General features: G+C 33.6%; 107 protein-coding genes, 3 pseudogenes and 1 riboswitch (1 of these 111 cut by a window edge). Of the genes and pseudogenes, 86 read left to right on the top strand and 24 right to left on the bottom strand.

Annotated features, from left to right (window positions below):
• Positions 1 to 1,179 carry the 3' portion of a sensor domain-containing diguanylate cyclase gene (locus tag AN959_RS07770; protein ID WP_053589694.1) on the top strand. Its footprint begins 366 nt before the window's first position, so the window shows 1,179 of its 1,545 coding nt (coding positions 367-1,545); its start codon lies off the left edge, out of view; its stop codon occupies positions 1,177 to 1,179.
• A 40-nt stretch (positions 1,180 to 1,219) separates the two neighbouring features.
• Here the strand turns inward: AN959_RS07770 and AN959_RS07775 are convergent, their stop codons facing one another.
• Entirely contained in the window at positions 1,220 to 1,591 is a 372-nt protein-coding gene (locus AN959_RS07775) for a hypothetical protein (protein WP_053589693.1), read from the bottom strand.
• A 78-nt stretch (positions 1,592 to 1,669) separates the two neighbouring features.
• On the opposite strand from AN959_RS07775, the gene AN959_RS07780 reads away from it, so the two are divergent.
• Together AN959_RS07780 and AN959_RS07785 are read left to right on the top strand one after the other, a co-directional pair.
• On the top strand, positions 1,670 to 2,113 hold the full coding sequence (locus tag AN959_RS07780) for an OsmC family protein (RefSeq protein WP_053589692.1): 444 nt from the start codon (positions 1,670 to 1,672) through the stop codon (positions 2,111 to 2,113).
• Positions 2,114 to 2,173: 60 nt separating this feature from the next.
• Positions 2,174 to 2,404, top strand: a complete 231-nt coding sequence (locus AN959_RS07785; RefSeq protein ID WP_056829655.1) for a hypothetical protein — start codon at positions 2,174 to 2,176, stop codon at positions 2,402 to 2,404.
• Between the two features lie 34 nt (positions 2,405 to 2,438).
• Here the strand turns inward: AN959_RS07785 and AN959_RS07790 are convergent, their stop codons facing one another.
• On the bottom strand, positions 2,439 to 3,086 hold the full coding sequence (locus tag AN959_RS07790; RefSeq protein WP_056829656.1) for a hemolysin III family protein: 648 nt from the start codon (positions 3,084 to 3,086) through the stop codon (positions 2,439 to 2,441).
• 135 nt (positions 3,087 to 3,221) lie between these two features.
• Between AN959_RS07790 and AN959_RS07795 the strand changes: the two genes are divergently transcribed.
• The 6 genes from AN959_RS07795 to AN959_RS07820 all read left to right on the top strand — a co-directional run bounded on the left by AN959_RS07795 (position 3,222) and on the right by AN959_RS07820 (position 7,465).
• Positions 3,222 to 3,794 (top strand): DUF1836 domain-containing protein, encoded by a 573-nt coding sequence (locus AN959_RS07795; RefSeq protein WP_056829657.1) that lies wholly within the window; start codon positions 3,222 to 3,224, stop codon positions 3,792 to 3,794.
• Positions 3,794 to 5,335 (top strand): amidohydrolase, encoded by a 1,542-nt coding sequence (locus AN959_RS07800; protein ID WP_056829658.1) that lies wholly within the window; start codon positions 3,794 to 3,796, stop codon positions 5,333 to 5,335. Before AN959_RS07795 ends, AN959_RS07800 begins: the two co-directional genes overlap by 1 nt.
• A 47-nt stretch (positions 5,336 to 5,382) precedes the next feature.
• On the top strand, positions 5,383 to 5,691 hold the full coding sequence (locus tag AN959_RS07805; RefSeq protein ID WP_053589687.1) for a DUF4870 domain-containing protein: 309 nt from the start codon (positions 5,383 to 5,385) through the stop codon (positions 5,689 to 5,691).
• 14 nt (positions 5,692 to 5,705) lie between these two features.
• Positions 5,706 to 6,527: a type II pantothenate kinase gene (coaW, locus tag AN959_RS07810; protein WP_056829660.1), complete on the top strand. Its 822-nt coding sequence runs from the start codon at positions 5,706 to 5,708 to the stop codon at positions 6,525 to 6,527.
• 163 nt (positions 6,528 to 6,690) lie between these two features.
• Complete coding sequence (locus tag AN959_RS07815) at positions 6,691 to 6,891, top strand: cold-shock protein (RefSeq protein ID WP_053589685.1); 201 nt, start codon at positions 6,691 to 6,693, stop codon at positions 6,889 to 6,891.
• Positions 6,892 to 7,000: 109 nt separating this feature from the next.
• Positions 7,001 to 7,465 (top strand): hypothetical protein, encoded by a 465-nt coding sequence (locus AN959_RS07820; RefSeq protein ID WP_056829662.1) that lies wholly within the window; start codon positions 7,001 to 7,003, stop codon positions 7,463 to 7,465.
• A 225-nt stretch (positions 7,466 to 7,690) separates the two neighbouring features.
• Here the strand turns inward: AN959_RS07820 and AN959_RS07825 are convergent, their stop codons facing one another.
• Complete coding sequence (locus AN959_RS07825; RefSeq protein WP_053589682.1) at positions 7,691 to 8,083, bottom strand: reverse transcriptase-like protein; 393 nt, start codon at positions 8,081 to 8,083, stop codon at positions 7,691 to 7,693.
• Positions 8,084 to 8,200: 117 nt separating this feature from the next.
• Here AN959_RS07825 and AN959_RS07830 point away from each other — a divergent pair, with 117 nt between their 5' ends.
• Complete coding sequence (locus AN959_RS07830; RefSeq protein WP_056829664.1) at positions 8,201 to 8,383, top strand: zinc-finger domain-containing protein; 183 nt, start codon at positions 8,201 to 8,203, stop codon at positions 8,381 to 8,383.
• Positions 8,384 to 8,420: 37 nt separating this feature from the next.
• On the opposite strand, the gene AN959_RS07835 is transcribed toward AN959_RS07830, so the two are convergent.
• On the bottom strand, positions 8,421 to 8,624 hold the full coding sequence (locus tag AN959_RS07835; RefSeq protein WP_053589680.1) for a cold-shock protein: 204 nt from the start codon (positions 8,622 to 8,624) through the stop codon (positions 8,421 to 8,423).
• Positions 8,625 to 8,774: 150 nt separating this feature from the next.
• On the opposite strand from AN959_RS07835, the gene AN959_RS07840 reads away from it, so the two are divergent.
• The 5 genes from AN959_RS07840 to AN959_RS07855 all read left to right on the top strand — a co-directional run bounded on the left by AN959_RS07840 (position 8,775) and on the right by AN959_RS07855 (position 15,031).
• Positions 8,775 to 10,454 carry a formate--tetrahydrofolate ligase gene (locus AN959_RS07840; RefSeq protein WP_056829666.1) on the top strand — a complete coding sequence of 560 codons (1,680 nt, stop codon included), beginning with the start codon at positions 8,775 to 8,777 and terminating at the stop codon, positions 10,452 to 10,454.
• Between the two features lie 342 nt (positions 10,455 to 10,796).
• On the top strand, positions 10,797 to 10,907 hold the full coding sequence (locus tag AN959_RS20590) for a YjcZ family sporulation protein (protein WP_082460860.1): 111 nt from the start codon (positions 10,797 to 10,799) through the stop codon (positions 10,905 to 10,907).
• A 474-nt stretch (positions 10,908 to 11,381) separates the two neighbouring features.
• Positions 11,382 to 12,017: an HD domain-containing protein gene (locus AN959_RS07845; protein WP_082460862.1), complete on the top strand. Its 636-nt coding sequence runs from the start codon at positions 11,382 to 11,384 to the stop codon at positions 12,015 to 12,017.
• The gene (locus AN959_RS07850) at positions 12,014 to 13,897 is read left to right on the top strand and encodes an ABC-F family ATP-binding cassette domain-containing protein (RefSeq protein ID WP_056829670.1); all 1,884 of its coding nucleotides are present in this window, start codon (positions 12,014 to 12,016) and stop codon (positions 13,895 to 13,897) included. The genes AN959_RS07845 and AN959_RS07850 overlap by 4 nt, the downstream gene beginning before the upstream one ends.
• 21 nt (positions 13,898 to 13,918) lie before the next feature.
• Positions 13,919 to 15,031, top strand: a complete 1,113-nt coding sequence (locus AN959_RS07855; RefSeq protein ID WP_056829672.1) for a conserved virulence factor C family protein — start codon at positions 13,919 to 13,921, stop codon at positions 15,029 to 15,031.
• A 51-nt stretch (positions 15,032 to 15,082) separates the two neighbouring features.
• On the opposite strand, the gene AN959_RS07860 is transcribed toward AN959_RS07855, so the two are convergent.
• Positions 15,083 to 15,964: a LysR family transcriptional regulator gene (locus AN959_RS07860; protein ID WP_056829674.1), complete on the bottom strand. Its 882-nt coding sequence runs from the start codon at positions 15,962 to 15,964 to the stop codon at positions 15,083 to 15,085.
• 132 nt (positions 15,965 to 16,096) lie between these two features.
• Here AN959_RS07860 and AN959_RS07865 point away from each other — a divergent pair, with 132 nt between their 5' ends.
• From AN959_RS07865 to AN959_RS20595, 6 genes and pseudogenes are all read left to right on the top strand, one after another.
• The gene (locus AN959_RS07865; protein WP_056829676.1) at positions 16,097 to 16,861 is read left to right on the top strand and encodes a carboxylesterase; all 765 of its coding nucleotides are present in this window, start codon (positions 16,097 to 16,099) and stop codon (positions 16,859 to 16,861) included.
• A 111-nt stretch (positions 16,862 to 16,972) separates the two neighbouring features.
• Positions 16,973 to 17,224 (top strand): hypothetical protein, encoded by a 252-nt coding sequence (locus AN959_RS07870; RefSeq protein WP_053589653.1) that lies wholly within the window; start codon positions 16,973 to 16,975, stop codon positions 17,222 to 17,224.
• A gap of 36 nt (positions 17,225 to 17,260) precedes the next feature.
• Positions 17,261 to 17,962: a DUF421 domain-containing protein gene (locus tag AN959_RS07875; RefSeq protein WP_056829678.1), complete on the top strand. Its 702-nt coding sequence runs from the start codon at positions 17,261 to 17,263 to the stop codon at positions 17,960 to 17,962.
• Positions 17,963 to 17,993: 31 nt separating this feature from the next.
• Positions 17,994 to 18,419 carry a hypothetical protein gene (locus tag AN959_RS07880; RefSeq protein ID WP_056829680.1) on the top strand — a complete coding sequence of 142 codons (426 nt, stop codon included), beginning with the start codon at positions 17,994 to 17,996 and terminating at the stop codon, positions 18,417 to 18,419.
• A 220-nt stretch (positions 18,420 to 18,639) separates the two neighbouring features.
• Positions 18,640 to 18,780 (top strand): hypothetical protein, encoded by a 141-nt coding sequence (locus tag AN959_RS21280; protein WP_172794332.1) that lies wholly within the window; start codon positions 18,640 to 18,642, stop codon positions 18,778 to 18,780.
• Positions 18,781 to 19,058: 278 nt separating this feature from the next.
• A pseudogene (locus tag AN959_RS20595) lies at positions 19,059 to 19,160 on the top strand (RusA family crossover junction endodeoxyribonuclease); the annotation flags it as partial.
• A 184-nt stretch (positions 19,161 to 19,344) separates the two neighbouring features.
• Here AN959_RS20595 and AN959_RS07885 read toward each other — a convergent pair.
• The 3 genes from AN959_RS07885 to AN959_RS07895 form a co-directional block, all read right to left on the bottom strand.
• On the bottom strand, positions 19,345 to 19,707 hold the full coding sequence (locus AN959_RS07885; RefSeq protein ID WP_056829682.1) for a nuclear transport factor 2 family protein: 363 nt from the start codon (positions 19,705 to 19,707) through the stop codon (positions 19,345 to 19,347).
• A gap of 44 nt (positions 19,708 to 19,751) precedes the next feature.
• Entirely contained in the window at positions 19,752 to 20,099 is a 348-nt protein-coding gene (locus AN959_RS07890) for a hypothetical protein (protein ID WP_056829686.1), read from the bottom strand.
• Positions 20,100 to 20,255: 156 nt separating this feature from the next.
• Positions 20,256 to 20,612, bottom strand: coding sequence for a hypothetical protein (locus AN959_RS07895; protein ID WP_082460864.1), 357 nt, complete (start codon positions 20,610 to 20,612; stop codon positions 20,256 to 20,258).
• A 669-nt stretch (positions 20,613 to 21,281) separates the two neighbouring features.
• Here AN959_RS07895 and AN959_RS07900 point away from each other — a divergent pair.
• The 18 genes and pseudogenes from AN959_RS07900 (at position 21,282) to msrB (ending at position 34,641) form a co-directional block, all read left to right on the top strand.
• Positions 21,282 to 21,476: an XtrA/YqaO family protein gene (locus AN959_RS07900; protein ID WP_056829687.1), complete on the top strand. Its 195-nt coding sequence runs from the start codon at positions 21,282 to 21,284 to the stop codon at positions 21,474 to 21,476.
• Between the two features lie 1,087 nt (positions 21,477 to 22,563).
• Positions 22,564 to 22,749 carry a hypothetical protein gene (locus tag AN959_RS07915; RefSeq protein ID WP_056829693.1) on the top strand — a complete coding sequence of 62 codons (186 nt, stop codon included), beginning with the start codon at positions 22,564 to 22,566 and terminating at the stop codon, positions 22,747 to 22,749.
• 11 nt (positions 22,750 to 22,760) lie between these two features.
• The gene (locus AN959_RS21660; protein WP_056829695.1) at positions 22,761 to 22,985 is read left to right on the top strand and encodes a hypothetical protein; all 225 of its coding nucleotides are present in this window, start codon (positions 22,761 to 22,763) and stop codon (positions 22,983 to 22,985) included.
• Positions 22,986 to 23,113: 128 nt separating this feature from the next.
• Positions 23,114 to 23,224, top strand: coding sequence for a sigma factor-like helix-turn-helix DNA-binding protein (locus tag AN959_RS21665; RefSeq protein WP_253278890.1), 111 nt, complete (start codon positions 23,114 to 23,116; stop codon positions 23,222 to 23,224).
• 165 nt (positions 23,225 to 23,389) lie between these two features.
• A pseudogene (locus AN959_RS07925) lies at positions 23,390 to 23,668 on the top strand (PBSX family phage terminase large subunit); the annotation flags it as partial.
• A gap of 120 nt (positions 23,669 to 23,788) precedes the next feature.
• The gene (locus tag AN959_RS07930) at positions 23,789 to 24,226 is read left to right on the top strand and encodes a BrxA/BrxB family bacilliredoxin (protein ID WP_056829699.1); all 438 of its coding nucleotides are present in this window, start codon (positions 23,789 to 23,791) and stop codon (positions 24,224 to 24,226) included.
• Complete coding sequence (locus AN959_RS07935; RefSeq protein ID WP_056829702.1) at positions 24,223 to 25,002, top strand: class I SAM-dependent methyltransferase; 780 nt, start codon at positions 24,223 to 24,225, stop codon at positions 25,000 to 25,002. Before AN959_RS07930 ends, AN959_RS07935 begins: the two co-directional genes overlap by 4 nt.
• Positions 25,003 to 25,396: 394 nt before the next feature.
• Positions 25,397 to 25,972, top strand: a complete 576-nt coding sequence (locus AN959_RS07940) for a YpjP family protein (protein WP_056829704.1) — start codon at positions 25,397 to 25,399, stop codon at positions 25,970 to 25,972.
• A 224-nt stretch (positions 25,973 to 26,196) separates the two neighbouring features.
• Positions 26,197 to 28,332, top strand: a complete 2,136-nt coding sequence (locus AN959_RS07945; protein ID WP_253278899.1) for a methionyl aminopeptidase — start codon at positions 26,197 to 26,199, stop codon at positions 28,330 to 28,332.
• Between the two features lie 393 nt (positions 28,333 to 28,725).
• Positions 28,726 to 29,706, top strand: a complete 981-nt coding sequence (locus AN959_RS07950; RefSeq protein ID WP_056829708.1) for a thymidylate synthase — start codon at positions 28,726 to 28,728, stop codon at positions 29,704 to 29,706.
• Positions 29,707 to 29,899: 193 nt separating this feature from the next.
• Positions 29,900 to 30,096 (top strand): annotated as a pseudogene (locus AN959_RS20605) (thymidylate synthase); the annotation flags it as partial.
• A 21-nt stretch (positions 30,097 to 30,117) separates the two neighbouring features.
• Positions 30,118 to 30,609: a dihydrofolate reductase gene (locus AN959_RS07955; RefSeq protein ID WP_056829710.1), complete on the top strand. Its 492-nt coding sequence runs from the start codon at positions 30,118 to 30,120 to the stop codon at positions 30,607 to 30,609.
• A complete protein-coding gene (locus AN959_RS07960) occupies positions 30,602 to 31,345 on the top strand; it encodes a 1-acyl-sn-glycerol-3-phosphate acyltransferase (RefSeq protein ID WP_056829712.1) in 744 nt (247 codons plus the stop codon). The genes AN959_RS07955 and AN959_RS07960 overlap by 8 nt, the downstream gene beginning before the upstream one ends.
• A gap of 57 nt (positions 31,346 to 31,402) precedes the next feature.
• Positions 31,403 to 32,242 carry a DegV family protein gene (locus AN959_RS07965; RefSeq protein ID WP_056829714.1) on the top strand — a complete coding sequence of 280 codons (840 nt, stop codon included), beginning with the start codon at positions 31,403 to 31,405 and terminating at the stop codon, positions 32,240 to 32,242.
• 58 nt (positions 32,243 to 32,300) lie between these two features.
• The gene (locus AN959_RS07970; protein ID WP_056829716.1) at positions 32,301 to 33,110 is read left to right on the top strand and encodes a GDSL-type esterase/lipase family protein; all 810 of its coding nucleotides are present in this window, start codon (positions 32,301 to 32,303) and stop codon (positions 33,108 to 33,110) included.
• Positions 33,111 to 33,123: 13 nt separating this feature from the next.
• A complete protein-coding gene (locus AN959_RS07975) occupies positions 33,124 to 33,696 on the top strand; it encodes a YpmS family protein (protein WP_056829717.1) in 573 nt (190 codons plus the stop codon).
• A gap of 13 nt (positions 33,697 to 33,709) precedes the next feature.
• A complete protein-coding gene (gene msrA / locus AN959_RS07980; RefSeq protein WP_053589633.1) occupies positions 33,710 to 34,225 on the top strand; it encodes a peptide-methionine (S)-S-oxide reductase MsrA in 516 nt (171 codons plus the stop codon).
• A 5-nt stretch (positions 34,226 to 34,230) separates the two neighbouring features.
• Positions 34,231 to 34,641 (top strand): peptide-methionine (R)-S-oxide reductase MsrB, encoded by a 411-nt coding sequence (msrB, locus tag AN959_RS07985; protein ID WP_056829719.1) that lies wholly within the window; start codon positions 34,231 to 34,233, stop codon positions 34,639 to 34,641.
• A 167-nt stretch (positions 34,642 to 34,808) separates the two neighbouring features.
• On the opposite strand, the gene AN959_RS07990 is transcribed toward msrB, so the two are convergent.
• Entirely contained in the window at positions 34,809 to 36,668 is a 1,860-nt protein-coding gene (locus tag AN959_RS07990; protein ID WP_371256516.1) for a methyl-accepting chemotaxis protein, read from the bottom strand.
• A 121-nt stretch (positions 36,669 to 36,789) separates the two neighbouring features.
• Here AN959_RS07990 and AN959_RS07995 point away from each other — a divergent pair, with 121 nt between their 5' ends.
• The 7 genes from AN959_RS07995 to AN959_RS20615 all read left to right on the top strand — a co-directional run bounded on the left by AN959_RS07995 (position 36,790) and on the right by AN959_RS20615 (position 43,200).
• Entirely contained in the window at positions 36,790 to 37,011 is a 222-nt protein-coding gene (locus AN959_RS07995) for a YozE family protein (protein ID WP_056829721.1), read from the top strand.
• Between the two features lie 70 nt (positions 37,012 to 37,081).
• Positions 37,082 to 37,786: a purine-nucleoside phosphorylase gene (gene deoD / locus AN959_RS08000; protein WP_053589630.1), complete on the top strand. Its 705-nt coding sequence runs from the start codon at positions 37,082 to 37,084 to the stop codon at positions 37,784 to 37,786.
• A 109-nt stretch (positions 37,787 to 37,895) separates the two neighbouring features.
• Positions 37,896 to 39,377 carry a S41 family peptidase gene (locus AN959_RS08005; protein WP_056830295.1) on the top strand — a complete coding sequence of 494 codons (1,482 nt, stop codon included), beginning with the start codon at positions 37,896 to 37,898 and terminating at the stop codon, positions 39,375 to 39,377.
• 221 nt (positions 39,378 to 39,598) lie between these two features.
• A complete protein-coding gene (locus tag AN959_RS08010) occupies positions 39,599 to 40,501 on the top strand; it encodes a GTP-binding protein (RefSeq protein ID WP_056829723.1) in 903 nt (300 codons plus the stop codon).
• Positions 40,498 to 40,758: a hypothetical protein gene (locus AN959_RS08015; protein WP_056829725.1), complete on the top strand. Its 261-nt coding sequence runs from the start codon at positions 40,498 to 40,500 to the stop codon at positions 40,756 to 40,758. Before AN959_RS08010 ends, AN959_RS08015 begins: the two co-directional genes overlap by 4 nt.
• Positions 40,759 to 40,917: 159 nt before the next feature.
• Complete coding sequence (locus AN959_RS20610; protein WP_082460871.1) at positions 40,918 to 41,793, top strand: CAP domain-containing protein; 876 nt, start codon at positions 40,918 to 40,920, stop codon at positions 41,791 to 41,793.
• A 765-nt stretch (positions 41,794 to 42,558) separates the two neighbouring features.
• Positions 42,559 to 43,200 carry a CAP domain-containing protein gene (locus AN959_RS20615; protein ID WP_082460873.1) on the top strand — a complete coding sequence of 214 codons (642 nt, stop codon included), beginning with the start codon at positions 42,559 to 42,561 and terminating at the stop codon, positions 43,198 to 43,200.
• An 11-nt stretch (positions 43,201 to 43,211) separates the two neighbouring features.
• Here the strand turns inward: AN959_RS20615 and AN959_RS08030 are convergent, their stop codons facing one another.
• The gene (locus AN959_RS08030; protein ID WP_056829726.1) at positions 43,212 to 44,567 is read right to left on the bottom strand and encodes an MATE family efflux transporter; all 1,356 of its coding nucleotides are present in this window, start codon (positions 44,565 to 44,567) and stop codon (positions 43,212 to 43,214) included.
• 45 nt (positions 44,568 to 44,612) lie between these two features.
• Here AN959_RS08030 and AN959_RS08035 point away from each other — a divergent pair, with 45 nt between their 5' ends.
• Positions 44,613 to 45,689: an undecaprenyldiphospho-muramoylpentapeptide beta-N-acetylglucosaminyltransferase gene (locus AN959_RS08035; protein ID WP_056829729.1), complete on the top strand. Its 1,077-nt coding sequence runs from the start codon at positions 44,613 to 44,615 to the stop codon at positions 45,687 to 45,689.
• An 80-nt stretch (positions 45,690 to 45,769) separates the two neighbouring features.
• On the opposite strand, the gene AN959_RS08040 is transcribed toward AN959_RS08035, so the two are convergent.
• Entirely contained in the window at positions 45,770 to 46,315 is a 546-nt protein-coding gene (locus AN959_RS08040; protein ID WP_056829731.1) for a GNAT family N-acetyltransferase, read from the bottom strand.
• Between the two features lie 357 nt (positions 46,316 to 46,672).
• Here AN959_RS08040 and AN959_RS08045 point away from each other — a divergent pair, with 357 nt between their 5' ends.
• The 8 genes from AN959_RS08045 (at position 46,673) to AN959_RS08080 (ending at position 58,466) form a co-directional block, all read left to right on the top strand.
• Positions 46,673 to 48,328 carry a diguanylate cyclase domain-containing protein gene (locus AN959_RS08045; protein WP_056829733.1) on the top strand — a complete coding sequence of 552 codons (1,656 nt, stop codon included), beginning with the start codon at positions 46,673 to 46,675 and terminating at the stop codon, positions 48,326 to 48,328.
• Positions 48,329 to 48,362: 34 nt separating this feature from the next.
• Positions 48,363 to 49,034, top strand: coding sequence for a response regulator transcription factor (locus AN959_RS08050; protein ID WP_056829735.1), 672 nt, complete (start codon positions 48,363 to 48,365; stop codon positions 49,032 to 49,034).
• A complete protein-coding gene (locus AN959_RS08055; protein ID WP_056829737.1) occupies positions 49,031 to 50,401 on the top strand; it encodes a cell wall metabolism sensor histidine kinase WalK in 1,371 nt (456 codons plus the stop codon). Before AN959_RS08050 ends, AN959_RS08055 begins: the two co-directional genes overlap by 4 nt.
• 226 nt (positions 50,402 to 50,627) lie before the next feature.
• Positions 50,628 to 53,432 carry a 2-oxoglutarate dehydrogenase E1 component gene (locus tag AN959_RS08060; RefSeq protein ID WP_056829738.1) on the top strand — a complete coding sequence of 935 codons (2,805 nt, stop codon included), beginning with the start codon at positions 50,628 to 50,630 and terminating at the stop codon, positions 53,430 to 53,432.
• 30 nt (positions 53,433 to 53,462) lie between these two features.
• Positions 53,463 to 54,707: a 2-oxoglutarate dehydrogenase complex dihydrolipoyllysine-residue succinyltransferase gene (gene odhB / locus AN959_RS08065; RefSeq protein ID WP_056829740.1), complete on the top strand. Its 1,245-nt coding sequence runs from the start codon at positions 53,463 to 53,465 to the stop codon at positions 54,705 to 54,707.
• Between the two features lie 717 nt (positions 54,708 to 55,424).
• The gene (locus tag AN959_RS08070; protein ID WP_053589618.1) at positions 55,425 to 55,622 is read left to right on the top strand and encodes a DUF6501 family protein; all 198 of its coding nucleotides are present in this window, start codon (positions 55,425 to 55,427) and stop codon (positions 55,620 to 55,622) included.
• Positions 55,623 to 55,709: 87 nt separating this feature from the next.
• Positions 55,710 to 56,573 carry a MoxR family ATPase gene (locus AN959_RS08075; protein ID WP_056829742.1) on the top strand — a complete coding sequence of 288 codons (864 nt, stop codon included), beginning with the start codon at positions 55,710 to 55,712 and terminating at the stop codon, positions 56,571 to 56,573.
• 9 nt (positions 56,574 to 56,582) lie between these two features.
• The gene (locus AN959_RS08080) at positions 56,583 to 58,466 is read left to right on the top strand and encodes a nitric oxide reductase activation protein NorD (protein WP_056829744.1); all 1,884 of its coding nucleotides are present in this window, start codon (positions 56,583 to 56,585) and stop codon (positions 58,464 to 58,466) included.
• Between the two features lie 51 nt (positions 58,467 to 58,517).
• On the opposite strand, the gene AN959_RS08085 is transcribed toward AN959_RS08080, so the two are convergent.
• The 3 genes from AN959_RS08085 to AN959_RS08095 all read right to left on the bottom strand — a co-directional run bounded on the left by AN959_RS08085 (position 58,518) and on the right by AN959_RS08095 (position 60,712).
• Entirely contained in the window at positions 58,518 to 59,702 is a 1,185-nt protein-coding gene (locus AN959_RS08085) for a toxic anion resistance protein (protein WP_056829746.1), read from the bottom strand.
• The gene (locus AN959_RS08090) at positions 59,674 to 60,351 is read right to left on the bottom strand and encodes a 5-bromo-4-chloroindolyl phosphate hydrolysis family protein (protein ID WP_056829748.1); all 678 of its coding nucleotides are present in this window, start codon (positions 60,349 to 60,351) and stop codon (positions 59,674 to 59,676) included. The genes AN959_RS08085 and AN959_RS08090 overlap by 29 nt, the downstream gene beginning before the upstream one ends.
• 79 nt (positions 60,352 to 60,430) lie before the next feature.
• Positions 60,431 to 60,712, bottom strand: coding sequence for an acylphosphatase (locus tag AN959_RS08095; protein WP_056829750.1), 282 nt, complete (start codon positions 60,710 to 60,712; stop codon positions 60,431 to 60,433).
• A gap of 161 nt (positions 60,713 to 60,873) precedes the next feature.
• On the opposite strand from AN959_RS08095, the gene AN959_RS08100 reads away from it, so the two are divergent.
• The 3 genes from AN959_RS08100 to AN959_RS08110 all read left to right on the top strand — a co-directional run bounded on the left by AN959_RS08100 (position 60,874) and on the right by AN959_RS08110 (position 62,502).
• Positions 60,874 to 61,152, top strand: coding sequence for a DUF1033 family protein (locus AN959_RS08100; RefSeq protein WP_056829751.1), 279 nt, complete (start codon positions 60,874 to 60,876; stop codon positions 61,150 to 61,152).
• A gap of 191 nt (positions 61,153 to 61,343) precedes the next feature.
• On the top strand, positions 61,344 to 61,544 hold the full coding sequence (locus tag AN959_RS08105) for a cold-shock protein (RefSeq protein ID WP_053589611.1): 201 nt from the start codon (positions 61,344 to 61,346) through the stop codon (positions 61,542 to 61,544).
• Between the two features lie 133 nt (positions 61,545 to 61,677).
• The gene (locus AN959_RS08110; protein WP_056829753.1) at positions 61,678 to 62,502 is read left to right on the top strand and encodes an STAS domain-containing protein; all 825 of its coding nucleotides are present in this window, start codon (positions 61,678 to 61,680) and stop codon (positions 62,500 to 62,502) included.
• A 47-nt stretch (positions 62,503 to 62,549) separates the two neighbouring features.
• On the opposite strand, the gene AN959_RS08115 is transcribed toward AN959_RS08110, so the two are convergent.
• On the bottom strand, positions 62,550 to 63,188 hold the full coding sequence (locus AN959_RS08115; RefSeq protein WP_056829755.1) for a hypothetical protein: 639 nt from the start codon (positions 63,186 to 63,188) through the stop codon (positions 62,550 to 62,552).
• Positions 63,189 to 63,288: 100 nt separating this feature from the next.
• Here AN959_RS08115 and AN959_RS08120 point away from each other — a divergent pair, with 100 nt between their 5' ends.
• Positions 63,289 to 63,771, top strand: coding sequence for a YkvA family protein (locus tag AN959_RS08120; protein ID WP_056829757.1), 483 nt, complete (start codon positions 63,289 to 63,291; stop codon positions 63,769 to 63,771).
• A 130-nt stretch (positions 63,772 to 63,901) separates the two neighbouring features.
• The gene (locus AN959_RS08125) at positions 63,902 to 65,167 is read left to right on the top strand and encodes an S-adenosylmethionine decarboxylase related protein (RefSeq protein WP_056829759.1); all 1,266 of its coding nucleotides are present in this window, start codon (positions 63,902 to 63,904) and stop codon (positions 65,165 to 65,167) included.
• Between the two features lie 57 nt (positions 65,168 to 65,224).
• On the opposite strand, the gene AN959_RS08130 is transcribed toward AN959_RS08125, so the two are convergent.
• The 3 genes from AN959_RS08130 to AN959_RS08140 form a co-directional block, all read right to left on the bottom strand.
• Positions 65,225 to 66,820 (bottom strand): ABC-F family ATP-binding cassette domain-containing protein, encoded by a 1,596-nt coding sequence (locus AN959_RS08130; protein ID WP_056829761.1) that lies wholly within the window; start codon positions 66,818 to 66,820, stop codon positions 65,225 to 65,227.
• Positions 66,821 to 67,154: 334 nt separating this feature from the next.
• On the bottom strand, positions 67,155 to 67,868 hold the full coding sequence (locus tag AN959_RS08135) for a collagen-like protein (protein WP_056829763.1): 714 nt from the start codon (positions 67,866 to 67,868) through the stop codon (positions 67,155 to 67,157).
• Positions 67,869 to 67,925: 57 nt separating this feature from the next.
• Positions 67,926 to 69,965, bottom strand: coding sequence for a hypothetical protein (locus tag AN959_RS08140; protein ID WP_056829765.1), 2,040 nt, complete (start codon positions 69,963 to 69,965; stop codon positions 67,926 to 67,928).
• Between the two features lie 315 nt (positions 69,966 to 70,280).
• Here AN959_RS08140 and AN959_RS08145 point away from each other — a divergent pair, with 315 nt between their 5' ends.
• The 8 genes from AN959_RS08145 to AN959_RS08180 all read left to right on the top strand — a co-directional run bounded on the left by AN959_RS08145 (position 70,281) and on the right by AN959_RS08180 (position 77,616).
• On the top strand, positions 70,281 to 70,700 hold the full coding sequence (locus AN959_RS08145; RefSeq protein WP_056829767.1) for a hypothetical protein: 420 nt from the start codon (positions 70,281 to 70,283) through the stop codon (positions 70,698 to 70,700).
• Positions 70,701 to 70,834: 134 nt separating this feature from the next.
• Positions 70,835 to 71,170: a hypothetical protein gene (locus AN959_RS08150; RefSeq protein WP_253278891.1), complete on the top strand. Its 336-nt coding sequence runs from the start codon at positions 70,835 to 70,837 to the stop codon at positions 71,168 to 71,170.
• 37 nt (positions 71,171 to 71,207) lie between these two features.
• Positions 71,208 to 71,786, top strand: coding sequence for an SCO family protein (locus tag AN959_RS08155; RefSeq protein ID WP_056829772.1), 579 nt, complete (start codon positions 71,208 to 71,210; stop codon positions 71,784 to 71,786).
• Between the two features lie 16 nt (positions 71,787 to 71,802).
• Positions 71,803 to 72,540, top strand: a complete 738-nt coding sequence (locus tag AN959_RS08160; protein WP_056829773.1) for a hypothetical protein — start codon at positions 71,803 to 71,805, stop codon at positions 72,538 to 72,540.
• Between the two features lie 34 nt (positions 72,541 to 72,574).
• The gene (locus tag AN959_RS08165) at positions 72,575 to 72,865 is read left to right on the top strand and encodes a hypothetical protein (protein ID WP_053589599.1); all 291 of its coding nucleotides are present in this window, start codon (positions 72,575 to 72,577) and stop codon (positions 72,863 to 72,865) included.
• An 18-nt stretch (positions 72,866 to 72,883) separates the two neighbouring features.
• Positions 72,884 to 73,192, top strand: a complete 309-nt coding sequence (locus tag AN959_RS08170) for a hypothetical protein (protein WP_053589598.1) — start codon at positions 72,884 to 72,886, stop codon at positions 73,190 to 73,192.
• On the top strand, positions 73,189 to 76,839 hold the full coding sequence (locus tag AN959_RS08175; protein ID WP_056829775.1) for a multicopper oxidase domain-containing protein: 3,651 nt from the start codon (positions 73,189 to 73,191) through the stop codon (positions 76,837 to 76,839). Before AN959_RS08170 ends, AN959_RS08175 begins: the two co-directional genes overlap by 4 nt.
• A 69-nt stretch (positions 76,840 to 76,908) precedes the next feature.
• The gene (locus AN959_RS08180) at positions 76,909 to 77,616 is read left to right on the top strand and encodes a hypothetical protein (protein ID WP_056829777.1); all 708 of its coding nucleotides are present in this window, start codon (positions 76,909 to 76,911) and stop codon (positions 77,614 to 77,616) included.
• Positions 77,617 to 77,695: 79 nt separating this feature from the next.
• On the opposite strand, the gene AN959_RS21000 is transcribed toward AN959_RS08180, so the two are convergent.
• Positions 77,696 to 78,196, bottom strand: coding sequence for a hypothetical protein (locus AN959_RS21000; protein ID WP_156350746.1), 501 nt, complete (start codon positions 78,194 to 78,196; stop codon positions 77,696 to 77,698).
• Positions 78,197 to 78,475: 279 nt separating this feature from the next.
• Here AN959_RS21000 and AN959_RS20620 point away from each other — a divergent pair, with 279 nt between their 5' ends.
• Positions 78,476 to 78,598, top strand: coding sequence for a YjcZ family sporulation protein (locus AN959_RS20620; RefSeq protein WP_082355197.1), 123 nt, complete (start codon positions 78,476 to 78,478; stop codon positions 78,596 to 78,598).
• A 395-nt stretch (positions 78,599 to 78,993) separates the two neighbouring features.
• Here the strand turns inward: AN959_RS20620 and AN959_RS08190 are convergent, their stop codons facing one another.
• Positions 78,994 to 79,413, bottom strand: a complete 420-nt coding sequence (locus AN959_RS08190) for a universal stress protein (RefSeq protein WP_056829781.1) — start codon at positions 79,411 to 79,413, stop codon at positions 78,994 to 78,996.
• Positions 79,414 to 79,425: 12 nt separating this feature from the next.
• Positions 79,426 to 80,853, bottom strand: a complete 1,428-nt coding sequence (locus tag AN959_RS08195; RefSeq protein WP_056829783.1) for a SulP family inorganic anion transporter — start codon at positions 80,851 to 80,853, stop codon at positions 79,426 to 79,428.
• A gap of 92 nt (positions 80,854 to 80,945) precedes the next feature.
• On the opposite strand from AN959_RS08195, the gene AN959_RS08200 reads away from it, so the two are divergent.
• Positions 80,946 to 81,497, top strand: coding sequence for a recombinase family protein (locus AN959_RS08200; protein WP_056829785.1), 552 nt, complete (start codon positions 80,946 to 80,948; stop codon positions 81,495 to 81,497).
• Between the two features lie 25 nt (positions 81,498 to 81,522).
• Here the strand turns inward: AN959_RS08200 and msrA (AN959_RS08205) are convergent, their stop codons facing one another.
• Positions 81,523 to 82,038, bottom strand: coding sequence for a peptide-methionine (S)-S-oxide reductase MsrA (msrA, locus tag AN959_RS08205; protein ID WP_056830297.1), 516 nt, complete (start codon positions 82,036 to 82,038; stop codon positions 81,523 to 81,525).
• Between the two features lie 121 nt (positions 82,039 to 82,159).
• Here msrA (AN959_RS08205) and AN959_RS08210 point away from each other — a divergent pair, with 121 nt between their 5' ends.
• The 8 genes from AN959_RS08210 (at position 82,160) to metA (ending at position 90,630) form a co-directional block, all read left to right on the top strand.
• A complete protein-coding gene (locus AN959_RS08210) occupies positions 82,160 to 83,104 on the top strand; it encodes an LCP family protein (protein ID WP_056829787.1) in 945 nt (314 codons plus the stop codon).
• Positions 83,105 to 83,174: 70 nt separating this feature from the next.
• Entirely contained in the window at positions 83,175 to 84,368 is a 1,194-nt protein-coding gene (locus AN959_RS08215) for an AI-2E family transporter (protein WP_053589590.1), read from the top strand.
• Between the two features lie 5 nt (positions 84,369 to 84,373).
• The gene (locus AN959_RS08220) at positions 84,374 to 84,769 is read left to right on the top strand and encodes a sporulation protein (RefSeq protein WP_053589589.1); all 396 of its coding nucleotides are present in this window, start codon (positions 84,374 to 84,376) and stop codon (positions 84,767 to 84,769) included.
• Positions 84,770 to 84,869: 100 nt separating this feature from the next.
• Positions 84,870 to 85,085, top strand: coding sequence for a hypothetical protein (locus tag AN959_RS08225; protein ID WP_056829789.1), 216 nt, complete (start codon positions 84,870 to 84,872; stop codon positions 85,083 to 85,085).
• A 65-nt stretch (positions 85,086 to 85,150) separates the two neighbouring features.
• Positions 85,151 to 85,282, top strand: a complete 132-nt coding sequence (locus AN959_RS21950) for an RAxF-45 family protein (protein ID WP_305811854.1) — start codon at positions 85,151 to 85,153, stop codon at positions 85,280 to 85,282.
• A 111-nt stretch (positions 85,283 to 85,393) separates the two neighbouring features.
• Positions 85,394 to 87,262 (top strand): ribosomal protection-like ABC-F family protein, encoded by a 1,869-nt coding sequence (gene abc-f, locus AN959_RS08230; protein WP_056829791.1) that lies wholly within the window; start codon positions 85,394 to 85,396, stop codon positions 87,260 to 87,262.
• A 196-nt stretch (positions 87,263 to 87,458) separates the two neighbouring features.
• On the top strand, positions 87,459 to 89,465 hold the full coding sequence (locus AN959_RS08235) for a methyl-accepting chemotaxis protein (RefSeq protein WP_056829793.1): 2,007 nt from the start codon (positions 87,459 to 87,461) through the stop codon (positions 89,463 to 89,465).
• Between the two features lie 69 nt (positions 89,466 to 89,534).
• Positions 89,535 to 89,643, top strand: a riboswitch (SAM riboswitch).
• A 78-nt stretch (positions 89,644 to 89,721) separates the two neighbouring features.
• Positions 89,722 to 90,630 carry a homoserine O-succinyltransferase gene (gene metA, locus AN959_RS08240; protein ID WP_053589585.1) on the top strand — a complete coding sequence of 303 codons (909 nt, stop codon included), beginning with the start codon at positions 89,722 to 89,724 and terminating at the stop codon, positions 90,628 to 90,630.
• Between the two features lie 54 nt (positions 90,631 to 90,684).
• On the opposite strand, the gene AN959_RS08245 is transcribed toward metA, so the two are convergent.
• Positions 90,685 to 91,617: an aldo/keto reductase gene (locus AN959_RS08245; RefSeq protein WP_056829795.1), complete on the bottom strand. Its 933-nt coding sequence runs from the start codon at positions 91,615 to 91,617 to the stop codon at positions 90,685 to 90,687.
• A gap of 146 nt (positions 91,618 to 91,763) precedes the next feature.
• Here AN959_RS08245 and AN959_RS08250 point away from each other — a divergent pair, with 146 nt between their 5' ends.
• The 8 genes from AN959_RS08250 to AN959_RS08285 all read left to right on the top strand — a co-directional run bounded on the left by AN959_RS08250 (position 91,764) and on the right by AN959_RS08285 (position 96,367).
• Positions 91,764 to 92,282, top strand: a complete 519-nt coding sequence (locus AN959_RS08250) for a DUF1572 family protein (RefSeq protein WP_056829797.1) — start codon at positions 91,764 to 91,766, stop codon at positions 92,280 to 92,282.
• Positions 92,282 to 92,926 carry an alpha/beta hydrolase gene (locus AN959_RS08255; RefSeq protein ID WP_056829799.1) on the top strand — a complete coding sequence of 215 codons (645 nt, stop codon included), beginning with the start codon at positions 92,282 to 92,284 and terminating at the stop codon, positions 92,924 to 92,926. The genes AN959_RS08250 and AN959_RS08255 overlap by 1 nt, the downstream gene beginning before the upstream one ends.
• 65 nt (positions 92,927 to 92,991) lie before the next feature.
• Positions 92,992 to 93,522 (top strand): GrpB family protein, encoded by a 531-nt coding sequence (locus AN959_RS08260; RefSeq protein ID WP_056829802.1) that lies wholly within the window; start codon positions 92,992 to 92,994, stop codon positions 93,520 to 93,522.
• Positions 93,523 to 93,534: 12 nt separating this feature from the next.
• Complete coding sequence (locus AN959_RS08265; protein ID WP_082460879.1) at positions 93,535 to 94,161, top strand: histidine phosphatase family protein; 627 nt, start codon at positions 93,535 to 93,537, stop codon at positions 94,159 to 94,161.
• Entirely contained in the window at positions 94,158 to 94,580 is a 423-nt protein-coding gene (fosB, locus tag AN959_RS08270; RefSeq protein ID WP_056829804.1) for a metallothiol transferase FosB, read from the top strand. Before AN959_RS08265 ends, fosB begins: the two co-directional genes overlap by 4 nt.
• Positions 94,581 to 94,609: 29 nt before the next feature.
• Positions 94,610 to 95,278: an HAD family hydrolase gene (locus AN959_RS08275; RefSeq protein WP_056829806.1), complete on the top strand. Its 669-nt coding sequence runs from the start codon at positions 94,610 to 94,612 to the stop codon at positions 95,276 to 95,278.
• Positions 95,275 to 95,937, top strand: coding sequence for an aspartate/glutamate racemase family protein (locus AN959_RS08280; protein ID WP_056829808.1), 663 nt, complete (start codon positions 95,275 to 95,277; stop codon positions 95,935 to 95,937). Before AN959_RS08275 ends, AN959_RS08280 begins: the two co-directional genes overlap by 4 nt.
• 124 nt (positions 95,938 to 96,061) lie before the next feature.
• A complete protein-coding gene (locus AN959_RS08285; RefSeq protein WP_056829811.1) occupies positions 96,062 to 96,367 on the top strand; it encodes a GNAT family N-acetyltransferase in 306 nt (101 codons plus the stop codon).
• Positions 96,368 to 96,549: 182 nt separating this feature from the next.
• Here AN959_RS08285 and AN959_RS20625 read toward each other — a convergent pair whose 3' ends face one another.
• Positions 96,550 to 96,714, bottom strand: coding sequence for a YvrJ family protein (locus AN959_RS20625; RefSeq protein WP_082355195.1), 165 nt, complete (start codon positions 96,712 to 96,714; stop codon positions 96,550 to 96,552).
• Positions 96,715 to 96,872: the final 158 nt, after the last annotated feature.

The following is a 96,872-nucleotide window of genomic DNA, read 5'->3' on the forward strand; positions in this document are numbered from 1 at the left end:
ATTGATTCCCACGGAGTAAAGGAAGCTTTAACTAAGAAGGAGAGTATAATTACTACTCCGTATAGAGCAGTTACAGGGCGTCTATTAGTTTTAGTATCTATTCCTTTATTTAATAGTGCGAATAATTACATAGGAATGTTAAACGGAACAATTTATTTACAAGAAGATAACTTTATTCAAAATATATTAGCTGAGCATTTTAATGAAGATGGTTCCTATGTGTTCGTAGTAGATAAGGAAGGTACTTTAATTTATCATCCTGAAAAAAATCGGATTGGCGAAAAGGTAAGTGAAAATAAGGTAGTAGAAAATTTAATGAATAAAGAAAATGGGTCAAAAGAAATCTTTAATACAAAAGGTGAACATGTTTTAGCTGGCTATTCTTATATTGCAGCAAGTGGGTGGGGGGTTGTTTCTCAAACACCATTTGATAGCAGTTTAAATCCTTTAAAAGGTATTATTTTGAAAATGTTATTGTATGCCTTACCTTTCTTATTAATTTTTTACATATTAGCATTTTATATTTCAGAACGTTTAGCCTCCCCTTTAAAAAAGTTAGCTTTGTTTACGTTAAATTCTCATAAAGAAGATATAAGCATCGAAAACTTAAAAATATCTACTTGGTATTTTGAGGCCAAACAATTAACAGAAACGATTAATAACTATCATAAAATGCAACAAGAAACTGTAGCGGACTTTAAACACCAATCTTTAACTGATCCTTTGACTGGCCTAAAAAATAGAAGGTATTCAGAATTTGTTTTTACAGATTTAATAGAATCTAATCAGCAATTTTCAATAATGATGATTGATATAGATCATTTTAAATTAGTTAATGATGAATTTGGTCACAATGCAGGAGATGAAGTATTAAAGTTTCTAGCGAGCAAAATGAAATCTTTTACAAGAGATCATGATGTTTGTATTAGGCTTGGTGGAGAAGAATTTATCGTCTTACTTCCAAACTGTATTCTTTCAGAGGCATATACGATTGCTGAAAAACTAAGAAAAGATATAGAAATAAGTATCCCACCAACAAATAAGAAAATAACCATTTCATTGGGAGTGGCTGAATATAGGAATAGTTTTGAAAGTATAACTGATGTAATGAACAGAGTTGACGTGGCACTTTATATGGCAAAATCTGAGGGAAGAAACAAAACAGTTATTTCTAAATAAAAAAAGTTTTTCTCGCAAAAAAGCGGAAAAACTTCTTTTTTTATTTATTTTTCTTTATCATATATACAATGCCCTCTGTAATCAGACCTACTACTAAGCCAAATGCAGTAAAAATAAACAAAGAAAGAATACCAACTAGGTCTCCCCAACCTTCTAATCCAGAAATGAAGGAACGGAAAAGTTCAATGAAACCAATTAGAAGTCCAGCAGTAAATAGATAATAAGCTATTTTCAATTTATAAAATAATAATGCTCCTGAAATTGTCCCAACTAAAACGGAGATAACAGTAAATGCAATAAAATTACGGATTACTAAATCCTGTCCAAGTACATATTTTACTCCAAGTATTAGTAAAAAGAGTGAAAGGACAACTGTAATTCCAGCTATTTTCCCATAATTCCTTAACAACATAATCGCCCACTTTCTTAAATACATCATACTTTAAATCAATATATTCCAACAAGCTAAAATGAGGAAGGAGATAATACAGTGACAGAGCATTTGTTTCATTTAAAAGCCAATTGGCCAGGCAACAGAAATGATATAGGGGAGATTCGAGCGGAAAATTTACAAACTCGAATATCTATTCCTAAAGAAATGGAAGGACCTGGAGAAGGCACTAATCCAGACGAAATGCTATTAGGTGCAGCTGCTACTTGCTATATTATAACGCTAGCTGCAATGATGGAAAGAAGTAAAATTTTAAAAGAGAGATTAGATATGGATTCCACAGCAATTGTTGATGTGACGAATGGTATATTTACATATAAAAAAATAATTCATCGTCCAACCATCGTTTTAACATATGAAAAAGACAAAGTAATGGCAGAAAAAATTGTTGTAAAAGCGGAGCAAACCTGTATGATCAGTAAAGCTTTAAGAGGAAATGTAGAAATTGAACTTAAACCTACTATTTTAACAATAAATGAATAGCTTTTATGTTATTTGATGTATAATTTAAATATTCAAATACTTGTAAAGTGAGGATGGGTCATGACCGGCACAATCGCTGTTATTCTTATATTTTCCGTTCCAATTATCAAACTAATTACAACGCATTTTGAAAACAAAGAACAAATAAAAGGTACGAGAGTAAAGGATGAACTTGAATTAGAAAAATTAAAATATGATAATTTTGTTATCGAAACAGAAAAAATGAGACTCCAACTTGAACAGATGCGTATAGATTCACCAAATGATGAGTTTCAAAAATTATTAAAATAATGTAACCGCCCTATTTTAAATGGGCGGTTTTAATTTATATGACATATGAGAAAACACATATGAAGTGACAAAGCGTACCAAGTAGAATAAATATATGGAAAATCTCATGGAAACCAAGTTTTTTAATAAATGCAATCTTAGGCTTTAAGCCATAGATTATACCACCAATTGTATATAATACTCCACCTATAATTAAATAGAAGATTCCTTGAGTACCAATTTTTTCTGATAATGGCGAGGCTAAAAATATAATAATCCATCCCATTCCAATATATAGAGCAGTTGATATCCATCTAGGGCAATTGAACCACACCATTTTAAATAATATACCGCAAATTGCAATAATAGAAATGATGATAAATAGTATGTAACCAGTAGTTCCTTTTAAAGTTATTAAACAGAATGGGGCATATGTTCCAGCAATTAATAAATAGATCATCGAATGATCTAATCTTCTTAAAAACTGGATGATACTATCCTTTGCTATTACCATATGATAGGTTGCTGAGGAGGAATAAAGTAAAATCATGCTTACTCCAAATATTATTATTGCAATAATTGTTAAAAAGGAATCGCCATTTATCGTTACTTTAACAAGCATTGCAGTAAGACCTAATAATGACAGTATAGCTCCAAATAAATGTGATAATCCGTTAAATGGTTCTCTAATATATTGATTCAAAATAATTCCTCCTATTACACCATGTAGTTTATATAACTACTTAATATAATATAACTAACACGTTTAATAGTCAATGTTTACTGATAGTGAAATTTGCGATACGATAAATGAAATAACTTTTTCGGAGGGACTTAAGTGATTAATTCAGCTGATATACTTCAAAAGCTAGCACTCGAATCAAATATAAGGCAAGAAGAAATACCCGATATTGATTTGTATATGGACCAAGTTATACAGTTATTTGACGCAAAGTTTGAAAAATCTCTTCGAAATACAGAAGAGAAAGTATTAACAAAAACAATGATAAATAACTATGCAAAAGGGAAGCTTTTTATTCCAATTAAAAATAAAAAATATTCGAAAGAGCATATTATGTTAATAAGCATGATTTACCAATTAAAAGGGGCGCTTTCAATAAATGATATTAAAGCTATACTTGCCCCTGTAAATGAAAGAATAGAAACGGAAAAATTTGAACTAGAAAGTTTCTATTCTACATTAATAGAATTGCAGCAAAAGAATACTAATAACATAACGGATCAAATCAAGAGACAAGAACAAGAAATAGAACAGCTAACGACTGATGAAGAACTAAAACAGGTATTATTTATTTCAGCATTAGCTAATATAAGTAATGCATATAGAAAAGCTGCTGAGATACTAGTAAATGATTTATTGGAAAACAATAAAATAAAGGGGGAAAAATAATGAAAACTTTATGGACAGATGGAAATATTTTCACAATGCATGCGGAAGACCAAAAGATAGAAGCTGTGTTAGTTGAAGATGGAAAAATTATCCGAACGGGTTCAAAAGAATCTCTTTTACCACTTGCAAATAAGGTGAATTCTCTAAAAGGAGCTACTATGTACCCTGGATTTGTTGATAGTCATATTCATTTGGTTATGCATGGGGAAAAATTAGCTTATTTAGACTTGTCTACCTTTACTTCTATTAATGAGATTGTAAAAGAGGTGGCTCAACGAGTTGATGGTAACGAATGGTACGTTGCAGAAGGATGGAATGACAACAAATTAATAGAAGGAAGACAGATTTATTGTTCAGATTTAGATCATATTATTGAAACGCCTATTGTTTTAAAGAGAGTATGTAGACATGTGCTAGTAGCAAATTCCAAAGCAATGGAACTTGCTGGAATAACAAAAGATACTCCAAATCCAACCGGAGGGATTATCGGCAAGGATTCAGATGGGAACTTAAATGGCTTATTTTATGATGAAGCACAACAATTAATCACTTCAAAAATACCTCCTGCAACAACAGAGTATTTAGTAGATGTGATTAAAAACAGCGTAAGTGACTTACAAGCAAAAGGTTTAACTGGTGTACATACGGAAGAAATGGCGTATTATGGACCTTATACAATACCTTTACAAGCCTATCGAGAAGCAATTGATAAAAATTTTAGAGTACATCTTTTAAGACATCATGACGCTTTCGAGAAGATGCAAGGAGAGAAACCAAGCGAATTTATAGAATTTGGAGCTATGAAAATATTTGTAGATGGTTCTTTAGGTGGTCATACCGCACTATTGTCGGAAGATTATTCCGATAATCCAGGAAATAAAGGTGTAGCAGTCCATGACCCAGGTAAACTGGAGCAATTGGTACAATTAGCAAGAAAATTTAACGAAACAATTGCTGTTCATGTTATCGGAGATAAGGCAACAGAAATAATTGTCGGCTTAATAGAAAAGTATCCTGCTCCGGCTGGAAAGAAGGATAGACTGATACACGTGAACGTTCTAAGCGAAGAGTTAATGGAAAGAATGATTAAATTACCAGTGGTCCTTGATCTCCAACCAATTTTTGTGCCTTCTGATTTTCCTTGGGTTATCGATCGACTTGGTAACAATCGTTTAAAATGGGCATACGCTTGGAAAACACTAATTGATCGAGGGTTTGAATGCTCTGGTGGATCTGATTCTCCTGTAGAAGTGGCTGATCCTCTTTTAGGAATGGACGCTGCAGTAAATAACTCCTATCTACCCGAGCAATCTCTTTCTGCGTTTGAAGCAATTTCTTTGTTTACAACCGGTAGTGCAAAAGCTATTGGCAAAGAAAATGTAAGAGGAAAAATATTACCTGGTTATGATGCAGATTTTACTGTAGTAAGCACAGAGTTAAACAAAACGACTTTTCTAAAAGCATCTATTTTAGAAACCATTGTCGCAGGTGAGATAGTCTACAAAAATAATAGTTTAGTAGAAAATGAAACGAATAATTAATTGCTACGTATATATACTATAAATTCATCGAAAGGAGTATGAGTCTTATGGAAAACACAGGTTTAAAAGTATTGCTACATGCTAGTACTTGGTTTGCGCCATTTTTAGTTCCATTTATTTTGTATTTAGTAATTGATGATGCAGAAATCAAAAAACTATCCATTCAAGCAATTATTTTCCAATTAGTAATCGGTGCTTTAATTTTTATTTCTGCTATACTAATTATTTTTTTAATCGGTATACCAATGATAATTATTTTTGGTATAATGGCATTTGTTGTACCAATTATCGGAATTGTAAAAGCAGTTAATGGAAGTACATTTAATTATCCTATAGTAGGTTCTTGGATTAAATAAAAGGGGAATTTTTAATGGCTACAAAGATCGGTATTGATGCAGGTGGAACGTTAACGAAAATAGCTTATTTTGATGAACATTTGAATTTACAATTAATCAGCTTCCTATCATCAGATATGCAAGCAGTAAAGGATTGGATTGATACTAATCACTCGTTAGCTTCCATTTGTCTTACCGGTGGCCGTGCTGAACAATTAAAGAAACATTTTCTTTCTTCATTGGACATACCATACATAGTTGAGTTTGATGCTACAATGGCTGGAGTTATGTATCAATTAAAACAAGAAAATATTGAATGTGAGAAAGCGATTATAGCGAACATTGGAACTGGGACATCTATACATATAATGAAAGAAAATTCACATAGTCGACTTGGTGGTACTGGAATTGGTGGGGGAACTCTAGTTGGATTGGGACAAGCTTTAACTGGGATAACCGATTATAAAGAGATGATAGAGCTATCCGACTTAGGCAATAGATCTTCCATTGATATTCTAGTAAGTGATATTTACGAAAACAATAAATTACCGATTAATGGTTCTCTGACAGCAAGTAATTTTGGTGGTGTAGCACTTAAAGGGAACTTAAATAGAAGGTATGAGGACTATTTATCAGGAGTACAAGGTATAATTGGTGAAGTGGTTGCATCTTTATGTATACAAGCAGCAGATGCTCACTCTATTGACAACATTATTTATATTGGTTCAACATTAGAAAATAATGAATTACTAAAGAATATAATGGAAAGCTATACAATATTGAAAGAGAAAAAACCATTTTTCTTAGAAAAACATGGGTATAGTGGGGCAATTGGAGCTTTACTGGAAAGTATTTAATTTCTTTGAGTAAAAGTGTTGCAATAAATAATGATGCATGTTATATTTAAAGAGGATTATTTTTGTTCGGTTAGTTAGTAGGTGGCAACACTTTTACTTAACAGTGTTGAGCAAGGATAGTAACACAATGTATGCAGCAACTGCATGCGAGGAGGAAACACACATGGAACAAGGTAAAGTAAAATGGTTTAACTCAGAAAAAGGATTCGGATTTATCGAACGCGAAGGCGGAGACGACGTATTCGTACACTTCTCAGCTATCCAAAGCGAAGGTTTCAAATCTCTTGACGAAGGTCAAGAAGTAACTTTTGAAATCGAGCAAGGCCAACGTGGTCTTCAAGCTACTAACGTAGTTAAAGCTTAATTTTAAACCTAAAACTTTAACAGACTCTCTATTAGGGAGTCTGTTTTTTTGTGTTATGATATGTTATAACATTCAATAGTGTTGTTACTTAGAAATGGGAGTTGGTTAAATGAAAAAGTGGAAAAAAGAAATTCTAATCAATGCACCAATTGAATATGTTTGGCAATTTTTTTACGGTGACTTACATAAAAAGAAAATGATATTCCCAAAAGTAATAGATGAAAATATCATTAAGCAAACAGACCAAGTAGTTGGGACGGTTATAACACAAACCTACCAAAATGGTTCTTTAAATGAACAATATGAATTAACTATCAAAAAGTACAAAAATGAACAAAATTACAAATCTTATCAAGAGAGCTTTTTACTCAATGACCGATTTCGTATGACCATTGAATATGAATTGGAAAATCAAAATGAAACATCAACAAAATTTATATACACATCCATTAACAAACCTAAAAATATTTTATTAAGTATATTTCAATTGTTTGGTAATTCTGACGTTGTGGATAGATTCATGTCTCGAACTAAAGAGAAAATAGAAACTGCTTATAAAAATGAAGAAGCATAGATGTAATATGCTTTGTTACAAGATTTAATAGCAGCTAAAAATATATAGCCTAAAGTGATGTTTAGAAAAAGTTAAGTTACAATTTTTCGTTATACATAAATTTTTTCGGTTTGATTATTTTACATTAGAGCAGGCTACGGTAAATGTTGGATCCGTTAAAGTAATTGAGAATGGGGTACTATAGGAATCAGAAGAAAGTACAATTAAACGAAAAAAAGCTGCCTTTTAAGGCAGTTTTTTTAATACAGCTTCTCTAGCTAATGCGTGCGCTGCTTTATTTTGTTCATCTGGAATCCATTTTATAAAGAAAAAATCAAATGTATCGCTGATCTTTAATATTTTTTCTAATATTGCTGCGAATTCTGCATTTTTAGCATATTTTTTTTCTACCGCAGCACAAACAATTTGTGAATCGGTCCGTACTGAAATGATGGACGAAGTAAGTTTTTGTACCTCTTCAAGTCCTCTAAGCAATGCTAAAAATTCTGTCGTATGATTTGAATATATACCTATATATTCGCTTATCTTAATATGATGACCTTCCCCTTTAATAAAAACACCAATACCACTTGGCCCTGGATTTCCTGTTGTGGATCCATCAATATACACTTCAAGCATTTGTATCACCTGATTTTCATCATTTTTTTTCAGAATGTACTTGTTTGCATGTTGCTCACTTGCAAATAGAAGCATTCAAATAGTACAATCAAATTTATTATAGCGAGGAGAATTAATATGAAAAATAGTCAAATAATAAATGAAATAGATTATTTATTAAATACCTATTGCGAAGGTTGTTTTGTAAAAACCTTATTACGCAAAGAAAAAGGTAAGACTGTCGCCCATGATTTCTGTATTCATTCTTGCACAGTGGGAGAAGAAATAAGACAGGTAGGAGAGAAACTAAATTCTAAATAAAAAAGTCCCACGACCAATTGTCGCAGGAAGAACTGTATTAACTGTTTTTAATGACATTTGCAGCTTGAGGTCCGCGGTTTCCTTCTATTATATCGAAAGATACATCTTGTCCTTCTTCTAAAGCTCGAAATCCATCTCCCTGAATACCTGTAAAATGGACAAATACGTCTTCTCCATCGTTGTACTCGATAAATCCGTAGCCTTTTTCATTGTTGAACCATTTTACTTTCCCCTGTTGCATAATAGTTCCTCCCTCGATCCACTAAATATTCTGAGAATGGATAGTTTAACTATACCATTAAATGCCAGGAATCGTCAATAATATGTCGAATTTACTTCGTTCTTATATACTTTTATATGGATATAATAAAATAAAAAAGTAGGGATAAATATGAATGCTAAAATAGAAACACCATCTGATTTAAGTATTGCCAAAAATGCAACATTGAAACCAATTCATCAAATTAGTGAAAAAATTGGAATACCGAAAGAAGCTATAGAATTATATGGAAATTATAAAGCAAAAATAGATCCTACTAAAATTTCTAAAAAAGCTACCCCTGGTAAAATTGTATTAGTAACAGCTATTAATCCGACCGCTGCAGGAGAAGGGAAATCAACTGTAACTGTTGGGCTCGCGGATGCAATACAACAGTTAGGTCAGTCGGTTGCTGTTGCGCTAAGAGAACCTTCACTGGGACCAGTTATGGGTATTAAAGGTGGGGCTACAGGTGGTGGATTTGCTCAAGTTTTACCGATGGAACAAATTAATCTTCATTTTAATGGAGATCTTCATGCCATTACTACTGCTAATAATGCTTTGTCTGCATTTATTGATAATCACCTCTTTCAAGGAAATGATTTAAATTTAGACCCTAGAAGGATTATTTGGAAACGAGTAATGGATATGAATGATCGTGCATTACGTCATATTACAATTGGTCTCGGTGGTCCTAAACAAGGGGTTCCTCGTGAAGATGGTTTCGATATTACTGTAGCTTCTGAAATAATGGCCGTGCTATGCCTTGCAAAGGATTTAGAAGACTTGAAAGAAAGACTTTCACAGATTGTAATCGGATATACATATGACAAGGAACCAGTAACAGTTCGATCGTTAGGTGTAGCAGGTGCACTCACACTTTTGTTAAAAGATGCATTTAAACCTAATTTAGTGCAGACAATAGAAGGAACTCCTGCAATTATTCACGGAGGTCCATTTGCAAATATTGCACATGGGTGTAACTCCATTATTGCAACAAAAACAGCAACAAACTTAGCGGATATCGTTATTACAGAAGCTGGTTTTGGAGCAGATTTGGGTGCTGAGAAGTTCATGCACATTAAATCAAGACAAGGTGGTTTTTCTCCAGATGCTGTAGTAATTGTGGCAACTATTCGTGCACTTAAAATGCAAGGTGGAAAGCAAAAGGATACCTTGAAGGAAGAAGATGTAAAAGCACTTTTAGTTGGTATCAAAAACCTAGAAAAGCATATTGAAACGATACAAGCATTTGGAATCGAACCAGTGGTTGCATTAAATAAATTTATAACAGATTCACCAGCAGAAATAGATGCAATGCTTTCTTGGTGTAAAGAGAAGAACATAGCTATTGCGCTAACGGAAGTTTGGGAAAAAGGGGGAGCGGGCGGAATAGATCTTGCAGAACTCGTATTAAAACAATTGGAAAAGCCTAATCATTTTTCCCCTTTATACGATGTAACACAAACAATCGAGGAAAAAGTTTTAATTATTGTAAAAAAAGTATACGGCGGAAAAAATGTAGTGTTTACGGAAGAAGCCATAAAACAAATTGATCAAATTAAATCATTCGGCTGGGATGCATTACCGATTTGTATGGCAAAAACACAATATTCTTTATCCGACCAACCGAAGCTCATGGGAAGACCAACTGACTTTACAATTACTGTACGTGAAGTAATACCTAAACTTGGTGCGGGATTTCTAGTATGTTTAACTGGAGATATTATGACAATGCCTGGCTTACCTAAAAAACCAGCAGCTTTGAACATGGATGTTGATGAAAATGGAGAAGCTATAGGATTGTTTTAACGTTTTAAAAGACTGCTCAAAATTAGCAGTCTTTTTTTTATGGAATGTCGTCGTTGCGAATGGTTACGAGTGTAATTTACTCGAATGTATCCGCACTTGGTTCTAAAAGCTGATTAAACAATGCGAAAATTAATTTCTTATTCACTTGTCTAACTTTGCTTTACTAAAAGGCTTCAAAGACTTTTACTTTTTAATGCTTTTTATTTGTGAGTAATTACCTCAATACTTAATTAGAAGGGCAGAAAGATTTTAAATTTAATTTTTAATATGAGATAAATTACCTTATCCATTTCTTAATCTTTTCATAACTTATAAATATTATTAGGAAAGGAGGGGGTAAGAATGTCCGGTTATGGTGGATGCGAAAATGGTGGATACGGAAACAACAGCTTCGCTTTAATAGTTGTATTGTTTATCCTACTTATAATTGTTGGGGCATCTTTTATTTATTAAAGGAAGTATGTTGGAGTTAGGTCAGAAAGCTTAAGCTTGTACAACATTTCATTTTAGTCGTAAGGTATATTTTTTCTAAATTACAAAACGAACTAAAAGATATTATTAATTAAGTNAAAATGATATCAATACAATCTCTTTATAAATCTCCTCTTCAGAAAAAGCGACTTTCTCTATATAGAGTCAGTCGCTTTTCATATGTGTATTTAAATAGAAAAAATCAACACAAAATAAAATGGTTTTAATAAACTATCATTACCATTTATATTAATATTTTGCCTTCAATACTCACTTATTTTTGTATATACGTCGTTATTGTATTTATATTAACCTTATAAATTGATTTCAAATACTTATTTTACTCTTCGTAACCCTGATATTACAAGGATTTAGCGATAATAATACATCTTAATACAGTTCAACTATGTTATTGTATATAATAAGAAGATGAGTTCGTTTAAGGAGTTAGATAGGATGAATACAATTGAAAAATGTGAACGATTAGTCAAAGAAGTGTACAAGCATTTTGATGCTAGTCACGACTTTCAACATATTGAAAGAGTTAGAAAGAATGCATTAGAAATTTTAGAATCATGTGAACATGCAGAACAAGAAATAGTTGAGCTTGCAGTACTATTACATGATGTCAGTGATCCTAAATATGCTAATGACAATGAGAAATCCGAAGAAAATCGTATTATCGAATTACTACATTTGCCAGATGATAAAGTAAGCCATATAAAAGAAGTAATTCGATCGATTTCATTTAATGGTGGAAATGAAGTAGAGCCTAAAACAATAGAAGCGAAAATTGTTCGAGATGCTGATAGGTTGGATGCAATAGGGGCGGTGGGTATTGCTCGAACTTTTGCCTATGGCGGAGCAAAAGGTAGAAAGCTTTATGACTCTCGTGAAACACCTAGAGCAAATATGTCCGTTGAAGAATATCGATCAACAGAAACAGCTTCTGTTACTCATTTTTATGAAAAATTATTATTACTTGCTGATGGAATGCTTACGGAAAAAGGGAAAGAGCTTGCGCAAGAAAGACATGCTTTTATGGAGTCTTTTTTGCAAAACTTAAGAAAAGAAACTGGGGAAACGATATGAGTCATTTAATAATTTCAAACTTAACGAAAACAGTTGGAGAAAAAACACTGTTTGAAAATATAGCATTTACGATTAATAATCAGAACCGTGCAGGATTAATAGGGATAAATGGTACTGGCAAGTCTACATTTCTATCTATTATAGCGGGGCAGTTAGAAGCGGATTCAATAGAGCGTGACAATCCAAACAAATATCGAATTGCTTATTTAGAGCAGCAGCCTATCTTTGAGAAAGAGGAAACGGTCCTTCAAGCAGTATTTGGTGGAGATTCACCTATATTAAAAATAAACCGTGAATATGAAGAAGCGTTAGTTGCTTTAATGGAAGACTCCAACTCAACTGCATTACAAGATAAATTGATGAATTTACAATCACAAATGGATGACCTACAAGCTTGGGATGTAAATGCATTAGCGAAAACAGCATTAACGAAATTGGGTATTACCCAATTTGAAGATTCTGTTTTACATCTATCTGGTGGTCAGCAAAAAAGAGTTGCACTTGCAAAGGTATTGATTGAACCAGCTGACTTACTTCTATTAGATGAACCAACAAACCATTTAGACAAAGAGTCTACTGACTGGTTACAGGAAATGCTTCAACGGGTAGAAGGTGCCATTATATTTGTTACACATGATCGCTACTTCCTCGACGCTGTCGCAACACATATTTATGAATTAGCTGATAAAACGCTATACACGCATTCCGGTAATTATGCTGATTATTTAGAGTCTAAAGCGATTCGCGAAGAAATGAATGCATCTTCTCAACAAAAATTACAAAATCTATACCGCAACGAATTGAAATGGATTCGAAGAGGGGCAAAAGCAAGGTCGACGAAACAAAAAGCTCGAAAAGATAGATTTGAAGAAATAGGATCAAAAATAGATCGTGACAATTCTAATCAGAATTTAGAAATGGAGCTTGCAACGACAAGATTAGGTAAGCAAGTACTAGAAGGAAATTCTATTACTAAACAGTTTGGAACGAAAAAAATAGTAGATGAATTTAATTTTCTTTTACAAGCTGGAGATCGAATTGGAATTGTTGGACCAAATGGGGTAGGGAAAAGTACAGTTTTGAAAATGCTTGCTGGTGAAATACCAATGGATTCTGGTGATATTATTGTTGGTTCAACAGTAAAGCTTATGCATTTTACGCAACAATTACCTGAAATGAATGAGCAGACGAGAATGATTGAATATGTTCGTGAGTCTTCTAATTTAATCGAAACGGGATCTGGAGAGAAATTTTCTGCTGCCCAGATGCTTGAAAGATTTTTGTTCCCTTTAAATACTCATGGTACACAAATTGGCAAGCTATCTGGTGGAGAGAAGAAACGACTAGTTTTGTTAAAAATGCTGATGGAACAACCTAATGTGTTATTACTAGATGAACCAACAAACGATTTAGACATTCAAACATTGTCCGTTTTAGAAGACTTTATGGAAACTTTCCCTGGCGTAATAATTACTATTTCCCATGATAGATTTTTCTTAGACAGAATTGCGAAAAAGCTGTGGATATTAAATGGAGATGGTACTGTCAAAGAATGGTTAGGGATATATTCGGATTACTTAGAGGAAAAAAAAATGAATCCTTCACAATTGGAGGAAGTTAGAGTAGAAGAAATCGAAATAAAAACAACGACTAAAGAGAAGAAAAAACTGTCCTATAAAGAACAGCGTGAATTTGAAACTATTAGTGTCGATATTGAAAAGGTAGAAAAGCTTATAGCTGAAATAGAAGAAAAACTTTCAAAAGCCGGCTCAGATTTTACTTTACTACAAGAGTTAACGGAGCAATTGGATAAGGAAAATGAGAAATATGAGCAATTAATCGAACGTTGGTCTTATTTAGAAGAGCTTGCTTCTTCTTAAAAGATAATTGGAGGGTACAAAGTGAAAATAATAACAATTGAACCAACACCAAGTCCGAATACGATGAAAGTAGTAATCGACAAAGAACTACCATTTGGCAAAAGTCATAATTATAAAATAGATAATATCGATGGAGCACCAATTGAAATCCAAAAAATTATGGAAATCGAAGGTGTGAAAGGTGTTTACCATGTTGCAGATTTCTTAGCACTTGAAAGAAACGCAAAGTTTTCTTGGGAATCCATTTTAGCTTCTGTTGAAAATGTTTTTGGTGCTGAAAATGATTCTACTATTAGTGAAAAGCCAATAGACCACTACGGTGAAGTATATGTACATGTACAACAATATAAAGGCATCCCTCTTCAAGTAAAAGTTTTTGACAGTGAATCTGAGTCACGTTATGGTTTATCCGAACGATTCATAAATGCATTGGATATCGCGATGGAGGGTGACAAAGAAAATTATATCTTATTACGCAAGTGGGTAGATTTCGGTGTTCGTTACGGAGAGCAAAAAGAAATAGGCGAGCAAATAGTTAAAGAGCTTGAAGCAACATTTCCGCAAAGTAAACTTCAACAACTAATTGATGAGAAGGATCATCCTAGTGATGAAAAATCTGCAATTCGTGTTCCATTTACATTGGAACAATTTGAAGCGAGCGAATGGGAACAAAGATTCCAATTACTTAATAACTTGATCAATCCCGAATTAATAGATTTACCAATACTAGCTAAAGCAATTCAAGACGAGCAGGTGTCCATTCGCAGACTTGCTACCGTTTATCTAGGTTTAATTGAGGATGAGGCAGTAATTCCTTATTTAGAAATAGCGTTAAAGGATAAAAGTGCAGCTGTTAGAAGAACTGCTGGAGATGCAATGAGTGATTTAGGATTTGACCAATTTGCAGATGCGATGAAGGTTGCTCTATTCGACAAAAATAAACTAGTTCGTTGGAGAGCAGCAATGTATTTCTATGAAGTAGGTACTATTGATGCACTGCAGACACTTAAAGAAGCAATTGATGACAAGGAATATGAAGTTAAACTCCAAATTCGAATGGCTATTGCTCGAATTGAAGAAGGGGAAGAAGCAAAAGGTTCCGTTTGGAAGCAAATGAATGATGCTCGAAAATAATAAAAACGATAGAAAAAAAGAAGCTTTCCTCTCAAGAGAATAGCTTCTTTTTTATTGATACAGAAAATAATTAAGTACAAAATGCTGAAATTGTTTGGCAGCAGGAGATAAATAACGATTTTTTACTACCGCCATTCCAATAATCCTCTCGCATGTAACTTCCTTTACACGTAGTTTAGCTATTTTATTTGAATTTATTTCTCCACCATCAGGAAGTATAGAAAAACCTAGCCCTGCGGCAACGAAGCCAGCAATAGTAGCTACTTCATCCCCTTCAAAAGAAATATTTGGAGTAACACCTGCTTCTTGAAAAATCTCATCTGTTGTTTTTCGAAGAGCATACCCTTTTTTCATAGAAATAAATGATTCATCTGCTATTTCTTTTAGCGTAATGCTTTCTCGATTAGCAAGTGGATGATTAGTTTGTACAATAACATAAAGTTCATCACGCCATAACTCTGTCCATTCTATTGAACTTTCTTCAACCATCGAAGCGAGTAAGCAAAGGTCCAAATCTCCTGTAAGTAGTTGTTTTAATTGTGTATGTGTATGATTTTGTGTAAATTGAAATGTAATCTTTGGGAATTGCTCGTGAAATGCCCGAATAATATTTGGAACGGAACTTGTACCAAGTGTATGTAAAAATCCAAGGGACACTTCTCCTTCCTCCGGATCAATCAATTGTTTTATTTCTTCTAATCCCTCGTTCATCTCCTTCAAAATTCTCTCCACCCGAAGAAGAAACATATGACCATAGCGATTTAATACAATAGACCGACCTTGTCTATCAAATAACGGTACACCTATTTCCTCTTCTAGTCCCGCTATAGAGCGACTCAAAGCTGGTTGGGAAATAGATAACATTTCAGCTGCATGTGTCATATGTTGTATTTTTGCCAGTGTATGAAAATATTCTAAACGTTGCCATTCCAAAAAAATCGACTCCAGTAATTAATGCATTTTATGCATCATTTTGATACAAATAATAAATTATACTTTATTGGTTGTCAATGATAGTATTATCTTAATAATTTAACACTTTAACTTGATAAAGGGGAAATTTCAATGAAAGTAGTCGCACCTAAATCTTTAACGTTTGAAGGAGGAAAGAGAGCTGTATTATTGCTTCACGGTTTTACTGGTAGCACAAAAGATGTAAAAAGATTAGGGGAATATCTGCAAAAAAGGGGATATACTTGCCATGCTCCAATATATAGGGGGCACGGGGTAACACCTGAAGAATTATTACAAACTAGTCCGTTAGACTGGTGGAAAGACGCTGTTGAAGGTTATCATCATTTAAAAAATAAAGGATATGATGAAATAGCAGTAGCAGGTATTTCGTTAGGTGGTGTATTTTCATTAAAAGTTGCGGAGGAATTTCCAGTAAAAGCAGTTGTCTCTATGTGCGCACCTATAAAGAGAAACAGTTCAAATGGTTTGTTTGAAAGATTATATAACTATGCGAAGATATATAAGTCTTTTGAGGGCAAATCTAGAGATGAAATTATAGAAGAATTAGAGGAATTAAAAAATAGACCAATCGATTCTTTAAATGGAATTATGGAGTTAACAGAAATTACATGTGAGCAATTGAACTCCATCACTTCACCAACACTTGTTCTTCAAGGAGCATTAGATGATCAAATTTATAAAGAAAGTGCAACGTTTATCCATGAACACGTGGAGGCAAACGAAAAAAATATAATTTGGTATAAAGAGTCTGGACATATTATTACTGTAGGAAAAGAAAAAGATAAAGTATGCGAGGATGTCTACGAATTTTTAAATCAAGTAGCTTGGTCGGATTCTATTTACAAATATGCTTAAAATGAAACACCTTCGAACATTTGAAGGTGTTTTTACAATTTAGGAAAAAAATGAGTAAATAATTGAAAATAAGCTAATAATAAAAAGACTTAGACGGAGAAGAGGGAGTATATGAATGAGCAAAATGAAAAAGAAGAACAATTAGTTAAAGATGAACTTCATATCACCTATCATTTCTCCGTATTGTTCACTATTCTAGGAAGTCTGTTTATTTTCTTATTGTTAAGCAATAAAGTAGAGAGCTTAAATTTATTCATTATTGTTCTTTCGATAACAGCTGGAGGACTCCCTTTAGGTCTTAGTGGTGCATTTTTAGATTATAAAGTTTCAGAATATAAAGCAAAAAACAATAAAGTTCTATAATGAATTATGTCGTTGGATATGAAGTGGGGAGTAAAAATGGATTTTTTTTATGGACAAGAGTCTCTGACAGCAATCCAGTGGATATTGCGAGCAATTGTTTCATTCGGTTTCTTGTTACTAGCAACTAAAGTAATGGGAAGAAGATCTATTTCTCAGTTAAGATTAATTGATTTCACTATTGCTTTAGTACTTGGAAACATATTAGCACATCCACTATCGGACGAAAAATTAGGATTAGAAGGATCCCTTATTACTACAGCAGTATTAACTATTTTGTATTTGACTATTGTACTTTTGAGTCTAAAATCAAATACTTTCAGAAAATGGCTGGAGCCGAATCCTTTTCCATTAATAAAAAATGGAGAAATAAAGTATAAGGGTCTGACGAAAGCAAGAATTACATTGGACCACTTATTATCCGAAGCAAGAAAAGCAAGTATAGAAGAAATTGACCAAGTCGCTCTAGCAATCTGGGAGCCCGATGGAACAATCTCTTTTTTCATGTCACCGCAATTTCAACCTTTAACTCCATCTGATATGAAGATGGTTAAAAGTCCCTTTTGTCTACCATTAACAGTAATAAAAAACGGTAAGGTTGAGTACAAGTATTTAAAACAAGCAGGTAAGGATATTACTTGGTTAGAGAATAAAGCGAAAACACTAAATGTACCTATACATGATATACTGTTAGCAACGATTGATAGTAATGAGGAACTAAAAGTCTATTTGTATAAATAAATATGTTTAATTGAAGTAGAGGGGGATTAAGATGAAATTAATTAAAGTTCTTTTAAGTATTTTCGTTATTGTTGTAATTATAGGGATTGCTGCTTACTATTTTGCTCCAAAACTAGTTGCCGATCAGGTTATGGATAAGGTGGCAGTTGAATTAGAAAATAGTGGTCAGCTCGAGAATATTAAACAAGAAATTAGCAATGATCCTCAGTTACAGGCGTTTATTGAGGAAGGTAAAAATGTAGATAGTAGCAAACTTCCATTCCAAACAAAAGAAGAAGCAACTAGAGTATTAGCCAAAAAGTTTAAAATCAGTGATATTCAAGATATTCAAGCAAAAGCACAAGATGGTATGTCAGCAGAGGAAAAACAGGAGATTTTTAATAAACTTGAAAGTACTTTAACAGAAGAAGAAATGTTAGCATTAAAAGTATTAGCATATAAGGAACTCTCTAAATAATCTTTGAACAAACTTAAAAAATGTTAGCATATCACGAAGTTATTTTGCTAACATTTTTTTCTTTGTATTTATTTTTATACTTTATTTGGTGTAGGGTTATTAGTTCCCTTAAGAAAGAAATGATGAATCATAAACATTCTGAAATTTTTAAATGTATTATGCATATTTTTCAGTTTTAAGAGAACATTAACAAGAGTAAATAAAGTATGGAGGGTTTAGAATGAATTATAAAAAATATGTGCTTTCAATTATGACTGTTATTTTATCAACAGGTTTAATGTTTGGATGCAACGGTGTAGATGAAGATGAACCAGATCCAAGTGAAGAACCAACAGAACAGCAAGAAGATAATAGTCAATAAAAGTTTATCCATTAACTAGGGAATACATCGTTCAAAACTGAACGGTGTTTTTTTATTTGGCTCTATTAAAAATGATTTGGTACGAAAATATAAATAATAAGTGAAAAAAAGTGAAAAAACAAGAAAACGTATTTTATTTTTATCTTTTTTCCATCAAATAACTGAACTTATCATGCGTTTTTCTCATCGCACTTTCTCGCATTCATGTAAATACATGTCGGTGGTAGTTCTTGAATCCTTATGACCAATTCTGTCCATAATATAGTTCAAATCAGCCCACTAAACCTAATGTAGATAATTATGTAAAAGGCGTGAAGGACGGACTAAATAATTTGATTTGGCAGGATGATAACCAAGTGGTGAATTTGACCGTTCGGTAGTTTTATAGCATTCAGCCTCGAGTTGTTGTTCGGGTTGCTTATTGATTCGACGTATACGAAGAGCATCAACATTGTGGAAAAATTGAGAAAATATTTATAAATATTAATGGAGTTATACTTATAGGATTCATTAAGTGAAGTAAAAGAAAGTCGTCTAGTAAGATAGAACGTCTCTCTTTAAAAATTATCTGGGTAAGGGACTTAAGTGTTCGTGAATTAAAAGCCATACATCGGATTCCTTAACGAAGACATTTGTTGCCCTTCCATGGCCGCTTGCATATTTTTCATTGATAAGGCCTTCATAGAAATATGTATAAGTACAAGTTGCTGAGTTACTTCCTGTGTAAAGCCAGTGCACTTCTTTTGCTTCGTAATTTTCGTTTTTAACAATTGACCAAGCGTTTTCAAAATATGCCTGTATTTCTTCGTGAGTTGTACAATTTCGATCTGAGAAGAAATAAACAGCATTAGGATGAAGAAGTTTTTTAACTTCATCAAATTTATGAGTGTTTGTTGCCTTGATGTAATTTTGTAATAATATTTTCAATTTTATACTCCCCTATCTTCTCTAATAAAGACAATTGTACCTTTTTACTGGTGTTTTTTTAATTGTAAATTTCCCTTTTTAAACAATACAACCGCATTAAAAGCTTCATATAAAGCATAGAGAGGGTAGCAGAAAGCTAAAAATACAATTACAGTAGGTACTTTTTCCACAATAGGAAAGTAACCAGTTATGAAACCCTTAACGATAATACCTAAATAAATTAATAAAGGTATTACTAAAGCAGCTATTAAAAGTAGCAATGGAGTCATTTTAGTTTCTTTTAGTTTTACATGACAGTGTGGACACTTCATATTAAAAGGGGTTGAAAATTCTTCAAAGTGTTCGATTGTAAGTGATTTTAGACAATTGGGGCAAGGTAGTGAAGTTCTCATGAGTTATTCTCCTTAAATAAAAAACATAGCTTATTAATTATAAAATTGATGTTCTAATATCATTCATTTTTCTTAACTGGGTGTTCTGTAGTTAAGATAAATGTATGGTTTGATATTTACTTTATGTTTTGATACTAATTCCTTTTATATAACCTTTTATTTAAACGCATAATTAAATAATCCAAAATATAAAGGTCCGATTAAGATTATTAAAGTGATCCCGTAAATTACTAGTTTAATTGATTGTGGTTCATCATCATCTTTTAGCTCTTCATTGAACTTTTTGAAACCAAAAATCAAGTGCCATAATAAACCACTTACAAATACAAATTTCCATACAAGAGGATTAAGAATCTGGGTGTTAGTAATATAACCAAATAAACCTATCCAAGTGATTACGGAAAAAACAAAATCTATTATCCAAAAAGTTGTTTTGAAAGCACCTTTTATAAGTGCTCCGATTGTAGCTATTGCTAGAATTCCTAAATAGCATAGCCAAAAAATATTAATCATAATTTACCTACTTTCTCTCGAGTACATCCATATGATTATAGATGAGATTAAATTATATGTGAATAACCTTAATACGAAGTTGGTTCAAAATATGAAATAAAACCAAGATGATAATGACCTTGGTTTTACTGAGGTGAATATAAAAAAGAAGATCAGACTTTCCCAACTGATCCTGGCACTGGTATCACCAGTATAGACAAACTGAAGAAATGATACTATCAAAGGGGTTGTACAACCAAAGGCTGTCTAGGGGAAAGTAACCTAGGGTTGTCTTATATCATATTCCAAAAGTTTAAGTGTATCTAAGACAAGCAACCCAATAATGTATAAAAGAGAGTGGATGAAGATGCTTTCGCTAATGGCGGAGGAACTATGGAAGTGTCGGATGATGACTTGCCTTTCTAAAATATAAATTCACCCTTAATTACAATTGGCACTTTCGGTACCTGAAAATCTGCCATGATGTTCTTAGGAGGTGAGTAATATGAAGAAGCTAATAGTTTTCTTAGTGCTTATTATTGCAGCGATTTTGTTTTTAGAAGATAAGATTATTTCTATTGTAAACAATTATCCGCCAAGTAAACATAAGCGACATCATTAATTAAAAAAGACAGGACTCCTCCTGTCTTGCACATTTAAATAATAATACAATGGAGGGGTCTTGATAAAATGGAAAATATTAAAATAGATGCTAGTACAATGATACTAATGGTTGATATAATGGAACTACCTCCTAGTTGTGTACTAGTAATCTGTGATGGGAAAGTGAGACTTCGAGAACTTCCACCGCATGGGGAATATAAGATTGTGACGCATCAAGGTAAGGTTAAGAGGATGCGGAGGGAAGAGGGAGAAGAGTTCTGAGAGAAGGGTTTAGAGAAGAAAATTTAGATTTTATTGTCAAATCAGAGGATATTTTGAAGCGGTTAAATACAAAGAATATATTTAGAAATATTGACTATAAGTTAACTTATCTGTATTTAAAACATTTGAAAAAAGAATATACAAAACAAGAAATAGAAGTTATGAAGAAAACTTTAGCAAATGATATTTCGGCGACAACATCAAGACAATCCATTTTTATTTCAGTATTTGCTGTCATAGTCGTGTTAGTTACTACTGTTTTCGCTAATATTATTTCAACAATTATTGATCCAATTGAGAAAAACTTCGTAACTAGCGTGTTAACCTTGTTAATGATTTCCTATATTGGAATAATGTTGTTCTACTACACTAGAAACCTAATTATAAATGAAAGAAAGCTTAAGTTACTAAATCATTTAAATTTAATTTTAGAGCTAGAAGATTTTCAAATAAANTTTAAAAAAAGAAGTATCTAATAATGTGAAAAATCTGTATTTATGGACTGATAATCTATATGGCGGAGATAATTATTTGAAATTTCTTTTTGAATCAATTGAGTCAGAAGGTGTTCGTAAAAACCTAGAAAATCTCTATGATAAAATCTTGGGAGAAACAAAGAATGGTGTAAAAGATCTTAGAATGTTAAGGGCATATTTTAAGGCATATAGAGATAGACAAGCTGAGAGGAAATATTATACATTTATAGGTACTTCGATCTTTAGCTTTGTAATTTTTAGTACAAAAGAATTCTTACAGGGGAAAATTGAAAATAATAATTTATTATTTTTTTTTCAGCCTAGTATTTCATGGGGATTTATTCTCTCATTATTATTAATGGCAGTCTATTATATACTTTTACCTCATAATAGAGATAATAGAATCAATCTAGTTATAAATCTTCTAGAAGAAATGATTGAAGCAGAGGAGAAAAAATAAACTTAAATATTGTATTCAGTTCATTATAATGAATTAAAAAGTTACTTTTTATAACTAGTCCGCCCCAGACAACTGGAGGACAACATTTGACTACAGCAATCGCTGTGTCATTTGTTGTCCTCTTTTTATTTCACAAAAAGGAGAGAAGGAAATGGGAACGATTCAAAGTGGGCTAATCGAAAAAGGGTTAAAACATGTTCTTATTCAAGAGATAGAAAAAGAGAATACAAGGAGCAAGAGGGAGAAAGAACGTTTTTCATGCAGAGAACTTGAAGATTTAATGGGGTGCAATAGGGATACATACAAAAGAGTTCGTGGCGCAGTCAAAAGACGATAGGGGGACTTAAAGTGGACAATTGGGCAGATATATTAATACAAGAATATAAGGAAGGTAAAAAAGAATTAAAGCGATTAAAAGAGAGAGCGATTGACGATGATGATATCAAACAAATCAATAGCATGATTAAATGTATGTCTTATTCTATCGATTGGATGGCTACTGGAGACAACCGGGAACATATAAAGGGATTGATAAAAAAGGAATATATCAGCACAATTACATTCATTGCATAGAAGTAATACCAGACATTATTGAGAAAATAGACATTAATGAAAATCATCTGTACATGTCTATTGAAGAAAAGATTATACTCGCGGACATATTAACTTCTCTTTCTCATAGAGAGAGGTATTGCTATATCATGTATATTGCACAAGGTCAAAGCATAAGCAAGATTGCAGATGAAATTGGGGTTCGTAAAGCTACAGTGCAAAGCTACATAAATCGAGCAAAAAAGAAAGTGAAAGAGTAGAGGTTCTTGATACTTTGCTATACGAATGCCATATGTTGTCTTCATTATTGAAGGGAATAAAATCAAGGGGGTTACTGCTAGCAGAAAGATTTCCTAACATTGCGACTTAAGTACGGATTATTTAGGATTGTTTGTATTAATATTTTCAGTATCACTCATTTTAGTTGTAGTAGTGAGGGTGCGAGACTTATTGCAGATACTAATCCAAGCCACCCAGAACATTGGTTGTTGAAGGACTACATTCAGAATACGGATCCGCAAATATTGTCTTATTCATTCGGACTGGATGACAATACTTTCTTGTCTGAGCGATATAAAAACAACATGAAGCGTTCAACTCCAACAGGCATGTTTTACGATAGAAATATCAAGGGTCTTTGGGTAAGTGGTGAGAGTGTTGTTTATCCAGATTTTGATAGAAATGTTCATACAATCAGCCGTGATTAATTAAGAGAGGTTTCCATCAACCACTCATGTGAAACTTTATGAAAGCAGTATAATAGATAATATAATTGGTATGCTGTTATAATAGGATATCGAAACTAATTGAAAGTAGGAGAATAGATGAACGCGTACGATGAATATATGAAACAAGTAGTAAAACCAATGAGAAGTGAGTTAACAGATGCTGGGTTTACAGAATTAGTAACCCCTGAGGATGTACAGAATCATATGGCTAACGCTGAGGGAGTGTCCTTAATAATGATTAACTCAGTGTGTGGATGTGCTGCAGGTTTAGCAAGACCAGCAGTAGTTGCCGCAGTTAATGATTTAGACAAAAAACCGGATAATCTAGTAACAGTATTTGCCGGACAAGACCAAGATGCTACAGCGACTATGAGAAGTTATTTCGAAGAGATTCCTCCAAGCTCACCTTCAATTGCAATATGGAAAGATAAAGAATTGGCATACTTTATCCCACGTGAACAAATAGAAAGTAATTCGATGGAAACTATTAAAGATCATTTGTCTGGTGTGCTTACACAAATCGTTTCTTCATGAAAACAATCGTAACGACAGCTGGAAGAACAAATGAATCATTTATTGATAAAGCACAAACTATTGCAACTGAGCTTTCTTTATCTTATGTAAATCGAAGTAAGAAATCTGTAAAAGCTATGCATGAACAATATGACTCAGATGTATTAGTAGTTAGCAAGGAAAGATTAGAATACTACGCTAATGGCTCAAATATTCCTTTTTTCTTTCATCCAAATTCCGCTGCATTTCGGTTAAAAAGGCTTCTAAAAGGTGAATCCGATTCATTTTTAGAAGCAACTAATCTGAAAAGTGGGAATAGCTTTTTCGACGCAACTGCTGGATTATGCTCGGATAGCATAATTGCTGCTTATGCAACTGGGGACATGGGTACTGTTTATGCATGTGAAGTAAATGAAATCATTGCCTATATTGTATCAGTTGGTTTAAAAAATTATGAGACTGATTTTGTTGAGTTAAAAACATGTATGAGAAATGTGAAATTAGCACATGTGAATGCTGTGGAAGCATTAAAAGAAACAGAAAGCAACTCATATGATGTAGTATATATGGACCCGATGTTTGAAGAGTTAATTGAGGAGTCCTCAAACTTTCAACCACTCCGAGCAATTGGGCAACATCACTTATTAACACTGGAGTGGGTGGAAGAAGCCAAAAGAGTTGCAAAGAAAAGAGTAGTTGTAAAAGCTCATTTCCGTTCGGATTTATTTGAAAGATTTGGATTTCATAGACTTACCCGACAGACCTCTAAATTTCATTATGGAATCATTGAAATATAAAGAAACGCTTTGCTAAATGTAAAGCGTTTCTTTTTAGTTGATGTCTGTATACGTAGTAGCAATATGCTGTATCGAAAAAAAAGAGAGTTGTGACTATCGTCACGACTCTCTTTTATAAAAAACACGTGGAAAAATCTGTCCAAAACAAACCGAGAACGTTTGAACTTAGTCAGTAAAGTTTAGAGAAGTTAAATATCCTAATAAAAATAAAAATCCAATTCCAATTACTAAGCTTGTACTCATAATAAATTCTCCTCCTTATTCAAAAAACGTACTGTATGTTTACAACATTTATTGTACAATGAAAGAGAGGATTTAGAAACCTTTTGTTCTCTAAAACGTTTATAATCATAATGGGTCTTTAAAAAATGGTCAAAATTGAAGGTGATATTTGTTGAAGGAATGGATTAAAAAATCAATTATTATTACGGTAGCATTGCTAACATTTGGTCTAATCTCTCCGGATCATCTTATTTGGGAGCATTTATTAGACAACAAAAATCCAGAAAAGTCTTTTCATTCAAATGTAAATAACATTGATTATGAACAGGTAGAAATAGATGAGGGACTAGCATTAACGGATTCTATTTCCACGGCAGCAAGAGAACAATCATACATAAAGTTTGGCGAGCGTATAGGTCCTGTAATCCAAAATGAATTTGATGAAATCATCTTCCCACGTATACAGGAAGTGATTGATACAACGGTTGCTAAAGTGGCTCAAGATAAAGTCATAAATTTGGCTATAACCGAGCAGCCATCAGGAGAATATCACGAGAAAATATTTAACATTTATAATAATGAAACAAGAAAAGATTTAATCCGATTTCATGTGAGAACAGACAAAAAACCTCAAGATGGGTATTATTTTAATTTTCATTATCATCTTGCAGAAGACAAGTATTCAAAGCATTATGCATTAGGAGAAATTTATTGGTCCAAAAATACACCTCCTAAGTGGCTCTCATAAATGAGAGCTTTTTTGTTATAATAGGAAGCTTAGAATGAATAAGAAGTTTATTAAAGAAACAAATAAGCGCCAATAATTCCTACAGAAAATTATTTTTGACTCAGAAGGCAACGAAATTGAGCAACTAGCACATTTCATCATTCATAATGGACATATCTTATGTGCGTTGAAAATATCTTCAAAAAGGTATTTTCAACGCATATATAGAATTAATTATCTTGGAGGTGATTCGTATTAAGGAATTTATAAATGAAAAGTGTATATGTGGTAGCGGTAAGAAATATAAAAAGTGTTGTGGAAATAAAAAATCACTGAGTAGGGAAAAGTTTGAAAGCGAAATGTTTTACAATTATTATATTGTTTACGATAACCAGAAAGTAAGGAAGAAGAGAGACAGTATGCATTTGTACACACCTATATTAGGTGATACGATAAAAGCATTTTGGTATTGTTTGCATCTACCGAGGCATTGTATGGATTTGATTGTCTCTCCAGATGGGTTGTTTGCTAAAGGAGACGGTTATCAACAACATAATATTTATTTAATTGGTTCAAATGTATCTGATATTGAGATTCAAATGTTAACTAATAACCCCCCTACACTATACATATATGAAGATGAAATCAAAGAAAATGAAGATTTAGATTTACATAAAAGCTTCCCGTCTCTTTTAGGGTGTATTTTTCAAGAAGATATTTCAGATGAAATATTGAATGAACATTGGAGCAAGTTAAAGGACAATACAATGGACATAATTAAAGAGTTTGATATTGAGAGACTACCTTTAACAGTAAAGCCAAGACTTTTAAGTAATAGTAACAGATATATATTACCTAATTTATTTATGATTAATCAGTATGGAGATGGTGAACGTTCTATAAATTTTCTAGTGAATAATGTACACGACGCAAGAAAAAGAGGATTAATGATAAAAAAAACAGTATATTTGGCAAACGCTTATCATTCATACGGGAATCGACTTAATGATTACGATATTGTTAAATTTCAAAAAATAATGAAAGAGAATTCTCCTTTTACACCAACAGCATTGATTGTAACTTTACCTGGTGGACCTAAATATAGAAAGAGTTTTGATACATACTATAAAGAAAAAGGTTTGTCATTTGAGGAAGATGAATTAATTAAATTTTTTGGCGTCCAAAGATCTATAGCCCTACAAGGTGTTTATATGGAAGGACAAATAATTTCAAGTGAGGTTTTTGCATTATTATCACAGCTTGAGAAACACTTTTATCTAGCAGCTTTTAACATTGACGGTAAAGTTAATCCTAAATATGTTGAAAGGGTGCTAAGAAAATTTGGTAAAGTTGTTGCTAAGTTATTTGAGAAACCTTTAAATGAATTTATATTAGCGTCTTCCACTTTAGTTGCATTCACAGACTTTCCTATAGGTTTAGCAATTTTACCAGGTTTCTCGGATCCATTGTGTAATATTATACCTATATCTTATCGCCCTTTAACACCTTTAACACTCACGTATCAGTATGGTATTACAAAAAGAAATGATTTTTATCTTCAACAGAGAAAAAATTTCAAGGTATTAATAATTGAGTGTTTAGATTCAAATGATAGGATCAGAAAAATTGCTGATATGACATGGGAAGTTATCAAAAACCAATCAAAAAAATATAAATTTATTGAAATTTTTTATGAGGAAGTAAATAGCTCAGTTGAAATAAAGGAGGTACTTGAAAAATATAGTTCAATTCATATGTTAATTTTGTCCGCACACGGTTCTTACGATGAAAATGGTGTAGCAGGAATAATAATAAATGATGAGATTTGGCTACCTGATGTTGATATTCGAGTTCCTCCAATAGTAATACTAAGTGCTTGTCATGTTGCTGTAAAAGGAAATGGGAATTATACTATAAGTGAGGCATTTTTAAGGTGTGGAGCACTAGCAACGTTAGGGACATTAATACCAGTTGGTGTAAAGAAAAATGGGGTTCTAATACAACAATTTCTTTTATATGTGTCAGAAGTATTAGATGGGAAATTTGAATGTAGAAACTTATCGGAAGCATGGTTTAATGCTATAAATTACGGTATTGTGACTGAAATATTAGGAATGTCACCAAAATTAGAAAGATGGTTTTTAACTCCTAGAGAAATTGATGGAAAACTCCCTGCACAAGAGTATCATGATAAGGCTGAAAAAAATAGAATTAAGCGAGGTAATTTTCATCAAGAAACAATTAAGCTTTTATTGAGTGTTGCTGAAAAAGACCAAATGGATGGACATCTGAAGGCAGTACTTAATAGTAAGGGATATATAGCAGAGTCTGTATTTTATACTTTTGCAGGATATCCAGAAAAAATAAGGTTTATAAAATAAAAGATAGATAAAATTTTATGAGTGTTATATAACTTTTAAGCTAATTGCAAGTATTTAATTTGTGGTTAGTTTTTTGTTCTTAAAAGGGCTAAACATGGAGAGTAAAAACAGAAGTCTGGCGAAGATTATTCCATGGGAAATTAGGGTGCTGAAAGTGTCTCAAAAGTAAAATGTGATAGAAATACATTAAAATATAGAGCGATTTCAGAGGGTGAATGAACGCTTTTCAAAAGTGATTAGTGAACTATAAGAATTACAATTAGTAAAAGAACCTTTAGAACATCTAATGAAAGTAACTAGTCAACTAATTAAAATATATGTATCAATAATTCATACAAAAAATTATTTTTTCAACTATAATGTATAAGGAATTAAATTTGGAGGTGGGTTATCTTGGAAAATGAATTAGAAAGAACATATTTAGATTTTTTGCAATATATTTTAGATAATGGTGTAAAGAAGGAAGATCGTACAGGGACTGGAACGATTAGTATATTTGGTTATCAAATGCGTTTTGACTTATCAAGAGGATTTCCTTTATTTACGACAAGGCGTACACCGTTTCGTTTAATTGCTAGTGAGCTAATATGGTTTATTAAGGGAGATACAAATATTCGTTATTTACTGCAACATAATAACCATATTTGGGATGAATGGGCGTTTAAAAAGTGGGTAGAATCAGATGATTATCAAGGTCCAGACATGACAGATTTCGGTCGTCGCTGCTTAGTCGATGTAGAATTTAATGAACTATACGAAAAAGAATTGAAAAATTTCTGTGATCGTATTTTAACAGATGATGATTTTTCAAAAAAATACGGTGACTTAGGAAACGTATACGGAAAACAATGGCGACGTTGGAGAGATTCAGAAGGCAATGAAATTGATCAGCTGGCAGATGTCATTGAGCAAATTAAAAATAATCCTGATTCTCGACGATTAATTGTAAATGCATGGAATCCAGAAGATGTTGTTAATGCTGGTGCAAAAGGAAGTAAGGCAGCTTTACCACCTTGTCATGTGTTATTCCAATTCTATGTAGCAAATGGTAAGTTAAGTTGTCACCTCCTACAACGCAGTGCCGATTCTCTACTTGGGGCAAATTTTAATATACCATCGTACTCACTACTAACGCATTTAGTTGCAAAAGAATGTGGTTTACAGGTTGGAGAGTTTGTTTATAGTATTAGCGATGCACATATTTATTCGAATCACATTGAGCAAGTAAAAGAGCAATTATCGCGTGTACCAAGAGATCTTCCAACATTAATCATCAATCCAGAGAAAAAATCAATTTTCGATATTGAGATGGAAGATTTAACAATTGAAGGGTATAACCCACATCCAGCAATTAAAGCACCGATTGCGGTTTAATTTAAATAGTGTCTTGAAAGTCATAAATTTTCAGGCACTTTTTCACTAAATAAATTGCGAGTAAAATTATATTTTAGAATAATTAAACGTAAATAAGTTAAAAGAATTAGCAACAGTAAAAATGATGAACTTATAAGAGACGATAAAAATAATGATAATTCAATGGGTTCATCAAGTTATTGCTAACTAAAAATTCCTAGGTGTTCCTTTTAATATTGCTTCGTACGCATTATTAACACATTTAATAGCAAAAGAATGTCAATTGCAAAAAAGTTACCTACACTATTACTTTCTAATGATAAAAATTCTATTTTTGACTTTGAAGTAGAGGATATTTCTTTAGATGGATATGATCCACATCCTCGTATTAAAGCACCTATTGCGGTGTAAGGAAGTAAAGGAGATAAAATGATGATTTCATTAATCGTAGCACATGATCCAAATAGAGTAATCGGTTTAAACAACGAGATGCCTTGGCATATTCCTGGAGATTTAGCTTATTTTAAAAATAAAACAATGGGCAAGGCAATGGTTATGGGTAGAAAAACTTTTGAATCGATAGGAAGAGTTCTTCCTGGAAGAAAAAGTATTGTTATTACAAGAAATCCTTCTTATAAGGTAGAAGGTGCAGATGTAGTAAGTACGATCGAAGAAGCGATTAATCTTGCGAAGGATTTCCACGAGGAAGTTATGATAATTGGTGGAGAACAAATTTTTAGAGCAGTTTTACCAAAAGCGGATCGACTCTATATAACTTTCATAGAAAATGTTTTTGAAGGGGACACTTTTTTTCCGACATATAGTTCTGATGAATGGGACCTTGTTGATACTTCGGAAGATTTTCAAACACCTGAAGGCATTACATTCGCTTATTTAGTTTACGAAAGAAAGGTAAATGACTAAATTGTATAGCTCTTTAAGAACATTTGGCTTTTTATTTGCTTACTTACCAGCTAGTATGCCAATACTTCATCAAGTAAAAGCTCAAAAAAACGAATTGTCTATCGAAAAGTATGATGAACTTGTACAACAAACACCTAAAAGATGGGCTTCTGGAATATTAAAAAGAACAAAAAGTACATTTGAAGTTACTGGTCTAGAAAATGTTCCAACAGGACCAGTACTTTTTATAAGCAATCATGAAGGAAATTTTGATATCCCAGCATTAATTACTTATATACCTAAACCTTTTGGATTTATATCCAAAATAGAAGTGAAGAAAATTCCATTAATAGCAAAGTGGATGACTGAGATGAACTGCATTTTTTTGGACCGAACTGACAGAAGAAGCGCTTATCAGTCTATAAATGATACTGTGCAGCAACTTAGAACTGGCCATTCTATTTTAATGTTTCCAGAGGGGACGAGAAACAAAGGTGATGGACTCGGAGAATTTAAATCAGGATTTGTTCGAATTGCTAAGGATGCAGGAATACCTATTGTACCTATTGTTATACAAGGTACATCAAATATTATGGAGAAAAATAACAACAAAATTCGTGCTGCAAAAGTTCAAATTTCTATACTGCCATCATATAGTGTAGAAAGTATTCAAATGAATGATTCTAAAATTGTCTTAGAAGAGGTTTATTCTATTATTAGTAACCGTTACTTCGAAATGAATTTAAATAGCAAATAGTTTACATAACGCTTCAATTCTTCTTATAATAAAGATATATAGGAAGGAAGGGATCATGTGTCTAAAATTCATATTGTAACGGATTCAACAGCTGATTTATCAAAAGAGCTGATTGAAGCCTTCAATATTCATGTAGTACCACTAACGATACAAATTGATGGTGAATCATATACCGATGGTGTAGATATAAATCCAGAAGAGTTTTTAGAAAAAATGGCATCATCAAAGGATTTACCAAAGTCTTCTCAACCTGCAGTAGGTGTTTTTAAAGAACTGTACGATAGGTTAGGAGAAAATGGAGATCAAATATTATCTATACATATGACAGGTGGAATGAGTGGAACAGTTAAATCCGCTCAAGCTGCTGCTGAAATGACTGATTCTGATGTAACAGTTTTTGATTCTAAATTTATCTCCTTTGCTTTATCTTTTCAAGTTGAAGAGGCTGCTAAAATGGCTAAAAATGGTGAAAGTTTAGAAGTTATTTTAAATAGAATTGAAAAAATACGGTCAAACACAAATTTATATGTAGTTGTTGATACATTAGATAACTTAGTAAAAGGTGGTCGCATTGGTAAGGGCACTGCAATAATTGGGTCACTACTTTCTATAAAACCGATTGCTAATTTAACAGATGGTGTATATACACCAATTGCAAAAGTAAGAAGTCATAAACAAGTAGTAAGTCATTTGTTTAAACAATTTACAGAAGATACAAAAGGAAAAATAGTAAAAGCTGTTGGGATTTCGCATGCAAATGGATTTTCCATGGCAACACCTTTAATGAGACTAATAGAGGAAACTGGTTTTAAGAATATTCAAGTATCATTTACTTCCCCTGTAATAAGTACACATACAGGTCCAGGGGCTATTGGTTTTATGTATATGACTGATTAACTTACTTAGGAAAAGCAGGGATTTGTCCCTGCTTTTATTTTATCGAAAGGGGATAGGAATGAAGTACGTCCTATATTTATTCTGTATTATTATATTTTTAACCGGTTGTACAAATAAGGAGCAATTTGCTACAGATTTTACCAAAAAAGAAGCGATTTCATTCGAGGAGTATGTAATTCCTTATACTTTTTTTCCTAGAACTATACAATTAGTCGGAATGGGAGATTCTCTAACAAAAGGTGTTGGAGATGAATTAAAAAGAGATGGATATATTGGAAGATTAAAGACAGAACTATTACAATATAAAGGAATAGAAGATGTTATTTTAACCAATACTGCATTAAGAGGTAGAAGAAGCGACCAATTATTAAAACTTATGAATAACGGTGACTTTGATTATGCTATTAGAAACGCTGATATAATAACTATTACGATCGGTGGAAACGATTTGATGAAAATCGTTAAAAAAGAATTATTTAATTTAAAAGTTGAGCCATTCCAAAAGGGACTAAATGCATTCGAGAATAATTATGTGAAAATCATGAAGAAGATTCGAGAGATTAATAGTAATGGTAAAATACTTTTGATAGGAATTTATAACCCTCTAACCGTCGTATCGAACGAAGAGAATGAATTTGAAACAATCATTGAGGAATGGAATAGTACAATCGAAATGATAGCAAAAGAGGACAAAAATGCATGTTACATACCTATTGGCAAGCATTTTGATACAAATGCCAATTTAGTGTATCACACAGACTTTTTTCATCCGAATAGTAAGGGATATCAATTAATGAAAGATTCTATCATAAGCTCCTTAAATAATTGTGGTTTTATTGATGAGCAAAATAGGAAATTGTTGTTTTAGGGAGTTGAGAGAGATGAACAAATGGAAGATTGCATTTTTTTTATTAATATTATTAATAGTAGGGTCAATAATCGGACTTTTTTATTGGATTTCTACTCCATCTGAATCCTCAGATGTCCTATTAGAAACTCCAAATGTTACAGGAAATGTCCTTACAGTTAACGCGACAAAAGAGGATTTTGAAGGACTTGCTAATACTTTTATGAAGAAAGCTATGGAGGGAAAACCGCTTCCGGTGAATTTGACTATAGAAGATCAGGTGATACTATCCTCAGAGTTAACAATTTTCTCAACTGTTCTTCCTGTAAAATTATTCTTTGAACCTTATGTTGAGGAAAATGGGAATATTCGTTTAGAGCAATCTTCTGTAGAAATAGGGCAATTACAGCTTCCTCCGGAAACAGTGCTAAAAGTATTAAAAGATTCAATTCAGTTGCCACAATGGATGATCGTAAAACCGGAAGAAGAGGAAGTTCTTATCCAATTAGCCAGCATACCGATGTCTTCAGGAGTCCGTGTTCGAGCAAAAGAATTGAATTTGGAGGAAGATATCATTACTTTAGAAATAATTATCCCATCTGAGTAAGGAGGAAAAAGAAATGGAAAAAGCAACATTTGCAGGAGGCTGTTTCTGGTGTATGGTGAAGCCATTTGATACTTATGATGGAATTGAACAAGTCCTCTCTGGTTATACAGGTGGCCATATTGAAAATCCGACGTATGAACAAGTTTGTTCCAATGCAACCGGTCATTATGAAGCAGTCCAAATAACGTTCAATCCAGAAATATTTCCTTATGAAAAATTATTAGAAATATTTTGGATGAATATTGATCCGACAGATAATAATGGTCAATTTTTCGATAGAGGCTCTTCCTATCAGACAGCCATTTTCTATCATTCTGAGCAACAACGAGTTCAAGCAGAGAAATCAAAAGCAGATTTAGATGCATCAAATAAGTTTCAAACAAAAGTGGCTACCAAAATACTTCCGGCTAAAGAGTTTTATCCAGCCGAAGCTTATCATCAAGATTATTACAAAAAAAATCCTACCCATTATAATCGTTATTATGTTGGATCTGGAAGAGCAGCTTTCAAAGAAAAAAATTGGGGGTAAATATAATGAAAGAAAAATTAACAGACATGCAGTTTTATGTAACGCAACAAAATGGTACAGAGCCTCCTTTTCAAAATGAGTATGATAAGCATTTTGCAGAAGGTATATATGTAGACGTTGTCTCTGGCAAACCTTTGTTTCATTCAAAAGACAAGTATGATGCAGGGTGTGGATGGCCAAGCTTTACTAGACCAATTGAGGATCAAGAGGTTATAGAAAAATTCGATGATAGTCACGGTATGAGAAGAGTAGAAGTAAGAAGTAAAACAGCTGATTCACATTTAGGACATGTCTTCCCAGATGGTCCACAAGAAGAAACAGGACTTCGATATTGCATTAATTCTGCTGCATTACGATTTATTCCTAAAGAAAAGCTTATCGAAGAAGGCTACGAAGAGTATATTAAGTTATTTTAAATAAAGGCACTTTTATTTTAGTTTGTGAGTTCGACTAAGGAGCAACTTATCTTGCGGCAAGCGCACATCCGTGTTTTGTTTGCTGAAAAATTGCTATACAAATCTAATGAATAACTATTACTAATAAAAAGAAGCACAGAAGAGCAATATCTTCTGTGCTTCTTATTTTATAGCTTAAATTCATTGACAACATTTCTAAGCTCATCTGCTTGATTTGATAACTCTACAGCAGAAGCATTAATTTCTTCCATTGCAGCTGAACCTTCCTGTGCAGCGGCAGCAGATGTTTCTGTATTAGTTGCTGTATTTTCAGCAATTTGATTAACTTCAATGAAAGAAGCAGCAACTTCATGACTAAAGTTAAGCGTTTCTTCAATTTGTTTTACCATTTTATCGATGATTGTAATCGTTTCATTTGTCTGATTCATTATTTGCTCTAATGATGCATTTGTCTCATTTGCTACTTCCACACCACGAATTACATTTTCTACACCTTCATGGTTTTGTTTTACGATGGAAGTAACTTCGGATTGAATGGATGTAACAATTCCTGTAACTTCTTTTGCAGCATTTTGAGATTGCTCAGCAAGTTTACGAACCTCATCGGCAACTACAGCAAAGCCTCGTCCATGTTCTCCTGCTCGAGCAGCTTCAATAGCTGCATTTAGTGCTAGTAGGTTTGTTTGTTCAGCAATTGCAGTAATCGTTTTAATGATGGAAGTGATTTCATACGATTTTGTACCAAGCGCTTGTACAGTTTGAGAAGTGTTAGCCATTGTCTCTTCAATACTCATCATCACATTAGAAGAGTGTTGTACTGATTCTCCACCTTTACGTGCAGCTGTCATCATTTGATCTGTTGCTTCTTTTACTGCTTGTGCATCATTGTTCAAATACCTTGTTGCTTCTTCTAGTAAATTCATCTTTTGAATAGCAACATTCATACTTCGTATAGTTTGTTCACTTCCTGCAGCGATTTCGTTCGTTGAATCAGCTATAGATTGAATTGTTATTGCTGTTTCATCAGAAGAAGCCATGAGCTCTTGTCCGCTTGCAGAAACATTCTCAGTCAGTAAACTTACACGTTTTACTAAATCTGCGATAGAGGCGATTAAAACGTTTGTGCTTTCAGCAATTTCAGCAAATTCATCTTTTGATCTAACTTTTACTCTTCTGGTCAAGTCACCGCCAGCTTGAGCTATATCTAATATAGATCGGTTAATAGAATTCGTACTACGTTTGATGGAATAGAATAAGTAAATACCAAAAGATAATGTTAGAGCTACTGAGAATACCGTTAGAGCAATGAACAAATACATTGCTGTATTATTTTCCTTTTTTAATAGGGCAATTTGATTCGCATTTTTTTCGGCTAGTAGTTCGTTCATTGAAGCTATATGTACATCAATATAATTCATTGCAGTTTTCCCGTTACCTGCGTTTACTAGTTTTTGTGCAGATTCAATGCCTTGCTCATCTCGGATATTAATTACACGATCTGAATATTGTAGGTAGGTTGTAAAAAACTGATCAATTGATAATATTTTTTGTAATTCCTCTGGTCGATTTCTATAAGTTTTATTCAATTCTTTAATGTGTGTAATGATTGCATCTTTATATTTCTTATGACTTGCCATATAATTTGACTTACCGGTTATGATATAGCTCTGTTCTGCGTTAGCTAGTTGAGCAATTTCCGTAGAAATTTGATTTACCATCATTTGTTCTTTAATATCTACGTTCGTAAATTTCTCGAGAGCTTTTTGAGATGTATACATCTTATTAGAGGTCAATACTAGCATGGATATTAAGATTACTATTAGCACTGAAAAGATGATAATTACTCTACCTCTAATTGAGTTTACAATATTCTTTTTGGAAGAGATGGAAGTGAAATTTTTCGCTTTTTTGTTTTTACTAAATAAATTTAATGAAGGTATTTTCTTAATCTTTAAGGTTTTCTTTTCTTTTTTATTCTTTTTTGTTGAATTCATAGGTTTAATTTTATTATTGAACCTCTTTAACAATCATACCAACCCCTTTATTTGTAATGCTTTTTGATTACTTTAAAGTTTACTTGTTTTAGATAGAATTATCTACATGTTTTTTTGAAATCTATGACTTCATGACTAAAGTTGGAGGTGTAATATGAAACAATCATTTTATTTATATGTTTTAAAATACCGAGGAGGAGGAAAGAAGGATAAAAAGAGTTGGTTTGCAGAAACGATGTTTAATCAACATGATTTTCCAAAAGCAGAGACTTCATTTGATGCGCTCTCTAAGTATATTGAAGAACTTGCACATCCTGATATGAGTGCAACAGTTTTTGATGAACTTTGGGAGTCATATTATGAAGCGGTACGCTAGCAATATCGTTGCATTAAAACTAAAAAAACGGTATCATTAAGCCGAAACGTTATAGAAATGAGGTATTTAAATGAGTATACACATTGGAGCAAAAAAAGGTGAAATTGCAGATACAATTTTACTACCCGGAGATCCACTTCGTGCAAAATATATTGCAGAAACATTTTTAGAAGATGTTGTCCAATATAATGAGGTTCGTAACATGTTTGGATATACTGGTACATATAAGGGAAAAAGAATTTCAGTACAAGGTACTGGGATGGGCGTACCTTCTATTTCAATTTATGTTCATGAATTAATGAACGATTATGATGTACAAAAATTGATTCGTGTAGGTACATGTGGAGCTATACAAAAAGACGTGAAGGTACGTGACGTTATTCTTGCTCAAAGTGCTTCAACAGATTCTACATTAAACAAAGTTTTATTAGATGATGTAAGCTATGCTCCAACTGCAGATTTCGATTTATTATATAAAGCATATAATGCTGGAAAAGAAGCAGGGTTAAATTTAAGAGTAGGTAATGTTTTTACGGCAGATTTATTCTATAACGAAAATGCGCAAAATGAAAAATGGGCAAGTTATGGTGTATTAGCAGTGGAAATGGAATCAGCTGCACTTTATACTTTAGCTGCTAAATTTGGTCGTCAAGCTCTTTCAGTTCTAACTGTAAGCGATCATATTATTACAGGTGAAGCAACGACATCTGAAGAACGTCAAACTACTTTCAACGATATGGTAGTTGTTGCGTTAGAAGCAGCTATTCAAGACTAACCTGTCTTTTTCGAAGAGTTTACTTCTTAACTAGATTATCTTGATAAATAGACTGTCATGGAGATGACAGTCTATTTTATAAGATTTTTGGAAGAAAAGGGTGAAAAATTTGGACGAACAAAAACAATCAAATGATGAAGTGGAATCTACTGAAGAGAAACCTGCATCACGTTATATAAAGATAAAGCCATTTGGTTTTTTCGTAATGATTTTAGCATTAATTGTCGCAACAGCTGCACTAACTATGATGATTTTAAATGTTAGCAAAAGTAATGTCCTAGGCGAAGAATTACCCGAGTCAGAAAGAACTGAGTTCTCTAAACTTTATATGGCATATGATAAGTTAAAAGAAGAATACTATAAAGATATTGATCAAGATTCAGTAGTTAACGGTGCTATTAATGGAATGATTGATGCACTAGAAGATCCATATTCTGATTATATGAATAAAGAAGAAGCCTCCCAGTTTAATGAGAGTATATCTTCTAGCTTCCAAGGGATTGGTGCAGAGATTCAAGAAAGAGATGGTGTGATCACTGTAGTATCTCCTATTAAGAACTCTCCAGCCGAAAAAGCAGGGATATTGCCTAATGACAAAATTCTTGCAGTAGATGGAAAAGATATAAAAGGATATACTGCTTCTGAAGCCGTACTTCTAATACGTGGTAGTAAAGGTACAGAAGTTACACTTTCCATACAACGTGGAGAAAGTGAAACAATGGATATTAAAATAGTTCGTGATGATATTCCAATCGAAACGGTTTATGCTGAAATGGTTGGTGATAATGTTGCACATATTATTATTTCTAGCTTCTCTAGAGACACATATGATGAACTTTTGACCGCTATTAGCGAGATGGAAAATCAAGGAATGAAGGCATTGGTTATTGATGTTCGTCAAAACCCAGGTGGTCTTCTTGATAGTGCTATTGATATCTCTAATCTTTTCTTAAAAGATGGAAAGTCAATCGTCCAAATACAAGAAAAGGGAAAACCGTTTGTTTATTCAGCTTCTCCAGGTGAGAAAGTTAAGGTGCCAGTATCCTTGATCATTGATGAAGGTAGTGCATCCGCATCAGAAATTTTAGCTGGCGCATTAAGTGAATCTGCAGATATCCCATTAGTAGGTTTAAATTCATTTGGTAAAGGTACAGTTCAATCAGTTAATGATTTACCAGATGGATCGAACATTAAAATTACGACTGCTAAATGGTTAACACCTGACGGTAATTGGATACATGAGAAAGGGATAGCCCCTGATTATGCTGTCGAATACCCATCCTATGCAATGCTTGCACCATTAGATCCTGCTGAAACTTTAAAAGAAGGCCAATCTTCCGAAGTTATTCAAAATGCTAAAGAAATGTTAAAAGCAGTTGGATATGAAGTTGGTGAAATAAACGAAAACTTCGATAATCAAATGACTACAGCAGTGAAAAAATTCCAAGCTGAAAACAAGCTTGAATCAACTGGTGAACTATCAGGAGAAACTTCTTATTTATTAATGGATAAACTTCGTGCAAAAGTATTAGAAGATGATCCACAATTACAAAAAGCTAAAGAAGTTGTTTTGGAGCTTCTGAATAAGTAAAAGTAAAGCTGACCTTCATAGGTCAGCTTTTTAAATGAAAGCTCAGTTATTCAGATTTGCAACTTGATAGCCGGATGAACGGTCATATGAGACAGTAAGTTACTTTTTCTCTTGCGGTCTAGCGTATAAGCTCAAAGTCGAATTGATTCAATAATCTTGTATGATTGTAATTTAACAATAGCAAAGTTTAACATAGCTGAAATGAAAGGAGAAAACATAAAATGAAAGATGTTTATCTATTAAGTGGCTTTTTAGGAAGCGGAAAGACCTCCTTATTATCACATTTAATTGCTCAATTTAAAGAAGAGGGTATTAAACCTGCAGTCATTATGAACGAGTTAGGGAAGCTTAATTTCGATAGCCGAGCTGTAGATGAAGATATACCTTTAAAAGAAATGTTGGAAGGATGCATATGCTGTACAGGATCTGAAAAGATGGAAGCACAGCTTCAAATGCTTTTAGAAGGAGAGGAATTTGATGTCTTAATAATAGAGACAACAGGTGCTGCTCATCCCGTTGAAGCGATGGATGCAGTTTTTTCACCTCTATTTGCAAATAAGTTAAATATGAAAGGGATTATAACAGTTGCGGATTGTAAGAGATGGATAGATCGTGATCACTTGACGCCTCAAACTAGAATGTTGTTTTTAGAACAAATACGACACGCCCATCTAATAGTAGCAAACAAAATTGATTTACTCAGCGATTCGGAAGTAGCAACTGTCACTATGCAATTACAGTCTTTAAATAGTTCTGCTCCGATTATACAAACATCCAATAGTAAACTTCCATTATCATTAATAAAAAAGCTAGAAGCTACTCACCATGAAAAAGACATTAACGAAACAGCTATAGGTAAACAACTATTTCTGTCTACCCGTCTATATACTTTTCAGGAGGCAGTTGAACAAGAAGAGTTTGAGACTTGGGTTAGAAGTTTCCCTGATACGGTATATCGGATGAAAGGCTATGTACCATTAAAAGGTCATAAATATCCCTTTCTATTTCAATATGCATATGGAATGGTTCAATGGATACCGGAGTACATGAAGATGGATCCTCAAATCGTTATTATCGGAGATAAAATTGATAAACTCGAGATGATGGGGAGTGTTTCAAAATGATAAATGCTTTTCAACAATTATATAAAGGAAGAATTGCTCTAGAAAAAATTCAAACAGAGGACGAGATTCGTCTTGTTATAAACAGTGAGTTAAAAGATGAATTTACTCATCCTAGAGCAAGGTTATCTTCAGTAAAAAAGTATCAACTTGCGATTCAACGTATACAAGGTAGTGAGCTTAGTGAAGAAGATAAACATGTCTTATTATCTGTCTATGAAGAGGAGTATTTAAAAGTGTCAACAGCGAATGATGTGTAAATTTTAATTTTATTGGTCATTATATCCAAAAGTAATCAAATAGTACTCTATTTCTATCAATATATTTTAATCTAATGGTTTTGTTGGTAAATGTTATGTGAAAAATTTCTCCTCTTTTATGTTTACAATAAGGGTGCACAAAAGAAGGAGGAAATGAGAATGAATAAAAAAAATTCAATCATAGTTGGATTACTTGCAGGAAGCTTGTTTTTATCTACAAATACAGCTGAAGCATCAACAACAACTGGAAATTCAAACACCACTTCCGAGGCAAAAGCAGTTGTTAATTATCAATTGAAGTCTCCATATAAATTAATAAATCAATATAATTGGAGAGCATATGATAACTTTAAATATGTAGCTAATGCTAAATTAGTTGCAAATCAAATTGTTGCTAAATACTTTGTCAATATGGAAGAAGAAAAAGCAGCTGAAAAACCAGTTGTGAAAGAAAAAGAACCAGTAGTAGAAAAACCGGTAGTAGAAAAACCAGTTGTAACAGAGAAGCAGCCAGCAGAAAAACCAGTTGTAACAGAGAAGCAACCAGTAGAAAAACCAAATGTTCCTGTTAAAAAACCAGTTGCACAAGCACCAACAAATACAGTAAAAGAACCAGTAGTTCAAAAACAAGCTACAGAAAATAAAGAAGAAGTGAAAGTATCTTCTGAAATTCAACAAGTTGTAGATTTAACTAACCAAGAACGTGCTAAACAAGGTTTAAAAGCATTACAAATCGATACGAAATTAACACAATCAGCTCAAGCAAAATCACAAGACATGAAAGACAAAAACTATTTTTCTCATACTAGTCCAACATACGGTTCACCATTTGATCAAATGAAATCTTTTGGTGTAACATACAAAGCGGCTGGAGAAAATATTGCGATGGGTCAACGTAGTGCAAAAGAAGTAGTTGACGGATGGATGAATTCACCAGGCCACAGAGAAAATATTATGAATCCTTCTTATACACATATCGGAGTTGGATTATCAGATAGTGGATACTATTGGACTCAGCAATTTATAGGTAAGTAATGAAGTGAAACCTACCAAGATTAGGGACTGACTCCTAATAATTGAGATAGGGAATAAAACATCTTTTTAAACAACCAGTTGACGGTAATTACACCGGCGACTGGTTGTTTATTTTTTTGAATGTGTATATTGTTAAAAAATTTAAATAATATGGGCAAGTGCCCTATACGATTACCTCATAATGTGTTTCAAGTGTTCGAGTTAAAATGTTTCCGACTTTAGTGATGCGTGAAACGATTTAATTGAGGCATGATCAGCGGGCTGGCATCCAGCTCATAATAATGCCTTTTTAACTTTTTGTTGATATGCATATGTATCCTGATGACTGGGCAATGTAAAATCTCTTGGCAAAGTAGGTAACTGGTCCAGTGAATCAAATAGAAATAAAACCGCATCTAATTAATGAGTTGTGTTCTATTTCGAATGTTTAATTCTTTTATTCCTTATTTCATTGGCAATTGTAAATCTACTGCTACTAATTTCTGCTTGTTAACTTGGTTTTAGATATTACATTCCAGTTCTTCAACTCAATGTTTTTTTAATCTCAATCTATTAGGTCAGTCTCTTAATATTTTTTATATAAAACTGTCAACAGTGTTTGACATGAAATATTTCTAAACTGTGGTTATAATATCCATCTATTTGAAGAGGGATAGTTGTTGCTATCTAGTTATCTATCTTAATGGTTTCAATGGAATATTTTATAATACTTATTTGTTTTTTCATATGTTTATAATAGTGGAGCAAAAGAAGGGGGAATAGAAAATGAATAAAAATTATTCATTAATTGTTGGATTACTTGCAGGAAGTCTGTTATTTACAACTCAATCTGTTGAAGCTTCTATGTCCACGGGAAATTCAAATTCAAATACTACTTCAGAAGCTAATATTTCTGTAAAACAAAAAGGGAATGAACCTTTTTCAAATATAAATAAAAATAACCAACCAATCGAAAGTACAAAACCTGTAACAACAAAACAGGAAGCTAGTACTCAAAAGTCTGGACCATCTACAAATGATGTTGGACAAGTATCTTCAACAGTTCAACAAGTTGTGGATTTGACTAACCAAGAACGTGCTAAAGAAGGACTAAAAGCGTTACAAATTGATGTAAAGCTTACCCAATCAGCACAGGAAAAATCACAGGATATGAAAAATAAAAACTATTTTTCTCATACTAGTCCAACATACGGTTCACCATTTGATCAAATGAAAGCTTTAGGAATCACTTATAATTCTGCGGGTGAAAACATTGCTATGGGTCAACCAAGTGCTGAAGAGGTTGTGGAAGCATGGATGAAATCTCCAGGTCATAGAGAAAATATAATGAATCCTTCCTTTACACATATAGGCGTTGGATTATCAGATAGTGGTTTCTATTGGACACAACAATTTATAGGAAAATAAAAACGACGCTATTAAGCGTCGTTTTTTGTTATTCTTTTTTGTAAATAGATAAGTCTTGAACAGAGCGTGATAGCCCCTAATGTTAACCCTACGATTAGACCTATCCAATATCCAAAGCGCTCAAAAGAAGTATAGTTTGCTAGTATGTATCCAGTAGGCAATCCTATTATCCAATAAGAAACAATTGACATAATGAATGTGATTGTTACATCCTTGTATCCTCTAAGTGCTCCTTGAACGGGTGCTTGGATTGCATCTGATAATTGAAATAACGCAGCAAAAAAGAAAAATTGAATTGTTAATGTGATTACGGCTTGATCATTTGTATAAATAGAGGCTATTTGCTCTTTAAACAAGAGAAGTATAGATGCGGATATAAAGCTGAACAGGACTGCTGTTACCACACTAAGCCAGCTATAAGTTTTTGCATCTTTAAATCTATTTGCACCTACTTCATGCCCAACAAGTATTGTAGCTCCCATCGCAATACTTAATGGAATCATATAAAGTAGGGAAGTAAAGTTCATAGCAATCTGATGAGCTGATATCACTTCTGTTGAATAAGCACTCATAAATAATGTGACAGCAGAAAAAATGGTTGTTTCTGCAAAAATAGAAATACCAATTGGAAAACCAATCTTAGTAATCGATCCAATTTTTTGTAAGGAAGGCGCTCTCCATTCATTAAAAATATGTAACTCAGCAAATGGTTTATTACGATACACGATCACTATTGAAATAAGGAATATTAACCAATAAGTAAGTGCCGATGCTAATCCAGCACCCACGCCTCCTAAAGCAGGCATACCTAACTTCCCGTAAATAAATACATAATTTAATGCAATGTTGATGGGAGCAGATAAAAGAGTAATAACCATGGATACGCGTGTTTTTCCTAAAGCATCAATAAAAGAGCGAATTACACTATAAAGGAATAGTGGAACAAGACCAATACTCATCATATATAAATATTTCTTTGCTACTTCGCGTACACTATCCTCGAGGGATATACGCTGAAGAACAGGGTCAATTAAAAATAAGACAGCAACAAAAATGATGATTGCTAACAAGAGAGCTATATAAAATCCTTGCTGAACAAAAATACGGACTTCTTCCTTCTTTTTTGCTCCTATTAATTGTGCTACAATTGGCGTAATGCCTAATAATATACCGGTAAGACCAGTATATACAGGCACCCAAAGAGATGAACCTATCGAAACACCTGCTAAATGATCAATACTAAATTTTCCGGTCATTAATACATCAAAAAATGTCAATAAATATAGTGCTAATTGTGTGATTAAAATAGGTAAGACTATTTTAATCATTTGAATCATTTTATCAGATAATGTTTTCGTTTCTTGCATTTTGCATACATCCTTTAAAGTTATAAAATAGTTAGGAGATTATTAATGAATAATAACACAATTGTATTAACAGGTGGAGGTACTGCAGGGCATGTTTCATTAAATGAAGCAATTATTCCCGAATTAATAGATAAAGGCTATGAACTTCATTATATAGGTTCTTCAGATGGAATAGAGAAATCGATTATCACTAAAAGTTTCCCATCGTTACCGTATCAAGCAATTTCAAATGGCAAACTAAGAAGATACTTTTCCATTAAAAATTTTTCCGATCCATTTAAGGTCCTTTATGGAACACTTCAAGCGACAAGAATCATTAAAAAAGTCAAACCATCACTCATCTTTTCTAAAGGGGGATTTGTTTCTGTTCCTGTCGTAATTGCTGCAAAATTCGCTAATATACCAGTAGTTATTCATGAATCGGATATAACACCTGGACTTTCAAATAAAATTGCTAGCTCCTTCGCAAAACACATATTTACTACTTTTGAAGAAACATTAAAATACCTTCCTGCAGAAAAGTCATCTTCTATCGGAGCGATTATTCGTCCAGATTTGTTTAATGGCGATGAATTAATAGCAGAGCAGCTGACTGGGTTTAAAGCAAACAAAGAGACTATTATTATAATGGGTGGTAGCCAGGGAGCAGCTAAAATAAACGAAGCCATTTACGACAACTTATATGAGTTAACGAAAAAATATCAAATCATACATCTTTGTGGTAAAGGTAACTTAAATACATCACTAACAGGAAAACCAAATTATATTGCATTCGAATATGTCACAACTGAGCTCCCTCATTTATTAAAGATTTCAGATTATGTTATTACGCGAGCAGGATCAAATTCTATATTTGAATTTTTAGCTTTAAAAAAACCAATGCTTTTAATTCCTTTATCGATTCATGCAAGTAGGGGAGATCAATTACTAAATGCGAACTATTTTGAGAATCAAGGATTTGGAATTGTATTAGAAGAGGAAAACTTAACACAACAATCATTTCTAGAATCGATTACAAAGCTAGTTAACGCTAAGGAAACAATTATAAATAAACAAAAAGCTGCAAATTCTCCTAAAACTCCAAGCCAATTTGTTGAAATTCTTTTATCGCATAAAAAATAAAAATAAAGAACTCCCGTCAAATAGCTATTTGACGGGAGTTCTTTATATGAATTAACCGTACATACTTCTGTTTTCTATTATTACATCGCTTGTTCTTCCTCTGTACTTTGTTGTAACATTACTAGATGGAACAAGTCTTTTGGAATATAGTAAAGATCATAAATATCTGACTGTCTATTAATTGCCTCATAAATTTTAGAATGGGTTGTATTTGCTTTAAGAACGTAAGGAAGTTTCTCAGTAGCTCGAATACTTTTGGCATTGCTTCTTCGAATACGAAGAAAGATTGTATGAATATCTGTTTCGAAAAACATTTCATTTAAAAACTGTTCTTTTGCTTTTTTATTGTAACCTAGTCCTTGGAATGGTTTTCCTATCCAGGTACCGAGGAATCCAGCTCCGTCTTCTATATCAAATAAGTTTATAGTTCCTATCGGTTGACCATAATCACTGATAATGGTTCTAGAAATCGATAAACCTTTCTCTTCTTCTTCCATTAACTGCTTTGTCATGAACCAATATTCGTCTGCTGAACTAGCTTTTTGACGAACATAAGCAAGAACGCTAGGGTCAGACATTAGTTCGTAAAGCGCAGTGCATTCATGTAAATCACGTTTTCTAATCAAAATAAGTGCCCCCTTAAAGAACCAAAATGAGCATAATCATCCTAGGTTCCCTGAAATTTTTCATTTTAAAATGCATAAAAAATTTCGGGGTAGGAATCGAACCTACTAGGACCAGCTCAATACTGGTGGCGCACCATTTGCCTTCCCTCGACAAAGCGAACTTTGTCTTATAAAATTATTTGCTTTTATAATATACTAATTTTTTTTCCTTTTGCATAGAGAAATGTCTCTAATAATATGTTAATTTTTTGTGAAGGATATTTCCAAAAAAATTGTTAAAATACTTGTAACTTTATCGTTAAATAAATATGATTAAAGGATATGAGAATCAATGCCGATAGGAGATTTTTTGAAATAATGACTGAAGCAGTTATAACTCCAAAACAATTTAGTTTACTATATGATTTATCAGATGATTATGTCTTTCTTATGCGGAAATTAGACGATACTTTTATATATGAATGTATTAATAAAAAAGCAGAAGAAGTTTTTTCTGAAAATCCTATTGGGAAAAAATTAGAAGATTGTTTAGAAGAATATCATTATATGACAATAGTCAACAATTATAAACGAGCTTTCTTGGAAAAGAAGTCTATTTTTTATCAAGATCATTTTTCGATTTCCAATTTAACGCATGTTAATGAAACTACAGCTATTCCTATTTTTGATGGAGAAAATCAATATATTCTCGCCATTACAAAAAAAGTAGCACGATCTAAGGAAATGCAAGCTTCTACTTATATTTTGGAAAGCTATAAAAAAGAAATCAATGAAGCTGCCTTAGTAGCAATGACCAATGAAAATGGCATAATTGAAATGGTCAATCAAGTTTTTGAAAATACTTGCCAGTTTAAACAAAATGAAATTGTTGGAAAAACATTCCGATTGATAAACTCAAACTTCCATGATGAAAATTTCTTTAGACAAATGTGGAGCACAGTTAAACATGGTAGTATTTGGCGGGGTGAGATTCGTAATCGGACCAAGTCAGGTTCTTTTTATTGGGTAGATGCAAATGTAATACCCATCATGAACGAACATGGTGAAATTGAAAAGTATTTAACAATTCAATTTGATATTACTGAAAAGAAAAGAATTATAGATGAGCTTCGAAACATAGAGCGAACATTTACTCTAATAACAGAATATTCAAATGACCTCATAGCTATTACAGATGAAGAAGGTTATTTACTATATTCTTCACCAAGTCATGAAACTATTCTTCAATATGATAAAGAGGAGCTCCTTGGGACTTATTATCTTAGTCTAATATCAGAAGACAGAGTAGAAGCAGGACATCTATTGCCCTCTATTGATGAAAATAGTATTTATCGAACAGAACTTTTAATGAAGAAGAAGAATGGGAATACTATCTGGGCAGATACTTCAATTACTGAAGTAAAAAGGAACAGAGATGAAGAAGACGAGAAATGGTTTGTTGTAGTTTCAAGAGAAATTACGGAAAAAAGAGAATTAGAAGATAAGTTAAAGTTTATGGCCTATCATGATAGTTTAACTGAGCTTCCAAATCGCCGATCGTTTCACCGAGATTTACCAATAGCTATCGACTCTCTAAACGGCGACAATAATATAGCATTGATATATATTGATGGGGATGACTTTAAATCTGTAAATGATCAATTTGGGCATGATGTTGGAGATCAATTTTTAATACGTTTTGCTGAAAAGCTTCAACATTGCGTTAATGGCCAGTTCAATTGCTATAGGCTTGGCGGAGACGAATTCGTTATAATAGTAGATAAAGTAGACGATTATAAAGATGGCAGTAGTGAAAAAATTTTAAAATTGATATACGCTATCCAAGATACGTTAAAAATTGGTTGGATGATAGGAGATCATCTATTTACCCCAACATCATCTATTGGAATATCCATTTATCCACACGATGGGAAAAGCGTTGACGAGTTATTAGATAAAGCAGATCAAGCATTATACGCTGCTAAAAAACTTGGTAAAAATAACTTTCTTTATACGAATGCCGTTCAAAATTAATTTGAACGGCTATTTTAAAAGGTAGGGTTAAAATATGGAATTTCATCTATTAATAGTAGAAGACGAAGTGAATATAGCTAAATTTGTTGAATTGGAATTAAAGCATGAGGGCTTTAAAGTTACCGTTTGTCATGATGGTAGAGAGGGTATGGAGCTTGCAATTTCAAACCAATATGATTTGTTGTTAGTTGATTTGATGCTACCAAGTTTAAATGGACTTGAAATATGTAGAAGAGTTAGAAAACAAAAAAATACACCAATAATTCTTATAACTGCACGAGATGCAATAATTGATCGTGTTTCTGGGTTGGAAGCTGGTGCTGACGATTACGTTGTTAAACCTTTTGCAATAGAGGAGTTACTCGCAAGAATTCGTGCGGTATTGAGAAGAGTTGCTAATTACACGGAACCCTCTACAAAGTTAGAAATGGATAAGTTGGTTGTTGATAAGAATGCGCATCAAGTTTTCTTTGAAGAAAAAGAGGTAGAACTCACTAAGACAGAATATGATATGTTGGTTTATCTATTGGAAAATGAAAATAAGGTTTTAACGAGAGATGCAATATTACAAACAGTATGGGGGTATGACACAGAGGTTGAAACTAACGTGGTTGATGTATACATAAGGCATTTAAGAAAGAAGCTGCCTGCTGTTTCTCATATGATTGAAACAGTCAGAGGGGTAGGGTATGTGATGAGAAAATGAAAAATTGGACCCTTCAAAAAAAATGGACTTTTAGTTCAGCTATTTCTATCTTCTTGAGCTTTCTTACGATGTGTGTCATTTTATATTTTTCTCTTTATAACTGGATGCTTATTTCAGAAAAGAAAATAGCACAAAACACCTTAAATGAGGTTGTTCTCTTCATTGAATCAAAAGGGCCTTTTCTAACGATTCAGGATATTAGTAGAAATCGAACACTGTTAAATCAAATTGTGAACCAAAAACAATCTGTTCGAATAATGAACAAAGATGGTATAGAATTGTTACGTATTAATGATGCAAGTGATTTTCCGGAATTCACGTACAATATGGAAGATTTTCAACGCGAAGTAATAAATGATCAAATTGTTTTTCATAAAATAGAGACACTCAACTTTGGAACATTTTCGGGTTATGTAGAAATTTCTCATGACCTTGAGAATTTTTCTCAGCTTATGAACTATATTTTAATTGCGATGCTAATTTTTGCTGTTATTTCTCTTTTATTATCTGCACTAATTGGTTATTCAATTTCTTCTATTTTATTAAAACCTATTAAAGAGTTAAGAAATGAAATGCAAAGAGCAAAACAGCACAAATTTTTAAAACAAGTAAGTTTTAATTATTCAACAAATGATGAAATCGGTGAACTTCTACTTATTTACAAACAACTAATGAATGAAGTTTCAGAAACGATTAAAAGGCAAGATGAGTTTATTTATAATGTTTCCCATGAACTTAGAACTCCAATACAAGTTGTGGAAGGACACTTGTCCCTTTTAAATCGTTGGGGAAAGGAAGAACAAGAAGTATTAGAAGAATCGTTATCAATTTCTCTTGTTGAAATTCAAAAAATGAAAAAGCTCATGGAAGAAATGTTGAAGCTTGCAAGAAGAGAGAATTCAAAAGAAACATCTTTAACAAATATATTGGAAGTTATTTGCCAATTACAAAATGAATATAAGCTTGTACATTCAAATGTCCGTATACAAGTAGAAATTGATTCAACCTATGTAGCTACAATTGAACAAACTGCTTTACTGCAAATTTTAAGGAACTTAATGGATAATTCAATTAAGTACAATGAGCATGATCCAATTATAATAATCAAGGGTTATCAAGATGGGTTGTATACAATCCTTACAGTCCAAGATAATGGAATAGGAATTCCAGAAGAACAAGTTTCAAAAATCTTTGATCGATTTTACATTGTGGATGAAGCAAGGACAAAATCAAAGGGTGGTTCTGGGCTTGGTTTAAGTATTGTAAAAATGTTAATGCTTGAATATGGAGGGAAGATTGAAGTAGAAAGTACGACTGGAAAAGGAACAATTTTTCGTCTGTTTTTTCCTAATATTTCAATTAAATAAGTGAAAATAAAATGAGCGATAAAAAATAATTTTAAATTCAAATTAATTTGTGAAAAAGGATTGTATTTTTTTCAGATAGTAGTAAGATGGTAATGGAAAAATCGTTCTTTCAAAAGGTTCTTTATGTCATTGCGAAAGAATGGTAAACTGTAAATGTGCACAAATTGTGTANTAATCATTTTTATCATCAGCCATAATAGGCACAAAATGTTGGAGGTTTTTCTAAATGTCGAACAATAAAACACCTTGGTCAGCTTTTTCTGGTCCTAACCTTGGTTATGTAATGGAGCAGTACGATTTATATCTACAATCTCCAGAAGAAGTAGATAATGAATTAGTGAATCTATTTAAACAATACGGAGCTCCTTCTTTAGCTTCATCCTCAGAATCAAATATTCAAGCTTCAAATCTTGCAGTATCTCCGAATAATTTTGATAAAATTATTCGTGCTATTCAACTTGCAGATGCAATTCGTTCACATGGACACTTAGCTGCTAATGTATACCCACTAAATGATGGTCCTAAAAACGAATCCAAAATTGATATAAAAACATACAATCTATCGGAACAAGATTTGATTGAAATCCCAGTAGAATTACTTATTACTAATCCACCAGAAAACGTTAAAAATGGTTTACAAGCTATTGAGCACTTAAAATCAGTATACACAAATAATATTGCTTTTGAATTTGCTCATATTGTAAATTCTGACGAACGTTTATGGTTACAAGAACGAATTGAAAAGGGTGCTATAAAAGGGAACCTTTCAGCAGATGATAAAAAAGAATTATTGAAACGTTTAACTCAAATAGAAGGTTTTGAAAAATTTATTCACCGTACTTTTGTTGGGGCAAAACGATTTTCAGTAGAAGGTCTAGACACATTGGTTGTTCTTATTGAAGAATTAATACGTCAATCAGACGCTACAAATACGAAACAAGTAAATATCGGAATGGCTCACCGTGGACGTTTAAATGTGTTAACTCATGTTTTAAATAAGCCGTATGAAATGATGTTCGCTGAATTTGCACATGTACCAAGTGACGCATTCTTACCAAAGGATGGATCTTTAGAAATTTCTAAAGGGTGGTATGGTGATGTTAAATACCATAATGGTGCTTCTTATCGTTCTAAATCTGGTCTAACTGTTAAGCTAGCGTATAATCCATCCCATTTAGAAGTTGTAAGCCCAATTGTCACTGGGCAAACTCGTGCTGCTCAAGAGACTACAAATTCTTCAGGATATCCAGTGCAAGATAAAAATGCAGCATTCGCTATATTAATTCATGGGGATGCGGCTTTTCCTGGTCAAGGAATTGTGACTGAAGTATTAAATTATAGTCGAGTTCGTGGCTTCCAAACGGGTGGATCTATTCACATTATTGCTAATAACATGATAGGGTTTACTACGGAACATTACGATTCTCGTTCCACTAACTATTCTTCAGATCCAGCTAAAGGTTACGAAGTTCCTGTTATTCATGTAAATGCTGATGATCCAGAAGCGGTTATAGCTGTAGCAAAATTTGCTTATGATTACCGTAAACAGTTTGGAAAAGATATTGTAATTGATTTACTTGGATACCGTCGTTATGGTCATAACGAAATGGATGAACCACTTGTAACTAATCCTGCTATGTACCATATTATTCACAAGCATCCAACAGTTCGTGAAATTTATGGGAAACAATTAGTAGAGGAAAATTTAATACAGGATACAGATGTTAAATCATTAGACCAAGATGTTTTCAGCGGTATGCAAAAGGCATATGATCGTGTGAAAGAACTGCCACAATCAACAGCACATGATATTATTATTCCGGAAGCAGTATTAAATGGCATGCCTGAAATTCAAACTGGGGTACCAGAAAGTCAATTAGCAAAAATTAATGAAGAGTTATTAACTTGGCCAAAAGAATTTACTGCATTTAAAAAACTAGAGAAAATATTAAAACGTCGTGAGGAACCATTTAAAGGAAAAGGTAAAGTAGACTGGGGACATGCAGAAACATTGGCATTCGCTACTATTTTACAAGAAGGAAATTCTATTCGATTAACTGGACAAGATGCACAACGTGGGACTTTCTCTCATAGACATTTAGTTCTTCATGATGAAAAAACAGGTGAAGAGCTAACACCAATTCACAGTATTAGTGATTCAAAAGCATCATTCGTTGTTCACAATAGTCCATTAACTGAGGCTGCAATACTCGGTTATGAGTTTGGATATAACCTGGAAGATAGTAATTCCTTATCCATTTGGGAAGCGCAATATGGTGATTTTGCAAATATGGCACAAGTTATGTTTGATAACTTCATCAGTTCAGCGCGTTCTAAATGGGGATTAAAATCAGGGCTAGTTATGTTACTTCCTCATGGATCTGAGGGCCAAGGTGCTGAACATTCTAGTGCTCGATTAGAACGTTACTTGCAGCTTGCTGCAGAAAACAACTGGACAGTAGCTAATCTATCAAGTGCGGCAAACTATTTCCATATTTTACGCAGACAAGCTAAAATGTTAAAAGAAGAAGCAATTCGTCCATTAATCATTGTTTCTCCGAAATCTCTTTTACGCCATCCTTTAGTAGGGGCAGATGTAGCAGAGTTAACTACTGGTCAATTTGAAACAGTTATCGAACAACCAGGTCTTGGGCAAAATACGAAAAAAGTTGAAAAAATCGTTTTCGCTAGTGGTAAATTGGCAATTGATTTGGCTGATAAAGTAAAAGATGGAAAAGGATATGATTATTTGCATATTGTTCGTATTGAACAAATATATCCATTCCCAGCTGAAAAAATTCAAGCCATTATCGAGCGCTATCCTAACGTAAAACAACTAGTATGGGCACAAGAAGAAACAGAAAATATGGGTTCTTGGAATTTTGCTCTGCCATATTTACTAGATCTAGCTAAAGGAAAAGATATTTCGTACGTTGGGCGGGTTCATCGTTCAAGCCCAGCAGAAGGTGATATTGATACTTATAAGTTAGAACAATCACGCATTATTGAAGAAGCATTAAAAAGCAATTAAGGTAAGGTTAGATAAGAGGAGGAAATTAAAGTGGCAGAAATTATTGTTCCAGAATTAGCAGAATCGATTACAGAGGGTACTATTGCACAGTGGTTAAAACAACCTGGTGATACAATTGAAAAAGGTGAGTTTATCGTTGAGCTTGAAACTGATAAAGTTAACGTTGAAGTAATTTCAGAAGAAGCTGGCGTTGTTAGTGAATTATTGTTTGCAGAGGGCGATACAGTACAAGTTGGGCAAGTAATTGCTATTGTAGGAGCTGGTTCAGGCTCTGCAGCTCCAGCAGCACCAACACCAAGTGCTGAAACAAAAGCGTCAGAAGCTCCTGCTTCTACACCATCTGAAGCGCCAAAAGCAGCAGAAGTTGTTGAAAACAATAATGAACAAGACCGTACTATTGCTAGTCCGGCTGCACGTAAACTTGCTCGTGAAAAAGGTATTAACTTAAGTGAAATTTCTCCGGTAGACCCTATGGGACGCGTACGTGTTCAAGATGTTGCAGCACATGGTTCTGCTCCTGTAAAAGCAGCAACACCTGCTCCAACGCCGGCAAAAGCAGCTGGACAAGAAGATGATGGTCGTTTTACTCGCGAGAAAATGTCTCGCCGTCGTCAAACAATCGCTTCTCGTTTATTGGAAGTTAGACAAAGCACTGCGATGTTAACTACTTTCAATGAAATTGATATGACTAACGTGATGGCTTTACGTTCTCGCAAAAAAGATAAATTCTTTGAAGAAAACGATGTTCGTCTTGGATTTATGTCATTCTTTACAAAAGCTGTAGTAGCAGCACTTAAAAAATATCCTTACGTGAATTCTCAAATTGATGGGGATTATATTGTAAAAAACAATTTCTATGACATTGGTATCGCAGTTTCTACAGAAGGCGGTTTAGTTGTTCCAATCGTACGTGATGCAGATCGTAAAAACTTTGCTGAAATTGAGGGTAATATTGGAGAACTTGCTAAAAAAGCTCGTGATAACAAATTAGCACTTTCTGATATGTCAGGTGGTTCATTTACAATTACAAACGGTGGAGTATTTGGCTCATTATTATCAACTCCTATTCTTAATGGTACACAAGTAGGTATCCTAGGAATGCATACAATTCAAAAACGACCAATCGCTGTTGGTGATGAAATTCAAATTCGCCCAATGATGTATGTGGCACTGTCGTATGACCACCGAGTAATCGATGGAAAAGACTCCGTTGGATTCTTAAAAACAGTAAAAGAGCTTCTAGAAAACCCAGAAGACTTAATGTTAAATTCTTAATTAGTAATAAAATGCAGACTCTCATTTTTGAGGGTCTGTATTTTTTTGCGCCAATATTCGATTGTAGGGGTCAGTGAAAATTCTATTTTATAGGTAGAGGGAAATCGAGCTTTGCGCAGGTGCAGGATGCGGCGAACTTAGATTGCCTTCCCCTCAACTGCGCGGGGTCTGCTGCCAACGCTATTCCCGCAGGAGTGTCGCCTTTATCAACGATTTTCTATAAATAATAATTGTAAAAATATAAGGAATAAAAACTTGCTCTATTAATGGTATGATGGTTTTCTAATTGAAAAGCGGATAATAGTTGAGTGGAGTGGAAGGCGGCGACTCCAGCCGGAATCGCATGAGCTGAAGACCCTGGACTGAGTGCGCGAGGGAAGCGGCTGAAGCCATGCCGGCGGAACGCGTCCGCCTGGAACGGAAATTAACGGGTCCAAAATAAAAATCCAGTATGTGAACAACTTGTCGTTCACATACTTTTATCAAAACTCATTGAGGACTTTTTAAGTGCCCTTCGACTCATCCTGCGAAGGCTTATGTGTAGCGAGTGGCTATAACACATCTGTGTTATACGCGTAAAGTAATGTAGTTGTAGAATTTGTCTTTGATAGCGAATCGATTTAGAACAAGTACAGACTAGGTTACTTCTTTATGTATTACTTTCGTTTGAAATCTTCTGTACACCATCGTATACTATAATATAAAGGAAGTGGTTATATGATACATACTAATTGGGCAACAAAGCCAACACTTAAGACGGTAAAATGTGTTCATACAGATGCAAAAAAATTCTTAGTGAGTAACGTTCTTACTGTTGGAAACACATATGAAGTCAAAAATGAAACAGAAGAATTTCTATTTGTCATTGACAATACAGGAAAAGTTGGCGGCTATTATAAGGAATATTTTCAATAAGAGAAAATAATTATGTTAAATGTATGTAGGAGTCTGACAAAAAAGCCGGTGGAGACATCGGCTTTTTTTACATAAGGAGAATTAGAAATGATTAATGTCATCGAACAAGAAAGACAGAATAGATTGCAGAGAACTCATAATGATGGAGACAAGCAATTAATCGGTGAAGGTGGTTATATGTCACCAAATGAACATTTGCTAGAAGATGTATTACTAGCTGTGACATTAAAAAAGCCGGTATTACTAAAAGGACCTACAGGTGCAGGAAAGACCAAATTGGCTGAAACAATATCTGCATTTTTTCAACAGCCAGTGCAAAGCATTAATTGTTCAGTTGATTTAGATGCGGAAGCATTACTTGGATTTAAAACGATTGTTTTAAAAGATGGACTTAACTCGATTGAATTTGTGGAAGGGCCAGTTCTCGAAGCAATGAAAAAAGGACATATATTATATATTGATGAAATCAACATGGCAAAATCCGAAACTTTACCTATACTACATAGTGTATTGGATTACAGACGAATGTTAACCAATCCGTTTACTGGTGAAGTCATAAAAGCACACCCTGACTTTTCGGTTATTGCTGCAATCAATGAAGGGTATATAGGTACTACACCTATGAATGAGGCATTAAAGAATCGATTTGTATCCTATTCAATTCCCTATATCTCAGGAGAACTTCTTGAAAAACTATGGATGGATCTTTTTCCAAATTCATCTAAAGAATTGCATGTTTTAATGTTAAATTTAGCAGAAGATCTGATGAATCAAGTGAAACAAGGGTTATTATCAGAAGAGGCGGCTTCGATTAGAAGTATGCAATATGCAATGGAACTAGCTGAATATATTGATCCAATGAGGGCAATCACCTATGCAATTGCAGAAAAATTAGAGGACGATCAAGAGAAAAAGCTTGTAATAGAACTAGCTTCTTCTTGGATGAAGTGAGGGATTTAGATGCCTTCTATAGATCGTTTTATACAATTTAATAATGAAACTATTGATGCAAGGCAGTTAATGCATTATGAAAATGTCGCCAAGGCTTTAACTTCAAATTCAATGTTAATGGTTAAAGAACGTAAGTTAATGGAATTTCAACCAGAAGAGCAGTCTTTGTCAATAAGTGTGTTTTGGAGACATCGTGAAGAACGCCTAATGAATGCTGGTAGGATGTCTGATATCTATTTACTTTCTGAGGGATTTTGGAAAGATTTCAACCTCCATATATGGAGAGATTACAAAGAAAATCAGCCAGTAACATTTTCAAAATGGATGGATCAATTAGTGTTTTGTTTAGAAGAATTTCGCTTAATTGAAAAAATCCAGAAAAAAAGAGTTGGAACGATTAAAGTATTTGAGAAAAGAATTCAAATGTACTTGTCATTTCATAAACAACAACTAGTAGTAAATAGTCAAAAAGGCTTTTTAGCTGATGCTTTTATTAGTTACTTATATGTTTGTCTTTACGAAGGTACTATGCGTGTAACAGGGCCTGAATTATTTCATAAAGCAAATAGTATTATTCAGAAAGCTTATGAAAATAGCCATACACAATCTTCCATTAGTATGGTATATGAATTTTTTTATCTTTTTATGGATGATTTAAAAGAAGATACAATTCATGAATATTATTCGATTATTTCAAGTTCCAATTTACGAGAATCTGATTTTCATTACCATAAAGGTGTGAAGAATTCTGAAACAGGGGAAGAGGAATCGAAAGAAACGATTGAAGAGGTATTTAGAAGTTGGCACCGAGAAAATGAAGATGAAAAAGGACTTCATTTACAATTTGAATTGGAACATGGAAGAGATGGGAAAGCTGATCAACGTATAGCCACAGAAGAAGGGCAAGAAGGACATGATATTACAGAAATTGGGAAATGGCAATCTTCTGGTAGCACAGCTGAGCTTAATAGTGACAATCAATCTTTAAAGGGTTCAGATTCTATAAAAAAAGCGGGTACTGCTTTTGGTAAAGAGAATGTTCATGTAGTGTATGATGAAAAACGAATAATTACAAATTCTATCGCTCAAGATAATAGATTATTGGAAAATTACCGACAGGAACAAGCACCTTATGTAAAAGCATTTGTTGATGAGATGAAAAAGCGGATGGAACAAAAACAAATAGCTAAGCGTGAGAATTTATCAAAAGGTAGGCTTTCATCAAAACTGTCCGTTTTTTGGACAGAAGAACGACCAAAACCATTTTATAAAAAAACTGCACCAAGCACACAATTAAACGCAGTATTCGGCTTGCTAGTAGATGGTTCCGCATCTATGCAAGATAAGCTTGAAGATACGAAAAAGGCAGTACTACTATTTCATGATGTATTAAGGAAACTACAAATTGCACATGAAATTGTAGTACATTACGAAGATGCATATGAAGCATCTGAGTCAAAACAGCCGAACACATTTGAATGGATTCATAAATTGGAAGACGGACAACAAGATAATGGATTAGATATTCTTTCCATAAATGCACATGAGGATAATCGCGATGGATTCGCTTTAAGGTGGATGGGTAAAAGACTAGAAGATAGACAGGAGCATCATAAATTTTTGCTTATGTTTTCTGACGGAGAACCTTCCGCATTTGGATATGCCCAAAACGGAATAATGGATACAGCAGAAGCAGTAGTAGAGCTTGAAAGAAAGAATATAACAGTATTACATTTATTTTTAAATGATGCAGATGCAACCGAAGAACAATTAGAGCTGTTCCGTTTAATCTTTGGGAAAAAAACTGCAACCGCTTCCTCATTAGAAAAATTCTCGGAAGAAACTTTAAGAATATTGAAAAAAATACTACATCATGTAGTAAAGAGTTCATAAAAAACCGCCTTTTTTGAAGGCGGTTTTGTTTTAAGTAAAACTCGTTAGTTGTTAATTCTTTTGAGATTGTTCTGCAATTAATAGGAGACGTTGTTTTAATTCTTCCTCCATACGACCGATTTCAATTTCTGCAGCTTTTCGTTTGACTCTACCGTCTGCTTGAATACGAATTGTTTCTTCAATTGTTTGTAAAAGGTTTTCTTGGGTTTTCTTCAATGTGTCAATTTCAACTATACCACGTTCATTCTCTTTTGCTGTTTCAATACTATTCACTTTTAGCATCTCTGAATTCTTTAAAAGTAAATCATTTGTAGTTTTTGTCACTTGTTTTTGAGCTTCTACGGCTTTTGCTTGACGATTAAGTGTTAACGCAATCGCAATTTGGTTTTTCCAAAGAGGAATAGACGTCATAATTGACGATTGTATTTTTTCAGCTAACGTTTGATTGGTTTGTTGTATCATACGAATCTGTGGAGCACTCTGAATGGTAATTTGTCTTGATAATTGTAAGTCATATACTCTTTTTTCTAATCGATCTAAAAACTGGGCCATATCGTTAACTTCCTGATACGCCATTTGATCATTGGAAGCCTCTGCTTTTCTACGGAGTTCTGGAATTGTATTATTAATAATCTCTTCTTTTTTTAATTCCGCTGCAGCAATATATACATTTAATGCTTGGAAATAGGTTTTATTTTGCTCATAAAGTTTGTCCAGCATATGAACATCTTCTACAAGTCCTCGTTTGGAATGTTCTAACTGTATACCAATTCTATCAATTTGAGTACTTAACTTTTGATATTTTGTCATCATTTCCTGAACAGAGCGATTAACTCGATTAAATAATTTTTTGAGTCCTGATTTCTTTTGTGTAGTTAATTCTTCTGGATTTATTTCAGAAAGCTTATTCATTAAATCCCCTAAAATATCTCCTACAGGACCAATATCTTTCTTTTGAACATGATCAAGCATTTGATGGGAAAAACGAGAAAGTTCAGTTTGTGCATTAGCCCCATATGTTAATATTGCCTCATAATTTCCAGCAGGAATTTGATCTGCCAATTGCTTCGCTTTTTGCTTTTCAACTTCAGATAAACGATCAATTAGTTTTGTAGGAGTTTGTTCTCCAGAAGTAGTTGTTACTGGCTGTTCTAGAGGCTTTGCCATTTCAAATGGACTTTCTAATAATTCATCCATTAAGAAATCATTATTTGTATTCGATAGTTTTTCGGTCATTTTCTGATTCTCCTTTTAAATATAAAGGTTGTTCTTTTTTGCCAACAGACAATTTAGCGAAATCCAATTCCATTTTTAAATGTTCAATATCTGTGGCGAGGACATCTTTTAAATCTTCCTCCATTTTATAATTGATAGCTTGTAAAGTATCTCTCGTATCTTGTAGAGCGATTTTCATGTCATTGTTTTTAATAGGCTGACTTACTAATAACGTGTATTTCGAAGTAAGCTCAACTGCTGAGTCTAAATGTGCATAGAAAAAGTTCTCAGCATGATAAAATTTCTTTGGATTTGCTTTAACCAATGAAATAATTCGTTTTGCAAGGCGAGTCATTTCGAAAAGTTGTTTAAATGAACTTATAGATCTAACCTTTAGGTATAGGCTATTTAATGTACGAATTTTAACATTCGCCTCTTTTAACTGCTTTTGAATATGAAAATATTCCGAAACAGTCAGCTGGTGTTTTTTCATAATGCTTCTTTGTTGTAACTTTTTTATACTAAAATTTGATATAAAATAAATTCCAATAGCTAGAGCTGAACTAATAAGAAAACTTGTATCAAATGCAAAAAAGAAAATGAACCAAGAAGTGATCATTATAGGTATATTTAAAAAATGTCGAATGAAAGTTTGGGCAACTTCAGTCATAATTTGTAACCTCCTTATATATACAATACATTATACGAATGGGAGACAAGAAGGTTTCATATAAAGAGTGCAAAGGGAATTATACAATATCTGTTTCCATTGTAGTATATCCAATTAAATCGTCAAAGAACTCAATTTCAAATGAGTTGTTTTTCATAAAAGGAGATACCCCTTTTTGAATAAATTGAATGAATTCTTCCATACTCTTAGTATTCCCTTCAATGTCTATCATTATGTCTTTCTCGTTATTTTGCTTGCACTGCCCTTTTAGTCCAAGAGATTGAGCCTTTTGTTTAACTAAAAAACGAAAACCCACACCATCTACATCACTACGCATAATAATATGTGCTCGTTTATTCAAAAAAATCTTCCCCTTTGAGATGTATAATTACTTGTACATTTAACTTAACTGAAAATTAAAGGATTTTCAATTTATTAATGTTCTGAATAAGTCATTTGAGTAGACTTTCTTAGAGATAGCAGTAAAATATGAAATAACAATATATGTTAGAAGGCGATTAAATGATTGAAATTATTTATATGAAAGCAGATTACGAACCTTGGTATGAATTTGAAGGTTGGGAAGAGCATATAGTAGAACTGGTTTCATTTAAAGAAGAAAATGAGGCGCTTGAATATTTAAATAAGAAACTGGAGGAATTTAGACAAAATTTCCCTTTTGAAAAAGTAAAAAGAGATAAATATTGGGCATTTTGGTCAGTAAAAGAACAATGTTTTTGTGATTCATGTGACGAGGATCTCCAAATTTACCATGGTATCATTTGGAATGATCTTCGATAAACGATTTTGAATTATAAAATTATTTGTTGACTAAATTTATCCAACTGATATAATTTAAATAACAATTCATAGTGAGAAGCCGGTTTTGAAATTCACATATCCTATGTAGTGATCGATGTGATGTCGGTACTTCATGGAATATGTGAATTTTTGTTTTTCACATATTGATTAATACTTTTGGAGGTAATAGAATGAAACAAGGTACTGTAAAATGGTTCAACGCTGAAAAAGGATTTGGATTTATCGAAGTAGAAGGCGAAAATGATGTATTCGTACACTTTTCAGCTATTCTTGGAGAAGGCTTCAAATCACTTGAAGAAGGTCAAAAAGTAGAATTTGAAGTAGTTGAAGGAAACCGCGGACCTCAAGCTGCAAACGTAACAAAACTATAATAATAGAAGAGAAGCTCATCATTTCGATGGGCTTCTTTTTTTTGTTAATTTTATTTATAATTTATGTTTAAAGATTGCTTAAAAGGGGAAAAAAGAATTCTTGAAAGCATTAATAACTCTAGGGGGAAATGATTTGGAAAAGGTACTTATAGATGAGGATGTAAAAGGGTATTTTAATAAACATAAACAAGATTTTGAAAACCAATTATTGAGTCAAGCTGTAAATGTAAAAGATAAAATAACCGACATCTTAAGGGTTGGTGAAATTGACCTCATTAATAATGCACACAAACTTATTGATTTTATCCTTGATGGCGATAAACAAACAGAACTTAAGCTATTTGCAAAACAAGAAGGAATCGCGTGGGCAACACATTCCTTAACTTTATCTTTTAAACTGGAATGGGTACAGGCAATTCGCAGGACCCTTTGGAGCTTCATGCAGGAACTTAACAAGGAAAAGCAAAAGTTCAATTTAGATTCAATATTCTTATTGGAAAAACAACTCAATAATCAAATTGATGACTTTTTAAATTCATTCTTTATTAACTATTCAACATTTAAGGATGCATTGCTTTTGTCTCAAAGGGAAGTAGTTGAAAACTTATCTGTTCCAATTATTCCAATAACACCAACTATATGTATACTACCTTTAATTGGAACAATGGACTCATTTAGAACGACTATTCTAGAGGAAAAGGTTTTAACAGAGATTAATAGACTTCATATACAAATATTAATTATTGACTTATCAGGCATAGCTGAAATGGAAAACAAAGTTATTGAAAACCTAATGAAAACTATATACGGTACTTCCATGATGGGATGTCGCACAATTATTACTGGCTTGCGTCCAGATGTTGTTAGACAAATGATTAAACTAGGGATTAATTTTGATAAAGAAACAAAAACTTTTGGTACTTTACAACAAGCTTTAAATGAATTCCTAATAAAATAATTGATCACATAGAAGAAGCTAATCTAATTATGATTAGCTTCTTTAAATTATAATAACTTTTCAAATGTAGAAGTGACGATTACTTCTGCTTCATCTGAAACCATAATAAATTCTCTTTTAATTTCGCCATAGTCTTTTACTAAGAACTTTCGAGTAATATTTCCCTGTTCTTCCTTTTTTTCTATTACAATAACATTTTCAAAGGTATGGAATTCTGTTTCTACAGTTTCTAGAGTAGAAATAATTTCCCAATCATTGAATCGTGTACCCACCTCAAGTGGAGCAGCTAAATATATATCAATTACTTGCATAGATTCCAATTCTTTAAAAGAAGGTATAACAGGATCATACGCTTCTCCCATTTCTGAGAGCAGACCGATATTGTCTTTTGTAATCCGGTAAATTCTTTGAACAATGGTACCTCCATTATCTTCATACGTTACGACGTAGTTTTCATATGGATGTTGTGTTTGCAAAGTGTAAGAGGCATATTCATTTCCTTCACCTTTAAAATTTGCAATAGTTTGATCTTCTTGGAAAAATTCAGCTAAGGTTTTATCTTGAATTGTAGTTTCATTTTCTGCACTAGTGGGTGTGTCGTTATTAGGTTCAATGATTTCTTCCTCATTCGCTTGGCAAGCAATAAGAAAAAGAAATGGTATTATTAGAAAAAGAAATCTTTTCATTTTAACCCTCCTATATTTGTTAAAATAGTCGCTTACAAGAGCTGTAATGTTTCAAAATAAATGTTTTTTGGTATAGTAAAATGAGAGAGGGGAGATTCTAATGAACTTTGAACTAAAAAAAGATATACCAGCCTATGAGGAACAGAAAGATTTTTATGAAAAGTTACGTGTAAAAATGACGGATTTCTTAGAAAGTAAAACAGGAAAAGCGAGTAAATTCGCTCCCTATTTATTATTTGCTCCTGATCTTTTTCATTTATTAGTTAAAGCAATGGTCGATAATCGTATTGATACTAAAAGTAAGACTTTGATTGGTAGTGGAATATTATATTTTATTACTCCAATCGATGTGTTGCCAGAAGGTTTAGTTGGTCCAGGTGGCTTTATTGATGATATTATTGTTGCCACGTTTGTAATTAATATGTTATTAAATAAATTTTCCCCTGACATTATTGAAGAGCATTGGGCAGGGGATCATAAGTTGTTAGATGCTTTAAAGAAAATATCTGAGTCAAGTAATTCGTTGCTCGGTAAGCTTCCTGCAAGATCTTTGCTTAGCAGATTGTTGAAGACTTCAAAATAATCATAATAGAAATGACTTTAAATTTTCTCGTGAATTTAAAGTCGTTTTTTATTTAGGAATCTATAAGCCGTTTGTCTAAACTCTATTAATTTTATCTCATATATTAATAAAAAATATACGAGGTGGTAGAGTGAATGTTAGTAATACAGTGATATCAATACTGGGGAGTAGTGGAGGGGTTGCAAAATCCATACTCTCTGTTTTAAATCAGTCGGTGAGTGATACAGAGGATCCAATTCATTGTCATATAAAGCATAGTAAGATTCATTTAATTGATCAAAAGCAAAGAGAGGAATGCTATTTTACTAATTTGTTTCCTAATTTAATGAACCAATTCGAAATCCATCAATTTGATTTAAATGATATTAATTATTTTAGGAATCATCTTAAACAATCGATGACAACTGTAGTTATAGATGTTTCTCGTGCAGATACTGTTAAAATGCTTGAAATTTGTGATCAATTAGGTATTAAATATGTAAACACAGCACTAGAGAATACAATAATTGATGGAGATGAAAAGCAAGACGAAAGATTTGGGTTAATTGAGCGATTAAATATTCTAGAAAAGAAGAAAGATTTATTAAATAATTCCACTTCTATAATTGGTTCTGGAATGAATCCAGGTGTAGTGCAATGGATGGCAATCGAGTTACTAAATATGCATGCATCAGAAGGTAAAGCTCTTGGTTGTTATATTGTTGAACATGACAATACATTTTATAAAAACAATAAAATAGCTAAAGAGAATGTCATTTATACTACTTGGTCTCCAGAAAGTTTTTTAGATGAGGCTATATTAAACTATCCTATGTTTATGAAGCAACACACTCCCCATTTCTTATATGAAAAGGTTTATAATATTGAATATAAGGTGTCGTTAGGGGACAAACAGTTTTATGGATGCTTAATGCCGCATGAGGAAGTACTCACATTAGGAAAGCAATTTGATTTTGAGTGTGGCTTTTTATATAAGGTAAATGACCATACAACAGAGTTAATCCGTTCGAATATAGATGAATTGGATAAGCTTTGGAGTTTGGAAAAGAAAGTATTGGATCCTCTCGAATCGCCTTTAATTGGAGAAGATTTAATTGGCGTGCTTCTAGTTTATGAGGATAAAGAATGTTTTATATACAATATAGGAAATAATAATGAGATTTTAAAGAAATTCAAAACGAATGCAACCTACTTTCAAGTAGCTTGCGGAGTTTATGCATCATTAGCAGTATTGCTTTTAGACCAAATACCAAAAGGTTCGTATTATGTTGATGAGCTATTGTTGAAAACGAGAAATCATTATGGCAAATATCTTTCCTATTATATGACTGATTTTGTAATAGGTGAAAACAAGCAATCAGATGGACTTTTACATCAAAGACTAAATAGACCATAGTAATAAAAAAAGGGTATTCTCATTCGATAAGTATCGAATAAGAATACCCTATTATTTTTATTGTTGTTCTTTCCATTCCAAATATTCATCATATGATAACTGCTTATCTAAGATTGAACCGTCTTCTTTAATTTCAATAACACGATTTGCAATCGTTTGAATGAATTGATGGTCATGAGATGTAAATATCATTGCGCCTTTAAATGCGATTAGTCCATTATTTAATGCTTGAATTGATTCGAGATCCAAATGGTTAGTTGGCTCGTCAAGAAGTAGAACATTTGATTCGGATAGCATCATTTTGGATAACATACAGCGAACTTTTTCTCCTCCTGAGAGGACAGATGGTTTTTTCTTCACTTCTTCACCAGAGAATAACATACGTCCTAAAAATCCTCGAAGGAATGTTTCACTTTCGTCCTCTGGAGAGTACTGACGTAACCAATCTACAAGTGTAGCTTCGCTGCCTTCAAAATATTTAGCATTATCGAGAGGGAAATATGCACGTGAAGTAGTTACACCCCAACGAATGGAGCCTTCTTGTGGTTCCTCCTCTTCAGCAAGAATTCGAAGTAAAGCAGATTTAGCTAATTCATCACCAATAAGAATAATTTTGTCATCTTTATTCAAAGTGAAATTTATTTGAGAAAATAATTTTTCTCCCTCAAATGTGTACCCCAAGTCCTGAACTTGAAGAACGTCATTACCGATTTCTCGTTTCATCGCAAAGTTTACATATGGATACTTACGTGAAGAAGGCTTGATATCATCTAGTTCAATTTTATCTAACATTTTTTTACGAGAAGTTGCTTGTTTTGATTTGGAAGCATTTGCACTAAATCGAGCAATAAATGCCTGTAGTTCTTTAATTTTCTCTTCTTTTTTACTATTCTGATCTTGCGACATTTTAAGGGCAAGTTGACTTGACTCATACCAGAAATCATAGTTACCAACATAAACTTGAATTTTACTAAAGTCTAGATCAGCAATATGTGTACATACTTTGTTTAAGAAATGTCGGTCATGGGACACAACAATAACTGTGTTCTCAAAATTAATAAGAAAGTCCTCTAACCACTTTATAGCTTTAATGTCTAAATGGTTTGTTGGCTCATCCAGTAAAAGAACATCTGGCTTACCAAATAATGCTTGAGATAATAACACTTTTACTTTTTCAGAACCAGTTAACTCAGACATTTTCTTTTGATGCATGCTATCTGGAATTCCTAAACCTTGTAAAAGGATTGCTGCTTCGGATTCTGCTTCCCAGCCATTCAAATCAGCAAATTCGCCTTCCAATTCAGCTGCTCGCATGCCATCTTCATCGGAAAAGTCTTCTTTCATGTATATAGCATTTTTTTCATTCATTACTTCATATAAACGTTTATGACCCATTATTACTGTTTCTAAAACAGTATATTCCTCGTACTCAAAGTGATTTTGCTTTAAAATCGCTAGACGTTCATCAGGGTTCATAATTACGTTACCCTCTTGAGGCTCTATTTCCCCAGAGAGAATTTTTATAAATGTTGATTTTCCTGCTCCATTAGCACCGATTAATCCATAACAGTTACCTGGAGTGAATTTTATATTTACGTCTTCAAATAACTTACGGTCACCAAAACGAAGACTAACATTACTTACTGCAATCATACTCGTACCTCCTAAATTCACAATGCTCTTATTATAGCATGGAATTTAAACAAAATAAATAATCCCTTTATTTAAAGGGATTCAAGTTAATTAGCCGAGTGACTTTGACTAGTAATTAATCAGGATTATAAACGACTTTCTGGCACATAAGAGAAAGTAGGGCCTTAGAATAAAATTGTTACGGAGGTAAAGGAGAGGCACAAGAGATAAAAGATACGCAGAATAGGTAATCCAAGTTATTACTACAAAAAGAGTTTTTTAGTTTCTATTAAATTTATAGAAAAAAAGCTACAAATATCGCCTATTAGCTGTAAGTGTAGCTTTTAAATTTAATTTATCCAACTTGTATAATTAATAATGTTGCCAATCTATAACTAAAACCTTCCTGTAATTCTGCAACTAGCTTAACAATGTCTCCTTCCAATAAAGAAAATAATTCAGTGGAAGTTAGAGTAGTAGAAGTAGTAGATTGTGTCGTTGATGATGCTACCTTAACAGCATCATTGATTTTGATTTGAAACTTTGAAGGAATGTTCGTTTCATCATTTGTTTCCAATATTACTTTATAGCTAATTTGATATACCCCAGCTTTTGCCACCGCAAGGCCATCACGTTTTAATTCAACATCTTGTAATGGACCAGCAATGATAAATTTCACATCACCAGATACAAAACTTTCAGATTCGGAATAGGCAAATCCATAAGCTGAATCTAAGGTACCGGCCGGTCCACGTTCTCCTCTTGGTCCTGGAGGGCCTTGTTCCCCTTTTAATCCTGGAGGACCTTGTTCACCCCTTGGTCCTGGGGACCCTCCACTAGGTCCTGGAGGGCCATCATAGCCTCTTGGTCCTCTTAGTCCTTCTGGTCCTTGTTTACCACGTCCTGTTTCTCCTTTTGGTCCTCTTGGTCCTGGAGGGCCTTGTTCCCCTTTAGGCCCTGGGGGACCTTGTTCACCCTTTGGTCCTGGAGGGCCTTGATATCCTCTTGGTCCTCTTGATCCAAGTTCGCATTTACAATACTGCTCGTTGCATTTTGGACATTGATCCATGCGATCTTCTCCTTTCTTTATTAAACTAGTTTAGAATAGCCGAATTTCTTATTTATATTAATTACGAATATTAAGTGGGATATTATTGAGTGTTCCACCCGAGCTAGATTGAATCGAAATTGCTCTTGTTTCATCAGGTTGTACGGTAGATCCTTCTACTCGATACTCCCATTCTCCAAGCGTATCTACTGACACTTGTGAGAGTAGACGACCTCCCGACACATTACCGATATAGATGGAAATAATGACTTCAGGACCAATCACATTCGATGTTCCAGTAATTCGCCATTCAGCCTCCCCAGTTCGAAATTCTGCACGAGTCACAGTAAGGTTTTCGGGGAAGCTTGTTATTTGGATGTCGTCAGACGAAGTGCCTCCAGGACCACTAACGGTTAATCGGAAAGATAGGGTTGTTGATTGTGCAGGAAAGGTAAAGGTAGCTGTTGATGTGTTCGCATTGGTTAACTGAACAGGAAACCCAGAGATTTGTTCCCATTGATAGTTTGTAACACTGCCCGTTGCATTCCCCGCTAACGTTACGACTGATCCTATTGAAACGGTTTGATCAGGTCCTGCAATTGCAATAGGTATTGGTGCAAATTCTATTACTGAAATATTCACTGTGTCTCTGGATGGGCCACCTTCACCTTCAACAGTTAATTCAAATACAAGAGTTGTAGTTGAATTAGGTGCTATAAAGGTTGGTGTTGGAGTATTACTTCCTGTTAATGTAATTGGTGTACCTGAAAGCTGAGTCCAACTGAAAGATGTGATAACACCAGTAGAGTTAGAACCGTTAAGGGTAACCGTAGAACCGAAAATGACTGTTTCATCTTCACCGGCATTGGACGCCACAGGAATCGGACCATCTGGTGATCCTGTCACACTTACCGGTATAGAACTAATACCTCCTGCGGTTGAGTTAATCGTCACAACGGCTGGTGCAAAAGTGAGATTTGTCGTACTAATCCCATCTGATGGAATGATTATTTCACCAAGGCCAAAGTCTGCTATTGATAAAATAGGTGCACCAATTGAATCGCTAGATGTAGCGGTGATAATAAGGTCTTGAGTATCCGTGTCATAGTTTGCTGATGCCGTAATAAAGTCAACTGGGACAACTTCTTTTATACTGTTAGGATTATCACTTAAATTTGTAACTGTAATAGTACTGGGAGGACGTGCACCCGTATAACGAAGACGAGTAAAATATTGGCCGTCGCTACCTTGTAATAATGTAGAGTTAAAACCGGTTCCAGTAACATTAATAGTTTGAGCCGTATCGTCAGACGTAGCGAATACATCTAACAATCCACCTAAACTTTCGTTTTGTGTGTAAGTAGCTCTTGTTACATCAACACCAGAAATTGTTGAGATTTTTCCTAATAACGTAAAGTTGTTCGTTTCAATACAGTTATCTCCGTTAATTCCTGGGGTAGTTGAACGATCTGGTGAGCCGATCCCGATTCCGGGACCTTCAATACGAAAATAGTTTTGAGGCTGCCCGAATCGATCAGTAAATAAACTTCCGACAATTGGATGTAACACAGCAGGGTTGCCAATATATCCTTCTGGGGCACTTGGTGCTACAGAAGGATCCCATTGTAAGAAAGGATGCACACGACTATTCAGTGCAAGATGAAACTCACCGCCGTTTAATCCTCCAATATCTTCAGTAAAATTAATTTCTCCGAAGCCCTCTCCATCTGGTTCAGCGATGAATGTGTCGACTCCATAAGGATGTGTAACCGTATATTCTATATTTGGCTGTAATCCTGCAACACGAATACGTACTCTGCCAAACACAACCTGTTCATCGTCTCTTGGAACTTCATTTACAAATGCAGCTTCCAATGCCAAAACGAGCCTAGCTCTTTCACCCGTACCCGTTGTCATTTCAGCTTCGGCCTGCATATAAAAAGCCTCTCCTGGATAATTATTTGGGAAAGAGACTGGTTGTGATGGATCTGGTAAATCAGCAGGAGTGATACCAGAGAATGGATCAGTAGGGTCAACGTTTAGTTGAAGCCGTAAACCATTTTCATCTTTATACCATATAGGAAATCCATCAAAAGCATTAATCGGTCCAACTTCCATAAAATACCTCCCGAATAATAGTAAATAGCATAATAGATTTAGTATTTAAAGCAAAGAAAAAACTTTTCTTATTCCTCTCTTTATATTAGTAGAATAAAGTGTTTTCGAGTGTTTCCAGTTCTAAGTATATTTATTATGCTTTTAGTCCTCACATATAACGTGAAACTGTACATAGTGTATGAACAATGGATAAAAAGAGTTAAAGAGGTGACTGCTGATCTGTCAGACTGCCTACTAGCTTATATCTCAAAGAGTTTTATATAGGACACGTTTCGTTTTCTTCCAATATTACATAACGTATGTAGAGGTGGGGCTATGGAACATACTAAAATTTTGCTTTTCCTATATTTAGATGTCTGTTTAATTATTGGTTTTTATATGTACTTACGAAAAAACAAGAAACTAATTGGTTTTCAATTAGGAATGAATATTAGTGTTGTTATGGGAGGCATGATTTCTTTATTATTCGGTGTACTTCTAATAATCCAATTTCCTTTTCATTTCACTTTAATTACCATTATAGCCACGTCGTTAGGAATGATAACGGGGGGATCATTTGGAAAGTTATTCGATTATCAAACATTTGTGACAGGCTTAACAAATGGAATGCTCATAGGGTTGATGTCGCCGATGATTGGAACAGTATTAGAAATGCCAACTGTGTTTGTTTGGTTCATGCATATTTTTTTTGTTTTAAGTTTAATGACAATTATTATTTCAATAAAAAGGTCGTGATGTAATCCTTGCTACTCATCATGATGTTATTTACGTGGAATCTAATTGAATTAGGCTTTGTTTATAGAATTTTCAAAAAGAAACATTGGATTTTTGATGATCGATTTATTAAGACAATGTGTATGGCCATAACCATGAGTTCTTCATTTGTCTTAGCACTTTATCTTGAACTATTGCTTTTTTCCATAGAAAGAGTTTTTTCTCTTCTTCCAGTATTAATTGGATTATTCATTGGGTGGAAATTTAGTGCAATCATGAAGGCTCCTGCTACACTAATTGGTATTTATAATGGCGCAATGGGCGGAATTATGGGGACAATGCTAGGTGCTGTTCTAAAAAATCCTGCACTATGCAATATTCCCATAGAGTCAGAAACGATGATTGCAACAAATATGTATAGTATTACTATTTTTGCTGCTTGTCTTCATGCGCTCATAAGTCATTTCATCCGTTATTCGTTTAAAGTGTAAAAATACTCTTTTCACAATAAGTTATTTGGAGGGACCAATGAAAGCATTTGTCAGTATATTGATATTAGTTATAGGTTTTATGGCATTCTTTTTCTTATGGCCGAAATCAATTAATTTACCAAATATTGGTGAAGTAAAAGAATGGAAACTCTCTGAAGTAAGTGGAAATGATTTGTCCATAGAGAAAAAACCAAAGCTTATTTCTTTCTACTATACTAATTGCCCGGATATTTGCCCTACCACCATGATGGACCTAATAAAATTGCAACAATTAATGAAGGAAAAGGGGATATCAGAAGATCAGTATATTATCCTATCTGTCACGCTGGATCCAGAATATGATACAAATAAGCGAATCCTGCAGTATAAAAATTTATTTGAGATATCAAGCACTAATTGGTTGTTTTTAAGAGGCTCAGAAGAAGATACAAAAGAATTAACTAATAACTTCGATTTTTACTATAAAAAAGACGAGAATGGATTTCTTACTCACTCCACCTCTATGTATATAGTGGATTCAAATGATCAAATTCGAGCTCATCATGACATGGCGGTAGGGAGTAAACGAGTGAATATAGAAGAAATCGCAAATCATTTACAACAGCTAATAAAGTGATTGGGGGGAATCATTTATGGATGAAAAGTTTGTGAAATTAGAAAAGATAACACAAACAGAGGAACGATCGAAGAGACCTCCATCTTTTTCGTCACCTACAAGTGCAGTTTCTATAGAAGAAACAAGAATTCTTACAGAATTTAATAACCAGAAAAATTTATTTAACGTGGTCACTCAAGATGAAACACGCAGGAAGCCTCTTATACTGAAACAATTTTTTAAAATGAAACGAAATCAAGAAGTAGTTGTTTCTTCCATTATCGAAAAAGATGCAAATATAACAACAGAAGGAAAAGTTGCAACGATTGGAAGAGATTTCATAATGCTAACGAACCTTAAAAAAAGGATTTGGATTCCTTATACTGCAATAGAAACTGCAAACATCCCTTTCGGTTTTCCTTCCTATTCCAATCCACATCAACACTTTATATATGATAACCAATTGCAGCAAAAGCTCGTTCTTCAATTTGGAGAAACAGTGGCTAAAAAGGATGCGCTAATTAGACAGTTCTTTGAAGAATCACTACGAACAAATCTTAATTCATGGGGTGGACTGTGGGTAGAAGTGAAGACAGGTGAGAAAATATTTCTAGGAAAAATAACAAAAACAACAAAAAAAGAGCTAATCCTTCGAATGTTCAAGACAGAAAAGAGAATCTCACTAAATGCGATTCGATACGTGTCTACGATTGGTCTTTTTCCTTTATGGAGTAATATGTTGAAGTCCTATTTAAAAAAAATTGATATAAAATGAAGGGTTTTGAAATTTAATTATAGGAGGCTTTTTATTGGACCAAACGGAAGATAAATTATATTTGGAATTAAAAAAATGGATGGGAGAAGAAGTACTTGTAATTACAGAGGCAGTACAACTTAACTTATTGGGGCAAGTATTTCGTCCCGTTTTTTCAGGAACAATTTCTGACGTCCATCAAGGGCATATAACGCTATCACCTGTCATTATCAAAATGGTGAATGCGCCTTTTTATAGATTTCCATTTCCACTTAGTATTCCACTTGAGCAGATTGTATCTTATTCAACTGAAGTACCTAGTGACTTGGTGTTCCCATTAGCATAATTGAGGAGGGATGCGTGAATGACTAACCAGAACAAAGCTAGTATAGTTAATGACTATCGAGAAGTAGCTCTAGTCAATCATTTTAGTAAAAATATTGGGCGAAGAGTGTTTATACTGACAGAATCATTTCCATTTATGTTTATCGGAAAAATTAAAGATGTACTTGGAGATATAGTCGTATTGGATGTGCAAACGACATCGGTACCTGCTTTAGAGGGGAAAGAATGGTACGTGCATATCGACTCAATTGATGTGTTCTATATTGAAACGGGGATTGGAGCAAAAATTCCACATTTAAAAGATAATTCGGATGGGGAAGAAATATGAAAAGAAGGTACCACGTAATTGCTATTCCAATTCGAATAGTTTTGAACTCATTTGGTGACCACAATCCAAATGGAATGATGTATGTATTAAAAGAGAATGAACAGAAAGTAAAAGAATTAGTAAAAAAAAATCCTTTCTCAACAGTTGATCTCGTTCAGCCTCTTGTAATCAGGGCGAATGAAGGAGAAACAGTGGAAATTTTACTCGAAAATAAACTGCCATTTAACATTGGGATGCATTTTCAGCAAGCGGAGTATGAAGTGGACCGAGCTGACGGAGCGAACGTTGGGTTAAACAAAGATAGTACGGTAGCTCCTTTAGATTCCATTTTATATCGAATAAATGCTGTAAAAGAAGGAACGTATTATTTTTCTGATTTAGGTAATCCTTCAAGCGGTCAAAATGGTTCTAACTCAAATGGCCTGTTCGGAGCAATGTTTGTGGAGAAACGCTTTTCCTGGTGGACAGATCCTGAGACCGGGAAGCCGATGAATAGTGGAGTGTATGCTGATGTTCATCATCCGCTTTTACCCTCATTCAGGGAATACGCATGGATATTTCATGATGAAATGGAAGTAGACGATTTAACGGGGAATCGACCAATCAATCATTTAACTAACCAAGAAGAGGAATCTTTTCATGGAGCTAATTATAGATATGAGCCGATAAACAGACGTCAACAACTAATTGCAGAAGGTGTTGTTGGTCCGAATACTGAGGGGGAAGAAGTCCATCATGATTCATGGGTATTTGGAGATCCATCCACGCCTATTTTGCGAGGTTATGTTGGAGACCCTGCAAAAATTCGAGTTATACACGGCGGTACGCAAGAAACGCACGTCTTTCATTATCACGTTCATCAATGGTTGAGTGACCCGCAAGACCTCAACTCGGAAATTATTGATTCACAATCTATTAGTCCTCAATCACATTATACTATTGAGCCTTTATATGGTTTAGGATGCTTACAAGGATCTTTTGGAGATGCTATTGTTCACTGTCATCTTTATCCACATTTTGCTGCTGGTATGTGGGGATTGAATCGTGTTTTTAATACACTTCAGGATGGAAGTCAGTGCTATCCAAATGGGGTTCTCATAAAATCTTTAAAGCCTTTGCCTGACCGAAAAGCGCCTCCAAAGCCGACAAAAATAAAACCTGGATTCCCTAATTTTATACCCGGTAAAGTTGGGTACAAGGCACCTCGCCCACCGCTTAGTATTAAAGGTGGGCGTGGACTAACAGAGTTAGAACGTCACGCTGCTATTAACAATCCTAGACCCGGAGCAGTATTTACAGATCCTTGCCCTGAAGGGACACCGGAGAAGGAATTTAACATCTCAGTAATCGAGCTACCGATTATATACAATAAACAAGGTTGGCATGATCCAAAAGGAAGAATTTTTGTTCTCGACGAAGATCTAGAAGATGTTTGTTCTGGAAAAAAAGAACCAGAACCACTAGTGATTCACGCCTCAGCACATACTTGCTTTCACATTAATTTTACGAACAAATTACCCCACATTCTCGACGGAGATGCATTTCAGCTCGTCACAAGAACTTATGAAACTGGATTCCATATCCATTTTGTGAAATTTGATGTGCTTGTTAATGATGGAGCAAATGTCGGCTGGAACTATGATTCCTCAGTATTACCTGGAGAAACAATACAGTATTCCTATTACGCAGATGTTGAGTTAAAAGCATGGTTTTTCCATGATCATTTATATCCAAATGCTCATCAGCAACATGGAGTATTTGGATCAGGTGTAGTTCATCCGCGCTTCTCGAAATTCCTCGATTCAAGTTCGGGAGAGAAAGTCGATCATGGAACACAGATTACTACTGTCAATCCATTAATTCCTGATTATCGTGACTTTGCTTTATTTGTCCAAGATTTCACTATGCTGTTTGATAAAAATGGAAAACCACTCCAACCACCAAAATTTCCAGGTTCCGAAGATGATCCCGGACTATTTGGAGTAAATTATAAGAACGAGCCGCTGCAATTTCGTTTAGGACCTGACTGTGATCCAGCATATTCCTTCAGTTCCTTCGTGAATGGTGATCCGATAACACCTATTTTTAAAGCATACGAAGGTGACTCGATTCGAATACGGCTACTACAAGGAGCTCAGGAAGAATCACACAGTTTTAATGTTCATGGACTTGTCTGGCATAAAGAGAGAGGCAGTTTGAATTCTAAGTTAGAAGATCAACAGCATATTGGTATTTCAGAATCATTTACTCTGGAAACGTTTATCCCTCGAGCTGGAGATTACTTATGGGCATTCGAGACAGAAGAAGATTTATGGAATGGTCTTTGGGGACTGATTCGAGCATATGACGAAAAAGTACCAGATTTAATTCCTTTATCAGATCGTCCAGAGCCATTAAAACGATCGAAGCCACTACCTGAATGTGAAGGAAAAAAGCCACCGCAAGCTGAAAATCCTGTTCCTCATAAGGATGAAAACGGACCAAGACCAATTTGCTATTTTGACATTGTGGCTTTCCAACTACCTATTACTTACAACGATTTCGGAGATCACGATCCACATGGAATTATTTTTTCATTAAAGGAAGATATGGATGATATATTAAAAGGCACAAAAAAGCCGGAACCTTTAATCATACGTGCCAATGTTGGTGATACAGTAGAAGTTACTTTAACGAGCATGTTGAAATTAGATCTATTCCCCTTCAAAGATGGAATATACCCTTATCCTGAAGTGAAAGAGCAAGCATTTTATCCTCCATCCTTGCGGATCTCGCTTCACCCTCAATTGATTCAGTATGATGTGAAAACTTCTGCAGGGGAAACAGTAGGTTTCAATGAAGACCAAACAGTTGGACCAGGAGAAAAAAGGGTGTACCGATGGTGGGTCGATTCTCAAGTAGGAGCTTGTGGGATGTGGGATATGGCGGATATTCGAAATCATAAATCACAGGGGGCTTTTGGAGCCTTTATTGCAGAACCACGGGGAACGACATATCTGGACCCTTATACACTAAAGCCGGTTAAATCAGGAGCTAATGTTGTATTGCGCAATCCTTTCTTACCGGATATTAGAGAGTTTGTCATGATTATGCATGATGGAGTGAGACTGCTTGATAAAAATGATCAGGTTATTCTCGACCCAATCGATGGAATACTCTTGCCGCCGACAGATGCTGAAGAAGAAGTAGTTGACACGTATGATCAAGGATCGAGGGGCTTTAACTATCGAAGCGAACGATTAATCAACCGCTATAAAAAACATCCTGTACTTCAAGAAGTATTTAGTTCACAATTGTTCGGGGATCCGGCAACCCCGTTGTTTGAATGCTATGCAGGGGAACCAGTGACAATTAGGCTAGTTACACCAGCGGAAAGACGAAGAACTCATACGTTTCATCTTCACGGTCACCGCTTTCGCTTTGACGTTACGGATATTAATTCTCGAACAGAATCATTCGTTGGATTCAACGTCGCAGGTGCTAAACGGAACTTAGAATTGTTAGGCGGAGCAGGAGCATATGGAAATTTCCCAGGAGACTATATGTATCGTTCAGGAAATATTCAATGGGATATAGAGCAAGGCATGTGGGGGATTATGAGAGTCCACGTTGAGGAAAAAGAACACTTACCCCCGCTAGATCAATAAGTAATTATGAGAGAAGAGATTTTTCTTCTCTTTTTTCTACATAAACACTAGGAGAAAGGTGGTGAGAAAATGGAAATAGAAAAGGATATGGATTGTTTAATACTTGAACAAGAACAAACTAAAGATTTATGTTTTCCAAAAGATTGTTGCCCCGAACGATTCCCTTCACCAAAACTTCCATCCCCAACGGACTGTCTACAACAAGGAGATCTTAAAAAACTGCAGGAAGAGATTAGAGATGCAAATGAACTTCTTTTGGATCTTGCTTTAGCTGATGAACGCCCTCCAGAGGAAACATTTCAAAAAGCTTTTGATGGTTTGATTGGTTTACGAGTTGAAATTACAAATTTGCTAGGTGAAAAAATCGAGGGAACCGTAAACTTAGCCGGATATAATTTTGTCGTCCTTAGAGAAGAAGAGATGATTATCATTTTTCCTTATAGTCAAATTGAAACAATCAAGCCCTATGGTCGGTTTGCTGAGCATTACCATGACCCAGAACTGAGTGAGATAGATCCATGCTTCAGACGAGATTTAACATTTCACTTTGGTGAAGTAGTTTCTTCTTCCCCAGAATTGATTCATTTATTTTTCAGAGTCCGTTTAAATATCTATTTACTTAATATGGAAGCTAAACGATTTCAAGTGAAAATAGAAGAATCACTTGTTGAGGGATTTCTTGTAGATGTAAATAAAGAAACGATTGTTTTAAAAATGGAAGAAGTAATAAACATCATCCCAATAGGTAAGATTACACTTATTACAATAAATTCTTAAATAAAAAAAGTCAGCAAGTGAAATTTCACTTCACTTGCTGAATTATATTTTGAAGAAAAAGGAAGTACAACTATCAAAACTAATGACTTGAGATTTGATGGTTAGAACTTGATAATTTAACATTTGCAATTTTTTCGATGGAAAAAATCCATGTTTTACCTTTCCTATGATGTCTTGTTTCAGACTCATTTAGTTTATTTTCTTCTGCTGGCGATTCCTGTGTTAACTCTTTGTCCAAATCTTGTAATGAATCCTCCACTATTTCATCTACTTGCACTTCAATAAAATTAGATCCAACAAAGACAATCATCCCCTTAATTATATTCCCGTTATCTAACTCGAACTCAGCTTCGCGCCACAGTTGCTGACTTAGTCGGAAGTTAAGCCCACCTTGTAAACCAGCCAATCGGATTTTAAAATCAGTGCCGCATAAATCTTCACGGCAAAGGTTACAGTGACAAGTTCTGCAATATTCATTGTGGCAACACCGCTTGCATGAACAGTTTTTGTGTTCCAGGCAGTTTTTTTTGTTATGGCATATTTTTTTGCAGTTACAATTCAAAGAATAATGTTTTTCCATGTATAATCCTCCTTTCCTCTTAATGTAGTAGCATATGAGTTTTCAGATGTAATAAATGGTTAGTAAACCTAAATCTGCTTACACTCTATAAACAAAAGGAAGAGTGGATTCCTTAATTAGTTGAAGGTGAAAAATGTTTTATGAAAGTAACAACCACAAGTAGAAGAGTGCACCATTAAAGCGTTTAAATTAAATACTCCGATATTAGGTAAATAACCTTATCAATAACATAATCTTTTCATAATCTATAAATAGTAATATGAAAGGAGGGGGTATAAGATGTCTGGATACGGTGGAAGTGGTGGATACGGCGGATACGGTAATAGTGGATCGGGCTTCGTGTTGATTGTTGTGCTGTTTATCTTACTAATTATTGTAGGAGCATCTTTTATTAAGTACTAAAAAAATTTGATGTACATTATTTGAATTGTTCAAGAGAGTTTCACTCTAACAAGTATAGCTCTTAATAGTAGTGGGCAATTTGTCTGTATTATCGTTTTTAGAGAGATGTTTCATTTTAATTAGTATAAAATAATATCGATACAAACCCATTTTGTATCTTCTCTTCAAAAAAATCGATCACCTCTCCAGTGAGTTGGTCGATTTTTTGAATCGTTTAGCGGCAGCTATCTTATCTTTAGTTGTACATTTAGCATAAAAAAATACACCTCCAATTGTGAGATCGTGTCTAACAATTGGGGTGTAATTCATGAAGAGGTGCTCTTTGACCTAATCACCCGTACATATTGCTGTGCATTCGCCATTAATTTGTATTCGTTACTCTTTTTCATAAGTATCTATTTTACGATAAGCGCAGGACAGTGAACACGTTTCATCACCTTATGACTTACACTACCTAGCACCATTTCTTGTAGATTATTAAGACCTCTACTTCCTATAATAACAAGATCAACATTTTGTTCATTTGCTTGTTTAATAATTTCTGGTCCAGGAGTACCGTGGAGAATGGACACTTTGTAAGCAATATTATTTTTCTTTAGCAGTTGTTCGATATGAAATAATTTTTGTCGACGAGTAACTTCCAAAGCTTCAGGTGAACCAACATGTAACATTTCTGTTTTTACTTTTTCGAAGTCTGCAACATAGACGACTTCAACAAACGATTCTTCTGTGCATCTTGCAATTTTAACCGCTTCCTTTGCAGCACGTAGAGCATTTTCAGAGCCGTCAGCTGCAAGTAAAATATGCTTATACATTAATATCCCCCTTTAGTGGTTAGGTGATAATCCTAACAATATATTATATAGTTTTTGACTAGATGCATTTAGACCTATGATTTCAACGGTCGTCCCTTTATCTTCTAATTTTCTTGCAACTTTCAATACACTACCAACCGCAGATTCATCCCAAAGATTGCTGTTTGTAAAGTCGATTTGAATCTTTTTGTCTTCAACATTTTCAAAAGCTTTGATAAAACTTTCGGTTGAGGCGAAAAACAATTGACCTTCTACAATAAATCTTCCATTACGTTCAATTACACTTATTTTAGAAATATTTGCAACAAAGAAAATAGCACTTAATAAAACACCAGCTATGACACCCTTTGATAGGTCATGAGTTGCAACAACAATTATTACTGTTGAGAGCATCACAAAAGCATCTGTTTTCGGTGCTTTGATAATATATTTAAAGGAGCCCCAATCAAAAGTACCGATGCTAACCATAATCATAATACCTACAAGAACAGGCATTGGAATTTTTACAACGAGATTCCCTAACACAATTATTAAAAACATTAAAAAAAGTCCAGCAATAAGTGTAGAAAGGCGTCCTCTACCGCCAGATTTGACATTAATGACGGATTGTCCAATCATTGCACAACCAGCCATTCCACCAAAAAAACCATTAATGAAGTTTGCAATTCCTTGACCACGTGCTTCCTTATTTTTATCACTTTCTGTATTCGTCATATCATCCACAATAGATGCAGTTAACAATGATTCAAGTAAACCTACAATAGAAAGAGCAATGGAATAAGGGAAGATGATAGCAAACGTTTCAAGATTGAAAGGGACATTCGGTATTAAAAAGTTAGGTAAAGATTGTGTTAGATTTCCTAAGTCACCTATTGTCTTAAGTTCTGCTCCACTAGATATTGCAACAAATGATAATAAAACAATCGCAATAAGCGGGGCGGGAATTGCTTTAAAAAAGCGAGGTACTACATAAACAATTACAAGAGTTATCGCTACATAAATATATGTTAATGTATTAATACCTATAAAATGAGGAACTTGAGCTATAAATATTAGAATTGCAAGTGAATTTACAAAACCAATCATTACAGCATTGGGAATAAATTTCATTAATTTTGCTATTTTAAAAACACCAAATAATATTTGAATAACTCCAGTTAAAATGGTCGCTGCAAGTAAATAGTCAAGTCCGTGTTCTTTAACTAGTGGCACCATAAGAAGAGCCATTGCTCCTGTTGCTGCTGATATCATCCCAGGTCTCCCACCAACAAATGCTATAATGACTGCTATACAAAAAGACGCATATAAACCTACCATGGGATTAACACCAGCGATAATTGAAAAAGCAATAGCCTCTGGAATTAGCGCAAGAGCTACAACGATGCCCGAGAGTATATCACCACGAATATTTCCAAACCATTGTTCTTTGATCGTTTGCATGTTAAAACTCCTTCGATTAAAATTGACTAAAATATCATAGCACGCATATTCCTAAAAAGGAACCTTTATGAGACTGATTTGAGGCGATAAATATGATTTATGGATACAAAAGACCTTTGTATAACGACGAAGATTGTATAGAACAAACCAAAAAATTAAATGATTTTCAAGTAAGTTATGTTTTAAAAGAGAAACACGGCTCACCTAAAAAAAGGGAGGCCTTAGAAGAATTATTGATGACAATGCAAAAAGGGGATGTAATCGTAGTTGAAAAATTCATCGTTCTTGCAGATACTTTGCATCACTTAATGGATTTATTAAAAATAGTAAAAAAAGATGGAGTATCTATTCGATTTATTGATGAAGAGTTATCAAGTGATCGAGTTTTGGAGGAAAGTTTGTCAACTATTTTGTCGCACTTCATACGGTTTCATTCTGATATTATTAAACAATCAACGAAGCTTGGACTAGAGACCGCAAAGAGCCAAGGGAAAAGTTTAGGACGTCCCAAAAAATCAGATGAAAATATTAAAAAAGCTATTGAAATGTACCATAGCAATCATTACACATTGTTAGATATTAAAAATGAAACAGGCATTAGTAAATCAACATTGTATAGATACTTAGAAAATACGGAAGTATAAAAAAGAGAGCTAGCAAAGCTAGCTCTTATTTCCAGTTTTTCTCTATAAATTCGTCTCTGCCAGATTGGGCTCTGTCTTCTTTGTAATGATTCGGACTCTTTTTATAAAAATCCTGATGGTACTCTTCTGCTTCGTAAAAAGTCTTTGCTTCTCGAATGCTCGTTACAATTGGCTTTGAAAATTTACCGCTTGCTGCAAGTAATTCCTTCGATTTTTCAGCTTGCTTTCTTTGCTCCTCTGAATGTACGAAAATTGCTGTAGTGTAACTTTCACCGCGGTCTTGAAATTGACCTCCAGCATCTGTTGGGTCTATTTGTTGCCAATAAATTTCTAATAATTTTTCATAAGAAAAAACTTCAGGGTTGAATTGAATTTCTACAACTTCTAGATGACCCGATTCACCTTTTTTAACATCTTCATATGTTGGATTTTCTAAATGCCCTCCCATATAACCAGATGTCACTTTATGTATACCATCCCATGAATCAAACGGTTTTACCATACACCAAAAACAGCCGCCTGCAAAAGTTGCTTTTTCTATCAAATTTACCCCTCCTAATCTTCTAAAACCTATTCTATCATTTCAAGTAACGATGCACAAAAAACTGAAACTAAATGTTTCAAAATACGTTATTATTATAATATGAAGGAGAGATTTTAGGATGGATGAAATTCAAGAAAAACAAACAAGGCGAAAGCGCAAAAGAAAACTTAGATTAGGTAGAGTTTTTATTTCTTTATTAGTAGTAGTCATATTAATTGTGGGAGTATATTCTATTGTTCAATATAATATTGGATACAAATTAAGTAGCAATAATAGTAATAATATTCCTTCAGAATTTAAGGGTGATGTACTTGCTTCTGGGGAAAGGGAAAATATTTTAGTTCTCGGTGTGGATTCTCGTGGACAAGATAAAGCTCGTACAGATACTATGATGATTATTTCTTGGGATAAAAAGGAAAATGATGTGAAAATTATTTCTTTTATGCGAGATATATATGCAGATATACCAGGGCATAAATCATATAAACTAAATACTGCCTATTATTTAGGAGAAGTTCAATTATTGACAGAAACACTCAAAGGAATGTTTGATATACCAATTCATCATTATGCGCTTATTGACTTTAGCAGTTTTGAATCATTGGTAGATATAATTGCTCCTGAAGGGGTGCCGATAAATGTTGAAAAAGATATGTCAGAGAAAATTGGTGTTTCTTTAACGAAAGGCCAACAGAACCTAAATGGTAAAGAATTGCTTGGTTATGCAAGATTCCGCTCTGATGAAGAAGGAGATTTTGGAAGAGTTTCTCGTCAGCAAATCGTTATTGAGGCATTAAAGGATGAAATGCTTTCTGTTCAAAGCTTACCGAATGTACCCAAATTTGTAGGTGCTATGGATGGTTATATAGAAACAGACTATTCTAAAACCGATAAGGGAAAACGAGTAATTGATGCTATTACAAGTGGAAAGCTTGAAATTGATAAATTAACGATTCCAGTGGAAGGGTCGTATTCCTTTAATAGCTATTCTCATGCTGGTTCTGTTATTGAGATTGATACAGAAGAAAATAAAACAGCCATTACGAAATTTTTAGAAAAGTAAATCGTATACGTTGCTAAACTTTTTTTTCCTCCGTAAAATAAGAATATATAGAAAAGGGAGTTTGATAAAAGTGGAGCCTGAAAAACCTTCTTTTTTTTCTACGAGATACATAAAATTTCTAGGTGGACGTAATACTTTCTTTACACTAATTATGCTTTTGTTAATCGGACTTGTCATTATGATATACGACAAGATATCATTTATATTTGTTCCGTTAACTGTTTTTTTAGGTAATGTAATTTTACCTATCATACTAGCAGTCATTGTATATTATTTGCTAAGACCATTACTACGCATGCTCGAGCGTATTAAAATTCCGAGAGTATGGGGTATATTAATTATCTTCTTAGCATTAATTGGTCTTATCACACTACTTGTCTTTTTAGTCTTTCCTTTTTTAAAGGCACAGTCTACGAAGCTGGTTGCAGAGTTCCCTGGGTATTTTATACAATTGTTTAATTCACTTGATACTTTTTTACGAACATCTATAGTTTCCGATTATTATTCACAAATCGAAACTCAAGTAAATACCATTTTAAAAGATCTTCCAGCTGAAATAGGTGAGTTTATTCAAAGCACTGTAACAGGGATAGCTACTGGTTTATCTTCATTAGTTGGTATGTTGACTAGCTTCATTTTGGCAATTGTAACTGTACCATTTATCGTATTCTATTTATTAAAAGATGGTGAAAATCTACCAAAATATGTTATGAAGCTTTTTCCACCACGTATGCGAGATGATTTACAATCCGTTTTCCATAATATCGATAAACAAATTAGTTCATACATTCAAGGACAGATTTTAGTTTCGATATGTATAGGATTTATGATATTTATCGGTTTCTCCATTATTGGAATGGATTATGCATTACTACTTGGGGTTATAGCATCTGTAACAAGTGTCGTACCATATTTAGGGCCAGTGATAGCAATTACACCTGCAGCAATAATTGCTCTTGTTACTTCTCCTTTAATGTTAGTAAAGCTTGCAGTAGTATGGACAATAGTACAATTAGTAGAAGGGAAATTTATCTCTCCACAAATAATGGGTAAATCTCTACATGTACATCCTATAACTATAATATTTGTTTTAATTACTTCTGGATCATTATTTGGTGTACCAGGTGTAATACTAGGGATTCCAGGGTATGCAATATTAAAGGTTATAATTTCACATTTTTATACTTTATTTAAAAGACGTTACAATAAATATGAACCACTTATAGAAAATCATTATGAGTATACAAATAACAAGGTGGATTGAGAGTAATGGCGAGGAAATTTGAATCTTGCATTGAGGTACAATCAATAAAAATAGAAACAGTAGTTGATCATCCATATATTGAACATGGTATTAACTTATCAGGGACAATATATATTAACGGAGTACATGATGATGAATCAATTGAAAATATCAAACTAGAGGTTTTCAAATTAGTAAATGGGGAAGTTACAAAAGTTATCTCCAAGCATTCGATTGAACTTGTCGGAGCTGTGGCTTCTAAAGATGTTCAAATGATTCCCTTTGAAATAATGCCAGATGAAAGATGGCTTCCAGATGGCGATGACGACGTAAGCAATCTTATACTTAGAACTACCGTATTATTCGAAAATGGTTCTGAATATAATGACGAAGATGAAATTCACTTTGATATTGAAGAATAACCAACCGGTTTCATTCACTCCAATACATTCTGTATTGGAGTTTTTTTATGGATAAATGTTGTGGATTTGAGCAATCTAATCAAAAACGAGGAGACAATTTATGAAAAAATTTATAAGCGTTACTCTAGTTTTTCTATTGCTCAGTCTATCTGCTTGCGGTTCAAATCGTGATACAAATGGTCCGCCAAAACCGGAAACGCAGCTAGATAGTAAAACAGGTAATACTCCTGTTACCGGTAATGAAGATGTAAATATAGAAAATGAAGAAGGTGTTATTGATAAAAACAATGACAATGATCATTTAATTGATAAATGATTATTGTGTTGGAAAAAATTATGTGTTAGAATATTCGTAACTAACTGAACGGAGGTGAAGAAAGAATGAAAAACACTGTGAATGCACATGGATTTATATTGGAATTTTTATCCACTTCGTGTGCGATTACTCATGAAATTTCTAACAACGGGATAAGTCTGCCCATTTTTAGCAAATTACATGTAATTCACAGCTGATAAGTCATTCTTTCTGAACCATAATATGTGGGAAAGACTGCTTTTTAAGCAGTCTTTTTTTATGCAGAAAAATGCTTCCAGCTATATTGAACTTGAAAGGAAGCGGAAATAATGATTTGTACAATTAAAGATGTAAGCAAAATGCTCGGAGGAAATACCATTTTTGAAAGCTTATCATTGTCGATTAAAACTGGAGAAAAATTAGGTATTGTTGGAAGAAACGGCTCAGGTAAAACGACACTTTTTAAATTAATCATCGGTTCGGAGGCACCTGATAAAGGTGTTATCAGCTTTAAAAAAGGAACTAAAATTGGATATTTAGCACAGATACCTACCTTTTCAGATGAAGTAACAGGAATGGATGTTTTAAATAGTGCATTTGAAAAGCTAAAAGCACTGCAAACAAAAATGCAACAATTAGAAGAAAAGTTATCGTGTACCGATCAACCTAATATGGAAAAATTACTCCAGGAATATGGAGATGTGCAAGAGGACTTTACTAACCAGGGCGGTTATTCTTTGGATTCAGAAATAGATAAAGTCATCCAGGGTTTACAATTATCTTCATTTGTTCATCAATCTTTTTCAAACCTAAGTGGAGGAGAGCAAACAAAGATAATGCTTGGTAAATTATTGTTATCACAGCCTGATTTACTGTTATTAGATGAACCTACAAACCATTTAGATTTATTCGCAGTTGAATGGTTGGAGCAATATTTAGTTAACTACACAGGTACAGTTGTAATTATTTCGCACGATAGATTTTTCCTAGATCAAGTAATTACAAAAGTAGCTGATTTAGAGGATGGTGAACTAACTCTCTACCATGGTAATTATTCTTCTTATATTGTTAACAAGGAAGAACGACTCATGCGGGAATTTCAAGAATATGAGGAACAACAAAAAAAGATAAAGAAAATGAAGGAAGCCATTAAACGGTTAAGACAGTGGGCAAATGAAGCTGTTCCTCCAAATCCAGGTCTTCATCGGCAAGCTAGGAACATGGAACGTGCATTGGAAAGAATGGAAAAACTGAGAAAACCAATTATCGACCCTAAAAAGATGAGTTTATCATTCGAAGCTGCATCTAGAAGTGGAAAAGAAGTTGTCATAATGGATAACGTTTCTAAATCATTTGGCAATAAGGTTTTGCTTCATAAATCAAATTTGTATGTGTATTGGAAAGAAAGAGTTGCGATCGTTGGTAGAAATGGAACTGGAAAATCAACAATTTTACGATTATTGCTAGGAGAAACTTTGGCTGATGAAGGAAATGCTAGAATAGGTAGTAATGTTAGGATCGGATTTCTTTCACAACACTTTGAAATATTGAATCCAAAAGAACGTTTAATAGATGTATTTAGAAGTGAAGTGAGTGTTGTTGAAGCAGAAGCACGGCATATTTTAGCTAAGTTTATGTTTTATGGTCCTGATGTCTTTAAACGAGTTGGGGATTTAAGTGGAGGAGAACGTATGCGTCTTCGTCTTGCTCAACTAATGCACCAAGATATAAATTTGTTGATATTAGATGAACCAACAAACCATTTAGATATTGAATCGAGAGAAGTATTGGAAGATGCTCTAGAAGATTTTCAAGGAACTATTCTATGCGTTTCTCATGATCGATACTTTTTAAATAAGTTATTTCATCGTACAGTTTGGCTCGATTCAGGAAATATGACAACTTTTGAAGGGCCTTATAATTGGGCTCGAGGGAAATGGAACGAGCTACTAGTAAAACAGGAGTCAATCAACACAGCAGAATACGTTGAAAAGGTAAGAACTTATAAAAGTAGAGATAAAAAAGAAAAATCAACAGAAGAACAAATTTTAGAATTGGAAAACGTACTAAGTAAACTAAAGAAAGAAAAGGATATTCAGAAGGACTGGAATGATTATGAAAAATTATTATTGTCGATTGACGAGAAGGAACAAAAACTTGAAAAATTAATAGAGATCTGGTTGGAGAGACAAGAATGAAAATATTCATGATTATCAAGTCCGCTTAACTCCAAATAAATGTGTGATAGTTCCTATAAAATTAATAATTTAATATTAACTTTCTCGTTTTTAGCCGATATAATCAGAAAGATATACTATGTCCTAGTTTTTGAAATAGTAAATTTATCCTTATTAAGGCGATTATATCTTTAAAAAAACAGAAAGTAGATGAAATATGAAAATTTCTATCAAATGGAAAATTATTATTACTGTAATGATTTTAATTGTAATTAGTATGTCTGCATTAAGTTTCATAAGTACTTTTACGATTAAAGACAAAACGGAAGAAAGTTTAACTGATCAAAGTCATGTATTAGTGAACGAAATGTCCTCTTCCATTCAAAATTATCTCAGTGTCTATGAAAAGGGTATTATACAAATATCCACTACAAAGGAAGTGGTGGATTTTCAAACGGAATCTAGTATTTCAGATGCAATCATTGCTTCACAGCTAGAGAAACAATTAGATTCTAAATTTACTGAGTTTACAACGTTGTACGACGCGGTTGCTTCCGTTTACTATGCATTACCGAACAAGCATATTGAAATAATACCTGAAGCTGATTTAGGGAAAGATTTCGACGCAACAACTAGAGATTGGTATAAAAATGCGGTAGCCAATAAAGATGATTTTAGTTGGTCCAAACCTTATTTAGATGCTGCAACGGGAGAATATGCAATTTCTGGTGCAAAAGCAGTACTTAAGAATGGTCAAGTTGTTGGAGTTGTCGGCATTGATATATTACTTTCGAAGTTAACAGAAACAATTTCATCTAATGAGTTAGGATTTGAAGGTTTTCCGATTATCGTGGAGAACGACGGCACAGCAATTGTCCATCCTACCATGTTTGGTGAAAATTTGTCCGAATATGCTTATATTAATAAAATATTTTCTAGTTCTTTAAATGAAGGAGTAGTCACAGATACTTCCGAAGGACTTTCAACGGTTACTGTATTTACGACAATACCTGATTTGAACTGGAAGCTAGGTGCAGTATACGAGCAAGAAAAAGTTAATCAAACAGCTGATAGTATTCGAAATCTCATTTTATTTATTACTGCTGCTATATTAGTGCTGATGTTTATTGTGCTATATTACACTACCCATCACACTTTAAAACCGATAGATCAATTAAAAAAACTAATGGATTCGGTTGCAGAAGGAGATTTGACTGTTCACGCGAACGTAAAGTCATCCGATGAAATTGGACAATTAGCTAAAAATTTCAATAAAATGACTGAGAGCATGCATGAAATTATTCAAGTAGTAAAAGAATCTGCAAGTAATGTTCAAGTAAGTTCTGAAAGTCTTAGTGCAGTTGCAGAGGAAACAACTGCATCATCAGAACAAGTATCCGTAGCTGTGGGTGAAATAGCTGAAGGTGCTTCAAAATCTGCTGAAGATGCGGAAGAAGTAACAGATAGCTCTTCACATTTAAGTAATCAAATTAATTTAATTAATGAAAAATCGCTTGTAATGACTGATATTGCTACGAAAGCAAATAAAATGAATGCAAATGGCCAAAAACAAATGAGTGAACTTAAATCATCCTTTAACAATTGGGAGTCCAATTTAAAGTCTATGTCTGATGTAGTCGATACTTTAGAAAACAAAGTAAAAGCCATTGGAGGGGTTATGGAAACCATCATGGAGATTTCTGCTCAAACAAATCTACTTGCATTAAATGCAAGTATAGAAGCAGCAAGAGCTGGTGAGCATGGAAAAGGTTTTGCGGTAGTAGCAGAGGAAGTAAGAAAGCTTGCTGAGCAATCAGCCAGAGCGACTGAAGATGTTAAAAAGACTATTACTGAATTACAGAAAGAATCAGTTTTAGTAAGCCAACAAATGACTGAAACTAGGGAAACTTTCCGTATACAAGGGGCAGTAGTTACTGATACGGAAATAACATTTAGTGAAATCTCAAATTTAATGGAGAATATGCAATCCTCTATTGATGAGGTTTCCAACGAAATTAACCAAGTTTTTAAATACAAAGAACAAGTAGTTGAAACGATTCAAATGATGGCAGCGACTTCTCAACAAACTGCTGCTGCATGCGAGGAAGTTAGTGCATCTTCAGATGAACAGCTTCGGGCAATCCAATCCGTTGCAGATGCTTCTGAAACATTAACAGAACTTAGCGATAAATTAGCAGAAGCAGTGAATCGTTTTAAAGTATAATATTCCATTGCTTAAATGTTCAGAAAATGATAGTATATAAAATAATGTAGTAGAATAACAAATAATATACTCTTATCAAGAGAAGCAGAGGGAAATGGCCCTGTGAAGCTTCAGCAACCTCTGACACATGTCAGAAAGGTGCTAACTCCTACAAGATATCAATCTTGAAAGATAAGAACTGAGAGCATTTGCTTACCCTCTTTTCTTATTTATTAGAAGAGAGGGTTTTTATTTTTACGGAAAAGAGGAGAAATGTATGCCAATTAAGATTCCCAAACAATTGCCAGCAGCTGAATTGCTGAAGAAAGAAAAGATTTTTATCATGGACGAGGAGCGCGCAATTGCTCAGGATATCCGTCCTCTAAACATAATTATATTAAATCTAATGCCAGAAAAAGAAAAAACGGAATTACAACTACTAAGACTATTAGGTAATACACCATTACAAGTGAATGTTACATTTATGAATACTGCTACACATGAATCCAAAAATGTTAGTAAAACGCATCTAGACACTTTCTATACTACTTTTGAAGAGATTAAACTTCGCAAATATGATGGGATGATTATTACTGGAGCACCAATTGAACATTTGAATTTTGAAGATGTAAATTATTGGAGTGAGATGACAGAAATAATGGATTGGTCGAAAACAAACGTCACTTCTGTCTTACATATATGTTGGGGTGCACAAGCTGCACTTTATCATCATTATGGAATTGGTAAATTTGAATTGTCTAAGAAATGCTTTGGTGTATTTTCTCACCGTTTATCCGATCCAACTGTGAATTTAGTCCGTGGTTTCAATGACGAGTTTTATGCGCCCGTTTCTCGTTATACTTCTGTTTCATATGATGAAATAATAACTGATTCCAGACTTAATCTGCTTTCAAATTCTGAAGATGCAGGGGTATTCCTTGTAATATCAAATGACGAAAAGCATATCATGATTACTGGTCATTTAGAATATGATGCAACAACTTTAGCGGAAGAATATGCTCGGGATGTGAATAAAGGTATTGAAATCGATGTTCCTGAAAATTATTTTCCTAATAATGATCCTTCGACACAACCATTAAATTCTTGGCGTTCGCATACTCATTTATTGTTTTCTAATTGGTTAAATTATTATGTCTATCAAGAAACGCCATACGAATGGGAATAATTCAGAAGAGGCTGAGAAAGATTTTTCTTTCGTTCAGCCTCTTGTTCTATTTATTTAATGAAATATTTGGTCAATTCTATCTATTTCTTGTTTAGTTAATTGAACATCTACAGTTTTCAAATTATCTATAACTTGTTCAGGTTTTTTAGCCCCTGGAATAATAACATCAATATTTTCTTTCGTTAAATACCATGCAAGCACAATATTAGAAACACCTACATTTTTATCATTAGCAATTTGGCGAAGCTGCTCTACCTTATCTAAGTTGTTAATATATGTTTCTCCTTGGAATAACGGATTTTTTGTGAGACCTTCTCTAAAAGTACTGCCTTTATCATACTTACCTGTTAATAAGCCCGAAGCAAGCGGAAAATAAGGAATAAAGGAAATATTACGTTCATTTGTATATGGAAGCAAATCCTTTTCTGCATCGCGTTTTAATAAATTATATCCAGATTGAAGAACTTCAATATAACCATCTTGGTTACCTTCTTTTAACTGTTCTAAAGTAAAGTTGGATACTCCAATTGCACGGATTTTTCCTTCATCCTTTAAACGTTGAAGAGTACCAACTGCTTCAGCTTTTGGTGTGTTTTCATCGGGAAAATGAATATAGAATAAATCAATATAGTCCGTTTGAAGTCGTTTTAAACTGTTTTCCACAGTTTCTCTTAAAAATGCAGGTGAGTTGTCAATGACTACTGTTTCACCGGTCATTTTATGAGCGCCCTTAGTAGCAAGAATTATTTCACTACGTTTCTTCGTTTCTTTTAATACTTCCCCAATTAACTCTTCTGATCTTCCGATGCCGTAAATAAAGGCAGTATCTAGAAAACTAATTCCATGATTAAGTGCTGTATGCATAATGTCTTTTCCGGTTTCATCATTTAAATTCGGAAATAAATTATGGCCACCAACTGCATTTGTTCCAAGTCCAACGGGATTTACAAATAATCCGGTTTTACCAATTTCTACTTTTTTACTCATAGTAGTAAAAACAACTCCTCTTCTATATATTCTAGTATAATATTACCAATAATGACCTTTTACTCAAAGAATTTTGGTTTATTAAAAGAAATGGGGAAGGAGATTCATAATATTTATTGAACTATGTTTTAAAGGAGATGATTAGATTGTCAAATTCAACTAATTTTCATGCTGACTTTATTCGAAATATACGGTCAAAATTGGAGGAATTGAAAAGTGATACAAAGAAAGCGATCATGCAAATGGAGGAAGAATCCATTTTTTGGTCACCAAACGAACAATCAAATAGTGTAGATGTACTGGTGAAGCATATGAGTGGAAACTTAATTTCTCGTTGGACAGACTTTTTATCAACTGATGGAGAAAAAAAAGACAGAGATCGTGATAGTGAATTCGAAAGTACGATAGAATCACGGGAAGAGTTGCTTAAAGTGTGGGAAAATGGGTGTAATGCATTTTTCAAAGCGATAGACAGTATAGAAGAAAAACACTTACTTCAAACTATTTATATTCGCAATAAACCACATACTGTTTTGGAAGCAATCATTCGGAGTATTACACATATTTCAATTCATGTGGGACAGGTAATATATATAGCCAAACAAGTTACACCAGAAGACAAGTGGACTACTTTGTCGATACCTAAAAGAAAGGATAAGAAGTAATGAATTCAAATTTTACTTATATTCATAGTTCTCCACAAATTTTAGATGAGAATAAAAAATATCCAGCATTATTTTTATTGCATGGAATGGGAAGTAATGAAAACGATTTGGTTGGACTCGTTTCTAACTTAAAGGAGAAATGCCATATATTTAGTATACGTGGGCCAATTTCTCAATCACCTGGATATGCCTTTTTCACGATAGAGGGTCTCGGAAAACCTCATCGTGCAGTCTTTGATCAGGTAGTACAAGATCTTCAGTCATTTATCGAAGAAATAACTAATAATCATTCGATTGATTCAAATAAGCTCTTCCTTCTTGGTTTTAGCCAAGGTGCTATATTGACTCAATCATTAGCATTAGTAATGGGTGATAAAATAAAAGGAATTGTTGCACTAAGTGGCTATATTCCGTTGTTTGTGAAAGATGAGTATACACATCAACCAGTAAATAAATTAAATGCATTTATATCTCATGGCGAATTTGATAATATGCTTCCATTTGAATGGGGAACTGCTAGTAGAGACTATTTCTTAGAAAAGGGAGCAAGTGTTACCTTTAAGAACTATCCTGTTTCACATGGTGTTGCACCAGAAAATCAAAGAGATTTAGTTACCTTTTTAGACGAACTATTAGTAAAATAAAGGATTATCCTCCCCTCTTGAAGAATATGTAAGAGGGGTAATTTTATGAAAAAGGAGAGTTTTTCATGAGGCTAGGATTATCTAAAGATGAAGTAAAATTAAATAATTATACGAGTGAATGGAATATAGAATTTAATAGAGTTAAAGAAGAGATCATGTTGGTAACTAAATTGGAAACAAAACGGATCGAACATATTGGTAGTACGGCAATTAAAGATATGGTGGCAAAACCAATCATCGATATTTTAATCGGCATTGAAGATACAAAACATATAGATAACAACATGATGAAAGCTCTCCAGAGTATTGGTTTTCTTCCATTGCGAGTGGAAAGGCCGGGAGAAATTGTATTAGCAAAATTTATAGATGATACATACAAAGTAAAAACACATTATATCCATTTAGTCGATTACGACAAAGAGCTTTGGAAAAACCTAATTTTTTTTAGAGACTACTTAAATACAATAGATGAGGCAAGAGATGAATATAAAAAGTTAAAAGTAGCTTTAGCTGAAAGAAAAAGTATAAATATAACAACGTATACAAATTTAAAAGAACCTTTTGTGAAAGGTATATTTTCTCTACGTACAAATTAAGAGGTGAAAATTATGATTACAAATTTATATTTTGTTAGACATGCGCACTCTACATATACGACTAATGAACTTGAAAGACCACTATCAGTCAGAGGTAAAGAAGACTCAAAGTTAGTAACCGAACGATTAAAGCTAGAAAACATTGACTTTGTCATTTCTAGCCCATATAAACGGGCGATTCAAACAGTTGAAGGTATTTCCGAGTACCTTGGCTGTAACATTGAGATTAATAAAGATTTTAGAGAACGCACTTTGTCTTTACTTCCTGTAGAAGATTTTAATAAGGCTATAACAAAAGTATGGTCAAACCCTGATTTCTTTTTTGATGGTGGTGAGTCGAATAAAAAAGCACAACAAAGAGGGATTACAGCAACCATGCAAGTTCTAGATGAATACAAAGGAAAAAATGTTGTTATCGGCACACATGGTAACATCATGGTTTTGATCATGAACTTCTTTGATCAGCAATATGATTTTCATTTTTGGAAGATGCTCGCTATGCCAGACATATATAGGCTATCTTTTTATGAGAATCACTTAATAGAAGTTAGAAGAATAGATGAGAATAAAAAGAACTCGTTAAATACCGGATACACAATTTATAAACCTATAGAAATTAAAAACGAGGGGAAGAAATGAAGATTAAAGGCTTAAATCATTTTTTGTTTTCTGTATCCAATTTAGAGCAATCAATCAAATTTTATCAAGATGTATTTGATGCAAGGCTATTGGTGAAAGGAAAAAGTACCGCTTATTTTGATTTAAGTGGAATGTGGCTTGCATTAAATGAAGAAAAGAATGTACCACGAAATGAAATTAATGAGTCCTATACACATATTGCTTTTACAATAGAGGAAGCCGACTTTGAGAATACACACGTAAGATTAATGGAGTTGGGAGTAAATATACTTGTAGGACGAGAAAGAGATAAAAGAGACAAGAAGTCTATTTATTTCACTGATCTAGACGGTCATAAATTCGAATTTCATACCGGTACATTACAAGACAGAATGGAGTACTACAGACTTGAAAAACAGCATATGGAATTTAATGATTAAATAATATAAACCATAAGGAGATTGTTAAAATGAAAGCCATTATTTTTGATTTTGACGGAACGCTAGCGAATACATTGCCAATTTGTTACTACTCTTTTCAGAGTGTTTTTCAAGAGTTTGATAATAAAGAATTATCTTCAGAAGAAATAAAAGCTATGTTTGGTCCTTCTGAAACTGGAATCATTAGAGAAAACCTTATAAATAATAACAAAGAGAAGGCAATTGAGAAGTATTATGAAAGCTATTTAGAAAAACATCACCATTTTGTAGAAAGTAACATAGAAATAGAAGATTTACTAATTTATATAAAAGGGTTGGGTATAAAGCTTGGAATCGTTACAGGTAAAGCAAAGAGAAGTTTAGATATTTCATTAAAAGCGCTCCAAATGGAGGAACTATTCGATGTAATAATAACAGGAGATGATGTACAATTCCCAAAACCACATCCAGAGGGAGTAAATAAGGCATTGTCCATTCTAAACGTTCAAAAAGAGGAAGCGGTATTTATCGGAGATAGCGAGGCTGATATTTTAGCTGGCGTTCAAGCAGGAATTGTTACAATTGGAGTACAATGGTTAGAAAATTATAAAGCAGATGATTTTATTACAAAACCAAATCAGATATTCACTAAAATTATGGATTTCAAACATTCTCTCAAGAATCTAAATTACAGCATGTATTCAGGAGAGTTAAAATGAAATTAGCATGTTTACACGCACATCATTCAAATATCGAATATATAGAATCTGCTTTAGTGTCTTATGAAATAGAACTAGTTCATTTTGTAGACCCTGGTCTTGTGAATAGGGTTACTCATGATACTAGTTTCTGCATTTCAGATGCTCAACAAAAAGTTAAGGAACAAATAGAATGGATTTCAAAAAGTAACGTAGATGCAATACTTATAACTTGTACTAACTACGTTGCGTTGCTTAATGAGGCTGATCATTTATTATCCATACCAATTATCAAAATCGATGAACCTTTTTTCGAAGTAATAGCTTCAATTGATGAACCACAAGTTATTCTGTTTACTAATCCTGCAACTGTCGAAGGTACTTTGGATAGATTAAATAATTATTTAAGTGATCGTCACAAGAATATAGAGATGGATGTTGTCATAATTGAAGATTCATTTGAACTACTTATGCAGGGTCTAAGTGAGAAATACAATGAAGCAATATCTAAATGCATACATAAATTATTGGAAGCGGAAAATAAAATTATTTCAGTTGCCCAATTATCGATGGTGAATGCTTCTATTCAAGTGGAGAAGGAGACCTCTATAACTGTTATTAATCCGCTTCATACTTTAATAGATTCACTGGCTATTCAGTTAAATCTTAAGCATAAATGAGAAGAGCAAGAATCAACATCCAAAAGTTGATTCTTGCTCCATTTTTAGTTTTTTCTCTGTTGGCTTCATTTGAGACGAAAGCTCCATTTTCATTAGAACAATAGAAGATGAAAGCACATTTGGATTGTACGTTAGTGTATATTCAGGCTTATGGGAGGTCAGTATTTATATTCATCTAAATGCAAGGGGGAAAGGGATCGGTAATTTACTACTGCAAGCATTAATCAAAAAGTCGGATGTAGCCGATTTTTGGACTTTGCAAGCTGCAATCTTCCCTGAAAATAATACTAGTATTCAGCCCCATAAGAAAAATGGATATAGAATAATAGGCATTCGTGAGAGGATTGGAAAAGTGAATGGAATTTGGAGGGATAATCTTTTTTTAGAAAGAAGGAGTGTTACAGTTGGTGTAGATCTATTATTGACATGAAAAAAGTAATCCATGTCTGAGTTATCACTCGTGATGGATTACTTTTCACTACTGTCGATCTTCATAAAAGAGTATCGTTGGTCCAGAGTGAAAATAAGCTAAACTGCCGTATGAAAAAAGTAGTTTATTTTAAAAAAATTTATTTAATCAACAGGATATCAGTTTTCGTCCATGTTACACCATCACTTTCTTTTTTCAATACTATTGTTAACAACATTTGCTATATTGTGAATGGTATTTTCAAGAGACTCTATTTTATTCTCAAATCGGTGTAATAAATAAATAGTGACTACAATGGGAAATCCGAAGTTGCCAATTAATTGTACGATGTTTCCCTCCCCAATCATGAGTATCCTCCTTTCTTTATTTTATTTCACCATTCTTCTAACTACATGATATACCTGTTGAGAAATACATTATCATCATGACAAACAGACTTGTCCGAAAAAAATAATACTTCTAACTACCTCAAATCCCTTTCATTGATAAAATAATAAATCTTTAT

It is taken from the genome of Psychrobacillus sp. FJAT-21963 (assembly GCF_001420585.1).
GTDB lineage: Bacteria > Bacillota > Bacilli > Bacillales_A > Planococcaceae > Psychrobacillus.

Bases quoted from the DNA above. Each gene is read 5' to 3' on its own strand.
- AN959_RS07775 (WP_053589693.1), bottom strand. From the start codon at position 1,591: ATGTTGTTAAGGAATTATGGGAAAATAGCTGGAATTACAGTTGTCCTT.
- AN959_RS07785 (WP_056829655.1), top strand. From the start codon at position 2,174: ATGACCGGCACAATCGCTGTTATTCTTATATTTTCCGTTCCAATTATC.
- AN959_RS07800 (WP_056829658.1), top strand. From the start codon at position 3,794: ATGAAAACTTTATGGACAGATGGAAATATTTTCACAATGCATGCGGAA.
- AN959_RS07805 (WP_053589687.1), top strand. From the start codon at position 5,383: ATGGAAAACACAGGTTTAAAAGTATTGCTACATGCTAGTACTTGGTTT.
- coaW (WP_056829660.1), top strand. From the start codon at position 5,706: ATGGCTACAAAGATCGGTATTGATGCAGGTGGAACGTTAACGAAAATA.
- AN959_RS07815 (WP_053589685.1), top strand. From the start codon at position 6,691: ATGGAACAAGGTAAAGTAAAATGGTTTAACTCAGAAAAAGGATTCGGA.
- AN959_RS07820 (WP_056829662.1), top strand. From the start codon at position 7,001: ATGAAAAAGTGGAAAAAAGAAATTCTAATCAATGCACCAATTGAATAT.
- AN959_RS07825 (WP_053589682.1), bottom strand. From the start codon at position 8,083: ATGCTTGAAGTGTATATTGATGGATCCACAACAGGAAATCCAGGGCCA.
- AN959_RS07830 (WP_056829664.1), top strand. From the start codon at position 8,201: ATGAAAAATAGTCAAATAATAAATGAAATAGATTATTTATTAAATACC.
- AN959_RS07835 (WP_053589680.1), bottom strand. From the start codon at position 8,624: ATGCAACAGGGGAAAGTAAAATGGTTCAACAATGAAAAAGGCTACGGA.
- AN959_RS07840 (WP_056829666.1), top strand. From the start codon at position 8,775: ATGAATGCTAAAATAGAAACACCATCTGATTTAAGTATTGCCAAAAAT.
- AN959_RS20590 (WP_082460860.1), top strand. From the start codon at position 10,797: ATGTCCGGTTATGGTGGATGCGAAAATGGTGGATACGGAAACAACAGC.
- AN959_RS07845 (WP_082460862.1), top strand. From the start codon at position 11,382: ATGAATACAATTGAAAAATGTGAACGATTAGTCAAAGAAGTGTACAAG.
- AN959_RS07850 (WP_056829670.1), top strand. From the start codon at position 12,014: ATGAGTCATTTAATAATTTCAAACTTAACGAAAACAGTTGGAGAAAAA.
- AN959_RS07865 (WP_056829676.1), top strand. From the start codon at position 16,097: ATGAAAGTAGTCGCACCTAAATCTTTAACGTTTGAAGGAGGAAAGAGA.
- AN959_RS07870 (WP_053589653.1), top strand. From the start codon at position 16,973: ATGAATGAGCAAAATGAAAAAGAAGAACAATTAGTTAAAGATGAACTT.
- AN959_RS07875 (WP_056829678.1), top strand. From the start codon at position 17,261: ATGGATTTTTTTTATGGACAAGAGTCTCTGACAGCAATCCAGTGGATA.
- AN959_RS07880 (WP_056829680.1), top strand. From the start codon at position 17,994: ATGAAATTAATTAAAGTTCTTTTAAGTATTTTCGTTATTGTTGTAATT.
- AN959_RS21280 (WP_172794332.1), top strand. From the start codon at position 18,640: ATGAATTATAAAAAATATGTGCTTTCAATTATGACTGTTATTTTATCA.
- AN959_RS07890 (WP_056829686.1), bottom strand. From the start codon at position 20,099: ATGAGAACTTCACTACCTTGCCCCAATTGTCTAAAATCACTTACAATC.
- AN959_RS07895 (WP_082460864.1), bottom strand. From the start codon at position 20,612: ATGATTAATATTTTTTGGCTATGCTATTTAGGAATTCTAGCAATAGCT.
- AN959_RS07900 (WP_056829687.1), top strand. From the start codon at position 21,282: ATGGAAAATATTAAAATAGATGCTAGTACAATGATACTAATGGTTGAT.
- AN959_RS07915 (WP_056829693.1), top strand. From the start codon at position 22,564: ATGGGAACGATTCAAAGTGGGCTAATCGAAAAAGGGTTAAAACATGTT.
- AN959_RS21665 (WP_253278890.1), top strand. From the start codon at position 23,114: ATGTATATTGCACAAGGTCAAAGCATAAGCAAGATTGCAGATGAAATT.
- AN959_RS07930 (WP_056829699.1), top strand. From the start codon at position 23,789: ATGAACGCGTACGATGAATATATGAAACAAGTAGTAAAACCAATGAGA.
- AN959_RS07935 (WP_056829702.1), top strand. From the start codon at position 24,223: ATGAAAACAATCGTAACGACAGCTGGAAGAACAAATGAATCATTTATT.
- AN959_RS07955 (WP_056829710.1), top strand. From the start codon at position 30,118: ATGATTTCATTAATCGTAGCACATGATCCAAATAGAGTAATCGGTTTA.
- AN959_RS07960 (WP_056829712.1), top strand. From the start codon at position 30,602: ATGACTAAATTGTATAGCTCTTTAAGAACATTTGGCTTTTTATTTGCT.
- AN959_RS07970 (WP_056829716.1), top strand. From the start codon at position 32,301: ATGAAGTACGTCCTATATTTATTCTGTATTATTATATTTTTAACCGGT.
- AN959_RS07975 (WP_056829717.1), top strand. From the start codon at position 33,124: ATGAACAAATGGAAGATTGCATTTTTTTTATTAATATTATTAATAGTA.
- msrA (WP_053589633.1), top strand. From the start codon at position 33,710: ATGGAAAAAGCAACATTTGCAGGAGGCTGTTTCTGGTGTATGGTGAAG.
- msrB (WP_056829719.1), top strand. From the start codon at position 34,231: ATGAAAGAAAAATTAACAGACATGCAGTTTTATGTAACGCAACAAAAT.
- AN959_RS07995 (WP_056829721.1), top strand. From the start codon at position 36,790: ATGAAACAATCATTTTATTTATATGTTTTAAAATACCGAGGAGGAGGA.
- deoD (WP_053589630.1), top strand. From the start codon at position 37,082: ATGAGTATACACATTGGAGCAAAAAAAGGTGAAATTGCAGATACAATT.
- AN959_RS08010 (WP_056829723.1), top strand. From the start codon at position 39,599: ATGAAAGATGTTTATCTATTAAGTGGCTTTTTAGGAAGCGGAAAGACC.
- AN959_RS08015 (WP_056829725.1), top strand. From the start codon at position 40,498: ATGATAAATGCTTTTCAACAATTATATAAAGGAAGAATTGCTCTAGAA.
- AN959_RS20610 (WP_082460871.1), top strand. From the start codon at position 40,918: ATGAATAAAAAAAATTCAATCATAGTTGGATTACTTGCAGGAAGCTTG.
- AN959_RS20615 (WP_082460873.1), top strand. From the start codon at position 42,559: ATGAATAAAAATTATTCATTAATTGTTGGATTACTTGCAGGAAGTCTG.
- AN959_RS08030 (WP_056829726.1), bottom strand. From the start codon at position 44,567: ATGCAAGAAACGAAAACATTATCTGATAAAATGATTCAAATGATTAAA.
- AN959_RS08035 (WP_056829729.1), top strand. From the start codon at position 44,613: ATGAATAATAACACAATTGTATTAACAGGTGGAGGTACTGCAGGGCAT.
- AN959_RS08045 (WP_056829733.1), top strand. From the start codon at position 46,673: ATGACTGAAGCAGTTATAACTCCAAAACAATTTAGTTTACTATATGAT.
- AN959_RS08050 (WP_056829735.1), top strand. From the start codon at position 48,363: ATGGAATTTCATCTATTAATAGTAGAAGACGAAGTGAATATAGCTAAA.
- AN959_RS08055 (WP_056829737.1), top strand. From the start codon at position 49,031: ATGAAAAATTGGACCCTTCAAAAAAAATGGACTTTTAGTTCAGCTATT.
- AN959_RS08060 (WP_056829738.1), top strand. From the start codon at position 50,628: ATGTCGAACAATAAAACACCTTGGTCAGCTTTTTCTGGTCCTAACCTT.
- AN959_RS08070 (WP_053589618.1), top strand. From the start codon at position 55,425: ATGATACATACTAATTGGGCAACAAAGCCAACACTTAAGACGGTAAAA.
- AN959_RS08075 (WP_056829742.1), top strand. From the start codon at position 55,710: ATGATTAATGTCATCGAACAAGAAAGACAGAATAGATTGCAGAGAACT.
- AN959_RS08080 (WP_056829744.1), top strand. From the start codon at position 56,583: ATGCCTTCTATAGATCGTTTTATACAATTTAATAATGAAACTATTGAT.
- AN959_RS08085 (WP_056829746.1), bottom strand. From the start codon at position 59,702: ATGACCGAAAAACTATCGAATACAAATAATGATTTCTTAATGGATGAA.
- AN959_RS08090 (WP_056829748.1), bottom strand. From the start codon at position 60,351: ATGACTGAAGTTGCCCAAACTTTCATTCGACATTTTTTAAATATACCT.
- AN959_RS08100 (WP_056829751.1), top strand. From the start codon at position 60,874: ATGATTGAAATTATTTATATGAAAGCAGATTACGAACCTTGGTATGAA.
- AN959_RS08105 (WP_053589611.1), top strand. From the start codon at position 61,344: ATGAAACAAGGTACTGTAAAATGGTTCAACGCTGAAAAAGGATTTGGA.
- AN959_RS08115 (WP_056829755.1), bottom strand. From the start codon at position 63,188: ATGAAAAGATTTCTTTTTCTAATAATACCATTTCTTTTTCTTATTGCT.
- AN959_RS08120 (WP_056829757.1), top strand. From the start codon at position 63,289: ATGAACTTTGAACTAAAAAAAGATATACCAGCCTATGAGGAACAGAAA.
- AN959_RS08130 (WP_056829761.1), bottom strand. From the start codon at position 66,820: ATGATTGCAGTAAGTAATGTTAGTCTTCGTTTTGGTGACCGTAAGTTA.
- AN959_RS08135 (WP_056829763.1), bottom strand. From the start codon at position 67,868: ATGGATCAATGTCCAAAATGCAACGAGCAGTATTGTAAATGCGAACTT.
- AN959_RS08140 (WP_056829765.1), bottom strand. From the start codon at position 69,965: ATGGAAGTTGGACCGATTAATGCTTTTGATGGATTTCCTATATGGTAT.
- AN959_RS08145 (WP_056829767.1), top strand. From the start codon at position 70,281: ATGGAACATACTAAAATTTTGCTTTTCCTATATTTAGATGTCTGTTTA.
- AN959_RS08150 (WP_253278891.1), top strand. From the start codon at position 70,835: ATGAGTTCTTCATTTGTCTTAGCACTTTATCTTGAACTATTGCTTTTT.
- AN959_RS08155 (WP_056829772.1), top strand. From the start codon at position 71,208: ATGAAAGCATTTGTCAGTATATTGATATTAGTTATAGGTTTTATGGCA.
- AN959_RS08160 (WP_056829773.1), top strand. From the start codon at position 71,803: ATGGATGAAAAGTTTGTGAAATTAGAAAAGATAACACAAACAGAGGAA.
- AN959_RS08170 (WP_053589598.1), top strand. From the start codon at position 72,884: ATGACTAACCAGAACAAAGCTAGTATAGTTAATGACTATCGAGAAGTA.
- AN959_RS08175 (WP_056829775.1), top strand. From the start codon at position 73,189: ATGAAAAGAAGGTACCACGTAATTGCTATTCCAATTCGAATAGTTTTG.
- AN959_RS08180 (WP_056829777.1), top strand. From the start codon at position 76,909: ATGGAAATAGAAAAGGATATGGATTGTTTAATACTTGAACAAGAACAA.
- AN959_RS21000 (WP_156350746.1), bottom strand. From the start codon at position 78,196: ATGGAAAAACATTATTCTTTGAATTGTAACTGCAAAAAAATATGCCAT.
- AN959_RS20620 (WP_082355197.1), top strand. From the start codon at position 78,476: ATGTCTGGATACGGTGGAAGTGGTGGATACGGCGGATACGGTAATAGT.
- AN959_RS08190 (WP_056829781.1), bottom strand. From the start codon at position 79,413: ATGTATAAGCATATTTTACTTGCAGCTGACGGCTCTGAAAATGCTCTA.
- AN959_RS08195 (WP_056829783.1), bottom strand. From the start codon at position 80,853: ATGCAAACGATCAAAGAACAATGGTTTGGAAATATTCGTGGTGATATA.
- AN959_RS08200 (WP_056829785.1), top strand. From the start codon at position 80,946: ATGATTTATGGATACAAAAGACCTTTGTATAACGACGAAGATTGTATA.
- AN959_RS08210 (WP_056829787.1), top strand. From the start codon at position 82,160: ATGGATGAAATTCAAGAAAAACAAACAAGGCGAAAGCGCAAAAGAAAA.
- AN959_RS08220 (WP_053589589.1), top strand. From the start codon at position 84,374: ATGGCGAGGAAATTTGAATCTTGCATTGAGGTACAATCAATAAAAATA.
- AN959_RS08225 (WP_056829789.1), top strand. From the start codon at position 84,870: ATGAAAAAATTTATAAGCGTTACTCTAGTTTTTCTATTGCTCAGTCTA.
- AN959_RS21950 (WP_305811854.1), top strand. From the start codon at position 85,151: ATGAAAAACACTGTGAATGCACATGGATTTATATTGGAATTTTTATCC.
- abc-f (WP_056829791.1), top strand. From the start codon at position 85,394: ATGATTTGTACAATTAAAGATGTAAGCAAAATGCTCGGAGGAAATACC.
- AN959_RS08235 (WP_056829793.1), top strand. From the start codon at position 87,459: ATGAAAATTTCTATCAAATGGAAAATTATTATTACTGTAATGATTTTA.
- metA (WP_053589585.1), top strand. From the start codon at position 89,722: ATGCCAATTAAGATTCCCAAACAATTGCCAGCAGCTGAATTGCTGAAG.
- AN959_RS08245 (WP_056829795.1), bottom strand. From the start codon at position 91,617: ATGAGTAAAAAAGTAGAAATTGGTAAAACCGGATTATTTGTAAATCCC.
- AN959_RS08255 (WP_056829799.1), top strand. From the start codon at position 92,282: ATGAATTCAAATTTTACTTATATTCATAGTTCTCCACAAATTTTAGAT.
- AN959_RS08260 (WP_056829802.1), top strand. From the start codon at position 92,992: ATGAGGCTAGGATTATCTAAAGATGAAGTAAAATTAAATAATTATACG.
- AN959_RS08265 (WP_082460879.1), top strand. From the start codon at position 93,535: ATGATTACAAATTTATATTTTGTTAGACATGCGCACTCTACATATACG.
- fosB (WP_056829804.1), top strand. From the start codon at position 94,158: ATGAAGATTAAAGGCTTAAATCATTTTTTGTTTTCTGTATCCAATTTA.
- AN959_RS08275 (WP_056829806.1), top strand. From the start codon at position 94,610: ATGAAAGCCATTATTTTTGATTTTGACGGAACGCTAGCGAATACATTG.
- AN959_RS08280 (WP_056829808.1), top strand. From the start codon at position 95,275: ATGAAATTAGCATGTTTACACGCACATCATTCAAATATCGAATATATA.
- AN959_RS20625 (WP_082355195.1), bottom strand. From the start codon at position 96,714: ATGATTGGGGAGGGAAACATCGTACAATTAATTGGCAACTTCGGATTT.